General features: G+C 64.3%; 109 protein-coding genes and 2 tRNA genes (2 of these 111 cut by a window edge). 75 read left to right on the top strand and 36 right to left on the bottom strand.

Features of this window, described 5'->3' with window-relative positions:
* From KRZ98_RS22990 to KRZ98_RS22955, 8 genes are all read left to right on the top strand, one after another.
* A protein-coding gene (locus KRZ98_RS22990; protein WP_217675519.1) for a motility protein A crosses the window boundary here: on the top strand, nt 1-290 show its final stretch. The gene continues 379 nt to the left of window position 1, outside the view; the window shows 290 of its 669 coding nt (coding positions 380-669); its start codon lies beyond the left edge, outside the window; the stop codon is at nt 288-290.
* Nucleotides 287-781: a flagellar motor protein MotB gene (locus KRZ98_RS22985; protein ID WP_217675496.1), complete on the top strand. Its 495-nt coding sequence runs from the start codon at nt 287-289 to the stop codon at nt 779-781. The genes KRZ98_RS22990 and KRZ98_RS22985 overlap by 4 nt, the downstream gene beginning before the upstream one ends.
* A 240-nt stretch (nt 782-1021) precedes the next feature.
* Nucleotides 1022-1588, top strand: coding sequence for a flagella basal body P-ring formation protein FlgA (locus KRZ98_RS22980; RefSeq protein ID WP_217675495.1), 567 nt, complete (start codon nt 1022-1024; stop codon nt 1586-1588).
* A 45-nt stretch (nt 1589-1633) separates the two neighbouring features.
* Entirely contained in the window at nt 1634-1912 is a 279-nt protein-coding gene (flgM, locus tag KRZ98_RS22975) for a flagellar biosynthesis anti-sigma factor FlgM (RefSeq protein ID WP_217675494.1), read from the top strand.
* Between the two features lie 11 nt (nt 1913-1923).
* Complete coding sequence (locus KRZ98_RS22970; RefSeq protein WP_217675493.1) at nt 1924-2232, top strand: hypothetical protein; 309 nt, start codon at nt 1924-1926, stop codon at nt 2230-2232.
* Between the two features lie 154 nt (nt 2233-2386).
* Nucleotides 2387-3205 (top strand): lytic transglycosylase domain-containing protein, encoded by an 819-nt coding sequence (locus tag KRZ98_RS22965; protein ID WP_217675492.1) that lies wholly within the window; start codon nt 2387-2389, stop codon nt 3203-3205.
* 9 nt (nt 3206-3214) lie between these two features.
* The gene (gene flhA / locus KRZ98_RS22960; protein WP_217675491.1) at nt 3215-5353 is read left to right on the top strand and encodes a flagellar biosynthesis protein FlhA; all 2139 of its coding nucleotides are present in this window, start codon (nt 3215-3217) and stop codon (nt 5351-5353) included.
* 14 nt (nt 5354-5367) lie between these two features.
* Entirely contained in the window at nt 5368-6096 is a 729-nt protein-coding gene (locus tag KRZ98_RS22955) for a sigma-70 family RNA polymerase sigma factor (RefSeq protein ID WP_217675490.1), read from the top strand.
* Between the two features lie 110 nt (nt 6097-6206).
* Here KRZ98_RS22955 and mdoH read toward each other — a convergent pair whose 3' ends face one another.
* The 3 genes from mdoH to KRZ98_RS22940 all read right to left on the bottom strand — a co-directional run bounded on the left by mdoH (nt 6207) and on the right by KRZ98_RS22940 (nt 10678).
* Entirely contained in the window at nt 6207-8096 is a 1890-nt protein-coding gene (gene mdoH / locus KRZ98_RS22950; protein ID WP_217675489.1) for a glucans biosynthesis glucosyltransferase MdoH, read from the bottom strand.
* A 60-nt stretch (nt 8097-8156) separates the two neighbouring features.
* A complete protein-coding gene (locus KRZ98_RS22945; protein ID WP_217675488.1) occupies nt 8157-9644 on the bottom strand; it encodes a glucan biosynthesis protein in 1488 nt (495 codons plus the stop codon).
* Between the two features lie 215 nt (nt 9645-9859).
* Complete coding sequence (locus KRZ98_RS22940; RefSeq protein ID WP_217675487.1) at nt 9860-10678, bottom strand: flagellin; 819 nt, start codon at nt 10676-10678, stop codon at nt 9860-9862.
* Between the two features lie 334 nt (nt 10679-11012).
* On the opposite strand from KRZ98_RS22940, the gene KRZ98_RS22935 reads away from it, so the two are divergent.
* The 26 genes from KRZ98_RS22935 to queE all read left to right on the top strand — a co-directional run bounded on the left by KRZ98_RS22935 (nt 11013) and on the right by queE (nt 34213).
* A complete protein-coding gene (locus KRZ98_RS22935) occupies nt 11013-12272 on the top strand; it encodes a sigma-54-dependent Fis family transcriptional regulator (protein ID WP_217675486.1) in 1260 nt (419 codons plus the stop codon).
* A gap of 14 nt (nt 12273-12286) precedes the next feature.
* Entirely contained in the window at nt 12287-12649 is a 363-nt protein-coding gene (gene fliE, locus KRZ98_RS22930; RefSeq protein WP_017182885.1) for a flagellar hook-basal body complex protein FliE, read from the top strand.
* Nucleotides 12650-12652: 3 nt separating this feature from the next.
* Nucleotides 12653-14401, top strand: a complete 1749-nt coding sequence (fliF, locus tag KRZ98_RS22925) for a flagellar basal-body MS-ring/collar protein FliF (protein WP_217675485.1) — start codon at nt 12653-12655, stop codon at nt 14399-14401.
* Nucleotides 14394-15410 carry a flagellar motor switch protein FliG gene (gene fliG / locus KRZ98_RS22920; RefSeq protein ID WP_217675484.1) on the top strand — a complete coding sequence of 339 codons (1017 nt, stop codon included), beginning with the start codon at nt 14394-14396 and terminating at the stop codon, nt 15408-15410. Before fliF ends, fliG begins: the two co-directional genes overlap by 8 nt.
* Complete coding sequence (locus KRZ98_RS22915) at nt 15397-16044, top strand: FliH/SctL family protein (protein ID WP_217675483.1); 648 nt, start codon at nt 15397-15399, stop codon at nt 16042-16044. The genes fliG and KRZ98_RS22915 overlap by 14 nt, the downstream gene beginning before the upstream one ends.
* On the top strand, nt 16041-17369 hold the full coding sequence (locus KRZ98_RS22910; RefSeq protein ID WP_217675482.1) for a FliI/YscN family ATPase: 1329 nt from the start codon (nt 16041-16043) through the stop codon (nt 17367-17369). The genes KRZ98_RS22915 and KRZ98_RS22910 overlap by 4 nt, the downstream gene beginning before the upstream one ends.
* The gene (locus KRZ98_RS22905) at nt 17366-17791 is read left to right on the top strand and encodes a hypothetical protein (RefSeq protein ID WP_217675481.1); all 426 of its coding nucleotides are present in this window, start codon (nt 17366-17368) and stop codon (nt 17789-17791) included. The genes KRZ98_RS22910 and KRZ98_RS22905 overlap by 4 nt, the downstream gene beginning before the upstream one ends.
* Nucleotide 17792: 1 nt before the next feature.
* Nucleotides 17793-19742, top strand: coding sequence for a flagellar hook-length control protein FliK (locus KRZ98_RS22900; protein ID WP_217675480.1), 1950 nt, complete (start codon nt 17793-17795; stop codon nt 19740-19742).
* Nucleotides 19743-19769: 27 nt separating this feature from the next.
* Entirely contained in the window at nt 19770-20390 is a 621-nt protein-coding gene (gene fliL / locus KRZ98_RS22895; protein ID WP_217675479.1) for a flagellar basal body-associated protein FliL, read from the top strand.
* A gap of 51 nt (nt 20391-20441) precedes the next feature.
* Complete coding sequence (locus KRZ98_RS22890) at nt 20442-21326, top strand: flagellar motor switch protein FliM (RefSeq protein ID WP_217675478.1); 885 nt, start codon at nt 20442-20444, stop codon at nt 21324-21326.
* Entirely contained in the window at nt 21323-21658 is a 336-nt protein-coding gene (fliN, locus tag KRZ98_RS22885; RefSeq protein WP_119749112.1) for a flagellar motor switch protein FliN, read from the top strand. The genes KRZ98_RS22890 and fliN overlap by 4 nt, the downstream gene beginning before the upstream one ends.
* A gap of 85 nt (nt 21659-21743) precedes the next feature.
* Nucleotides 21744-22007, top strand: a complete 264-nt coding sequence (locus tag KRZ98_RS22880; RefSeq protein WP_037490358.1) for a flagellar biosynthetic protein FliO — start codon at nt 21744-21746, stop codon at nt 22005-22007.
* Nucleotides 21988-22866, top strand: coding sequence for a flagellar type III secretion system pore protein FliP (gene fliP / locus KRZ98_RS22875; protein WP_302849144.1), 879 nt, complete (start codon nt 21988-21990; stop codon nt 22864-22866). Before KRZ98_RS22880 ends, fliP begins: the two co-directional genes overlap by 20 nt.
* A gap of 152 nt (nt 22867-23018) precedes the next feature.
* On the top strand, nt 23019-23291 hold the full coding sequence (gene fliQ, locus KRZ98_RS22870; protein ID WP_017182874.1) for a flagellar biosynthesis protein FliQ: 273 nt from the start codon (nt 23019-23021) through the stop codon (nt 23289-23291).
* On the top strand, nt 23288-24070 hold the full coding sequence (gene fliR, locus KRZ98_RS22865; protein ID WP_217675477.1) for a flagellar biosynthetic protein FliR: 783 nt from the start codon (nt 23288-23290) through the stop codon (nt 24068-24070). Before fliQ ends, fliR begins: the two co-directional genes overlap by 4 nt.
* A gap of 3 nt (nt 24071-24073) precedes the next feature.
* Complete coding sequence (flhB, locus tag KRZ98_RS22860) at nt 24074-25210, top strand: flagellar type III secretion system protein FlhB (protein ID WP_217675476.1); 1137 nt, start codon at nt 24074-24076, stop codon at nt 25208-25210.
* An 8-nt stretch (nt 25211-25218) separates the two neighbouring features.
* Entirely contained in the window at nt 25219-26358 is a 1140-nt protein-coding gene (locus KRZ98_RS22855) for a glycosyltransferase family 87 protein (protein WP_217675475.1), read from the top strand.
* A gap of 61 nt (nt 26359-26419) precedes the next feature.
* Nucleotides 26420-26881, top strand: a complete 462-nt coding sequence (locus tag KRZ98_RS22850; RefSeq protein WP_217675474.1) for a hypothetical protein — start codon at nt 26420-26422, stop codon at nt 26879-26881.
* 79 nt (nt 26882-26960) lie between these two features.
* Nucleotides 26961-28364: a flagellar filament capping protein FliD gene (gene fliD / locus KRZ98_RS22845; protein WP_217675473.1), complete on the top strand. Its 1404-nt coding sequence runs from the start codon at nt 26961-26963 to the stop codon at nt 28362-28364.
* Nucleotides 28365-28381: 17 nt separating this feature from the next.
* Nucleotides 28382-28777 carry a flagellar export chaperone FliS gene (gene fliS, locus KRZ98_RS22840; RefSeq protein ID WP_119749100.1) on the top strand — a complete coding sequence of 132 codons (396 nt, stop codon included), beginning with the start codon at nt 28382-28384 and terminating at the stop codon, nt 28775-28777.
* A gap of 238 nt (nt 28778-29015) precedes the next feature.
* Entirely contained in the window at nt 29016-30212 is a 1197-nt protein-coding gene (locus KRZ98_RS22835; protein WP_217675472.1) for an aspartate aminotransferase family protein, read from the top strand.
* A gap of 138 nt (nt 30213-30350) precedes the next feature.
* A complete protein-coding gene (gene argF / locus KRZ98_RS22830) occupies nt 30351-31277 on the top strand; it encodes an ornithine carbamoyltransferase (protein WP_217675471.1) in 927 nt (308 codons plus the stop codon).
* A 19-nt stretch (nt 31278-31296) separates the two neighbouring features.
* On the top strand, nt 31297-32262 hold the full coding sequence (locus KRZ98_RS22825; RefSeq protein ID WP_217675470.1) for an Hsp33 family molecular chaperone HslO: 966 nt from the start codon (nt 31297-31299) through the stop codon (nt 32260-32262).
* A 146-nt stretch (nt 32263-32408) separates the two neighbouring features.
* Entirely contained in the window at nt 32409-32813 is a 405-nt protein-coding gene (locus KRZ98_RS22820) for a hypothetical protein (protein WP_217675469.1), read from the top strand.
* A gap of 46 nt (nt 32814-32859) precedes the next feature.
* A complete protein-coding gene (gene queC, locus KRZ98_RS22815; protein WP_217675468.1) occupies nt 32860-33552 on the top strand; it encodes a 7-cyano-7-deazaguanine synthase QueC in 693 nt (230 codons plus the stop codon).
* Nucleotides 33553-33565: 13 nt separating this feature from the next.
* Complete coding sequence (gene queE / locus KRZ98_RS22810; RefSeq protein WP_217675467.1) at nt 33566-34213, top strand: 7-carboxy-7-deazaguanine synthase; 648 nt, start codon at nt 33566-33568, stop codon at nt 34211-34213.
* Nucleotides 34214-34220: 7 nt separating this feature from the next.
* On the opposite strand, the gene KRZ98_RS22805 is transcribed toward queE, so the two are convergent.
* From KRZ98_RS22805 to lipB, 3 genes are all read right to left on the bottom strand, one after another.
* Entirely contained in the window at nt 34221-34916 is a 696-nt protein-coding gene (locus KRZ98_RS22805; RefSeq protein WP_217675466.1) for a hypothetical protein, read from the bottom strand.
* A gap of 74 nt (nt 34917-34990) precedes the next feature.
* Nucleotides 34991-35269, bottom strand: a complete 279-nt coding sequence (locus KRZ98_RS22800; protein ID WP_217675465.1) for a hypothetical protein — start codon at nt 35267-35269, stop codon at nt 34991-34993.
* Nucleotides 35270-35318: 49 nt separating this feature from the next.
* Entirely contained in the window at nt 35319-36014 is a 696-nt protein-coding gene (lipB, locus tag KRZ98_RS22795; RefSeq protein WP_217675464.1) for a lipoyl(octanoyl) transferase LipB, read from the bottom strand.
* 80 nt (nt 36015-36094) lie between these two features.
* On the opposite strand from lipB, the gene KRZ98_RS22790 reads away from it, so the two are divergent.
* Nucleotides 36095-36889, top strand: a complete 795-nt coding sequence (locus KRZ98_RS22790; protein ID WP_217675463.1) for a hypothetical protein — start codon at nt 36095-36097, stop codon at nt 36887-36889.
* On the opposite strand, the gene KRZ98_RS22785 is transcribed toward KRZ98_RS22790, so the two are convergent.
* The 3 genes from KRZ98_RS22785 to KRZ98_RS22775 are packed head-to-tail and all read right to left on the bottom strand — an operon-like array spanning nt 36871 to nt 38829.
* Nucleotides 36871-37470 carry a GNAT family N-acetyltransferase gene (locus KRZ98_RS22785; protein ID WP_217675462.1) on the bottom strand — a complete coding sequence of 200 codons (600 nt, stop codon included), beginning with the start codon at nt 37468-37470 and terminating at the stop codon, nt 36871-36873. The two genes, KRZ98_RS22790 and KRZ98_RS22785, sit on opposite strands and share 19 nt — an antisense overlap.
* Nucleotides 37471-37474: 4 nt before the next feature.
* Entirely contained in the window at nt 37475-38362 is an 888-nt protein-coding gene (gene hemF / locus KRZ98_RS22780) for an oxygen-dependent coproporphyrinogen oxidase (RefSeq protein WP_217675461.1), read from the bottom strand.
* Nucleotides 38359-38829, bottom strand: coding sequence for a tRNA (cytidine(34)-2'-O)-methyltransferase (locus tag KRZ98_RS22775; RefSeq protein WP_217675518.1), 471 nt, complete (start codon nt 38827-38829; stop codon nt 38359-38361). The genes hemF and KRZ98_RS22775 overlap by 4 nt, the downstream gene beginning before the upstream one ends.
* Before the next feature lie 196 nt (nt 38830-39025).
* On the opposite strand from KRZ98_RS22775, the gene petA reads away from it, so the two are divergent.
* The 5 genes from petA (at nt 39026) to KRZ98_RS22750 (ending at nt 42904) form a co-directional block, all read left to right on the top strand.
* The gene (petA, locus tag KRZ98_RS22770; protein WP_217675460.1) at nt 39026-39592 is read left to right on the top strand and encodes a ubiquinol-cytochrome c reductase iron-sulfur subunit; all 567 of its coding nucleotides are present in this window, start codon (nt 39026-39028) and stop codon (nt 39590-39592) included.
* Nucleotides 39593-39603: 11 nt separating this feature from the next.
* On the top strand, nt 39604-40896 hold the full coding sequence (locus tag KRZ98_RS22765) for a cytochrome b/b6 (protein ID WP_119749072.1): 1293 nt from the start codon (nt 39604-39606) through the stop codon (nt 40894-40896).
* Between the two features lie 15 nt (nt 40897-40911).
* On the top strand, nt 40912-41763 hold the full coding sequence (locus KRZ98_RS22760; protein ID WP_217675459.1) for a cytochrome c1: 852 nt from the start codon (nt 40912-40914) through the stop codon (nt 41761-41763).
* Nucleotides 41764-41841: 78 nt separating this feature from the next.
* Nucleotides 41842-42375, top strand: a complete 534-nt coding sequence (locus tag KRZ98_RS22755) for an adenine phosphoribosyltransferase (RefSeq protein ID WP_217675458.1) — start codon at nt 41842-41844, stop codon at nt 42373-42375.
* Entirely contained in the window at nt 42365-42904 is a 540-nt protein-coding gene (locus KRZ98_RS22750; RefSeq protein WP_217675457.1) for a shikimate kinase, read from the top strand. The genes KRZ98_RS22755 and KRZ98_RS22750 overlap by 11 nt, the downstream gene beginning before the upstream one ends.
* On the opposite strand, the gene KRZ98_RS22745 is transcribed toward KRZ98_RS22750, so the two are convergent.
* A complete protein-coding gene (locus KRZ98_RS22745; protein WP_217675456.1) occupies nt 42899-43537 on the bottom strand; it encodes a 5'-methylthioadenosine/S-adenosylhomocysteine nucleosidase in 639 nt (212 codons plus the stop codon). The two genes, KRZ98_RS22750 and KRZ98_RS22745, sit on opposite strands and share 6 nt — an antisense overlap.
* A 64-nt stretch (nt 43538-43601) precedes the next feature.
* Nucleotides 43602-43676: transfer RNA gene (locus tag KRZ98_RS22740), tRNA-Val, on the bottom strand.
* Nucleotides 43677-43804: 128 nt separating this feature from the next.
* On the opposite strand from KRZ98_RS22740, the gene KRZ98_RS22735 reads away from it, so the two are divergent.
* A complete protein-coding gene (locus tag KRZ98_RS22735) occupies nt 43805-45136 on the top strand; it encodes a dicarboxylate/amino acid:cation symporter (protein ID WP_217675455.1) in 1332 nt (443 codons plus the stop codon).
* Nucleotides 45137-45146: 10 nt separating this feature from the next.
* Here the strand turns inward: KRZ98_RS22735 and cpdR are convergent, their stop codons facing one another.
* Nucleotides 45147-45524 carry a cell cycle two-component system response regulator CpdR gene (gene cpdR, locus KRZ98_RS22730; RefSeq protein ID WP_017182848.1) on the bottom strand — a complete coding sequence of 126 codons (378 nt, stop codon included), beginning with the start codon at nt 45522-45524 and terminating at the stop codon, nt 45147-45149.
* Nucleotides 45525-45665: 141 nt separating this feature from the next.
* Between cpdR and KRZ98_RS22725 the strand changes: the two genes are divergently transcribed.
* A complete protein-coding gene (locus KRZ98_RS22725; RefSeq protein WP_217675454.1) occupies nt 45666-46559 on the top strand; it encodes an N-formylglutamate amidohydrolase in 894 nt (297 codons plus the stop codon).
* 3 nt (nt 46560-46562) lie between these two features.
* Here KRZ98_RS22725 and KRZ98_RS22720 read toward each other — a convergent pair whose 3' ends face one another.
* Nucleotides 46563-48410 carry an acyltransferase family protein gene (locus KRZ98_RS22720; protein WP_217675453.1) on the bottom strand — a complete coding sequence of 616 codons (1848 nt, stop codon included), beginning with the start codon at nt 48408-48410 and terminating at the stop codon, nt 46563-46565.
* A 393-nt stretch (nt 48411-48803) separates the two neighbouring features.
* Nucleotides 48804-49808, bottom strand: coding sequence for a class 1 fructose-bisphosphatase (locus tag KRZ98_RS22715; RefSeq protein ID WP_217675452.1), 1005 nt, complete (start codon nt 49806-49808; stop codon nt 48804-48806).
* A gap of 215 nt (nt 49809-50023) precedes the next feature.
* On the opposite strand from KRZ98_RS22715, the gene KRZ98_RS22710 reads away from it, so the two are divergent.
* Nucleotides 50024-50809: a TerC family protein gene (locus tag KRZ98_RS22710; protein ID WP_217675451.1), complete on the top strand. Its 786-nt coding sequence runs from the start codon at nt 50024-50026 to the stop codon at nt 50807-50809.
* 56 nt (nt 50810-50865) lie between these two features.
* Here KRZ98_RS22710 and KRZ98_RS22705 read toward each other — a convergent pair whose 3' ends face one another.
* The 3 genes from KRZ98_RS22705 to rnd all read right to left on the bottom strand — a co-directional run bounded on the left by KRZ98_RS22705 (nt 50866) and on the right by rnd (nt 52875).
* The gene (locus KRZ98_RS22705; protein WP_217675450.1) at nt 50866-51255 is read right to left on the bottom strand and encodes a nuclear transport factor 2 family protein; all 390 of its coding nucleotides are present in this window, start codon (nt 51253-51255) and stop codon (nt 50866-50868) included.
* 57 nt (nt 51256-51312) lie between these two features.
* Complete coding sequence (locus tag KRZ98_RS22700; protein WP_217675449.1) at nt 51313-51594, bottom strand: I78 family peptidase inhibitor; 282 nt, start codon at nt 51592-51594, stop codon at nt 51313-51315.
* A gap of 114 nt (nt 51595-51708) precedes the next feature.
* Nucleotides 51709-52875 (bottom strand): ribonuclease D, encoded by a 1167-nt coding sequence (gene rnd / locus KRZ98_RS22695; protein ID WP_217675448.1) that lies wholly within the window; start codon nt 52873-52875, stop codon nt 51709-51711.
* 125 nt (nt 52876-53000) lie between these two features.
* Between rnd and aspS the strand changes: the two genes are divergently transcribed.
* From aspS to KRZ98_RS22670, 5 genes are all read left to right on the top strand, one after another.
* Entirely contained in the window at nt 53001-54785 is a 1785-nt protein-coding gene (gene aspS, locus KRZ98_RS22690) for an aspartate--tRNA ligase (RefSeq protein WP_217675447.1), read from the top strand.
* Between the two features lie 112 nt (nt 54786-54897).
* On the top strand, nt 54898-55689 hold the full coding sequence (locus KRZ98_RS22685) for a polyphosphate kinase 2 family protein (RefSeq protein ID WP_217675446.1): 792 nt from the start codon (nt 54898-54900) through the stop codon (nt 55687-55689).
* Between the two features lie 84 nt (nt 55690-55773).
* Nucleotides 55774-57087, top strand: a complete 1314-nt coding sequence (locus tag KRZ98_RS22680; protein WP_217675445.1) for a methyl-accepting chemotaxis protein — start codon at nt 55774-55776, stop codon at nt 57085-57087.
* 74 nt (nt 57088-57161) lie between these two features.
* Nucleotides 57162-57347, top strand: coding sequence for a hypothetical protein (locus KRZ98_RS22675; protein WP_006957563.1), 186 nt, complete (start codon nt 57162-57164; stop codon nt 57345-57347).
* Between the two features lie 76 nt (nt 57348-57423).
* Nucleotides 57424-59028, top strand: a complete 1605-nt coding sequence (locus tag KRZ98_RS22670) for a GMC family oxidoreductase (protein ID WP_217675444.1) — start codon at nt 57424-57426, stop codon at nt 59026-59028.
* 102 nt (nt 59029-59130) lie between these two features.
* Here the strand turns inward: KRZ98_RS22670 and greB are convergent, their stop codons facing one another.
* Together greB and KRZ98_RS22660 are read right to left on the bottom strand one after the other, a co-directional pair.
* On the bottom strand, nt 59131-59616 hold the full coding sequence (greB, locus tag KRZ98_RS22665) for a transcription elongation factor GreB (protein ID WP_217675443.1): 486 nt from the start codon (nt 59614-59616) through the stop codon (nt 59131-59133).
* Between the two features lie 130 nt (nt 59617-59746).
* Nucleotides 59747-61834, bottom strand: a complete 2088-nt coding sequence (locus KRZ98_RS22660) for a lytic transglycosylase domain-containing protein (RefSeq protein ID WP_217675442.1) — start codon at nt 61832-61834, stop codon at nt 59747-59749.
* Between the two features lie 99 nt (nt 61835-61933).
* On the opposite strand from KRZ98_RS22660, the gene dapA reads away from it, so the two are divergent.
* From dapA to KRZ98_RS22625, 7 genes are all read left to right on the top strand, one after another.
* Entirely contained in the window at nt 61934-62812 is an 879-nt protein-coding gene (gene dapA, locus KRZ98_RS22655) for a 4-hydroxy-tetrahydrodipicolinate synthase (RefSeq protein ID WP_217675517.1), read from the top strand.
* Nucleotides 62813-62856: 44 nt separating this feature from the next.
* On the top strand, nt 62857-63339 hold the full coding sequence (smpB, locus tag KRZ98_RS22650) for an SsrA-binding protein SmpB (protein ID WP_006959198.1): 483 nt from the start codon (nt 62857-62859) through the stop codon (nt 63337-63339).
* Nucleotides 63339-63935 (top strand): DUF2062 domain-containing protein, encoded by a 597-nt coding sequence (locus KRZ98_RS22645; protein WP_217675441.1) that lies wholly within the window; start codon nt 63339-63341, stop codon nt 63933-63935. The genes smpB and KRZ98_RS22645 overlap by 1 nt, the downstream gene beginning before the upstream one ends.
* Nucleotides 63936-63980: 45 nt before the next feature.
* A complete protein-coding gene (locus tag KRZ98_RS22640; protein WP_217675440.1) occupies nt 63981-66410 on the top strand; it encodes an ATP-binding protein in 2430 nt (809 codons plus the stop codon).
* Between the two features lie 96 nt (nt 66411-66506).
* Nucleotides 66507-66863, top strand: a complete 357-nt coding sequence (locus KRZ98_RS22635; protein WP_119745027.1) for a response regulator — start codon at nt 66507-66509, stop codon at nt 66861-66863.
* A 99-nt stretch (nt 66864-66962) separates the two neighbouring features.
* The gene (gene recA / locus KRZ98_RS22630) at nt 66963-68036 is read left to right on the top strand and encodes a recombinase RecA (protein WP_217675439.1); all 1074 of its coding nucleotides are present in this window, start codon (nt 66963-66965) and stop codon (nt 68034-68036) included.
* Nucleotides 68037-68443: 407 nt separating this feature from the next.
* Nucleotides 68444-69229, top strand: a complete 786-nt coding sequence (locus tag KRZ98_RS22625; protein WP_217675438.1) for a transglutaminase family protein — start codon at nt 68444-68446, stop codon at nt 69227-69229.
* Nucleotides 69230-69261: 32 nt separating this feature from the next.
* Here KRZ98_RS22625 and KRZ98_RS22620 read toward each other — a convergent pair whose 3' ends face one another.
* On the bottom strand, nt 69262-73464 hold the full coding sequence (locus KRZ98_RS22620; RefSeq protein ID WP_217675437.1) for a translocation/assembly module TamB domain-containing protein: 4203 nt from the start codon (nt 73462-73464) through the stop codon (nt 69262-69264).
* Nucleotides 73464-75515: an autotransporter assembly complex family protein gene (locus KRZ98_RS22615; protein WP_217675436.1), complete on the bottom strand. Its 2052-nt coding sequence runs from the start codon at nt 75513-75515 to the stop codon at nt 73464-73466. Before KRZ98_RS22615 ends, KRZ98_RS22620 begins: the two co-directional genes overlap by 1 nt.
* A 149-nt stretch (nt 75516-75664) precedes the next feature.
* On the opposite strand from KRZ98_RS22615, the gene recJ reads away from it, so the two are divergent.
* From recJ to KRZ98_RS22600, 3 genes are all read left to right on the top strand, one after another.
* On the top strand, nt 75665-77431 hold the full coding sequence (gene recJ, locus KRZ98_RS22610; protein WP_217675435.1) for a single-stranded-DNA-specific exonuclease RecJ: 1767 nt from the start codon (nt 75665-75667) through the stop codon (nt 77429-77431).
* A 100-nt stretch (nt 77432-77531) separates the two neighbouring features.
* Nucleotides 77532-77606, top strand: a tRNA-Glu gene (locus KRZ98_RS22605).
* A gap of 118 nt (nt 77607-77724) precedes the next feature.
* Nucleotides 77725-78063 (top strand): MerR family transcriptional regulator, encoded by a 339-nt coding sequence (locus KRZ98_RS22600; RefSeq protein WP_217675434.1) that lies wholly within the window; start codon nt 77725-77727, stop codon nt 78061-78063.
* Nucleotides 78064-78069: 6 nt separating this feature from the next.
* On the opposite strand, the gene KRZ98_RS22595 is transcribed toward KRZ98_RS22600, so the two are convergent.
* The 3 genes from KRZ98_RS22595 to KRZ98_RS22585 are packed head-to-tail and all read right to left on the bottom strand — an operon-like array spanning nt 78070 to nt 81772.
* Nucleotides 78070-78612: a histidine phosphatase family protein gene (locus KRZ98_RS22595; protein ID WP_217675433.1), complete on the bottom strand. Its 543-nt coding sequence runs from the start codon at nt 78610-78612 to the stop codon at nt 78070-78072.
* Nucleotides 78609-81362, bottom strand: a complete 2754-nt coding sequence (locus KRZ98_RS22590; RefSeq protein WP_217675432.1) for an ATP-dependent DNA helicase — start codon at nt 81360-81362, stop codon at nt 78609-78611. The genes KRZ98_RS22595 and KRZ98_RS22590 overlap by 4 nt, the downstream gene beginning before the upstream one ends.
* Nucleotides 81363-81403: 41 nt before the next feature.
* Nucleotides 81404-81772, bottom strand: coding sequence for a PilZ domain-containing protein (locus tag KRZ98_RS22585; RefSeq protein WP_217675431.1), 369 nt, complete (start codon nt 81770-81772; stop codon nt 81404-81406).
* Nucleotides 81773-81900: 128 nt separating this feature from the next.
* On the opposite strand from KRZ98_RS22585, the gene KRZ98_RS22580 reads away from it, so the two are divergent.
* A complete protein-coding gene (locus KRZ98_RS22580) occupies nt 81901-83481 on the top strand; it encodes a lysine--tRNA ligase (protein WP_217675430.1) in 1581 nt (526 codons plus the stop codon).
* Between the two features lie 208 nt (nt 83482-83689).
* Here KRZ98_RS22580 and KRZ98_RS22575 read toward each other — a convergent pair whose 3' ends face one another.
* The 3 genes from KRZ98_RS22575 to KRZ98_RS22565 all read right to left on the bottom strand — a co-directional run bounded on the left by KRZ98_RS22575 (nt 83690) and on the right by KRZ98_RS22565 (nt 86112).
* Nucleotides 83690-84160, bottom strand: a complete 471-nt coding sequence (locus KRZ98_RS22575; protein WP_217675429.1) for an RcnB family protein — start codon at nt 84158-84160, stop codon at nt 83690-83692.
* A 278-nt stretch (nt 84161-84438) separates the two neighbouring features.
* Nucleotides 84439-85122, bottom strand: a complete 684-nt coding sequence (locus tag KRZ98_RS22570; protein ID WP_217675428.1) for a 2OG-Fe(II) oxygenase — start codon at nt 85120-85122, stop codon at nt 84439-84441.
* 96 nt (nt 85123-85218) lie between these two features.
* Nucleotides 85219-86112 carry an RcnB family protein gene (locus KRZ98_RS22565; protein ID WP_217675427.1) on the bottom strand — a complete coding sequence of 298 codons (894 nt, stop codon included), beginning with the start codon at nt 86110-86112 and terminating at the stop codon, nt 85219-85221.
* Between the two features lie 243 nt (nt 86113-86355).
* On the opposite strand from KRZ98_RS22565, the gene KRZ98_RS22560 reads away from it, so the two are divergent.
* Genes KRZ98_RS22560 through KRZ98_RS22550 form a run of 3 tightly spaced genes read left to right on the top strand, consistent with a single transcriptional unit; the run spans nt 86356 to nt 90319 of the window.
* Entirely contained in the window at nt 86356-86895 is a 540-nt protein-coding gene (locus KRZ98_RS22560; protein ID WP_217675426.1) for a biliverdin-producing heme oxygenase, read from the top strand.
* Nucleotides 86888-89449 (top strand): HWE histidine kinase domain-containing protein, encoded by a 2562-nt coding sequence (locus tag KRZ98_RS22555; RefSeq protein WP_217675425.1) that lies wholly within the window; start codon nt 86888-86890, stop codon nt 89447-89449. The genes KRZ98_RS22560 and KRZ98_RS22555 overlap by 8 nt, the downstream gene beginning before the upstream one ends.
* Before the next feature lie 60 nt (nt 89450-89509).
* Entirely contained in the window at nt 89510-90319 is an 810-nt protein-coding gene (locus KRZ98_RS22550) for a class III extradiol ring-cleavage dioxygenase (RefSeq protein WP_217675516.1), read from the top strand.
* Here the strand turns inward: KRZ98_RS22550 and KRZ98_RS22545 are convergent.
* From KRZ98_RS22545 to KRZ98_RS22535, 3 genes are all read right to left on the bottom strand, one after another.
* Nucleotides 90304-90873: a (2Fe-2S)-binding protein gene (locus tag KRZ98_RS22545; RefSeq protein WP_217675424.1), complete on the bottom strand. Its 570-nt coding sequence runs from the start codon at nt 90871-90873 to the stop codon at nt 90304-90306. The genes KRZ98_RS22550 and KRZ98_RS22545 overlap by 16 nt on opposite strands.
* Nucleotides 90870-91352, bottom strand: coding sequence for a DUF2721 domain-containing protein (locus KRZ98_RS22540; RefSeq protein WP_217675423.1), 483 nt, complete (start codon nt 91350-91352; stop codon nt 90870-90872). The genes KRZ98_RS22545 and KRZ98_RS22540 overlap by 4 nt, the downstream gene beginning before the upstream one ends.
* A 203-nt stretch (nt 91353-91555) precedes the next feature.
* Nucleotides 91556-92764, bottom strand: a complete 1209-nt coding sequence (locus KRZ98_RS22535; protein WP_217675422.1) for an LL-diaminopimelate aminotransferase — start codon at nt 92762-92764, stop codon at nt 91556-91558.
* 142 nt (nt 92765-92906) lie between these two features.
* On the opposite strand from KRZ98_RS22535, the gene phaC reads away from it, so the two are divergent.
* The 6 genes from phaC (at nt 92907) to KRZ98_RS22505 (ending at nt 100155) form a co-directional block, all read left to right on the top strand.
* Entirely contained in the window at nt 92907-94646 is a 1740-nt protein-coding gene (phaC, locus tag KRZ98_RS22530) for an alpha/beta hydrolase (RefSeq protein WP_217675421.1), read from the top strand.
* Between the two features lie 129 nt (nt 94647-94775).
* A complete protein-coding gene (locus KRZ98_RS22525) occupies nt 94776-95624 on the top strand; it encodes a phasin family protein (protein ID WP_217675420.1) in 849 nt (282 codons plus the stop codon).
* 112 nt (nt 95625-95736) lie between these two features.
* Nucleotides 95737-96144: an ATP-dependent Clp protease adapter ClpS gene (gene clpS, locus KRZ98_RS22520; protein WP_217675419.1), complete on the top strand. Its 408-nt coding sequence runs from the start codon at nt 95737-95739 to the stop codon at nt 96142-96144.
* A gap of 116 nt (nt 96145-96260) precedes the next feature.
* Nucleotides 96261-97760, top strand: a complete 1500-nt coding sequence (locus KRZ98_RS22515; RefSeq protein WP_217675418.1) for a catalase — start codon at nt 96261-96263, stop codon at nt 97758-97760.
* Nucleotides 97761-97900: 140 nt separating this feature from the next.
* A complete protein-coding gene (locus KRZ98_RS22510; RefSeq protein ID WP_217675417.1) occupies nt 97901-99688 on the top strand; it encodes a sensor domain-containing diguanylate cyclase in 1788 nt (595 codons plus the stop codon).
* Nucleotides 99689-99777: 89 nt separating this feature from the next.
* Nucleotides 99778-100155: a MerC domain-containing protein gene (locus KRZ98_RS22505; protein ID WP_217675416.1), complete on the top strand. Its 378-nt coding sequence runs from the start codon at nt 99778-99780 to the stop codon at nt 100153-100155.
* A 56-nt stretch (nt 100156-100211) separates the two neighbouring features.
* On the opposite strand, the gene glpX is transcribed toward KRZ98_RS22505, so the two are convergent.
* Nucleotides 100212-101195, bottom strand: a complete 984-nt coding sequence (gene glpX, locus KRZ98_RS22500) for a class II fructose-bisphosphatase (RefSeq protein ID WP_217675515.1) — start codon at nt 101193-101195, stop codon at nt 100212-100214.
* Between the two features lie 116 nt (nt 101196-101311).
* Between glpX and KRZ98_RS22495 the strand changes: the two genes are divergently transcribed.
* Nucleotides 101312-101737 (top strand): hypothetical protein, encoded by a 426-nt coding sequence (locus KRZ98_RS22495; protein WP_217675415.1) that lies wholly within the window; start codon nt 101312-101314, stop codon nt 101735-101737.
* Between the two features lie 6 nt (nt 101738-101743).
* Here the strand turns inward: KRZ98_RS22495 and KRZ98_RS22490 are convergent, their stop codons facing one another.
* Nucleotides 101744-103048 (bottom strand): homoserine dehydrogenase, encoded by a 1305-nt coding sequence (locus KRZ98_RS22490; RefSeq protein WP_217675414.1) that lies wholly within the window; start codon nt 103046-103048, stop codon nt 101744-101746.
* A gap of 85 nt (nt 103049-103133) precedes the next feature.
* The gene (locus tag KRZ98_RS22485; RefSeq protein WP_217675413.1) at nt 103134-103910 is read right to left on the bottom strand and encodes a hypothetical protein; all 777 of its coding nucleotides are present in this window, start codon (nt 103908-103910) and stop codon (nt 103134-103136) included.
* Between the two features lie 349 nt (nt 103911-104259).
* Here KRZ98_RS22485 and KRZ98_RS22480 point away from each other — a divergent pair, with 349 nt between their 5' ends.
* From KRZ98_RS22480 to KRZ98_RS22460, 5 genes are all read left to right on the top strand, one after another.
* On the top strand, nt 104260-104919 hold the full coding sequence (locus tag KRZ98_RS22480; RefSeq protein ID WP_217675412.1) for an energy transducer TonB: 660 nt from the start codon (nt 104260-104262) through the stop codon (nt 104917-104919).
* Between the two features lie 72 nt (nt 104920-104991).
* Nucleotides 104992-105747 carry a MotA/TolQ/ExbB proton channel family protein gene (locus KRZ98_RS22475; RefSeq protein WP_182913875.1) on the top strand — a complete coding sequence of 252 codons (756 nt, stop codon included), beginning with the start codon at nt 104992-104994 and terminating at the stop codon, nt 105745-105747.
* A gap of 118 nt (nt 105748-105865) precedes the next feature.
* Complete coding sequence (locus tag KRZ98_RS22470; protein WP_217675411.1) at nt 105866-106354, top strand: biopolymer transporter ExbD; 489 nt, start codon at nt 105866-105868, stop codon at nt 106352-106354.
* Between the two features lie 24 nt (nt 106355-106378).
* Entirely contained in the window at nt 106379-106801 is a 423-nt protein-coding gene (locus KRZ98_RS22465; protein WP_217675410.1) for a biopolymer transporter ExbD, read from the top strand.
* Nucleotides 106802-107019: 218 nt separating this feature from the next.
* On the top strand, nt 107020-107349 hold the full coding sequence (locus tag KRZ98_RS22460; RefSeq protein ID WP_217675409.1) for a PilZ domain-containing protein: 330 nt from the start codon (nt 107020-107022) through the stop codon (nt 107347-107349).
* An 18-nt stretch (nt 107350-107367) separates the two neighbouring features.
* Here the strand turns inward: KRZ98_RS22460 and KRZ98_RS22455 are convergent, their stop codons facing one another.
* A complete protein-coding gene (locus KRZ98_RS22455) occupies nt 107368-109155 on the bottom strand; it encodes an ABC transporter transmembrane domain-containing protein (protein ID WP_217675408.1) in 1788 nt (595 codons plus the stop codon).
* Between the two features lie 107 nt (nt 109156-109262).
* Here KRZ98_RS22455 and dgcA point away from each other — a divergent pair, with 107 nt between their 5' ends.
* Nucleotides 109263-110240: an N-acetyl-D-Glu racemase DgcA gene (gene dgcA / locus KRZ98_RS22450; protein ID WP_217675407.1), complete on the top strand. Its 978-nt coding sequence runs from the start codon at nt 109263-109265 to the stop codon at nt 110238-110240.
* A gap of 6 nt (nt 110241-110246) precedes the next feature.
* Here the strand turns inward: dgcA and KRZ98_RS22445 are convergent, their stop codons facing one another.
* Both KRZ98_RS22445 and KRZ98_RS22440 read right to left on the bottom strand, forming a co-directional pair.
* Nucleotides 110247-111398: a mechanosensitive ion channel family protein gene (locus KRZ98_RS22445; RefSeq protein ID WP_217675406.1), complete on the bottom strand. Its 1152-nt coding sequence runs from the start codon at nt 111396-111398 to the stop codon at nt 110247-110249.
* A 20-nt stretch (nt 111399-111418) separates the two neighbouring features.
* Nucleotides 111419-112201, bottom strand: partial view of a DNA topoisomerase IB gene (locus KRZ98_RS22440; protein WP_217675405.1) — the 3' portion only. It continues 198 nt past the right edge of the window; the window shows 783 of its 981 coding nt (coding positions 199-981); its start codon lies off the right edge, out of view — the gene reads right to left on this strand; it ends in the stop codon at nt 111419-111421.

Below are 112201 nucleotides of genomic sequence, written 5' to 3'. Positions count from 1 at the left end.
CCGACGCCGCGCCTGCGCTGGGCATGGCCGGGACGATCATCGGCCTGGTCGGCATGTTCGCGGCGATGGACGATCCCGCCTCGCTTGGCCCCGCCATGGCGCTGGCGCTGCTCACCACCTTTTACGGCGTCGTCATCGCCAACATGATCGCCGCGCCCATCGCCGCGCGGCTGGCCGACCTGTCCGAACGCGAACTGGCCTGGCAACAGGAGGTCGTCGCCCGGATGCTTGCCATCGCACGGCGCGAAAATGCGCCGCTGCGCCGGGCGTCGATCCGCGAAGTCGCATGAGCGCCTCCACCCTCGCCACCGCGCGGCGCAGCCGCTGGGCCGTCAGTTTTGCTGATCTTTTGCTGCTCCTGCTCGCCTTTTTCGTACTGTTGCAGGCCAGCGGATCGCGCCGCGACGCCATGCTCGCGCAGGTCGCGCAACAATTTGGCGGCCGGGTGATGCGGCCGGGCATAGAGATTCGCGCGGTCGAGCTGTTCGTGCCGGGCGAAGCGTTGCTGAGCGATCAGGGCCGCGCCCGCCTGTCCGTCATCGCCCGCCAATATGCAAAAGAGCCGGGCGGGATCGAGATTCGCAGCCATGGCAGCGACCGCGCGCAGCAGCGTTTCGACGACTGGGATCTCGCCGCCGCCCGCATCGGAGCGGTTGCCCGCGCGCTCAAGCTGGACGGCATAGCGCAGGATCGCCTGCTGATTCGCGGCCTCGATCAGGCCGACGGCAAGGGCGGGCAGGGCCAGATCATCGCCATCGCGCCGGGTGTCAAAACGCCTTGACGTTACCTTGATCCGTTCGTCCTGAGTAGCCGCTGAGCGAAGTCGAAGCGGCGTATCGAAGGATTGCGCTTGGACGCCACCCTTCGATACGGGCCTTCGACTTCGCTCAGTCCCTACTCAGGGCGAACGGATATTGGCGAAGTTAAAGTCATCGCGCACCAAAGCCCAACAATAGCGCAATCTGGCACGCCTCTTGCTAATACCCCCGGAAAGACCCTCCGTCTTTTCAGGAGACATATTGTGTTTCGAGCCAAGCCGACCCTTCTCGCCGCCGTCGCCATCGCGACCGTCCAGCCTGCGCTGGCGCAGCAGAAGTTCGAGAATCTGGACCGGATCGACAGCCTGGTCGCGATGACCGTCGGCGCCAATCTGGGCGAACCGGGCGGCCCGGTCGCCCCGGTCGATCGCCGCCTGAAGCTGGCCGCTTGCCCCTCCACCCCTTCGATCGATGGTCCGGTTTTCGGTGCCGCGATCGTCAAATGCGACGCGCAGGGCTGGCGGATTCGCGTGCCTCTGGTCGCAGGCGCATCAGCCGCCGCGTCCGGCCCGGTGCCGCGCGCCGCTGCCGCCAACCGCTTCACCCCCGCGGCCCGCGCCGTCCCGACCGAGCATGTCGTCAAGCGCGGCGATCCGGTGCAGCTCATGGCCGGAAACGCGGCCTTCAGCGTCTCGCGCGCAATGATCGCGGATGAAGATGGCGCGGTCGGCGAGACCATCCGGGTGCGCGAGGACAAGAAATCCGCACCGATTTTTGCGCAGGTCGTGGAAATGGGCCTTGTGCGTATTCCCGGATTTAAGGATTTCTGAACTTGTCCGTTATAGCGTTTAAGGGACGAATGAAGGATTGAACCCATGATCAAGTCAGTTGGCCAGAGCATCAGCGCCGCCATAGAGGCGACCCGCCTGCGGGAAGGGACCAAGACGCGCGCGTCGTCCGCCAGCAGCTCGACCACTGCATCTTCGTCGGCATCGTCGGCCAGCCCTGCTTCGCGCATGGCGGCGGAAGGCGCGCCGGTCGACATGGATCGCATCGCCGCCATCAAGGCTGCGATTGCGTCGGGCAACTACCCCGTCAACCCATCGGCCATTGCCGAGCGCATGGTCGCGCTCGACCTGCCGGTCGCCGGATAAGAATAAGTCTCATGTCGCTGGGCCTCGCTGCGCTGGACGATCTGTTCGAAGCCTTCGAGGATTTGCGCGAGGTGCTGGACGGCAGCGATGCCGCTGCGATCGAAATCGCCAGCAAGCGGGTAAGCCACAGCGCCGCCGCCGTGCGCGCCATCGGCGCCTGGCGTTCCGAACCCCAGACCGTCGCCCGGCTAAGCGCGATGCTCCCTTTGATCGACAGCGCGCGGATACGGGTCAACCTGCTTGCCGACCATGCGAATCAGCGGCTGGCCATGCTCGCCGCCCACGGTGCCCGCAACGCACCGCTGACCTACAGCCGCTAAAAAACCATTTTTGTTACACCCGAAAACGGCGCCAATCGGCGCCGTTTTTCGTTTAAGGCATTCGCAGAAAATCAAATAGTTGCGTCGGCATTAACCAAATCTTGGCATAAGCCTTGCTCTAATGCTCCCCAGAACCAGTGGGGACGATGAACCAATGTCGGCTTTGCCAGACATTACAGCAACGGGGATTTCGACAGGCAATCGCGTCACGAACGCGATCGCCATGGCGAGCCGCCGTACGGGCGTCGATTTCGCCTATCTGCTGGGTCAGGCGAAAATCGAATCAGCCATGAACCCCACCGCCCGCGCGACGACATCGTCCGCGACCGGCCTGTATCAGTTCATCGACCAGAGCTGGCTGGCGGTCATCGACCAGCATGGCAGTCAATATGGTCTCGGCTGGGCGTCCGACGCGATCAGCCAGGGCAGCAATGGCCGCTATTATGTGTCCGACCCGGAACTGCGCCAGCAAATCCTCGACCTGCGCAAACATCCTGAAACCGCATCGGTGATGGCGGCCGAACATGCCGCCGATAACAAGGCCTTCCTTGAAAAGCGCCTTGGCCGCGAAGCCGAGCCGGTCGATCTCTACCTCGCTCATTTTCTGGGCGTCGGCGGCGCGAGCAAATTCCTGTCGGTCCATGACCGCGCGCCTGACGCCACTGCGGCATCGCTCTTCCCTTCGGCGGCGCGCGCCAACCGCTCGATCTTTTACGATCGGCAGGGCAACGCCCGCAGCTTCGCCGACATTCGCGATCGCTTCGCGTCGAAATTGCAGAAGGGCGTCGATAGCCTGGGCGGCGACGTCCAATATGCCGACGCATCGCTACCCGGCGGCGCAAAAACGGTTCAGCCCGCCGACTATGTGCGGATCGAAACCCAGCGCCTCGCGCAACAAGTCGATGTCGGCATCCGGCCCCAGCCGCAGACCGCACGTCTCGCCTATCTCATGCTCGCCACCCTCGGAAGGTAACGGCTCCTCATGACTCCCAACCAAATCAAAGCGAAGATCTGGATGAGCGCCGCCAAGGGGGCGGTGCTGCCCTTTGCGACGCTGATGGTCGTGCTGTTCATGATGGTGCCGGTCCCCGCGATCATGCTCGACATCGGCTTCATCACCAACATCATGATTTCGCTCGCGGTGCTGATGGTCGCATTGAACGCCGCCAAGCCGCTCGATTTCTCCGCCTTCCCGACCGTCCTGCTGTTCGCGACCCTGCTGCGCCTCGCGCTCAACGTCGCCTCCACCCGCGTCGTGCTGGTGCAGGGGCATGAAGGCTCCGATTCGGCGGGGCAGGTGATCGAAGCGTTCGGCCATTTTCTGATCGGCGGCGACTATGTCGTCGGCATTTTCGTGTTCGCCATCCTGATGATCATCAATCTGGTCGTCATCACCAAGGGTGCGGGCCGTGTGTCGGAAGTCAGCGCCCGCTTCACCCTGGACGCCTTGCCCGGCAAACAGATGGCGATCGACGCCGATCTGAACGCGGGCCTGATGACGCCGGAAGAAGCCAAGCTGCGCCGCGCCGAAGTCGCGACCGAAGCGGATTTCTACGGGTCGATGGACGGTGCCAGCAAATTCGTGAAGGGTGACGCGGTTGCGGGCATCCTGATCCTGGTCATCAACATCATCGGCGGCATCATATTGGGCGTCGTCAGCCATGGCCTCACCATGGGGCAGGCGGCGGAAACCTATATTCTTCTGGCCATCGGCGACGCGCTGGTGGCGCAGGTGCCAGCGCTGCTGCTCTCGATCGCCGCCGCCTCCATCGTCACCCGCGTCAAGAGCGAGGATGATCTGTCCGGCCAGATTGCGGGCCAGTTCGGGTCGGCTCGCGCCTGGGTGCCGGTCGCGGCGATCCTGACCTTCATGGGCGTTTTGCCCGGTATGCCGCATCTGATCGTGCTGCCCGCCGCTGCTGTGTCCTGGCTCATCGCCTGGAACCTGCGCAAGGCCAGCCAGAAAAAGGCCGCCGAACCTGCGCCAGCCCCACCGCCCGCCAATCCCGCGCTGATCGAATGGGGCGATGTGTCGGACGGCGCGCTGCTCGGCTTGGAAATCGGCTATGGCCTCATCAGCCTGGTGGACGAACGCAAGGGCGCGCCTTTGATGGCGCGGATCACCGGCATCCGTCGCCAACTGTCCAAGGAACTGGGCTTTGTCGTGCCCATGGTCCGCGTGAAGGACAATCTGGCGCTCGAACCCAATCAATATCGCATCACCATCGCGGGCGTCGTCGTCGGCGAAGATGAAATCTGGCCGGAGGATCTGCTCGCGCTCGACAGCGGCGCGCTGGAAGGCACGGTCGCAGGGCGCGCTGCAAAAGACCCGACATTCGGTCTCGATGCGGTCTGGATTCCGCAGGCCAAGCGCAGCGAGGCCGTGGTCGCGGGCTATACGGTGGTCGATCCGCCGACGGTCGTGGCAACGCATCTTAACCAGCTGATCGCGATGAACGCGGCGGAAATGTTCGGCCTCGACGAAGCGCGCAAGCTGCTCGACAATCTGAAGGACGTCGCGCCGCAGCTGGTCGATGGCCTGACCCCCGGCACGCTCAGCCTGACCCAGATCAGCGCGCTCTGCCGCGCGCTGCTGTCCGAAGGCATCGCGCTCAAGGATTTCCGCCGCATCTGCGAAGCCATGGTCGACGCCGCACGGCCCGACATGAGCCACGAACAACTGGTCGAGGCGGTCCGTCAGCGCATCGGCGCGCTCATCATTCAGGGACTTGTGCCGGTGAAGATGCCGCTCCCGGTCATCACTTTGGATGGCGATCTCGAAGCCTTGCTGGCGCAGGCCATGCGCGTGGCCGGCGACGCCCGCCACCCGATCGAACCCGCGCTCGCCAACCGCATCGTCGAAGCGGTGGTGCAGGCCGCGCGGCCCTTGCTGGGGCAGGCGCGCAACTTCGCCATCGTCACCTCGCCGGTCGCGCGCCGGGCGATGGCGCGGCTGTTCAAGCCGCATCTGCCCGAAACGCCGGTCCTGTCCTTCCTGGAAATACCCGACGGCAAGGGCGTGGAGGTGGCCGCCGTCGTGGGTGGCGAACAACGCCCCACGCCGCGCCACGATCCAGCGCCGCGTCATGATCCCATGATGCAGCGCGAACGGGTCGCTTGAGGAGAGGCTGACCTATGTACATGAACAAGATCACGTCCGGCCCCCACACCTATGCCAAGCCGGGGGACAACAGCCCGGAACGGCTGGCGCGCCAATATATGCCGCTGGTGCGCAAGATCGCCTGGCACGTCCATGGCCGCGTCTCCACCGCGATCGAGGTGGAGGACCTGCTCCAGATTGGCATGGTCGCCCTGGTCGAAGCCGCCAACAGTTTCGAGGATCGCGGGCTTGGCTTTGCCGCCTATGCGCAACTGCGCGTGCGCGGCGCGATGATCGACCATTTGCGGCGGCAGGCGACGCTCTGCCGCTCGGCCATGGCCAAGCGCAAGGATCTGGCCAAGGTCCGCAACCGGCTGGAACAGCAGCTGGGCCGCCTGCCGACCGAAGCGGAAATGTCCGCCGACATGGGGCTGGACCCGTCCGACTATCGCGAACTCGCCGACAGTGTGGAGATGGTCCAGCACACCAGCATGGACGAGGTCTATTCCGACCAGTCGATGTGGTTCGCCGATGTGGAGGACCGCGCCGACGACATATTGGAACGCGAATCGCTAAAGGCCGCGATCGCCAACGGCATCAGCGAACTGCCGGAGCGCGAGGCGCTGGTGCTGCAACTTTATTTCGTCGAGGAACTCAATCTGGAGGAAATCGGCCACACGCTGGACATTGGCGCAGCACGCGTCTGCCAGATCAAGAAAGCCGCGCTCGACCGGCTACGTGAGAAACTGCGCGACTGGGATTAACGCCCAACACCACCTCCGTTCGCCCTGAGCCTGTCGAAGGGCTGTCCTTCTTGCGAAGAAGAACGAGGCTTCGACCAACTCAGCCCGAACGGGTGTTGGCGTGATCCAAATCACTCATCATTCGCCGCAAATGGCCCCATCCGCCGCTCATCGCCACTCGGCCAGCGGAACCGCAGCGGGCGATAGCTTTGCGTGCGCCACCATGGATCGGCGACCACGAACAGCCCGCTCTGCTCCGCTCGCCGCCCCAGATCCTTGCGCGCGGTCAGCGCCGCCAGCACGGGTGCCAGCAGCAATCCCGCCGCCACCGGCGTGATCCAGCCCAGCCCGCCCGCCTGCACCGCCATCGCTGTCAGGCCGATCCCCAGCAAAATATGCCATTTGAACAGCCAGATGGCGCTGCCCAGCCCCATGCCGTCGCGGTCGCGTGTCTGCCCGTTCCAGCTGCTCTTGCGCCCCATCAAGATACCGAACAGGTTGATCGTCTGGGTCAGCATCGCCACCGGCGCCATCAGGATCGACAGCGCAATGTCGGCGATCACCCCGCGCGTCATCCGCGCCGCGCCGCCAAAGCCGATCCGCCGCGCTGGATCGATCATCGCCCAGACCATCGCCAGCAGCTTGGGACCGAACAGTAAGGTCGCGGTCACCGCCAGCAGCCCGCCCGACGGCAGCACCGCGCTCGGCGGCCACATGCCCGCCAGCGCCCCGCCCAACACCACCAGCATCAGCGCCAGCCACAGCGGCGACGTGCAATAGGCCGACGCCCCGACCAGCAGCTGGAAGCGGCTGACCGGATGCAGCCCGGCAATCTTGATGAACAAGGGCACATGCTGGATGTTGCCCTGACACCAGCGCCGATCGCGGGTGAAGAGGTCGGGCATGGCGGGCGGAAATTCCTCGAAACTATCCTCCGCGCTCACCATATGCACGTCCCAGCCGCGCCGCCGCAGCAGCGCCGCCTCGATCATGTCGTGGCTCATGATATGCCCGCCAAAGGGCGCGCGACCGGGCAGTTCGGGCAGGCCGCAACTCTGCGCGAAGGCCTTGACCCGCACGATGGCATTATGCCCCCAGAACATGCCTTCGGAGCCTGCCCACCAGATCATGCCCGCCGCCGAAATCGGCCCGAACAATCGACTGGCGAACTGCTGCCAGCGCGCGAACAGCGTCGCAGCGCCCACCACGGTGGGGACGGTCTGGATCAGCCCGACCTGCGGATGCCGCTCCATGTCGGCGGCCAGCCGCGCCATCGTCTGCCCGCTCATCACGCTGTCTGCGTCCAGCACGACCATATAATCATAACCGCCGCCGAACCGCTCGACCCACTCGGCGATATTGCCCGGCTTGCGCCCGATATTCAGCGCGCGACGGCGATAATGGACCGGGCGAGAGAAGGACTCTCGCATTTCCAGATAGGCGCGCCGCTCCGTCTCGCCATTGTCGGCATTGGAATCGGACAGGATGAAAAACTCGAACCGTTCGCCCCCCATCACCTGCGCCAGCGATCGTTCCATGATCGACAGCCGACCCAGCACGCCCAGAAAATCCTCGTTACAGACGGGCAGCAGGATCGCGGTCTTGCCCGCCAGCGCCGTGGCTGGGGTCAAAGCATGGGGCGTGACCGCGCGACCCTTGCCCACGGTCAGCAGCAGGAAACCGATCAACGCGGTGGCAAAACCAAAGGCGATCCAGGCGAAGAGCGGGATGAACAACGCCAGATAGACGCCCTCCCAAGCTGAAATCCCGTCCAGCCCGATCGACCGGCGCATTTCATGTGCGGCCATGGCGGCGGGCAACAGCGCGAGCAGCACGACCAGCAGGCGGCGCGCCCACAGGTCGATATTGAACCGCCGCCGCGCGATCATCGGCGGACGCCCGCCAAAATCCTGCACCGGCATGGCGATCGGCGTTTCTGCCGGCACCTGCTCAAATGCCCGTGGCATAGCCTTGTCTCCGGTGACGGCATCCACCGTCAGCACGCCTCCCGTCACATTCATTCCAGACCTGATTGCGATTGACCCACGGGACAGAACCGCTCGTTACGCTGGCGGTTCCCTTCATCCCACAATCGGATAATGCACATATTCGCTCAAAACGCGACCGTCGCCGCGCAGTTGCAGCCGAACCTCGGTCGGAACGCCCGATTTCGCCTCCAGATCGATGACGGCGCGGAACAGGCCGCGCTGCCCCAGAACCGGATAACCCGCCGCCTTGATCAGCGTGCCCCCGCTCAGGTCGGTCCATATGTCGGGCCGCACCCCTTGTAGCACGCCCGCAAAATCGACCACTAGCCGCTGCGCATCTGGCCGATCGCCGCGCCCGCGCCAGACGTTGGCGACCGTGGCAAGGGCAGTCCCGCTCGGATTCTGCGCCGCCGACCAGTCCAGCCGATAGGCAAGGTCGATCCGCCGCCCCGGCACCGGCGCGGCGTCGGGTGTCCAATAGGCCGCAACATTGTCGGTATATTCGCTGTCGGTCGGGAAGCTGTAGAGCCGCACCTGACCCGCGCCCAGCGGCCGGGCAGGGGTTGCCCAGAGCGAAGGCCGCCGGTCGTAAAAGACGCCATCATCCTGATAATGGGCAAAATCCCGGTCACGCTGGAGCAAGCCAAAGCCTTTGGGATCGCGCTCGGCAAAGGCGCTGACCTGCGGCACGGCGGGGTTGACCAGCGGCCGGGCATGGACAGTGCCGTCCTTGCTGGCGATTGACAGCAGGTCGCTGTCATGGATTTCCGGTCGCCAGTCGGTTCCCTGCCGCCGGTTCGCCTGATCATACCAGAACATGCTGGTCATCGGCATCAGCCCCAGTTCGGGAATTGCGCGGCGAGGGAACAGTGCAGCCGTCACATCCTGCCGCACGCCATCGTTCCCAAGGCTGCTCACGAAGCGGAACGCGCCGGTGATCGACGCCCCGTCCAGCAGCGCGTGGATGGTGACGCTGCTGGTGCCGGTGCGCTCCAGCCAGAAATGGGTGAAGCGGGGAAATTCCTCCTTGCCTGCAATGCTGGTATTGATCGCGATCGCGCGGGCCGACAGGCCGAATTGTTTTTGCGGGCTGGGCGCACGGAAATAGCTGGCCCCCAGAAAGGACAGCCAGTCGCCATCTCGTGCCGCATTCATGATGCGAAAACCCGCAAAGCCTGCGTCGGCGGGTAGCTTCTTGACTGGATTGTCGCCCGGCGCGTCGAACATGGCCGGGTCATAGCGCAGCGGCGTGGCGCGGCCCTTGTCGACCAGCGCGATCTGCACCGGCTGCGCCGCTGTCCGGCTGAGTGGGAACAGCCGCACGCCGGTATCGCCGGGCAAATCCCCCCAAATGGTGCGATCATCGGCAAAGCGCGCCTGATGCAGCGCATCATAGTCGATCGCCTGCGCGCCGGGATGCAAAGGCGTCTCGGCAAAAGGCGCGCGCGCCAATCGCTGCGCCCGCGCCACCAGCCGCTCCCATGAAAAAGGCTCGCTGGCCGCTTGCGCCATCAGTCTGTGGGGAAGGATCAGCGCTGCGCCGGTGGCGGCGATCATCGCGCGCCGGTTGATATGGGTCATGCCGCCATCATGGGTCGCAGGACAGCCAAAGCCAAGGCCTCTATCCGGGCAAACGCGACGAAACCCCCGTCCGGGGGGACGAGGGCTTCGCATATGCTGGTCGTTAGATCGAAGATGTGACCCCCGGCACGGTGGGGACTGTTAATGTGCCGGGGGTTACGTTGGGCGGCTGTCCGGTGACCAGGACCTCAGCCGACCAATGGGGTTGGCCTGACTTAGCCGATCAGCTTCAGCACGCCCTGCTGGCTCTGGTTGGCCTGTGCCAGCATCGCGGTCGATGCCTGGCTCAGGATCTGCGACTTGGCGAGGGCGGTCGTTTCGGCCGAGAAGTCGGCGTCCTCGATGCGGCTGCGAGCGTCGGTCAGGTTGGTGACGTTGGCGGTCAGGTTGTTGACCGTCGATTCCAGGCGGTTCTGCGCCGCACCCAGCTTGGCCTGGGCCGTCGATACAGCCGACAGGGCCGTGTCATAGAGCGCCAGGGTCGCGGTTGTGGCGGTGGCGGCGCTGACCGTGGCGGCCGTGGTGCCGACGACCGGCGAAAGGTCGATGCCACCCAGCGAGAGCGAGACAGTGTCGTTCGCGGTCGCACCGGCCTGGATCGAAACCGTGGCAGCGGTGGTCGGGAACAGCGAGATGCCGTTGAACTTGGAATTGGTCATCGTGGTGCTGATCTGCGTGGACAGCTGGTCCAGTTCCGACGTGATGTTCGCCTTGGCGTTGGTGTCGTTGGTGCCGTTCAGCGCCTGAACGGTCAATTCACGCATACGCTGCAGCATGTTGGTTACTTCGCCGAGCGAACCTTCAGCGGTCTGGGCGAGGCTGATGCCGTCATTGGCGTTGCGGATGCCCTGGGTCATGCCGCGGATCTGCGAGGTCATGGTCGAAGCGATGGCCAGGCCAGCGGCGTCGTCCTTGGCGCTGTTGATGCGCTTGCCGGTCGACAGGCGTTCCATCGCGGTGCTCAGGCCCTTGCTGGCCATCGAGGAAGCGTTGGCGGAGCGCAGAGCGGCGGTGTTGGTTCCGATAACAGTCATGGTGTTTCCCTTTCCGTGTCAATCAGGTCGCTGCCATCCGTTAGAGCGCTTGCGGCCTCGAAAGGGGATAACGGCGGGGGGCGAACGGCTTTTAGGGGGCATGTCGATTTTTCTGCATTTTTCGTGTTTTGCCCGTCGCTTAACGGCCCTCTACGCGCGCGTGTTATATATTAGGTGCGGTTGGGCCGTTGCCGCGGCGGAAAATAATTGCCGGTCGGCGGCAAGTCCTACCGGCAATTAACCAATTGCTAACCACGGTAGCGCACATTGGGACCATCGAAGAAGGCCAGTGCGTACGGGGGTACAAGCTGGCCAGCCATTTGGGGACCAAGTCATGTCATCGCTCGATATGAGCCGAGGCGTTTGTGCGCTCGTTCCAGGGTTGCAGCATTGGCTGGAAAACGCCCTGTTCGCTGTCCGGGTCGTGGACGCCGCCGCGCCGCGTGAACGCGACAGCCGCCGCGTGCTGCTGGCGACCGAAATCGGCCATGCCACCCATCGCGATATCCTCATCACGCTTGTCGACGGCACGCCCTCGCTGGTGGCGGCCGCCAACGGCCTGCCCGCCCGCGTCGCCTTCAGCCTTGAGGATATGGGCTTTGCCTTCGCCCTCATCGCCGAACTGGCCCGCCCCGCCGCCATCCCCGCCGTGGGCGACAGCGCCAGCGCGCGGCTGATGACGCTGGCCGGCCGGGTCGCGCGCAGCGAAGCCACCGTCCTCATTCAGGGCGACACCGGCACTGGCAAGGAAGGCATGGCGCGCTTCCTCCATACCCAGTCGGGCCGCACGTCGGGTGACTTCATCGCCGTCAATTGCGCTGCGCTCCCCGAAACCATGATGGAAGCGATGCTGTTTGGCCATCGCAAGGGCAGCTTCACCGGCGCTGCCAATGCGTCCGAAGGGCTGTTCCTGGCCGCTGACGGCGGCACGCTCTTCCTCGACGAAATCGCCGAACTGCCGATCGCGCTTCAGGCCAAGCTGCTGCGCGCGCTTCAGGAGGGCGAAGTCCTCCCCGTCGGCGCGACCCATGCCGTGCCGGTCAATGTCCGCGTCATCGCCGCCTGTAACCGCGATCTGGCGCAGGAATGTGCCGCCGGACGGTTCCGCGAGGATCTCTACTGGCGCCTGAATGTCATGCCGCTCGACCTGCGCCCTCTGGCCGAACGCCCCGGCGACATCGCCGCAATTACTGCCGCCATGCTGCTGCGTTTCTCGGACATGGGCAAGGACGGCTTCGTCTGGCCGACCGCCGCCGCCCTCGACAAGCTCATCGCCCACGCCTGGCCGGGCAATGCCCGCGAACTGGGCAATGTTCTTCAGCGCGCGCTGGTGCTGCGCGATGGGGAACGGATCGACGCGCATGACCTGCATCTGGCGGGCGCGCCCCGGCAGCAGGGTCTGCGCATCGTCTCGCCCGAACCGGCTGAACCGGTCCGGCTGCGCGATGTCGCCCATCACAGCAAATTGGAAGCGATCCGCACCGCGCTGCGCGAAACCGACGGCCACCGCGCCGCCGCCGCGCGCAAGCTCGGCATTTCTGAACGCACGCTGCGCTATCGGCTCGCCGAAATGCGCGATCTGGCTGCGGCTTGACGGGAGGATAGGACATGACCGGCATTTCCCCGACCGACAATGTGATGGCGATCCGCAACGCCATCCTGCAAAAAAACGCCGCGCTGCGCGACGTCGCCTCGACCGGATCGGTCGGCGGCGCGAACGCCCCAAACGGTACTGCGCCCGGCACCGCGCCCGGTGGCTTCACCGAAGCGCTCAACAGCGCCTTGCAACAGGTCAACGGCCTGCAAGGCAAGGCCGGTGAGGCCGCCGCCGCGTTCGAACGGGGCGAAACCACCGACATCGCCGCCGTCATGCTGGCCAAGCAGCAGGCGTCGGTCAGCTTCGAGGCGACCCTTCAGGTCCGCAACAAACTTCTGTCCGCTTACAAGGACATCATGAGCATGCCGGTCTAAACCATGAGCGAGAACGCACTCACCCTCGATGGCGGCGCTGCCGCCCGGCCCGCCCTCCCGACGACGGCTTCCTCCGGCTATGGATCGGCCAAGGGGATCGACGCGCTTCGGGCGCGGATCACCGGCTTCATGAAGCAGCCTGCCGTGGCGAAGAGCCTGCCGCTACTTGGCCTGTTCGGCGTCCTTGCCGTCGCTGGCCTCGCCTGGATGGCGCTGCGCGAACCGCCGCAGCGTGACCTGTTCCGTGGCCTGCCCGATACCGACAAGTCGGCGGTCGCACAGATCCTCGACCAGAACGGCATCCCCTACGACTTCGACAATAGCGGCGCGATGACCGTGGGGGAGGGCGATTATTTCAAGGCGAAGATGATGCTCGCCGCGCAAGGCCTGCCCAAGAGCGCGCCCGACGGCAACAGCATGATCGACAGCCTGCCCATGGGCGCCAGTCGCGCGGTCGAGGGCGAAAAATTACGTTCCGCCCGCGAAATGGACCTCGCGCGCACGATCGAAGCGATCGACAGCGTCGAAAGCGCCAAGGTTCACTTGGCCGTCGAACCGCCCAGCGTATTCCTGCGCGACCGGGCCAAGCCCACCGCGTCGGTCATGCTGCGCCTCGCCAATGGCCGCACCCTTACCGATGCGCAGGTCAGCGCGATCGTCCATCTCGTCGCCTCGTCGGTTGCCGACCTGTCGCCCGACCAGATTTCGTTGGTCGACCAGAATGGCCGCCTGCTCAGCAAGAATGACAGCGACTCCGGCGATGATCGCCAGCTCACGATCCAGAACCGGATCGAGGACCGCTATCGCCAATCCGTTGTTGCGCTGCTCACCCCGATCCTGGGTGCCAATAATTTCTCGACCGAAGTCCATGCCGAACTCAATTTTGCCGAGCGGCAGGCGACCCGCGAGACCTATCCGCAGGACGAAGCCCGGCTTCGCACCGAACAGGGCACCTGGGCTTCCGACCCGCGTGGCCAAGGCACGGGCGAAGCATCGGGCATCCCCGGCGCGCTCAGCAATCAGGCACCCGTCAACCCGACGGTGACCCAGACCAATCCCAATGGTCAGGCCGTCCAGCAGGGCCAGACTGCCGCCGCGCAAACCCCTGGCACCCCGCCCAACCCGCTGCTCAAGACCGAAGAGACGTTCAACCGCAGCTTTGAACTGGGCCGTGAAGTGTCCGTGACCAAGGATGCGGTCGGCACCGTCAAGCGCCTGTCGGTCGCCGTGGCGCTCGACAATGCCCCCGACGGCAAGGCGCGCACGCCGCAGGAAATCGCCGCGCTCGAAGCACTTGTGAAAGGCGCGATCGGCTTCGACCAGGCCCGTGGCGACGTGGTGGCTCTGTCCTCGCGCAGCTTCCTCAAGACCGAAGAGGTAAAGCCCCAATGGTATGAAGCCGAATGGGTCTCGCCGCTGGTCCGCAACGTGTCGGCCCTGCTCGTCGCGCTGCTCGTCATCTTCGGCATCGGTCGCCCGCTCCTGAAGCGCCGCGCCGCAGCGCAGGAGGCGGTCGCCGCCGACACGGCCCAGAATGGCCAGCGCATCGGTCGCGAAATTTCGGGTGAACTGACCAAACAGGCGGTCGAGGCACCCGATCCAAGCCGCCCGATCACGCTCGATATGATCTCCTCCACCTATGACTATGCCCAGCGCGCCGACCTTATTCGCAACTTTGTGAAGCAGGATCCCGACCGCGCTGCCCTCGTCGTCCGCGACCTCCTGAAGGAGGGGAAGAAGGAAAATGCCTGAGATCGTTCCCGGTCGGCCAGAGGCGCTCAAGGGCAGCGCCGCCGCCGCCGTCCTGCTGATGCTGTTCGATGAGGATGAGGCCGCGCAGATACTGGCGCGTCTGGAACCTGAAGAAGTGCGCCAGCTGGGCTATGCCATGTATGACGTCGCCGATGTCGATCCTGAAGAGGTGAACGAGGCGCTCGACCATTTCGTGACCAAGGCCAAGAAGCGCACCACCATCGGCTATGGCGCGACCCGCCATATTCGCGGCGCGATGACCAAGGCCTTGGGTGAGGAACGGGCCGAAACCATCCTGGCGCGCATCACCCCGCCGACCCGCTCCACCCAGTTGGAAATGCTCAAATGGATGGATGCCAAGGAAATCGCGGCGCTGATCGAGGCGGAGCATCCGCAGATCATGGCGATCGTGCTGGCCCATCTCGAAGCGCCGATCGCCGCCGACGTGCTGCAATTGCTGCCGGTCGAATATCAGGAAGAAATTGTCTATCGCATCGCGACGCTTGGGCCCGTGTCGAACGAGGCGCTGGATGATCTGGAACAGCTGCTGCTGCGCGGTCCGGCCAAGAAGCAGGGCGCAGCATCCCAGCGCGGCGGCACGATCGAGGCCGCCGCGATCATGAACAATGTCCGCAAGGATAATGAGCAGCGGATCATGAAGGCGGTGGCCAAGCGCGACAAGATGATCGCCCAGACCATCGAGGAAGAGATGTTCGTGTTCGATAACCTTATCGACATGGATGAAAAGAATCTCGGCACGCTGATGCGCACCGTCGACAGCGCCGTGCTGGTTGTTGCGCTCAAGGGCGTCAACGACCTGCTCAAGGGCAAGATCTTCAGCTGCATGTCCGCCCGCGCGGCGCAGTCGATCGCTGACGAGATTGAGGAACGCGGCCCGATCCGCCTCGCTGAAGTGATCGACGCACAGAAACTCATCATCGCCACCGCGCGCCGCATGGCCGACGCCGGCACCATCATGCTGGGTGGCAAGGGGAATGACTTTGTCTAAAATCTGGGGTGCAGAGGCAGTGCAGGATGTCGCGCCGGTCTCGATGACGGGCGTGCGCCAGGTGGAAAAGGGCGGCTTCCGCAGCCTCTACACCTCGATCCCCGGTCAGCACACCGCGACGATGCGCCATGGCGTCATCGAGATGGAGGCAGAGGCCGATCCGATGGAGGAGGCCCGGATGGAAGCCTTCACCATGGGTTTCGACGAAGGCTGCCGTATCACCGCCCAGACCCATGCTGACGCGACGCAAGCGCATGACCGCCTGACCCAGTCGCTGGAAATGCTCAGCCCCGCGCCCAGCGGCATGTTGTCCACCATGCTCTCCGCCACCGTCGTCCGTCTGGTCGAACAGATTGTCGGCGAAGTGGAGATCGACATCGAACGGCTGGTGCAGCGCTGCGACACCGTTGCCGCCTTTATCGAGGATAATCAGGGCAAGAGCGCCCTTCACCTCCATCCCGACGACATCGCCCTGCTCGAAGGCGAATCGATCGGCGTATCGCTGGTTCCCGACAAGGCGTTGCACCGCGGCTGCGTGCGGCTCGAAACCGCCGATGGCTGGGTCGAGGATGGCCCGGACGTCCGCCTAGCCCGCCTGCGCGCGCTGATGGACGATATGGAGGGCAAGCCTTGATCCGCGCGGCGCTGGCCCAGGCCGAAACCCTGTTCGACCATCTCCAGGTCCAGAACCGCCAGCCCCGCCGGGTTGGCCGATTGGTCAGCCATGATGCCGGGATGCTCGAAGTCACCGGCTTTCGCCGTCCGATCGGCTCTGGCGCGCGCGTCATGGCCAGCGACGGCTCCATATGCCGTGCCGAAGTCGTCGGCTTTCGCGGCGATCGCACCCTGCTGGTCCCGCTCGATGCCGACGCGCCGCTGGAAAACGGCATCCGCGTCGAACCGGACAGCCAGGCGAACATGGTGCAGGTCGGTGAAGGGCTGATCGGCCGCGTGGTCGATGCCATGGGTCAGCCCTTGGATCGCAAGGGACCGATCATCGCGGGCGGCGTCTGGCCACTGAACGGCGTCAAGGGCAATGTCCTCGACCGGGGCCGGGTCACCGAACCCTTCGATCTTGGCGTCCGCGCCGTCAACGCGCTGCTGACCGCCGGGCGCGGCCAGCGTATCGCTATCATCGCCGGGTCCGGCGTCGGCAAATCCGTGCTGATGGGCCAGATGATCGCCGGAGCCGAAGCCGATGTCGTCGTTGTCGGCCTGATCGGCGAGCGTGGCCGCGAAGTCAGCGATTTCCTCGAAACCAAACTCAAGCACACGATGCACAAGAGCATCGTCGTCGCTGTCCCTGCCGATCATCCCCCGGTGCTGCGCCTGCGCGCCGCTGCGCGGGCCACCGCGATCGCTGAATATTTCCGCGCCCGTGGCAAGAAGGTGCTGCTGCTGATCGACAGCCTGACCCGCTGCGCCCATGCCCAGCGCGAAATCGGCCTGGCGCTTGGCGAACCGCCCGCAATGAAAGGCTATCCGCCCTCCGCCCTTGCGCTCATCCCGCGCCTTGTCGAAAGGGCAGGGGTGGACGCCCGCACCGGCGGATCGATCACTGCGCTCTACACCGTGCTGGCCGATGGCGACGATACTGACGATCCGATCGTCGATGCCGCCCGTGCCATTGTCGATGGCCATTTCGTCCTGTCGCGTCATCTGTCCGAACAGGCGATCTTCCCCGCCATCGACATCGGCAAATCGCTCTCGCGCGTCATGGCCGACGTCGTGCCGGACGAGCATCGCATGGCGGCGGCTAATTATCGCCGCCTCTGGGCCGCCTATGAGGAAAATCGCGATCTCATCCTGATGGGTGCCTATCGCCCCGGCAATGATCCGGTGATCGACGAAGCCGTCCAGCGCCGTCAGGAAATTCTCGACTTCATCCGGCAGGACCAGAAAAGCCGCATCGACCTCGACACCAGCGCCTCCGCACTCGTCGCGAGCTTTGGCGCATGAAGGGTCTCGTCAATCGTCGCCAGCGCGTACTGCGCGTGCGTCATGTCCAGCACGCCATGGCCGTCGCCGAAACCGCACGCGCCCGTGACGAGGCCGATGGCCTCGCCCGCAATATCGAGCGCCTCAACAAGGTGCGCGGCGAATTGTTCGAGACCGAAGGGGCCGCCACCGGCGCGTCTTTTGCCGCGATGCAGGAACTTGCCACCCGCCTTGAACAGGCCGGACGGCAGCTTGATGGCGCCCTTTATGACGCCCGGCGCAAGGTGGAGGCCAAAGAAGGCATGACTCTTGCAGCGAACCGCGAGAAGGAAATCGCCACCCGCCTCAAGGACCGCGCCCGCGCGACCCTGGAGGAGTGGCGCGAAAACAAGCTGGCAGCGCTGCCGCGCTATCGCCGGATGCAGCGGAACGGGGAAGCCTGACATGAATATGATCGCCAGCCTCAAGGCGCTACTCTTCGCCACCACGCCACTCGGCACCGGCAAGGATGCGCCCGCCGCGACACCCGATGGCGCGCCCGACTTCTCCGCGATGATGAACGCCGCCACCGCTGCGCCGGTCGCCATGCCCGCTACCGCACCTGACATGAGTGACCATGCGCCTCTGCCAGATGCCCCTGCCACGGATGCCGCTGTCCCGACCGACAACGAAGCCCTGCCACTCCCGACCGCTGCGCCGCCCTTCACGCCGACCCAAAGCGCCCCGATCGCCGCCGCGCCGAAGCCGCTAACGCAAAGCCCGCTGTCCATCACGCCGCCCCCGGCCCAGCCTGGGGCAGAGCCAGCAGAGGAGGCCGAACCGGCCCATAGCGCCGAACAGGCCGAGCCGCTCACACAGCGCCCCGATGACCTGCCAACAGCCATTGGCTCGGTGGCGCAGCTTCTCGCCGCATCGCACATCATCCCCGCTGACGGGGCAGTTACTGCGCCCCCGCCAGCCCCGGCCCTCCCGGTGGAGAGCGACCCCGCGCCCGGCAAACCGGCGTCCAAGGCGCAACATCATGCAGCCCCGGCCCAGGTCGCGCCCTCGCCGGTCGCACCCGCCGCGCCATCCGACACGGCTCCCGTGACGGACCCGGAGCCTGCATCGCCCGACGCCGAACCGGAGCGCCCCGAACAGTCCGTCCTCGCGCCCCCGCCGCCCGCCATAGTGATGACGCCGCCTGCCACCCCCGAAGAGCCATCCCCCGCCGCACCGCGTGTTGCGTCCCGCGCTACGGTCCAGACGGCCGCCGTGCCGGTGGCGCTGGGCCAGGCTGGCGCGACGGATCAGCAATCCTTTGTAAATGCCGACTTGAACCAGGCCGCGCCGCCTACTGCACAACCCATTGATATCACCCCCGCGCCAGCCCCGGTCGTCAACCCCATTCCGACGCAGGCTGCGCCCGTCGCTGCGGAATCGCCTGACATCCGGCTTGCCCCAGCCCCGGTCGCACCCGCCCCAGCGCAGGCTGCTCCGGTCGCGCCCGCGTCCCAGCCGCTCGGCACCCCGGCGATCGCCGCGCCTGCCGCACCGATCGCGCAGCCAGCGCAGCCTGAAGCCGCACCGGACCCAGCCCCGATCGCAACACCCGTCACCATGTCCAGCTCAGTGTCGGCCAAGGCGGAAGCCCTGTCGCTGCTCCAGTTCGCGCGCCAGCACATGACCCGGCATCCCGCAGCTGCGCCTGTGTCTGAAAGCAGCACGGCCCCCACCGAGGCCGTCCTTGCCCCGACAACGGACGCGATTACCAAAGCCACTGAACCGGTCGCCCCCGCGACCGTTTCGCCAACGCTGACGACCCAGACTGCCGCCCCAGCGCTCCCCATCGTCAATCTCTCCGCCACCCTTGGCGCGCAGGTCGTCGACATGGGCGTGTCGGGCCAGTGGATTGACGGGCTGGCCCGCGACATTGCGGGCCTGTCCGCCAATGGCGCGCAGGGCCGATTCCAGATCAGCAGCGACCAGCTTGGCCCGATCGACGTCAATATCCGCCAGGGCATTGATGGAGCCGCGGTCAGCCTGACTGTGTCCAGCGACATGGCCGAAGCCGCCTTGCGCCAGGATAGCGATCGGCTGCGCCTCGACGCGGGCCTGTCGGCGGTCCGCATCAGCGAGGTTAAGATTGAACGCGCCCCGCCGTCGGGCGACGCTGGTCGCTCCGACCAGTCGCCCCAGCAACAATCCGGCCAGCAGCAATCGGGCCAGCAAAACGGTCAGTCCGCCAACTGGCAGGGCGCGGGGCAGGGCATGGGCCAATCGCAGCAGCAGGGCCGCTGGCAGCCCCGCGAAAATATCGCACTCGCCCATAAAGCGGGTGGCGATCCTGCCGTTCTTAACCATGAGCAGACTGGCGACACCGCCAGCCAAGCCATCCGCGCGCGCTATGCGTGACCAGCGCTATCCTGGGGGATATGAACGATGAGCGACGAGCCGAAGGCCAAGAAGAAAAAAGGCGGGGGCATGAAAATGATCCTGCTGATCGTCATCGCCATGGTGGTTGGCGGCGCAGGCGCGGCCGGCGGCCTCTATGCCGCCGGTTTCTTCAGCCCCAAGGATGAAGGCCCAAAGATCGATCCCAATAAGCCCGTCCTGGTCCTGGCCGGAGAAAGCGCGGAGGAGATCGCCAAGGCCCATGCCGTCCCGCATGGCGAGGGCGCAGCAGCGGCCCATGGCGCGCATGGCAAGGGCATAGACCTGCCGGCGCCCGCGAACCCTGCCGCCTATCAGGCAAGCTATTTCCAGCTCCAGACCCCCTTCACGTCGAACATGTCCGACACGGACGCCTTCGCCCAGATTTCGGTCGCGGTATCGACCTATTATGACCTGCGCGTCATCGACGCGATCAAGACGCACGAGATGGCGATCCGCAGCCAGGTGTTGATGATGCTCGCCCAGCAGCCGGAAGAGACCTTGTCCACCCCGCAGGGCAAACAGATGCTCCAAAGCAAGATCAAGGGCATTATCAACGATATATTGAAGCAAAAAACGGGTTATGGCGGCGTTGATAACGTTTATTTTACCAATTTCGTTATTCAATAGGCCTGTCTGAAAGGTCGGGAAATCCCCTGACCCGAAGGGCAGGGGACCAAGATGGACGACGTTCAGACCTACGCCTTCGGGCGGGGGGAATCGCAGGCACCAATGATGCTGTCCGGGCTGGACCGGCTGGGCGAAAAGCTTGGCCGGCGCATCCGTGCCTTGGTGGAGCCGATCTGCGGCGTACGCCCGCAGGTGGAAGCGCAGGATGCGCAACTGCTCGACTTTGCCGCCTGGTCGGCCCAGGTGCCGCCCTTCACCAGCATTTCCATCTACCGCATGTCCCCGCTCAAGGGGCAGGTGCTGCTGCGCATGGACGCGGCAATGATTTCCACCCTGGTCGACTGTTTCTATGGCGGCATCGGCAATCGCCCCTTGCCCCCGCGTGGCGAATTTACGCCGACCGAGGACCGGCTGATCGCCCGTCTGTCTGAATCCCTCCTCGCCCGCCTGGTCGAAACCTGGGCCGACATATTGCCGCTGGAACCGGCGCTGATCATGCGCGAAACCGGGGTCGGTTTTGCCGCCTCCGCCCAGCCGGGCGACCAGATGGTGGTCCAGCGTTTCATGATCAGCATCACTCGCGACCAGCTTTGGCCGGTTGATCTCGTCTTTCCGCTCGCCGCCTTGCGCGCCGTCGAGCCGTTGATGGGCACCAAACTGCCCGCCGACGATGAACAGAGCGACCCCGTCTGGCAGGCGCGTATCGCCCGCCGGATGCGCGACATCCGCCTGCCCGCCCGCACCGTGCTGGCCCGTCCCAACCTCTCGCTGGCGGAGCTGATGCAGCTCAAGGTCGGCGACGTCATTCCCGTGACCATCGGCCGCAGCCTGCCGCTGATCGTGGGCAACCGCATCGTCGCGCGCGGCAGCATCGGCGAACAGGATGGCCGCGCCGCCTTCCAGATTGAAAAGATTGTACAAGGACCCGACCAATGAGTGACATGAGCGAAGCCCCCCGCATGGAGCGTGGAGAAGATCCGGTCGGGCGGATGACCAATAACCACCAGTTCAAGCTGCTGGCCGACATTCCTGTGCGCATGTCGGTGGAGGTCGGCTCCACCTCGCTGCGCCTGGCCGAAGTCATGGATCTGGCCGAAGGCTCGATCGTCGAACTGGACCGGCAGGCCGACGATCTGCTCGACATCATGGTCAATGGCGCGCTGATCGCCAAGGGTGAGGTGGTGACCGTCAATGGTCGCTATGGCATCCGCATCATCGACATTGCCGCAACCGAAAACCGGCTGGCGGGCATCGAACGGCGCGGTTGATCGCACGCATCGGATTTTACGCTTGCCTTGGGCGACGAAACTGCGGAACGCAGGGCATTAACCATAATCTGCGGGCGGCTTCATGATGGTCTGGTATTTCGTCAAATTGCTGATCCTCCTGCCGCTGGTGGGCGGCATGGCCTTTGGCGCGCTGTGGCTGTGGCGGAAATATCAGCCGGGCATGATCGGCGCACAGGGCGACCGTTCGCTCAAACTGCTCGAAGCCCTGCCGATGGGCGCGTTCGGCAAGCTTGCCGTCGTGGAGTTTGAGGGCAAGAAAATTCTCCTCTCGGTCACCCGCGGCCGCATCGAAAAAATCGCGGAAGGCGATGCCGTCCGTGTTCGCTGACTTGCTCCCGCTACCTGACAATCGTCACCCCGGCCTGGGCCGGAATGACGGGATTTGCGGAGCGCAAGCACAGCGTATCGGGATCAGAATTGCGCTGGCGCTGACGGCTGCCGTTCTTATCATCCTGCTCGTCACAACCCCCGCCTTTGCCCAGGCCGCACCCGCCGCGCCGGTTGACAATGGCGGCGCGCTGAGCCGGGCGATGGGCCAGATTTCGGGCGACGGTCGCTCGCTCTCGCTCAGCCTGCAAATCCTGATCCTCATGAGCTTGCTGACGGTGCTGCCGTCGCTCATCCTCATGATGACCAGCTTCACCCGCATCATCATCGTCCTGTCGCTGCTGCGGCAGGCGCTGGGGCTGCAACAGACCCCGCCCAATCAGGTGCTGCTGGGTCTCTCGCTGTTCCTCTCGCTCTTCGTGATGCGCCCCGCCATCGACGAGATCAACAAGCTGGCCTTCGACCCCTATGGCAAGGGCCAGATCACGATCGAGGAAGCGGTCGGCCGCTCGGGCAAGGTGCTGCACGGCTTCATGGCCAAGCAGACGCGCGAAAGCGATCTCAAGCTGTTTGCCGGTCTCGCCGAAGCCCCGCCTTTCCGCACATCCGCCGACATCCCCTTCACCATCCTGCTGCCCGCCTTCGTCACCAGCGAACTCAAGACCGCCTTCCAGATCGGCTTCATGATCTTCCTCCCCTTCCTCATCATCGACCTTGTCGTCGCCTCGACGCTCATGGCGCTGGGCATGATGATGCTGTCCCCAACCATCATCTCCATGCCCTTCAAGCTGCTCTTGTTCGTGCTGGTCGATGGCTGGGCGCTGACCATGGGGAGCTTGGCAGGGTCGTTCGCGACATGATTTGCGCCAATACCCAACCCCCGTTCGCCCTGAGCCTGTCGAAGGGTTCACCTGAGTGTAGCGAAGGTCCCGACCTCGCCTCCGCTCGGCAGAGGGCTTCGACTTCCCCCGGATCAAGTCCGGGGGCGAGCGGGTTGAGGATTTCCTGAAACATGGAAAACGCCGATTTCTTCATGGGCCTTGCCCAGCAGGCGCTCTGGATCACGGCACTGGCCGCCGCGCCCATCCTGCTGCCCGCGCTGGTGGCGGGTCTGGTGATCGGCATGGTGCAGGCCGCGACCTCGATCAACGAACAGACGTTGAGTTTCATTCCCAAGATCATCGTCGTGGGCGGGATGCTGGCCCTGTTCGGCGGATCGATCATGGTGCTGATCGCCGATTTCACCCGCGAGATTTTCGAGCGGATACCGGACCTGCTGCAATGATCGCACCGGGCTTTGCCGGGGTAGAGGCCCAATTATGGGTCTGGCTGATCGCCATGATCCGCCCCGGCGCGGCCTTCATTGCTGCCCCCGTATTCGGCGCCCCCGCCGTGCCGCTGCAACTGCGCCTGATCCTCAGCCTCGCGCTGGGTCTGGCCGCGCTCAACACCGTCACCATCACCCTGCCGCCCGATGGCATCGCCAGTTTTGAAGGCGTGATGATGGTCGCGGGCGAAGTGCTGGCAGGCCTCGCCATGGGCTTTGCGGTGCAGATCGGTTACGCCGCCGCCTTCGTCGCGGGGGAAACGATCGGCAACGCCATGGGCCTCAATTTCGCAGCGATGGTCGACCCGTCATCGGGGCAGGGGACACAGGTGGTGGGGCAGTTCCTCTCCATCCTAGCTACCTTCCTGCTGCTCGGCATGGACGGACATCTGCTGCTCGCGGGGTTCGTCGTCAAAAGCTATCAGGCGCTCCCTCCCGGCGCGGCGATGCTGTCCAACGATACGGTCTGGCATCTGGTCGAATTTGGCGGGGCGTTGTTGGGTGCGGGCGTCACCGTCGCGCTCCCGGTCGGCTTCGCGCTGGTGCTGGTGCAGATCGTCATGGGGATGCTGGCCCGCGCCGCCCCCTCGCTCAACCTGTTCGCCGTGGGTATGCCGATGGCGATGATGGCCGGCCTTGTCCTGCTGGCGATTGCCGCGCCGATCATGGGCGAAGGGCTGACCGTCGCGCTCAAGGCCGGTCTCGACCAAGCCCAGTCGATCGCGGAAGGGCGCTAGGCCATGGCGGACAGTCCCGGCGGCGGCGAAAAGACCGAAAAACCGACACAAAAGAAATTGCAGGATGCCGCCAAGAAGGGCGATATTCTCCAGTCGCGTGAACTGGGCACCGCGCTTGTGGTGATGGCTGGCATCGGCTGGCTGGCGGTGGCCGGGCCGTCGATGATCGATGCCTTGTCGGACATGCTGACCCAGGCGCTGCGCTTCCGGCGCGACGATATCGTCGATTTTTCCCCGGCCGAACGCGGGATGGACCTGCTGACCGGCATCGCCCTGCCGGTGGCCGGTGTGCTGCTGGCGACCTTCCTCGCCGCCATCGCCGCGCCCGCCCTGCTGGGGTCGCTTGGGTTCCGCCCCGGTGCCTTCGCGCCCAAGGCGTCGAAGATGAACCCCGGCGCGGGCCTCAAAAAAATGTTCGGCACCCAGGGTCTGATCGAGCTGCTCAAATCGATCGCCAAGGTCGGCCTGCTGGGCAGCATTGGCGTGTGGATGATCTGGGACCGGCTGACCGCGATCATCGGCCTCGGCAAGCAGGGCATTGCCCCCGCCATGGCAGACCTTAGCAATATGTTCATCCTCACCTGCCTGGTGATGGCGGGCGGGCTGTTCCTGATCGCAGGCATCGACGTGCCAGCGCAGATCATGCAGCGCGCCAAGCGGCTCGGCATGTCCAAGCAGGAAATCAAGGACGAGCATAAGGAAAGCGAAGGCTCGCCCGAACTCAAGGGCCAAATTCGTCGCCGCCAGTTTGAAATGCTCAACGGCTCCACCCGGCAGGCCGTGGCCGAAGCCAGCGTCATCATCACCAACCCGACCCATTTCGCCGTCGCACTGCGCTACAAGCCCGGCGTCGATGCCGCGCCGGTCGTGGTCGCGCGCGGCAGCGACGCGATCGCCGCCGCCATTCGCGAACTGGCCGACCAGAATGGCGTGACCGTCCTCCAATATCCCGAACTCGCCCGCGCCATCTACTTCACCTCGCGCGCTGGTCAGATCGTCAATGAAGGCCTCTATATGGCGGTCGCAACCGTGCTGGCCTTCGTATTCCGGGTCGAAAATCGCATGGCGAGCGAGATGGACCGTCCGTTCATCACCGTCCCCGACGACCTGCGCTTCGACGCCGACGGCAAGAAACGCTGACGAGCATCGTGGACAGGCTACGCTTGCTGTGGATCGGCGCTGGCCTGACGCTGCTGATCTTCGTCCCGGCCTATTGCCTCACACTTACCCTTGGCCCACCTATCCCGCGTGACGGCACCTCGCTCGTGGTGGGGCGTGATTTCCTCAACATCTGGATGTATGGCCGCGCCGCTTGGGAAGCTGACCCCGCCCGCTATTATGACATGCCAACCTATCTCGCGGCGCTCGGCTCCGTCGTGGGCGCTGGCTATCCCGGCCAGCTCTGGTCCTATCCCCCTGTGGCCCTGCTGATCGCCGCCCCTTTCGGCTTGCTCCCCTATCTCCCGGCGCTCCTGCTGTGGACCTCATTTGGCATTGTCGGCTTCGCTGTCGCCTTACGCCTGTGGACCCGCGACTGGCGGATCATCGCGCTGCTTCTGGCCGCGCCCGCTGCGCTGATCGGCATCATGTCGGGCCAGTTTGCCCTGCTTGCGACCGCCATCCTGCTCGCCGTGCTGCGTTGGCGCGAAAGTCGCCCCTGGCTGGCAGGCGCGCTGGTCGGCCTGCTGCTGGTCAAGCCACAACTGGCCCTGTTGATCCCACTGCTGTTCGTCGCGACCGGCAATTGGCGGGCCTTTGCCGCCGCTGCCCTGTCCAGCCTGACGCTGGCGGCGCTGGTCGCGCTGATCTGGGGCATCGACATCTGGCAGGTCTATATCGCCGCCGGGATCGCCAACCAGTCGCTGGTGTTGAGCGACCCTGATCATCTCGCCGGGCCGTTCATGCCTACACTGTTCATGAACCTGCGCGTTATCGGCGTCCCTGTCCCGGTCGCCACTGCGTTCCAGATGGCGCTGGCGCTGATCGCCGCCCTGCTGGTCTGGCGCCGCTTCCGCCAGCGCCCCGCATCCCACGACCTGCGCGCCAATCTTCTGTTCCTCGCCTGCGCCGTCTCGGCCACCCCATATATGCTTTCCTACGATACGCTCGCGCTTGCCGCCATGGCGGTGCTGGCGCTGGCGGCGGGGCAGGGGCGGATCGGGCCATTGCTTGCCTTCTTCCTCCCCCTGCTTCAGATCGTCGCTGGCATGGCTGGCGTGCCGGGACCGGGCCTTATCCCCATCCTTCTCGCGCTCCATCTGTCGCGAACGAAAAAACTGACTTGGTGAACTAAAGTTTAGCCGCTTTTGTCCGTAATCTCTTCATGGGGACGCATTATAATGGTGCGTCATGAGCGACTATGGTTCACGCAGCGAAGTATCGCCGATAGACAGGGCCGCATCGCGCGCGCTGTCCACGGTGCAGGCCGTCCCGCCTGCATCGTCGGGCCGATCGGATCGCGAGGCACCCGGCGCGCGTAGCGCCGCGCCGCAGATCGACCTTGCGTCGATCGACGAAGACGTCGCCAGCGCCGCCGAATATGCCAAGGTCCATGTCGAAATTGCCGACATATTGGCTGACCTGCGATCGGCCACCAATCCGCCCAGCGTCGAAGCCGCCGCGGGCGCCATCCAGGCGATGATGCCGGTGCCGATCATCCTGGTGCCTCTGCCGCCCGCGAGCAAGGAAGCGGTCGAACATGCCGCAGTCATCGCCCGGCGCATGGTCGAAAAGGCCGCCTATGCCCACCTCGCCCAGGGTTCGCCCAGCCGCGGCACGGTTGACCAGCTGCTCGCCTCCGCCAACGGATAATCCGTGCGGGTCATCCCGCGAAAATCATTCCTAAAGGTCTTGCCGCTAGCGCCGTTCTTTCCTCTGAAAGGACGGCGCAATGGCATCGGTCACCTCCAGTATCACCACCGCACTCGGCATCGGATCGGGCATCGACACCCAGTCGCTCGTTTCCAGCCTGGTTGCCGCCACGCGCGATCCCAAGGAAAAGGTGATCACCGATCGCCAGAGCCTGAACAGCGCGCGGATTTCCGCGCTGGCGTCGGCCTCCAGCTCGCTTGATACTTTTGCCGATGCGCTGACCACCCTCTTGTCCGGCACCGGCTACGCGGGCACGCCTGCGTCCAACGACACCAGCATTGCCTCGGTCAGCCTCCTGCCCGGCGGCGTGCCGACAGGATTGCCCGCCCAGCTGGAAGTGCAGCAACTCGCGTCCGCCCGCACTCTGGCCTCAACCCCGGTGTCCGGCGCGACGGCGGCCAGCGCGGTCGGAGAGGGTGAGTTGACGCTGACGGTTGGCGGTTCGACCGCTGCCATCACCATCACGGCCACCAACAACAGCTATACCGGCCTTGCTGCTGCCATCAACGCATCGGGGCTGGGCGTCACCGCATCGGTCGTTACCGACGTGCAGGGAACGCGGCTAGTGATGAAAGGCGCGACCGGCGCTGCCAATGATTTCTCGCTGACATCGGTCAGCGGCGTTGATCTTGCCGCCTTCGCCTGGGCTGGCGCCGACAGCGCGACCATGGTGTCGAAGGCCAGCCCGCAAAATGCGATCATCAAGCTTGACGGGGTGGAGCAGCATTATGCCACCAACACCATCGACACCGCGATCGCCAATCTGCGAATCGACCTCAACAAGGCCGCGCCCGGCACGACCGTCACGCTCGCGACGACCGAGCCGACGACGTCGATGCGCGACCTGATGGTCGAATTTGTCGACGCCTACAATACGCTGGTCAAGGCGCTGAACACGGCAACGGCGACCGGAGCGGACTCCTCGTCTGCCGGTGTGTTGAATGGCGAGGCGTCGATCCGCGACATGCGCCGCCAGCTCTCGGCAATGACCTCCACCGCGCTGTCGGCCACTGGCACTTACAAGACGCTGTCCGACATCGGCGTCGCCACCAATCGCGACGGCACGCTCAAACTTGATACCGACACGCTGGACAAGGCCATCGCGGCGGATCCTGCCGCGATTACGCAATTGCTGAACCCCACGGTCGCGTCGGCGACCAATCCGGGTCTGGCCGGGCTGATGGACAGTGTCAGGGACAAGATCCAGCTGAAGGATGGCGCATTTGTGCAGTCCCAGGCCAAATATAAGGCTTTGGCCGAAACGCTGACCGAGCAGCTGGAAAAGCTCGACACGCAAATGGCCAGCTACGAAGCGCAGCTGACCAGCGTCTATTCCAAGATGGAAACGCGGCTCACCGCGCTCAAGGCGACGCAGAGCTATCTCGATCAGCAGATTGAAATCTGGAACAACAGCGACAATTAATCGGGGACGCCAAGACGATGTTCTACAATCAGGGCTATGCAGGCAACACGGCGGCGCGGCGCTATGCGGCAGTCCATTCGGGCAGCCGGACCGAAGGCGCGACCCCTCATGCGCTGGTCAAGATCCTCTTCGACGAACTGCTGATCGCGATGGACGCTGCGGCACTGGCCGAACGCAATGGCGACCGGATGAAAGTGTCCGACAAGCAGGCGCGGGCGATGTCGATCCTCTTCGCGCTCGAATCGAGCCTCGACTTCGACAAGGGCGGCGACATTTCCGTGGGTTTGGCGCAAATCTACCGCGAAGCGCGTCGCCTGCTGCTGGTAGGGGCCAAGGAAAGGTCGGCAGAACCGGTCGATCAGGCGCGCGAACTGGTCGCGGAAATCGCCGACGCCTGGAACCAGATCGGGTAAGGCTCTTTGGGAATGTGCTGACGCACATTCGGCCGGTGCGGCATATAAAATGCGCTCTTTCGCGCATTTTCAAGGATACCAGCGCTGCCCGAATGGCCTGTGTTGCGGGGTTGCACCCCCAACATGGCGTCTGTATAGGCGATGCTCGCAAAGGGCGGCCCGGCGGGGGCCGCCTTTTTGCGTTGTACCACCAGTCCTTCATGCAAGGACGCGCATCAAGCCCAGAAAGGGAAGGCTCATGTCGATTACGCCGCTCATGCCCGTTTACCCCCGGTGCGATGTTCGTCCGGTGCGAGGCGAGGGGTGCCATCTGATCGGCGAGCGCGGTGAGCGCTATCTCGACTTTGCCAGCGGCATTGCGGTGAACCTGCTGGGTCATGGCCATCCCAAGCTGGTGAAGGCGATTGCCGATCAGGCCGCGACCCTGATGCATGTGTCCAACCTGTACGGGATGCCGCTGGGCGAAAAATTCGCGCAGAAACTGGTCGACACGACCTTTGCCGATACCGTGTTCTTCACCAATTCGGGCGCCGAAGCGGTGGAATGTGCGATCAAGACCGCGCGCCGCTATCATTATGTGAATGGGCAGCCGCACCGGCACAAGATCATCAGCTTCGACAATGCCTTTCACGGGCGGACGCTGGGGACGATCTCCGCTACCAGCCAGCCCAAGATGCGTGACGGGTTCGAACCGTTGCTGCCTGGCTTTACCGTGGTGCCGTTCAACGATCTGGACGCCGCGCTGGCGCAGATTGACGACAACACGGCGGGCTTCCTGCTGGAGCCGGTGCAGGGCGAAGGCGGCGTTACACCCGCGACCCATGAATTTCTGACCGGCCTGCGCAAGGCGTGCGACGAGCATGGCCTGCTGCTGATCCTGGATGAGGTCCAGTGCGGCTATGCCCGCACCGGCACCTTCTTCGCGCATGAGCAATATGGCATTACGCCCGACATCATGTCGGTCGCCAAGGGCATTGGCGCAGGCTTCCCGCTGGGCGCGTGCCTGGCGACCGAGGAAGCGGCCAAGGGCATGGTGTTCGGCACGCATGGCACCACATATGGCGGCAATCCGCTCGCCATGGCGGCGGGTCTGGCCGTGCTGGAAGAAGTCATGTCCGACGGGTTTATGGACCATGTGAAAGCGATCGGCGCACGCCTGCGCGCGGCGCTGGAACAGCTGATCCCCAACCATGACGGCCTGTTCCAGGATGTGCGCGGCATGGGCCTGATGCTGGGCGTGAAGCTGAGCGATACGGTGGAGGCGCGCAGCTTCGTCGCCCATCTGCGCGACCATCATGGCCTGCTGACCGTGTCGGCGGGACAGAATGTCGTCCGAATCCTGCCGCCGCTGGTGATTGACGAAAGCCATATTGCCGAATGTATCGAAAAGCTGTCCGCCGGCGCGCGCAGCTATGCGGAGGCCCAGGCGGCCTGATATCAAACTCCGTTCGCCCTGAGCGAAGTCGAAGGGTATCGCCGAGCGAAGCGAGGTGCCTTCACTTCGTTCAGGCGGGGGCTTCGATTTCGCTCTCCTGAGCATGTCGAAGGGCTGAACGGTTAAAAGGTGGTTCTGATGACCAGACATTTCCTGAACCTGTCCGACGCAGGCGGTGACGCCATCGCCGCGATGATTGCCGACGCCATCGACCGCAAGGCCGCGCGGGCCAGCTGGCCCAAGGGCCGCATCGACACTGATGCGCCACTCGCGGGTCACACGCTGGCGATGATCTTCGAGAAGAACTCGACCCGCACCCGCGTTTCCTTCGATATGGCGATCCGCCAGCTCGGCGGCACCTCACTGATTCTCGACGGCGCGACCAGCCAGCTGGGCCGGGGCGAGACGGTGGCGGACACCGCCCGCGTGCTGAGCCGCATGTGCGACGCGATCATGATCCGCACCGACGATCATGCCAAGATCGAGGAGATGGCCCATTACGCCACCGTCCCGGTCATCAACGGCCTCACTGACCTGTCGCATCCCTGCCAAATCGTCGCGGACCTGCTGACCGTGGTGGAACATGGGCTGGCGCTTCCCGGCAGCCAGTGGGCATGGCTTGGCGACGGTAACAACGTCCTGCATTCGATCATCGAAGCGGCGGGCCTGTTGAAGTTCGACGTCCGCATCGGCGTGCCGCAGGGCTATGATCCCGACCCGGCCTTCGCCGCGGCGGCGGAAAAACGGGGCGCACGCATCACCCTGACCCGCGATCCGGTCGCGGCAGTGGCGGGAGCCGACGTGGTCGTCACCGACACCTGGATTTCGATGGGCCAGTCCCATGCGGAAGAAAAACTGGCGGCGATGATGCCCTATCAGGTCACGCCTGCGCTGATGGCCGGTGCCAGGCCACAGGCCAAATTCCTCCACTGCCTGCCCGCCCATCGTGGCGAGGAAGTCGTCGCGGAGGTGATAGACGGCCCCCAGTCGCTGATCTGGGACGAGGCGGAAAACCGTATCCATGGCCAGAAGTCGGTCCTGCTCTGGGCGCTTGGAAAGCTTTAGAGCCGCCCTATATTCGGGCATGACATTCCTATCCGTCCCCGGCAAATGTCCGGGGGCGGATGGATCAAAAGGAACAAAGCTCCTGCCTTCCCCTATCGACCATGCCATCGGCTTCACCATCCCGTCGCGTCATGCGCGCGGGCGAATCGTGCGGATAGGTCCGGTGCTGGATCAGGTCTTGGCCGCCCATGCTTACCCCCCGCCGATCGAGCGTCTGCTGGCATCCGCGCTGGTGCTGGCGGCTCTCCTGGGTAGCACGCTTAAGCAGGCGGGCGGCCAGCTGACGCTGCAGGCGCAGACCGAAAATGGCGTCGTGCGGCTGCTGGTCGCGGACTATAAAAATGGCGAGCTGCGCGGCTATGCCAAGTTCGACGCCGACCGGCTGGCCGAGCTTGGTCCGGATCCGACGCTGTTCGGCCTGTTCGGCAAGGGCTATCTCGCCATCACCTTCGACCAGTCGGTCACCGGCGAACGCTATCAGGGCATCGTCCCGCTGGATGGCGAAACGCTGGCAGATGCGGCCGAGCAATATTTCTTCCAGTCCGAACAAATCCCCAGCATCATCCGCATGGGCACCCGTCACGACGCCGGGCAGGGCTGCATTGCCGGTGGCATGCTGATCCAGCATCTGCCCGAAGGCGAAGTGGGGCGTGAACGGCTGCATGTCCGCCACGATCACCCGAAATGGGAGCATGTCCAGGCATTGGGCATCACGCTGGGTAAGGCGGAACTGACCGACGAGACGCTGCCACTGACCGACATCGTCTGGCGCCTGTTCCATGAGGAACCGGAAGTGCGCGTCACTGATCCGTCGCCACTGGCCAAGGGGTGCCGTTGCGACATCGCTCATATTCGCGATGTCATCGGTCGCTTCCCGGCGGAGGAGCGGGTCGACATGGCGGACAGCGACGGCATTATCGGCGTCGATTGCGCCTTTTGCTCGCGTATCTTCCCGCTGGCGCTCGACAGTTTCACGACCCATTAGGCGCAATCATTTCGCTAACGATATTTGTAATTTGGGCAAGGCCGTCCGTTCGCGCTATCAAAATGCCGTAATTGCGGGTCATGCGTCGGATGACTGGATTGCGGCTCACCCGGCGCGCGACCCATGGCGGGACACAGGCTAGGATCATGGCAAGGAACGGACTGCGGACGCTGGTCGTCGCGGCAGCGATGATGATGGCGAGTTGGGCCGGGGCAGCCCATGTCCCGACGTTAGCGGCCCTGCGCCCGCTGCAAACCGGGCAATGGGAATTGCACGAACGCGGCGAAGGCGGGGAAATACGCAAGCTGTGCGTCACCGACCTGCGCCAGTTGCTCCAGATTCGTCATGGCCGCACTTTGTGCCGCAGTTTCGTGGTCAGCGACGCCGCCACCATGGCGACCGTCACTTATGATTGCGCCGCTGCGGGCAATGGCCGCACAGACCTGCGCGTCGAAACCCCCCGGCTGGTCCAGATCAATTCGCAGGGGATTGCCGATGGCGCACCCTTTGCCTTTGCAATGGAAGCCCGGCGCATCGGTGCCTGCCAATAAGCGCACCATGCTTGCACTGGCGCGCCGCGGGCGGTAGCGCGGGGCCATGGGTGCCAATGAAGGAAAATTCGCCGTCGTCCTGCTATCGGGCGGCCTTGATTCGATGGTCGCGGGCGGTCTGGCGCGTGAGGCTGGCTATCATCTGCTGGCCCTGTCGATCGACTATAATCAGCGTCATCGCGTCGAGCTACGCGCGGCCGGAAGGGTGGCGCAGGCGCTCAACGCCATGCGCCATATCGTCCTTCCGCTTGACCTGACGGCCTTTGGCGGATCGGCACTGACCGCCGATATCGCCGTGCCGAAGGGTGGGGTGGGCGACGATATTCCCGTCACCTACGTACCCGCCCGCAACACCATCTTCCTGTCGCTGACACTGGGGCTGGCCGAAGTGGCGGGCGCCAGCGACATTTTCATCGGCGTCAACGCGCTCGATTATTCGGGCTATCCCGATTGCCGCCCCGAATTTATCGACGCCTTCCAGACCATGGCCGCCCTTGCCACCAAGGCGGGGGTGGAGGGGCACCCGATTCGCATCAATGCCCCGCTGCAACATATGAGCAAGGCGGATATCGTGCGCGAAGCGCATCGGCTGGGGCTGGATGCCGGGGTCAGCTGGTCCTGCTATGACCCGACGCCCGACGGCGAGCATTGCGGCCTGTGCGACAGCTGCCGCCTGCGCTCCAAGGGGTTTGAGGAAGCAGGCCTGCCCGACCCCACCATCTACGCCACCCGGCCCTGAACGGCGGCGGGCGATGAGCTATGCCGTCAAGGAAATGTTTCTGACCCTTCAGGGAGAAGGGGTGCAGGCGGGGCGGCGCGCAGTATTTCTGCGCTTTGCCGGCTGCAACCTGTGGAGCGGGCGCGAACAGGACCGTGCACAGGCGATCTGCCGCTTTTGCGACACCGATTTCGTCGGGACCGATGGCGATGGCGGCGGCAAATTCGCCGATGCCGACGCGCTGGCCGACGCAGCACTCGCTTTCTGGGGCGAAAGTGAGCCGGGCCGCTACATCGTCCTGACCGGCGGAGAGCCGATGTTGCAGGTCGATGATGCGCTGGTCGATGCGCTCCATGCCCGCAGCTTCACCATCGCGATCGAAAGCAACGGCACGCTGCCGGTCCATCCCGGCATCGACTGGATCTGCATCAGCCCCAAGGCGGGCAGCCAGGTCGTGCAGCGCGAAGGCCATGAGTTGAAGCTGGTCTGGCCCCAACCCGGCGGTGGGCATTCCGTCGCCGATGTCGCGGCAATGGAGCAATGGGCCTTTGCCCATCATCTGCTCCAGCCGCTCGATGACCCCCATGCGCAGGACAATGCCCGCGCCGCGATTGCGCTGGTCATGGACCGCCCGCGATGGCGCCTGACGGTGCAGGCCCATAAATATCTGGGCCTGCGGTAACGCCGCTCTAAGGCTGAGTCACGCCAGTCTGCGCATTCCATTGCTGTTGGCACGCGGGCAGCAGGACGCCCTTCTTCCAGCATTGGGGTGAGAAGGATGGCATGGCGACCCGATAGTCATAGCCCGGCGATCCATAATATTGCTCGCCCGCGACCACGAGCGACTTTTTGATCGAGGCCAGGCCATTGCGCGCCACTTCGTGCAGCGTACCGCGATCGGCGAAGATCGCCTGCCGCCCGACGACCGTGGCCGCCTGGCAAAAGCCCTTTTGTGCCTGCACCGTCGAATAGCCCGAATAGATGCGCGTGCCATATTGGTCGGACGCGGCCTGCCCCGGCCGTCCCTTGCCTACGGTGCGCTGGAAATAGCCCAGCAGCACGGTCTGCGCCGAATCAAGCTCCGCATCATGATGGGCGATCATCGCGTTATAATTGCTGATCGCCAGCAGCGTCGGCTCGAACTGGCATTGCAATGCGGCGATATTAAGCGCCGCGCGCAGGTTCCACACCAGCCCGGCCTTGATCTCGGCGGCATTGGCACCTGGCAGGCCCATCGCCGTCGCGGCGGCCGCGTCGGTCAGCGGCGGGGCGGACAAGTCGGGCGGCGACCAGAAAAATTGTGCGGCGGCAGGCTGCGCCATCATTGGCGCGACGGCCAGCGCCAAACCCGCAAGGATGGGGCGCAACGGGGAACGGAAGCTCATGAAACGATACTCTCCAAAGGGACGGTATATGTCCCCCTCATATTCTCTCAACCAACTCTATCGGACCTGAACCGTCACTGATCGGCCAGAACCTCCGCATCCTCGCCCTGCGCCTTTTCGGCAGCGGGCTTGGCCAATGCAGCGCTCGCATTGTCGGCTGCATTGCTGCTCGGCAGCGCCACCGCCGTGCCTTCGCTCTGCACCCCGTCCAGATCGGTCATGGCGTCGGTCGCGGTGCCATCCACCACTTCCATATCCTTCATCTCGACCTTGTTGCCGCCCTTGTCGGCACTGCCACAGGCGGCAAGCGCGAACAGCATGGCGAAAGCTACGGTCATTGCGTTGCGGCGCATCCGGGTCTCCTTCAGGCCCGGCAGCCTCCGCCCGGCGAAAGGCCAGACCCTAGCGGTCCGTTCCGCATTGCTCAACCCCCGTGCCGCATCGGCCCAAGCGATTGAGAAAAGCAGGGAAATGCGCCCGTAACGCACCGTCCAGCGCGGCCATGGAGGCCGTGCCGCCCAGCGCGGCGATGCTGGTGACCGGATAGTCGCTGATCCCGCACGGCACGATGCCGGTAAAATGCGACAGATCGGGGTCGACATTGATCGAAAAGCCGTGGAGCGTGATCCAGCGCCGCACCCGGATGCCCAGCGCGCCGATCTTCGCCTCCCGCCCCTGCGCGTCGTCGGTCCAGATGCCGATCCGCCCTTCCGCCCGCCGCGCTGCAATGCCCAGGTCGCCCAGCGCCGCGATCATCCAGCCTTCCAGATGATGGACGAAATTGCGGACATCCTTGCCGCGCTTGCCAAGGTCAATGTTGAGATAGCCGATCCGCTGTCCCGGCCCATGATAGGTATAGCGCCCGCCGCGCCCGGCATCATGTACTGGAAAGCGCGCGTCGATCAGCTCGGCAGGATCGGCGCTGGTCCCGGCGGTGTAGAGCGGCGGATGCTCGATCAGCCAGACCCGCTCGCCCGCCTCGCCCGCATGGATCGCGGCGGCGCGCGCTTCCATATCCGCTAGCGCTTGCGGGTAAGCGACAGGCAATCTGTCCACGCGCCATTCGACGTCAGCGGGAAAGGGAGGAGTTTGGCTCATGACCCTTCCTTGACTTGGGCCGGGCGAGCGATCAAGTCTCGACCCGATTTTACGCAGCTATCAGGCAGGCAATTCAAGATATGGCGACGATGTCGATCGGCAAGGCATGGGAGGAGGCGGTGGCCTTCGTCGCCCGCGAAGCCACGCTGCTTTTTCCCGTTGCGCTGCTGTTCGTGGCGCTGCCGGGCCTGATCCTTCAGGAAATGACCCCGTCGGAACTGGCCGCCTGGTCGCTTGCGCCCACCGCATCAACCATGCCTGCGGTTCCGGCCAGCTACTGGCTGGGGCTGATAGTGGCAGTCCTCCTCGTCTGGTTCGGGTCGCTCACTTTGTTTGCGCTGGCCCTGCGTCCCGGCATCAGCGTCGGCGAAGCGCTGCGCCTCGGCTTCCACCGCCTGCCCGTGCTGATCGGTACGGCCCTGGCCGTCATCGGCGCGCTGATGGTGGTGGTTCTGGCCGTCGTGATCGTGATGGTCCTGTTGTCGCTCGTGTCGAAGGCGCTGGCGGCGGGTCTCGCCGTTCTGCTTGGATTCGCGGTCGCCGGGGTGGCGTTGTTTGCGAGTGTCCGCCTGATGCTGCTGAACCCGGTGGTGATTGATGGCAGTGCGGGCGTCATGCCCTCATTGCGTCAGGCCTGGGCGCTCACCCGTGGCCATTTCTGGCGGTTGCTGGCCTTCATCCTGATCATCACCATTTTGTCGGCGATCACGAGCGCGGCGGCGCAGGCGATATTCGGCCTGCTCGGCAGTCTGGTCGGCGGCGCTGATGCCGCGCAGCTGGCTGGCAGCGTTGCGGGGGCTGCCATCTCGTCGGTGTTGCAGGTCTATATGCTCGTCATGATCGCCCGCCTCTATCGTCAGGCGTCGGCGGCCTGATCCAGCAACGGCACATGCGGCGCACAGTCGCGCGGTAAAATGCCGGCCAGGCGCGGATCGGCAAAAGTCTCGATCTCGCGCCTGGTCGCTACAAATCCAGCCTTGATGTAGAATCCCAGCGCGGCGGGACTATCGAGCGTGCAGGTGTGGACCCAGAATCGCTCCACCCCCTTGCGCCATGCCAGCGCCTTGGCCTGCGCCATCAGCCATTGGCCATGGCCCTTGCCGTTCAGTTGCGGCACCAGCCCAAAAAAGCCCAGTTCGCAATCGGGCATCGCCCGGAAATCCAGTTCCAGCAGCCCGACCTCTATCCCGCGCGGATCGGTGACCGCGTAAATCTCCACCAACGGATCATGGATGATCGTAGCGAGTGATTCGTCGCTCATCACCAGCCGCGAAAACCACAGCCAAGGCTCCCCCACCCGGCGGAACAGCGCGCGATAGGTGTCGAGTTTCGGCGCCTTCCACCGCGCCAGTTGCAGCGGCGCAGGCGGGATTGGCGCTGGGCGGGGACGCGCCCGCATCTCCAAATGGGTGACGACTGCCGCCACCATCCCCGGTTCTACCGGAATCAGCGCCACGACGTCAGCTCCAGCTCGCCATTGGCGGCAGGCTCATCAGGATCGCGTCGATATTGCCCCCGGTCTTGAGGCCGAACAGCGTCCCCCGGTCATGCACCAGATTGAATTCGGCATAGCGACCGCGCCATTCCAGCATCTGTGCATGGTCCGCCTCGCTCCACGCATCGCCCATGCGCCGCCGCACGATCGGCGGATAAGCGTCCAGAAACGCATCGCCCACCGCGCGGGTGAAGGCGAAGTTCGCGTCGAACCCGGCATCGTCGGCACATTCGAGATGATCGTAGAAAATCCCGCCAACCCCACGATGGACGCCGCGATGGGGAATGTAGAAATACTCGTCCGCCCATGTTTTGAAGCGCGGATAATGGTCCGCGTCATGCATGTCGCAGGCGCTTTTCAGTACATCATGAAAATAGGCGGTATCCTCCTCGCGCGGCAAAGGCGGGTTCAGATCCGCGCCGCCGCCGAACCAGCTTTTGGTCGTGACCAGATAGCGCGTGTTCATATGCACGGCGGGGACATGCGGATTGGCCATATGCGCGACCAGGCTGATGCCGGTGGCGAAGAAGGCGGGATTTTCGTCCGCGCCATGGATGGTCTGCGCGAATCCGGGGGCAAATTCGCCGCCGACGGTGGAGACATTGACCCCGACCTTCTCGAAAATCTTGCCCTTCATCACGCCGCGGACGCCGCCGCCACCTTCGCCCGGTGCCTGCCCCTCGGCCTCCCTGTCCCAATGGGTATAGGCAAAGCTGGCATCGCTTCCCGCTTCCCGCTCGATCGCCTCGAACGCGGCGCAGATTCGGTCGCGCAGCGATTCGAACCAGGCGCGCGCGGCCTGTTGACGGACATCGAGGGCGAAGGGAACGGTCGGAACGGGGGCAGGGGTCATTGCGGGAACTTTCCGGTCTGGCGCAGGGCTTCGGCGACGGCGATGCCCGTGGAAACGGCGATATTCAAGGATCGAAACCCCTCCGCCATGGGGATGCGGATGCGAATATCAGCGATATCGCGCACCTCTACCGGCACGCCTGCGCTTTCAGATCCCATCAGCAACACATCGTCGGCGCGGAATTCGACGTCGGGCAGGCGCTGCGAGGCATGGGCGCTCATCAGCAGCAGGCGGCGGCCCTGCGCCCGCCGCTCCGCGTCAAAGGCTGCGAAATTGGCGTGGCGGGTGACATCGGCGGACGCGCCATAATCCATGGCGGCGCGCTTCAGGCGTGCGTCGGAGAAGGCGAATCCGGTCGGCAGAATGATGTCCACCGGCACGGCGAAACAGGCCGCCAGACGCAGGATCGCGCCGACATTGCCTGCTATTTCGGGTTGGTAAAGGGCTATACGCATGACCCGCGCCATAATGCAGCGCGGCAAATTGTCATAGGGTGCGTGACTTTGCTGTTGGCAAAGAGCGCGCACTGAGGTTATCAGGCCCGCGAACCACGCCGGGGGGAAGGCGGGGCCATTTCGCATGGCTATCCGAATTCCTTGACATAAAGGCGCCGGCAACGGCGCTGCGGCGGGATCAGGGACGTTCTTGCAAGGGTTGAAGTGCATGGCGATCGTTGAACATACAGACAGCACGGCTCTATCCGGCGATGATGGGGTGCGTCGTCGCGATTTCATCAACATCGCTGCGGTGAGTTTTGCAGGAGTCGGCGCTGTTGCCGTCGTCCTGCCGTTGATCGACCAGATGAACCCCAGCGCCGACGTGCTGGCGCTCGCATCGACCGAAGTGGATCTTTCGGCGATCCAGCCGGGTCAGGCGATCAAGACCACCTTCCGCAGCCAGCCGCTCTTCGTGCGCCAGCTGACGGAAAAGGAAATCGCCGAAGCCGACAAGGTGGACGCCTCCACGCTGCGCGATCCGCAGACGCTGGAAGAGCGCACCGTTGACGGCAAGAAGCAGTGGCTGGTGACCATGGGTGTCTGCACCCATCTGGGCTGCGTGCCGCTGGGCGCGGGCGAAGGTGAGAATAAGGGTGAATATGGCGGCTATTTCTGCCCATGCCATGGTTCGTCCTACGACACCGCCGCGCGCATCCGCAAAGGCCCCGCGCCCAAGAACCTGGAAGTGCCGAAGTTCAGCTTCACTTCCGACACCGCCATTCTCGTAGGCTGAGGTAAGAAACGATGAGCTTTCCCTGGGCTGAGCAATATACGCCGAAAAATCCGGTGATGGTGTGGATCGACGAGAAGCTGCCGCTTCCGCGTCTCGCCTATAACGCTGTGGGTGCGGGCTATCCCGTGCCGCGCAACCTCAACTATTTCTGGAACTTCGGCGTATTGGCCGGTCTGGCGCTGATGATCCAGATCGTCACGGGCGTGATCATGGCGATGCACTATGGCGCGAACGATCTCGTCGCGTTCAGCACCGTCGAACAGACGATGCGCGACGTGAATGCGGGCTGGCTGATGCGCTACGCGCACGCCAACGGCGCCAGCTTCTTCTTCATTGTCGTCTATCTCCACATCTTCCGCGGTCTCTATTTCGGCTCCTACAAGGCGCCCCGCGAGATGGTGTGGCTGCTTGGCCTCGTCATCTTCCTGCTGATGATGGCGACCGCCTTCATGGGTTATGTGCTGCCCTGGGGCCAGATGTCCTACTGGGGCGCGAAGGTGATCACCGGCCTGTTCGGCGCGATCCCCGTGGTCGGCGAACCGATCCAGACTTGGCTGCTGGGCGGCTTTGCCCCCGGCAACGCCTCGCTCAACCGCTTCTTCTCGCTCCACTTCCTGCTGCCCTTCGTGATTGCCGGTGTCATCATCCTGCACATCTGGGCGCTGCATATTCCGGGTTCCTCGAACCCGACCGGCGTGGAAGTGAAGGGGCCGCAGGACACTGTGCCGTTCCATCCCTATTACACCGCCAAGGATGGCTTCGGCGCGGGCGTGTTCCTGATCGCCTTCTGTGCGCTGCTGTTCTTCGCTCCCAACTTCCTGGGCCACCCGGATAACTATATCGAGGCGAACCCGCTCTCGACCCCCGCGCACATTGTGCCGGAATGGTATTTCTGGCCCTTCTACGCCATCCTGCGCGCTTTCACCGTGGACTTCTTCTTCGTCCCCGCAAAGCTTTTGGGCGTGCTGGCGATGTTCGCGTCGATCCTGCTGCTCTTCTTCCTGCCCTGGCTCGACACCTCGCCGGTGCGGTCGGGCAAATATCGGCCGACCTTCAACAAGTTTTTCTGGATACTCGTCATCGACGTGCTGATCCTGGGCTGGTTGGGCGGCGCGCCGGCAGAAGAGCCGTTCGTGATGATGAGCCAGGTCGCGGCGGCCTATTATTTCGCCCACTTCCTGATCATCCTTCCGCTGATCTCGCGCTTTGAAAAGCCGCTGCCGCTGCCCGGCTCGATCACCGAGGCCGTGCTGGCAAAATATGGCAAGACCGACGGCGCAACCGTCGCGGTCCCGGCCGAATAAGGGGTAGATAAGACCATGGTTCGCATTGGCGCATTCCTCGTCGGCCTCTTCTTTGCAGGCTGGCTGTTCATCTCCTTCCTGATCGGTGCGGTGGCTTATGTCTCCGAACCGCCAGTACCGACTGTGGAACATGAGTTTCACAAGACGCCCAAGCATGTGGCCTATTCGTTCGACGGGCCGCTGGGTCATTATGACAAGCAGCAGCTGCAGCGCGGCTTCCAGGTGTTCAAGGAAGTCTGCTCGGCCTGCCACAGCCTGAAGTTCGTGGCGTTCCGCGATCTCGAAGCGCTGGGCTATAACGAAGCCGAAGTGAAGGCGATCGCCAAGCAGTGGGCGATCAAGACCCCGTCGGTCGATCCGGCCACGGGCGAAGCCTCCACGCGCGAACCTGTGCCGTCGGATTATTTCCCCAAGCCCTTCGCGAACAATGTCGCGGCGGCGGCGGCGAACAACAACGCGATCCCGCCAGACCTGTCGCTGATGACCAAGGCCCGCCACCATGGCAGCGCCTATGTCTATTCGCTGCTGACCGGCTATCAGGCGCAGCCCGCCGAACTGCTCAAGAAGTTCCCGGATGCCAAGACGCCGGAGGGGCTGCACTACAACCCCTATTTCGCCAACCTCAACCTGGCGATGGCTCCGCCGCTCTCGGCTGACGGTCAGGTGACCTATGGTCCGGGCCAGCCCAAGCCGACGGTCGATCAGATGGCGCAGGACGTCGCGGCCTTCTTGACCTGGACTGCCGAACCGAAGCTGGAAAACCGCCATCGTGCTGGTCTGGCGACGCTGATCTTCCTGCTGATCGCCACGGGCCTGGCCTATATGTCCTACCAGAATATCTGGGCGGACAAGAGAAAGGCCGCCTGACCGGCCGGTTCGACAGGACAAGCGTAGCAAGGGGCGCGGTTTCTTGAGGAAGCCGCGCCCTTTCTCTATAGGGACGCCATGACCAGCGACCTGACCGACCTCATCCGCACCATCCCCGACTTTCCCAAGCCTGGCATCCAGTTTCGCGACATCACGACGCTGCTGGCCGATGGGGAAGGGCTGCGCGACCTGACCGCACGGCTGGCCGATATCGCCCGGCCACTCGACCCGGACCTGATCGTTGGTATCGAGGCGCGCGGCTTCATCCTGGGCGCGGCACTGGCGCTTGCACTGGGCAAAGGCTTCGTGCCGGTGCGCAAGAAGGGCAAGCTGCCCGGCAAGACCGTCGGCATCGACTATGTTCTGGAATATGGCACTGACCGGCTGGAACTGCATGAAGGCCAGGTGCCGCAGGGCGCGCGGGTGTTACTGGTCGACGATCTGATCGCGACCGGCGGCACCGCGCTGGCCGCAGCGCAATTGCTGCGCGAACAGGGGGCCAGCGTCCTGATGGCGCTGTTCGCGATCGATCTGCCCGATCTCGGCGGCATGGCGGCGCTGGAGGCAGACGGCATCGTCGCACAGGCGGTGATGATGTTCGATGGCCATTGAGACGACCCCGACCCTGGTCTTTCTCTATGGCCTCGCAGCGGCCGGCAAGCTGACGATTGCGCGGATCGTTGCTGACCAAACGGAGCTTGCGCTGTTTCACAATCATCTGGTGGTGGATGCGGTCGCGGCCCTCTTTCCGTTCGGATCGCCGGAGTTTGTACGGCTGCGGGAACGATTTTGGATAGAGGCGATGATCGCCGCTATAGATGCGGGGCGTTCGCTGATCTTTACCTTTACGCCGGAACCCAGCGTTGCACCGGATTTCCCGCAGCGCCTGCAATCGCTGGTGGAGGCGGCAGGCGGGGAAATGCGCTTCATCGCGCTGACCGTCGCAGCTGATGTGCAGGACGGGCGGATTGCCGATCCGGGCCGGGCTGCATTTGGCAAGTTGCGCTCGCTCGATCTGTTGTGTGCCATTCGCGCCGATTGCGATCGCTGCATGGCCGCCATGCCAGCGCCGTCACTGACCCTCGACACCGGCCTGATGTCGCCCGAACAAGCGGCCGAGCGCATCGTCGCTCTGCTATAGGTTGTGGCCCGCGTGCGAATGCAGCGCTGTCTCCAGTCCATCCACCGAAACCGCCAACCGTTCGTCCAGCAGGCCCAGCAACGCGGTCCAGCCATGGATATGCGCCAACTCGCCCGGTCCATCGGAAATGCCACGCAGCCCCATCAGCGGCACGCCATAGCGGGCGCAGGCGCGGGCCACCGCGAACGTCTCCATGTCCACCATATCGGCGTCGATCGCGGCATACTCATCGCCGCCCACGATATTGGCACCGGTCGACAGTCGCGCGGTCGGCAACGTCAATGGCGTCACCAGCGGCAGATCGACCGGATGATCGACAAAGGGCGTCACGCCCTTCACGAACCCCAGCCGCGAGGCATCCATGTCGCGCCACGACACGCTGGCAACCTGCACCACCTCACCCAGCCCACACACCCGCGATCCGGCCGATCCCAGGCACACGACCAGATCGGGCAGGACATCCGCCCGCGCCATGTCGTGCAGCGCAATGCCGGTCGCCATTGCCGCCTCGATCGGACCCACGCCCGTCATCAGCGGCGCGAATCGGGCGCGCAATTGCGGCCCATATTCCGCCTCCGCCGCCATCACGAACAACAGGCGCTGGCCCGAAATCGTCTCGCAAACCGGGATCATCTGGCCCTCCGCCTGTGACAAAAGAGAAAGCCCGCCACCTGAAAACAGGCGACGGGCTTTGTCATGGTGGGCGTAGCAAGGATTGAACTTGCGACCCCTGCGATGTCAACACAGTGCTCTACCACTGAGCTATACGCCCACGGGAGTTGGGCCAATAGCCGGGGGACTGGACCTGTGCAAGCGGGAAATTGCAGGGGTGCGACATTCTTCTGGACAGCGCAGGGACGGCCCATATGCTGCGGCGCAAACAGGGGGACGCCAAGACATATGCTGCCATCGCCATCCTCGCCGATCCAGACGACGCCGCGTCTGCCATGGTATCGCCAGCTCTATGTCCAGGTGCTGATCGCGATCGCCCTGGGTGTCGCGATCGGCCATTTCTTCCCCGATATGGGGGTGCAGTTAAAGCCGCTGGGCGACGCCTTCATCAAGCTGGTGAAGATGATCATCGCCCCGGTCATTTTCCTGACCATCGTTACCGGCATTGCCGGGATGAAGGAGCTGGGCGCAATCGGCCGGGTCGCGGCCAAGGCGTTCGCCTATTTCCTGACCTTTTCGACGCTCGCGCTCGTTGTCGGGCTGATCGTCGCCAATGTGGTGCAGCCGGGCGCTGGTCTCAATATCGACCCGGCCAGTCTGGATGCGGGCAAGGTCGCCGACTTCGCGCACAAGGCGCATGAAACCACGCTCACCGGCTTCCTGATGAGCATCATCCCTTCGACCATGGTGTCGGCGGTCGCGGACGGCAATATCTTGCAAGTCCTGTTTGTCGCGATCCTGTTCGGCATTGCGCTGACCATGATCGGGGACAAGGCTGCGCCGCTGATGGCGGTCCTCGAATCGGCCAGCCATGCGGTGTTCAAGCTGGTGGCCTTCCTGATGAAGGCGGCGCCGGTCGGGGCGTTCGGGGCAATGGCCTTCACCATCGGCGAATATGGCGTCGGTACGCTTGCCAATCTGGCTGGGCTGGTCGCGACCTTCTACTTGACCTCGTTGCTGTTCGTCCTCGTCGTGCTGGGCACCGTCGCCCGGCTGGCGGGCTTCAACATCCTGCACCTCATCCGCTACCTCAAGGCCGAATTGCTGCTCGTGCTGGGGACATCCTCCTCCGAAGCCGCGCTGCCCAGCCTCATTGAGAAGATGGAGCGGGCAGGGTGCCGCAAATCGGTGGTCGGGCTGGTCGTGCCGACCGGATACAGCTTTAACTTGGACGGCACCAACATCTATATGACGCTGGCGGCCCTGTTCATCGCGCAGGCGTGCAATGTCGATCTCACCCTGCAACAGCAGGTCTTGCTGCTGCTCGTGGCGATGATCTCGTCCAAGGGTGCGGCGGGCGTGACCGGCGCGGGCTTCATCACCCTGGCAGCAACGCTGTCGATCGTGCCGTCGGTGCCGGTTGCGGGCATGGCTTTGATATTAGGGGTCGATCGCTTCATGAGCGAGGTCCGCGCACTCACCAACTTCGTCGGCAATGCCGTGGCGACGGTGGTGGTATCGGCCTGGGAAAAGGGACTGGACCGTGAGCGACTCGCCGCCGCCATGGCCGGCATCCCGCTCAACCCCACGCCCGATATGGAGGAAGTGATCGAGGATTGAGGGGCTCGGTTCAGTTCAGCCCGGTCAGGCTCTCGCTGCCGAACATCCGTTCGACCTCCAGCACCAGATCGCGCAGATGGAACGGCTTGGACAGCACCTTGGCCTGCGGCACGGCCTTTCCGGCTTTCAGCGTCACGGCGGCAAAGCCGGTGATGAACATGATCCGCATGTCCGGGGCTACGGACGCTGCGTGCTGCGCCAGTTCGATCCCGTCCATTTCGGGCATCACAATGTCGGTCAGCAACAGGTCGAACCGGTCGGACGCAATATGGGGCAGGGCTTCCGTGCCAGTCGCCACGGCCACGACCTCATAGCCGGACCGTTCCAGCGCGCGCGCCAGATAGACCCGCATACTCTCATCATCTTCGGCCAGTAATATGCGAACCATTGCGCCAGCTACTCTTGTTGCCGTTTCCGGCTTGTCCCCATGCCCCCGTCAGGGTGGCGTCCCTGACCGATATATGCGACAAGGAGTAAATATTATCCAGCCGAGTAACCATTTTTGGGCAAGCTGGTGAAAGGAGCCTCGTTGGATCATCCCGCGCCGCATCCTCCCGCCCGGACAGAGGCGGGTTTCGACCGATTTGGCCCCGTCGTCCCCGACCGGCCCATCATTATTTCAGTGCCTCATGCCGGGCGCGAATATCCATCCGAACTGCTGGCACAGGCGCGGGTGCGGCGGCAGCAATTGCAACGGCTGGAGGATCGTTGGGCCGACTTGCTGGTTCATCCGCTGATCGCGCGCGGCTTTACCGTGGTCGTTGCCAGCGCCCCTCGCGCGCTGATCGACCTCAATCGCCATGAGCGCGAAATCGACCCTGCCATGCTGGTCGGCGTGCCGCGTGATGCGGCGCTTCAGAGCAGCGCCAAGCTGCGCGGCGGACTGGGCCTCATTCCCCGCCGCATGGTCGGCGCGCATGAATTGTGGCACAAACCAATGGCCTGGGGCGAGGCGCAACGCCGGATCGCTACGATCCACCGGCCCTACCATGTCGAACTGGCCCGGTTGATGACGGCGGCGCGTGACGCGCATGGCCATGCGATCCTGATCGACCTCCATTCCATGCCGCCCTTGCCGCCACCCGCCGCCGGGCAGACCTCGCCGGGCATCGTGCTGGGCGATCGTTTCGGGCGCAGCGCCTCCACCCGGCTGATGACGCTGGCGGCGGATGTCGCCGCTGGCCATGGCATCGTCGCGGCGCAAAATCATCCCTATGCGGGCGACCATCTGATCGAACGCCATGGTCGGCCTGCGAACGGGCTGCACGCGATTCAGATAGAGGTGGATCGCAGCCTCTATCTGGATGACGCGCTGGACCAGCCGGGATCGGGGCTGGCCCGGATGCAGGGGATCATCACGGCCATGGTCGAAGCATTGGCCAACGAATTGCCGCGCGCTCACTATGCGCTGGCGGCCGAATAGGGTTCAGCCGCCGCGCGCAATCACCAGCCGCGCGCCCGCTACGCTCAGATGGTGCGAATCGAAGTAGAGCGGCTTGCCATCACGCTCGATCGCGCAGTGCCGGGCATCGCACAGCGCCGCGACCGGATCGATCAGCCGGACCCCACGCGCCTGCCATCGCGTAAACAGCGCGCGCAAATGGACGGTGCGCCCGTCCACCCAGGACCGCGCCACACCCTCCGCCAGAGCCAGCCGCCCCGCGCGCGTCAGATGGGCGAGGCGGCGCGGCACGTCGAAGGGCTGCGGCGGCACCGGGCCGATCAGCACGACCTCCCGTCCCGCCGCCCGGATCGCGGCGATGGTGCGGTCCAGTCTGGCGACAAAGCCGGGATCATCAAAATCACCATTGGCCCAGAAGGCGGCCAGATAGACGTGGCGGATGGCCGGATCGGCGCGCAACGCCGCAAAGGCGGCGCGATTGGCCGCCGCGCAGCGCGCATCCTTGGGCGCATCATAGCCCAGCACCGGCGGGCAACTGGACGTCGTGCGCTGCACCAGCGCCCGCCCTTGCGCCTTGCCCTCCGGCGCCAGCGCATAGGCGAGTTCCACCCCATGGCTGTCGCCCCACAGCATCGCATCGGGCGCGACCGCCGCGCCCAGCACGCAGGCGCGCGCGCCACGGGCGAATATGTCGTGGCAGCGTTTGCGCTCCGGGCTGATGTCGTTACGCCCCGCCACCTGCGCCAGCACCGTCGGCGCAAATCGCGATGGCCATGGCCCCGCCGCCAGCAAGGCCAGCGACAGGCCGCACAGCAGCGCCATCGTCGCGCCGGTGAAGCGGAATATGGTCCGCGCGGGAACCGCCTGCGAATCGCGGAACGGGCGTTCGACGAAGCGCCAGGACAGGATCGCCGCGATCACCGACCCGGCGATCACAGCGATGCACGTCCAGCCCGCCACCGCCATGTCGGTCGCATATTCGGTGAACACGATGACCGGCCAGTGCCACAGATAGAGCGAGTAGGAGACAAGGCCCACGCCCACCAGCGGCGACCAGCCAAGTACCCGCCCGGCGCTGGTCCCCGGCGCGCTATGGATCAGCGTGGCCGCGCCCAGTACCGGGGCGAGGGCGGCGAAGCCGGGGAACAAAGTGTCGCGATCATAGCAGGTGACGGCCAGCGCAATGGCGGCGATCCCGCCCCATGCCACCCCCTCACGCAACCAGCGGCCCCGCAACGCAGGCACCGCCCCCAACGCCAATAAAGCCCCGGCAAATAACTCCCAAGCACGGGTCGGCAGCAGGTAGAAAGCAAAACCGCTGGTATCGCGCTGCATCGCGATCGACAGCGCCAATGATCCTGCCGCGATGATCACCACCACCCCCGTGCGCCAGCGCGGGGCGAAGCGGGCGATGATCATCAGCAGGATCGGGAAGCCGATATAATATTGCTCCTCCACCGCCAGCGACCATGTGTGGAGCAGCGGCTTGACGTCCGCGCCGCCCGCAAAATAGCCGGTGTCGGTGAAAAACCACAGGTTGGAGGCAAACAAGGTCGCGGCCAGCGCGGATCGCGGCACGCCCTCCAGATCGCCGGGCAGATAGAGAAGAGCGCTCAAGCCCAGCACCACCAGGATCATCAGCCCCAATGCCGGGACGATCCGTCGGAAGCGCCGCTCGTAGAAGCGCACCAGCGAGAAGCGGCCTTCATCGACTTCGCGGGCGATGATGCCTGTGATCAGATAGCCCGATATGACGAAAAAAATGTCGACGCCGACATAACCGCCGCCAAAGCCAGGCACATGGGCATGGAACAGAAGCACCGGCAGAATCGCCAAGGCCCGCAGTCCGTCAATGTCGCGGCGATAATGCATTGGCCCCGCTTAGGGACAAAGCCCTGACATTTGCTTTACCCGCGACTCGATTCGGGGCGCGGATGGTTAAAATGGCGGCAAGCGATTGCAATTTTCGCAATCGCGCCTTCGCCCTTCGCATTTGCGAAAATTACGCCCGGACGACATAGATACTGTGCCTTTCAGGCATCCTCTCCTAAACTTTTTGGGCTGGTCTGCGGATCGGCCCTTTTTTTTGGTCTCGGCTTGGGCTAGGCCGATTGGGCTACAGCCGCGCCATATAAAATGTTTCTGGAGAGGGGCCGCCGGTAAGACCGGCAAGGCGAGGCCATAGCAAGGGGGATCGAGCGACACTTCGCTCTCCCCCACTTTCTCTACCCATGACCATCGCCGGACAGGAACGCCGCGAAGCGACTATTCCCGTCCATAGGCCGTGACCATTTCCACTTCCGCCTTGTCACCCAGCACCACGCCGACGCGCTGGTGCAGGCTGGTGGCGGTCACGTCCATGATCGGGATAAAGCCGTCCGTGGCTGCTCCGCCTGCCTGCTCGATCAGATAGCTCATCGGATTGGCTTCATACATCAGGCGCAGCCGCGCCTTGCCCGGCGTGCGGTGGTCGGCGGGATACATGAAGATGCCGCCGCGCTTGAGGATGCGGTGCACGTCGGCGACCATGGAGGCGGTCCAGCGCATGTTATAATCCACGCCGCACGGCCCTTCGGCGCCCATCACCCGCTCCTCGATATAGCGGGCGACGCCGGGCGACCATTGGCGGCGGTTGGACATGTTGATGGCAAATTCGCACTTGCCCTGCGGCATCTTCATGTCGCGATCGGTCATGACCCAGCTGCCGACTTCGCGGTCCAGCGTGAATTCATGCACGCCGGTGCCGACGCTCAGCACCAGCAGCGTCTGCGGCCCATAAATGGCATAGCCCGCTGCGACCTGCGCCCGGCCATTCTGGAGGAAATCCTCCTCCGTCACTTCGCGCCCGGCACATTCGTCTGGGGCTTTCAGCACCGAAAAGATCGTGCCGACCGACAGGTCGACGTCGATATTGCTGGACCCGTCAATCGGATCGAACAGCAGCAGATATTCGCCCTTGGGATAGCGATTGGGGATGCGGTGGATCGTCTCCATTTCCTCGGACGCCATGGCGGCCAGATGCCCGCCCCATTCATTGGCGTCGAGCAGCAGTTCGTTGGCGATCACGTCCAGCTTCTTCTGCACCTCGCCCTGCACATTTTCGCTGTCCAGACTGCCCAGCACTTCACCCAGGGCACCCTTGCTGACCGAATGGCTGATCGTCTTGCACGCGCGCGCCACGGTTTCGATCAGCAGGCGCAATTCAGCGGGCAGCGCATTGGCCAGCCGCTGCTGTTCGATCAGGAAACGGGTGAGGGTGGTTCTGGCCATGGGCTGCCTTTCGCTTGGGACTGGAGCGCCGCAGCCATCGCCGCAGCAAAAAGGAGAACGGGCCTTCGCTAAGCGACTGGACCCGCCGCGTCCAGTCGATTGGGCGACCATTTTGCCGATGATAGCGCGCCCATGTGACAAAGTGTGTCGGCGGGAACCGGCTGACCTTCCTGTCGTTGCGATGGCGTGCCGAAAACCCGGACGGAAGGATCACCATGGACAGCCTGCTTACCGCCTTTACCGATCCCACCGCTTTGGCCGCGCTTGTCGCGCTGGTGGTGATGGAAGTGGTGCTGGGCATCGACAATCTGGTGTTCATTTCGATCCTGACCAACAAGCTGCCCGAACATCAGCGGCAAAAGGCACGCCGCATCGGCATCGGTCTGGCGCTGGGGATGCGCCTAGTTCTGCTGTCCATGATCGCCTGGATCGTCGGCCTGACCGCGCCGGTGTTCGACCTGGGGTTCAGCGGCCCGCCCAACCAATATGGCGCGCCGACGTTCGAGACCGAATTTTCCTGGCGCGACCTGATCCTGATTGCCGGTGGCCTGTTCCTGATCTGGAAGGCGACCAAGGAAATCCACCACAGCGTCGATCCGTCGGGCGGTGACGATGTGCTGGACAAGAAGAGCGTGGCCACGATCACCTTCGGCAGCGCGATCGTGCAGATCATCCTGCTCGACATGATCTTCTCGCTCGATTCGATCCTGACCGCCGTAGGCATGACGGACAATCTGGCGGTGATGGTCATCGCCGTGCTGGTCGCGGTGGGCGCAATGGTGCTGGCCGCCGACCCGCTCGCCAACTTCATCGCCCGCAATCCGACCGTGGTGATGCTGGCGCTCGGCTTCCTGCTGATGATCGGCGCGGTGCTGATCGCCGACGGGTTCGGCGTGCATGTACCAAAGGGCTATATCTACGCGGCTATGGCTTTTTCGACGCTGGTGGAGTGTCTCAACATCTTTGCCCGCCGGGCGCAGGCGCGAAAGTCTGCGCAATAGGGGGACAGGGCGCTATCGAGGGGCGCAGAAAGGCAGACGGTGCGCAACCACCCCGATCAGGCCAGCGTCAGGAAAATCTCCGCCTCAATCATCCACGCGCCACCCATTTCGCGCCACTTCGCACTATAGGTGCCGGACGCCAGCATTGCGCCGCTGCCCGTCGCCACGCCCTGCCAATGGCCCTGTTCCATCGCGATGGGTTCCACCGGCGACACGAGGATCGTGTCGGCGGTGCGGGTGTAGATCAGCCGCTCTTTGGCCGCAAATTCGCGTTTCCAAGCGATCAGTTGCGCCTTGCGTCCTGTGATAAGGGCACTGTCGGTGCCCGCAACCAGCACGACATTGGGGGCAAGCAGCGGGCCGATCGCGCTGAAGTTCGCGTCGGCCAGCGCGCGGTTGAAGGTCGCGCGGGCCATGCGGATGGCGAGGTCGGCGGTCGCGGTCATGGCAAGGCTTTCCATGTCATCACATTGGGTTCTCGCCTGCGCGGCAACACCCTCAGCTCAGCCGCACCGCGCCGATGTTATGACCATCGCCTCGTCATAACTGACGGTCAGTCGGTCGGGGCGGAAGTCCATCGTCATCGCCATGCCGGGGCCGCCCCAGCGCAGCGTCCTTGCACCAGATGCGGCCAGCAGCGCCGCGCCGGTTTCCGCGCTCGCCTTCTGCCCGATAAAGCGGGCGAGGGCATCATGGTTGCAAGGACCGGTGGCGATCGGCGGCGGTGTGGCGGTGGCGCAGGCCGAGAGGGCAAGCGCGCCGGTCAGGGACAGGATGCGGTGCATGGGACTTCTCTCCGAACATATAAAAACCCGTTCGCCCTGAGCTTGTCGAAGGGCTGTTCTTCTTGACGTAAAGAGCAGGGCTTCGACAGGCTCAGCCCGAACGGCTGTGGGAAATCACTCCGTCCGCGTCATCTTCAGCCGCCCGCCCTTGACAGCGAACGCCAGCCGCCCCTCGACCAGATCGACCGCATCACGACCATATTGTTCGTAGCGCCAGCCTTCCAGGATCGAGAGGTCGTTGCGCACGCCCGCCGCCAACGCTTCAATATCGTCGCTCCGCGCCAACAAACGCGACGCGACGTTAATGTCGCGAGACCGGATCTTGAGCAGCAGCTTGAGCAGGTCCGCGACCAGCGCGCCATCCTTGCCCAGCCCCGGACGGCGCGGTTCGCGGTCGGGCATTTCATCCTTGGCCAGCGGCTGCTGCTTGCCCAGCGCCGCCATCAGCCGCGCGCCGATATCATTGGTGCGCCATGTCGCGGACAGGCCGCGCACCTTGCCCAGATCCTCTTGGCTACGCGGCGGGTGGCTGGCGATGTCGGCCAGCGTCTCATCCTTGACGATGCGGCCGCGCGGCAGATTCTTCTCCTGCGCTTCGATCTCGCGCCACGCCGCCAGCGCTTTCAGGCGACCCAGCACATCGGCCTTCTTGCTGGCGATGCGGACGCGCTTCCACGCATCTTGCGGCAGCGTCTCATAATGGCTGGGATCGCTGATCCGCTCCATTTCCTGGTCCAGCCAGTCGCCGCGCCCGGTCTTGCGCAATTCTTCCAGCATCTTGGGGAAAATCTGGATGAGGTAGGTGACGTCGCCGATCGCATAGTCGATCTGGCGCTTGTCCAGCGGGCGGCGCGCCCAGTCGGTAAAGCGCGCGCCCTTGTCCAACTGCACGCCCAGCCATGCCTCGACCAGATTGCCATAGCCGATCTGTTCGCCCAGCCCCAATGCCATCGCCGCAATCTGCGTATCGAACATCGGATGCGGGGTCTTGCCGGTCAGATTGTGGACAATCTCGATGTCCTGCCCGCCGGCATGAAAGATTTTCAGCACATCCTCATTATCGACCATCAGGTCGAGCAGGGGCTTCAGGTCGATACCCGGTGCCTTTGGGTCGATAGCGGCGGCTTCGTCCGCGTCGGCCACCTGGATCAGGCAGAGTTCGGGCCAATAGCTGTTTTCGCGCATGAATTCCGTGTCGATGGCGACGTAGGGGGATTTGGCGATGCGGGCGCAAAAATCGGAAAGTGTCTTGCTGTCGGTAATCAGCGGATGGATTTGCATATGGTCATCGATCTTATTATGGGCAGGCCCGCTCCCTGGCGGGCTGGTCGTAGTGACCTTATGCCCATAGCCTGCCGTCAGGGCTTTGTCATTTCCGTAAAACGAAGCTGAAAGACCAAAACGCCATGCACGCCTATCGCACCCACACTTGCGGCGCCCTTCGTGAAGCTGATGTCGCCGCGACCGTGCGCCTGTCCGGCTGGGTGCATCGCAAGCGCGACCATGGCGGGGTGCTGTTCGTCGATCTGCGCGACCATTATGGCATTACCCAGGTGGTGGCGAAGGCGGACAGCGACGCGCTGCGCGTGCTGGAGGGGCTGCGGCTCGAATCGGTGGTGACGATCGACGGCGCGGTCGTGGCGCGCGGTCCCGAAGCGACCAATCCCAAGATGGAAACCGGCTCGATCGAGGTCGTCGCCGACGCCGTCACCGTGCTGTCGACCGCCGCCGAACTGCCGCTGCCGGTGGCGGGCGAGCAGGACTATCCCGAAGATATCCGCCTGCGTTACCGCTTCCTCGACCTGCGGCGCGAGACGCTGCACGCCAATATCGTCAAGCGGACGAAGATCATCTCCGACATGCGCCGCCGCATGGAAGGCGCTGGCTTTACCGAATATTCGACGCCGATCCTGACCGCGTCCAGCCCAGAAGGCGCGCGCGACTTTCTGGTCCCCAGCCGCATCCATCCGGGCAAATTCTACGCCCTGCCGCAGGCCCCGCAGCAATATAAGCAGCTGCTGATGGTCGCAGGCTTCGACCGCTATTTCCAGATCGCCCCCTGCTTCCGCGATGAAGATCCGCGCGCCGACCGGCTGCCGGGCGAATTCTACCAGCTCGACCTGGAGATGAGCTTCGTCACCCAGGAAGAAGTGTGGGACACGATGGAGCCGGTCATCGCCCAAGTGTTCGAACAATTTGCCGATGGCAAGCCGGTCACCCCGGCCGGCAGCTTCCCGCGCATCCCGCATGCCGAAGCGCTGCTGAAATATGGCAGCGACAAGCCGGACCTGCGCAACCCGATCATCATTCAGGATGTGACCGACCATTTCGTTGGCTCCGGCTTCGGTATCTTCGCGTCGCTGGTCGAAAGCGGCAGCGTGATCCGTGCCATCCCGGCACCGGGCGCTGGCGCTGGCAGCCGCAAATTCTTCGATGAAATGAACAATTGGGCGCGGGGCGAGGGCTATTCGGGCCTTGGCTATATCAACATCAAGGATGGCGCCCCCGGCGGCCCGATCGCCAAGAATCATGGCGAGGAAGCGACTGCGAAGCTGGTCGCCGCGCTGGGCCTTGGCGCCAATGATGGTGTATTTTTCGCCGCTGGCAAGGAAGCGCAGGCCGCCAAGCTGGCTGGCCTCGCACGTACCCGCGTGGCCGAGACGCTCGACCTCATCGACAAGGACCGGTTCGACCTTTGCTGGATCGTCGACTTCCCCTTCTACGAATATGATGAGGACACAAAGTCGGTCGATTTCGCGCACAACCCCTTCTCCATGCCGCAGGGTGGCCTCGATGCGCTGAACAATCAGGACCCGCTGACCATCAATGCGTTTCAGTACGACATGGTCTGCAACGGCTTTGAAATCGCATCGGGATCGATCCGCAACCAGTCGCCCGAGCTGATGGTCAAGGCGTTCGAGCTTGTCGGCCTCAGCCAACAGGATGTGGAGGATCGCTTCGGCGGCCTCTATCGCGCCTTCCAGTACGGCGCGCCGCCCCATGGCGGCATGGCCGCTGGCGTCGATCGCATCGTGATGCTGCTGTGCGGCGCACAGAATCTGCGCGAAATCACGCTCTTCCCGATGAACCAGAAGGCCGAGGACCTGCTGATGGGCGCGCCCAGCGCCGCCGAATTCAAGCAGCTGCGCGAACTGCATGTGCGCGTGGTGGAGCCCCAGGCCAAGGGGTGAGTTTTCCTTTTCCGTCATGCTGAACTTGCTTCAGCATCCAGGGTGTCGGACACAGTCTCCGTCGCCCTGGATGCCGAATCTGGTCCGGCATGACGATTGAGGATTGCTGCCCATGACCATCGACCTTGCGACCCACGAATCCGCGCCGAAATTTGACGGCGATTATGACGCCACTCTGGCCGCGCTCCAACAGCGCCTCGCCAAGATTCAGGTCGCGCATATCCTGCACAAGCGCCGCAGCGTCATCTTGCTGGAGGGCTGGGACGCAGCGGGTAAAGGCGGTATCATCAAGCGTATGTCCGCCGACTGGGATCCGCGCTATTATCAGGTCCATCCCATCGCCGCCCCCAATGAGGTGGAGCGGGACCATCATTTCCTCTGGCGTTTCTGGACGCGCCTTCCCGCCAGCGGCAATATCGCGATCTTCGACCGTAGCTGGTATGGGCGGGTGCTGGTGGAACGGGTCGAGGGCTTTTGCAGCAAGGCTGACTGGAAACGCGGCTATGACGAAATCAATGCGTTTGAAAAGCAGCAGATCGACGCGGGCATGAACATCGTCAAACTGTTCGTCCACATCACCCAGGAAACCCAGGACAAACAACTGGCCGAGCGGCTGGATGTGCCGTGGAAGCGTTGGAAAACCGGCGCCGACGATTATCGCAATCGGGCCAGACGCGCGGACTATCTGGACGCGATGCACGCCATGTTCAAAAAGACCGACACGAAACATGCGCCCTGGCACGTCATCGACAATAATCACCGCAAGGGTGGTCGCATCGCCGCGCTGACCTATGTGGCGGAACAGCTGGAGGCGCTGGTGCCGATGGATTTCCCGGTCGCTGATCCAACGGTTGTGAAACTTGCGAAGCAGGCCTTTGGCTACCAGCCCGGCGAATCCGCATAAAATACAGTGAAAACAGATACTTGTAACAAAAGTGTCATGAAATTCTAACGGCTCGTTTACCATTGGGCGGCTAAGGCTCTGGCCATGTTTCACGCCCCTATATACCCACCTGATGCATCCGGCCTGGCCGAGTTGCCATTGGCGCAGGACAAGCCGGTGATCCGGCTGGGGCGTCCGCTCAGCGAGGCGGTAGATTGTTTCCAGCAGGATTCCGCCTTGCGCCTGCTGCCGGTGCTGGATGCAGGCGACCGGCCGGTCGGTGCGATCTACGAGCGCGACATGCGCCGCATCCTCTTCAATCCCTTCGGCCACGCCTTGCTGCGCAACCCCAGTTTCGGCGGGCGGCTGGATGATCATGTCCGTCCCTGCGCGCATGTGGACCGGTGCGCGAGCGTGGACCGGCTGGTCGACCTCTATGCCGCACAGGGCACCGCGTGCGAGGGGCTGATCGTGACCGATGACGGCCGCTATGCCGGGGTGCTGGACGGCGCCCTGCTGCTGCGATTGACCGCGCAGCGCGACACGCGGGTGGCGCTGGAGCGGTCGGAACGGATCGAACAGATTCGCCGTGAAAGCGCCAGCTTTCAGGGCGATGTCGCCCTGCTGATCGCGGACATGGTGGCGATGGCCGATCAGTTGTCGGCTCTCGCGAGCCAGGCAGCCGAGCGCGCGGCGAGCGATGGCGCGGACAGCACGGCGATGGCGGTGGCTGCGGCGCAGACGGCCGATCGTCTGGCAGGCATCGCGGCGGGCGGGGTCGAACTGGGCCAGATATTCCAGGCGATGGAGAGTGAGGCGCGTGACGCAGGCGCTGCGATGCGCGATGCCGCCGCGCGCAGCCGCGCAGGCATGGCGCAGGGCGAGGCGCTGCGGACCGAGACGGAGAATATCGGCGAGGTCGTCGCCCTGATCGACAGCATTGCGGGGGCAACAGCGATGCTGGCGCTCAACGCCAGTATAGAGGCGGCGCGGGCGGGGGAGGCAGGGCAGGGCTTTGCCGTCGTCGCGCGCGAGGTAAAGTCGCTGGCGCAACAGACGCGCGATGCCGCAGCGGGCATAGCCGGGCGGATCGCGCATGTCCGCGCGACCGTGGCCGATGTGGCGGCGGGGCATATGCATATGGACGCGGCCATGACCCGTGCCGACCGGCTGTCCGCCGCTCTGTTCGACGCGGTTGCCCGGCAGGCCGCCTTCAGCCGCGCCATTGCCGACAGCGTGGCGGAGGCAGGGTCCTCCAGCGACCATATCCGTACCGGGGCGCAGGCGATCAGCGGCAATGCGGATGCGACCGTGCTGGGCGCGCGGGCCATGCAATCGGTCGCGCAAAGGCTGGCCGGGGAGGCGCATCGGCTGGAGGCGCGCGCGGGCGGTTTCATCATGGCGATCCGCGCAACCTGACGATCGGCAGAAATCCCTCTGGCATCGCGCGCAAATGGCGATAGGCTGTGCATTCATAAAAAGGAGAGGAAGCCATGCTCGTCATGTTCGTGGGCACTGACCGCACCGAAACCGCCGTCAACGCGTCGCAAGTCACCTTCGTCTCGTCGGTCAATGACGGCACCCGCATCCGCTTTGGCGAAGGCCGCAGCGTGACCGTGACCGAACCGATCGCCGAAGTGCTGGACAGCCTCAACCGGTCGCTGCGCCCGCACGATTAGGGGGCGACATATCGCCCGCCCGGCTTGCGGCGGGCGACCTTTTCGCGCCATGGTCGCGGGCGGAGAGGGAGAGGCTATGCCGCGCGATTTCGGCGCCTATGACTATATCATACTGGGCGCGGGCAGCGCGGGGTGTGTGCTGGCCAACCGGCTGAGCGCCAACCCGTCAACTCGCGTCCTGCTGCTGGAGGCAGGCGGCAAGGATGACTGGCTATGGATCAGGGTGCCGGTCGGCTATCTCTATTGCATCGGCAATCCGCGCACGGACTGGTGCCTCAAGACGGATGAGGAAGCAGGGCTGGGTGGCCGGTCGATCGGCTATCCGCGTGGCCGGGTGCTGGGCGGCTCCTCCTCGATCAACGGCATGATCTATATGCGGGGTCAGGCGCGCGACTATGATGGCTGGCGGCAGGCGGGCAATATTGGCTGGGGCTGGGACGATGTGCTGCCCTTCTTCAAGCGCGCGCAGGATCATTTTGGTGGGCCAAGCGATGCGCATGGCGCGGGCGGCGAGATACGGGTCGAACGGCAAAGGCTGCGCTGGGACTTGCTGGAGAAGTTTCGCGAAGCTGCGCGGCAATATGGTGTGCCGCACAGCGATGATTTCAACGGCGGCGACAATCTGGGATCGGGCTATTTTGAAGTGACGCAGAAGCGTGGGCGGCGCTGGAGCGCGGCGGACGCCTTCCTGCGCCCGGCGATGAAACGGCCCAATCTGCGCGTCGTCACCGGGGCGAGCATCGACCGCGTGATCATCAAGGATCGGCGTGCGACGGGCGTGCGCTTCCTGCTGGACGGTGAAACGTGCGAAGCGCGGGCCGAGGGCGAAATATTGCTGAGCGCAGGGTCGATCGGATCACCGGCCATCCTCCAGCGGTCGGGCATTGGCGACGGCGGCAAGCTGGCGACGCTGGGCATCGAGCGCGTCCATCACCTGCCCGGCGTGGGCGAGAATTTGCAGGATCACCTCCAGATACGCTGTGCGTGGCAAGTTACCGGCGCGGTGACGCTCAATGCGCGGGCATCATCGTTGCTCGGCAAGGCATGGATGGGGATGGAATATCTCGCCCGCCGATCCGGCCCGATGGCGATGGCACCGAGCCAGTTGGGGCTGTTCGTCAAATCAAGCCCACGCTTTGAAACCGCGAACTTGCAATATCATGTCCAGCCTTTGAGCCTGGCCGCATTCGGTGGCGCGCTCGATCCCTTTCCCGCCTTCACCGCCAGCGTCTGCAATTTAAGGCCGCAAAGCAGGGGGAGCGTGTGGGTGGGGTCAGCAGACCCGATGGCCGCACCCGCGATCCGGCCCAATTATCTCTCGGCAGCCGAGGACCAACAGGTCGCGGTGGAGGCGGTGCGGGTGACGCGCGCCATCGTCGGACAGGCGGCGCTGGCCCCCTACGCCCCGCGCGAATTTCGCCCCGGCCCGGATCGGGAGGATGACGCGGCGATACTGGAAGGCGTCGGCGCAATCGCCAGCAGCATCTTCCATCCCGTCGGCACCGCCGCGATGGGTACGGGATCGCGCGCCGTCGTGGACGCGCAGTTGCGGGTGCATGGCATCGATGGGCTGCGCGCGGTCGATGCGTCGGTGATGCCCACGATCACATCGGGCAACACCAATGCGCCGGTCATGATGATCGCGGAAAAGGCAGCGGCGATGGTGCTGGGGCGGGGCTGATATATCGCCGTCATGCCAGCGAATGCTGGCATCTCTCTTTTCTTTGCGAGTGTTGAGTCAGAAGAAGAGAGATCCCAGCTTTCGCTGGGATGACGGATACTCTCACCCCGGATAGCTTATCCCCATCACTTCATATTCCTTCTCGCCCGACGGCAGCATCACACGGCGCAGGTCGCCCACCGCTGCGCCGCGCAAGGCGCGGGCGATGGGGGAGGACCAGCCGATCCGCCCTGCCTCGATATCGGTTTCGTCATTGCCGACCAGCGTGACGGTGCGATGATTGTCATCCTCGTCGGCGATGGTGACGGTCGCGCCGAAATAGACGCGGCTCTTGTCGCCCTGCTGCCGGGCATCGACGACCTTGGCGTCCTTCATCTTCTTCGACAGGCGCTTCAATTGAAAGTCGATCTCCCGCATCCGCTTGCGGCCATAAAGATAGTCGCCATTTTCCGACCGGTCACCATTGCCCGCCGCCCAACTCACCACCTCGACGATCGCGGGCCGCTCGACACCCAGCAGATGGTCATATTCCGCGCGCAATTTGGCGAAGCCTTCAGGCGAGATATAATTAGGGTAGGGGGTGGTCATCACTCTATCCCATAACCGTTCGGGCGGAGCTTGTCGAAGCCCTCGCCTGAGCGGAGCGAAGGTGCTTCTCCTGCGGCTCAGCAGAACCCTTCGACTTCGCTCAGGGCGAACGGAGGTGAGGATATGCCTCTTACCCCGGCGTCTGTTTCCCCAGATAGCGGCTCAGCACCGCGCTGGTCCCGCGAAATTTCGCGCGTTCCGGGTTCATCGCTTCATAGACGACGGCATTTTCCAGCACCCGCTGCACATAGTTGCGGGTCTCGAAAATCGGGATCTGCTCGATCCAGCGGAGCATGTCGGCACCGGGCAGGCGCGGGTCGCCATTGGCGGCGATCCATTTGTTCACGTTGCCCGGCCCGGCATTATAGGCCGCCACCGCCAGCGGATAGCTGCCGCCATAATAGTCCAGCATCCGTTGAAAATAGCCCGACCCCAGCATGATATTATAGCTGGGATCGTTGAGCGAGGCAGGATTGTAGCCAAGGCCCAGCTTTCCCGCCTGTTCGCGCGCGGTGCCGGGCATCAGTTGCATCAGCCCGCGCGCGCCCGCATGGCTGACGATCTGTTTGTCGAACTGGCTTTCCTGCCGGGCGATGGCGTGGACCATGGTCCAGTTATATTGCGCGGTGGGCGGCACGGGAACGCGCGGGAAGGCGCTGGTGCCATAACCGGTCAGGCCGCTCGACACGGCGCGCCGACCGACCATCACGCTCATGTCGGTGCGGCCGATCCGTTCGGCCAGTTCCGCGGCGAGATAATGGTCGGTGTCGCTGTCGGCATTATTGGCAATCGCGCGGGCGAATTTGCCCTGATCCTCCCAATAGCCCATCTGCCCCAGCGCTTTGACCGCGCGCACGACCGATCGCTGGTCAAAGGCGGCACGTTCGGCGGCGGAGATCGGCACCGGACGCTCGACCGTGGCGGGCGGCGGGATCGCGCGACCCAGCCGTTCGAGCGCCAACTGGCCGTAAAACTGGTCGGGATAGACCCCGGCCTGCGCGAAATAGCTGTTGGCCGTCGCCGCATCGCCCGACTGGAGCGCCGCGCGACCGGCCCAATAATAGCCCTTCGACTTGGTCTGGGGCGATTTGGCCGCATCGGCATAGCGGCGGAACATCGTCACCGCGTCGGTGGGGCGATTGAGATTGTAGAAGGCGGTGGACCCGGCCAGCCAGGCGAGGCTGGTATAATCGTCACGCACGCCGATCGGCTGATCGGACAGGTCGAAGCCTGGCGGCACCGCGTCGTCAATCTTGCTGGCGATGCCATAGGCAAAGCTCCACTGGCTGTCATTGGCGGCCGCGCGCGCCTGCCCCAGCAGCACCTCGTAGAATTTCTCTGCGTTCGCCGGACGGTAGGTCAGCGAACTGCGATTCGCCAGATATTGGCGCGCCGCGACCCAGTTGCCGCTGTCCCGCAACCACAGCGCCTTGTCGGCGACGAAGCCACCATCGCTCGCGCCCACCGCTTCGGCGGCCTGCATCAGCATCGCGGCGTCGGGTGCCTTGCGGCGGAAAGCGATGCGCGCCTGATAGACGGCGCGACGTCCCGGCGACACATAAGCCAGCATCCGCGCTGCCCCCGCCGTGTCATTGCCCCACAGCAGCATGTCGGCGCGCTGGTCATGGTCGGCGGGCGTCAGGCTGGAGCCAAACAGGGACAGCAACCGCGCTTCGTCCGCGACACTGAGCGATCCGCCGATCCACGCCTTGCGCGCGGCGATCCGCGCCTCGTCCATCCGGCCCATCTGCACCAACGCCGTGGCGTTGCGAGCATGGCCGGTCGCGGTGCGCGGCGGGAAGCGGGCGAAGAAGGCGGTCACCTGCCGCGGATCATAGCTGTCCGGATTGATCCCGGTTTCCGCCAGCCGCCGCATCCGGTCTTCGCCCGGCCAGCCGGGATTGGCGGTGATGAAATTGGCATAGGTGGAAAAGCCGAGGCCATCGCTCTGCTGGAGCGCGCGCCACTGGCTGATCGTCGCGCCGATCGCCGAATCGCTGGCCATGCCGACGCGACTGGCGACCTGATCCCACTGGCCCGACGGCGCGGCTTGCCCCGGCAGCGGCTGGACCACCGCGCCGGGCGGGTAGGCGGGCGCGGCTGCTGGCACCGGTCCTTCGGTCTGGGCGCTCGCGCCAGCGGTAAACAGCAAAAGGGCAATAAGAGGCATACGGATCCAATAACTTTCGACAATGCGGGGCGTCGCCATGCTGGACATTATCGCAAATGCATCCTTATCAGCGCCTGAATGACGCGCTATAGCGCGCCGCTTGACCGATCATGCCCCGGCCGGCCGGAGAATTGAAGGAGTTTAATGATGTTTTCCGGCTCGATTCCGGCTCTGGTGACCCCGTTTCGCGACGGATCGGTGGATGAGGCGGCGTTTCGCGCGCTGGTCGACTGGCAAATTGCCGAAGGATCGAGCGCGCTCGTCCCCTGCGGCACCACCGGCGAAAGCGCGACCATGACGGTCGAGGAGCATAATCGCGTCATCGCCATCTGCGTCGATCAGGCCGCCGGGCGCGTGCCGGTGATCGCGGGCTGCGGCTCCAACGACACGCGAATCGCGCTCGAACATATGTATGCGGCGCAAGGGGCGGGGGCGGACGCCGCGCTGGTGGTTGCGCCTTATTATAACAAGCCCAATCAGGACGGCGTCTATCAGCATTTCGCCTACCTCGCCGAACGCTGCTCCCTGCCCATCGTGCTGTATAATGTCCCCAGCCGCACCATCACCGACATTGGCGTGCCGGTGATCCACCGCCTGTCCGAAGAATATCAGACCATCGTCGGGATCAAGGACGCCACCGGGAATCTGGGGCGCGTTACCGCACAGCGTCTCGCCTGCCGCCCGGATTTCTGCCAGCTGTCGGGGAATGACGAAACCGCGCTGGGATTCAACGCCATGGGCGGCAAGGGGTGCATCTCCGTCACCGCCAATGTCGCGCCGCGTCTGGTCGCCGATTTTCAGGCGGCCTGCGCGCGCCACGATTGGGATGGTGCCTTGGCGTTGCAGGATCGTCTCTATCCCTTGCATGATGCCCTGTTCAGCGATTCTTCACCCGGCCCGGTTAAATATGCGCTCACGCGCGTGCGGCCCGACATGCCCGGCGACGTCCGCCTGCCGATCACCTGGCCGTCGGAATCCAGCCGGGCCGCGGTCGATCGCGCGCTGGAAATTGCGGGCCTCGTTTAACGGTCCGCCGTTCCTATATTGTGAAGTGAGTTAATTCAGGAACCATGGCCCGCCCCCGTCCCGTTACCTTCGACAAGAAAAAGATCGTCGCCGAAAACAGGCGCGCGCGCTTTGACTATTTTATCGAAGATGTGTTCGAGGCAGGCATCGCCCTGCAGGGGACGGAGGTGAAGGCGCTGCGCGGCGGCGAAGGCTCCATCGCGGAAAGCTATGCCGAGGTGAAGGGCAATCAGGTGTTTCTGGTGAACAGCAACATCCCCGAATATAGCCATGGCAACCGCGAAAATCACGAACCCAAACGCCCCCGCAAGCTGTTGCTGCATGAGCGCGAGATCCACAAGATGCACAGCGCCGTGTCGCGCCAAGGCATGACGCTGGTGCCGCTCATGGTCTATTTCAACAGCCAGGGCCGCGCCAAGATCGAGCTGGCGCTGGCCAAGGGCAAGCAGAATCACGACAAGCGCGAGACGATCAAGGATCGCGACTGGAAGCGCGACCAGCAGCGTATCATGCGGGACAAGGGCTGATGGACAACCGCCTCAGCCGCTGGTGGCACGCCAATGCGCCGACGCGCGAAAGCCTGGAGCATAACCGCTTCCTCGCCCCCGTCGCCCACCGCGTGCTGGAGCCGTCGCTGTGGCGTTTCACCCGTCGCTCCGTGCCGCGCGGCGTGGCGCTGGGGCTGCTGGTCGGCATCTTCCTGCTGATCCCCGGCATCCAGATTGCGGGAGCCGCGCTGCTGGCGCTGCCGTTCCGCGCCAATATCCCGGTCGCGGCTGCCATGACCTTCCTGTCCAACCCGGCCACCACCCCGCTGATCCTGTGGCTGTCGGTCTATATCGGCAATTGGATGCTGGGCCGCAGCGCTGACGCATCGGGCTTCATGACTTTGGTCGATCATCATGCAACGATCGGCCAATGGACCGCCTGGCTGGTGTCCGAAGCGGCGCCCGCCATGCTGCTTGGCCTCTCCATTATCTCTGTCGGGGCGGCGATCATCGGCTATGTCATCGCCGACTGGTTCTGGCGTCACCGCATGGGCCGCAAATGGCAGGCGCGCAAATTGAGGATTGGCAAGGTCCATGAAAGCAGCGCATTGGAGAAAGCCGCTTCTGTCCTTTAAGGCAGGGGAGGTCTATTCAGTGTCGATGCAGGGGAAGGGCCGTCCATGGCCGCGCGGATAAACAGCAATGGGGATGCGTGGCTGACCCAGTCGCGATCGGGGCTGGTCCTGCCGCTCCTGCTGCTGGCGGCGGCTCTGTCGGCCGGGCTGGTTTTTTATGCGGCTGGCAACGGGTTGCTCGCTGGCGGATTTGCCGCGACCATATTGACCATCGCGGCACTCATGGCCTGGTATCGCCACCTCTATCCGCCGCAACTCTCTGACAAGGAAGCGATTCCCGACTGGACCGTCGCCCGCGCCGCCGCCGACGCCTCCAGCATGGCGATCGCGGTGACCGATCGCGCCGGGCGTCTGGTCTGCGCCAGCGACCTGTTTGGCGAATGGTTCCCCGGCTATCCCACCCCGCCCGGCATCACTGGAGATGCAGCGCTCACCGAAAGCCTCTCCGTCGCCGCCCGCGCCGCCTGGCGCGATGGCGAGGCGAAGGTGGGGGGGCTCGTGCAGGGCGCGCTCCGGCTGGACGTCGAAGTGGTGCGTACCGGCCGGGCGGAGGATTATCTGCTCTGGCGCTTCACCCCGGTGCGCCAGCCCAGCGCGCTCGACGACGTCAATCGCTTCCTGACTGGCGAAGCGGGCCGCCAGATGGGCGAGGCGGGCGTGATGGCGGTGATGATCGGCGGCGAGGGCCGAATCCGTGCCGCCAATGGCGCCTTCCTGCTGCGCGCAGCCGGGCGGATCGACGCCAATATCACTGGCCGGGATTTCGCCAGCCATATGCGGGTGGATGACAAGGGACGGCTGTTCCTGGCGCGCGAGGAGCAGGGCGGCCTGCCGCTACGCCTGTTGCAGGTGCCGTTGAAGCGCGCCAGCCAGGGCAATGGCGTGTCGGCGCAGGCCAGCGCGCAGGACGGCCCGATGCTGCTGCTGCTGATCGATGAACCGGCTGGCGGCGGCGGTACGTCGGCGCTCTCCTATATCGAAACGCTGCTCTCGCTGCTGCCCTTTGGCCTCGCGATGGCAGACCGCGACGGGCGGGTATTGTTCGTCAACAATGCCTTTGCGCGGGTGGCGGGCCTGAAACCGGGCGACAAGCCCAGCTATCCCGGCGATCTCGTCGTGCGGGAGGATCAGGCGGCGGTGGCCGACGCGGTGCGGCGCTTTGCCGTCGGGCCGCAAATGTCGGGCGACATTGCGGTCAGGATGCGCGACCAGCCCGACGAGCCGATCGCGCTCAGCCTGGCGGGTGTACGCGGTCTTGGCGAGGCGGCGGTGCTGCTCTCCCTCAAGGATAATAGCGAGGAATCCAAGCTCAAGCGGCAGGTCGCGCAGGCGACCAAGATGCAGGCGATCGGCCAGCTGGCGGGCGGCGTCGCGCATGACTTCAACAATATCCTGACCGCGATCATCGGCCATTGCGACCTGATGCTGATGCGCCATACCCCCGGCGACAGCGATTATGACGACATCCAGCAGATCAAGTCGAACAGCAATCGCGCCGCAGGGCTGACCCGCCAATTGCTCGCCTTCTCGCGCCAGCAGACATTGCGGCCGCAAATCCTCCAACTGCCCGACATCGTCGCGGACGTCTCCAACCTCCTGAAGCGCCTGCTCGGCGAAAATGTGAAGCTGGACGTCAGCCATGGCCGCAATCTGGGCGCGGTGCGCGCGGACCCCGGCCAGCTGGAGCAGGTGATCGTCAATCTGGCGGTCAATGCCCGCGACGCCATGCCCGAAGGCGGCACGCTCAATATCCAGACCTATGGCGTCCCCGCGATCAAGGTGCGCGAGATGCGCCAGCAGATATTGCCGGTGGGCGATTATACCGCGCTGCGCGTGTCCGACACCGGGCTTGGCATCCCGCCCGACATATTGGCCAAGATTTTCGAGCCTTTCTTCACCACCAAGGAACTGGGCAAGGGGACGGGCCTTGGCCTCTCCACCGTCTATGGCATCGTCAAGCAATCGGGCGGCTACATCTTTGCCGAATCCGAAACGGGACGCGGCGCAAGCTTCGTCATCTACCTGCCGGTCTATGCCGGGTCCGATGCGAAGGATGTCGCCCCGGTCAAGCCGCCGGTCAAGCGCAGCGAGACATGGGGCACCGGCACGGTCCTGCTGGTGGAGGATGAGGATATGGTCCGCGCCGTCGCCGAACGCGCGCTGGTGCGGCAGGGCTATACCGTGCTGACCGCCAGCGACGGCGAACAGGGGCTGGAGGTGCTGGCCGGGAACGTCGCGATCGACCTGCTGATCTCTGACGTTGTGATGCCCAATATGGACGGTCCCGCCATGGTGGCGCAGGCGCGCCGTGCTTTCCCCGATCTGCCGGTCCTGTTCATGTCCGGCTATGCCGAGGAGCAGTTGCGCAAGTCGATAGACATCGCCAACGTCGCCTTCCTGCCCAAGCCCTTCTCGGTCAACCAGCTGGCCGAAGCGGCGCGTGACGCGATGGCGATGCGGCCAGTGGCGGAATGACCCCCAAATAACTTGCGCTCGATCAAGGTGATTATCCTGTCTATTCCCGTAACGATGGGTTAGCGCAAAGGCGTATCAACAGGGGATTGCGAAGGCATGTCGGCGGCTAAGAGCATTTTGATCGTCGAAGATGAAGCGATGATCGGCATGATGCTGGAGGATTATCTCGACGCGCTGGGTTACCGCTTGCACGCGGTTGCTGCCTCGGTCGACGAAGCCTGCGCCCATGCGCGCGAAGGCGGCTTTGACGCGGCCCTGCTCGACTGCAATTTGCAGGGGGAGAAAAGCTGGCCCGTCGCGGACATATTGGTGCAGAAGGGTGTGCCTTTCGTCTTTGCGACCGGCGGCATGGCGGACGATCTGCCGTCCCATCATGCTGATCGGCCGACGCTGGCCAAGCCCTTCACCATCGGCGCGGTCGAGCGCGCGTTGGGAAAAATATTGGGCGAATAGGAAATTTCCGTTCCCCCCTTGTTCTACTAGAACAAACAGGATACATCATCGCCAGGCGTCGAGAGAATCGGCGCAGTCCGCTTGACAGGGAATAGGCCGATGTCCGCTATGCTCACACTCATCGATTCCAAGAAGAACGGGACTATGGACAGACAAAAAGCATTGGACGCCGCGCTCGCCCAGATCGACCGGGCATTTGGCAAAGGCTCTGCGATGAAGCTGGGCAGCCGGGAGAAGCTGGAGATTGAAGCTATCTCCAGCGGATCGCTGGGCCTCGACATTGCGCTGGGCATTGGCGGCCTGCCCAAGGGGCGGATCATCGAGATTTACGGCCCGGAAAGCTCCGGCAAGACGACGCTGGCGCTCCACGTCATCGCCGAAGCGCAAAAGGGTGGCGGCACCGCGGCCTTCGTGGACGCTGAACATGCGCTCGATCCGGGCTATGCCAAGAAATTAGGCGTCGACATTGACGAACTGATCGTGTCGCAACCCGACACGGGCGAACAGGCGCTGGAAATCGTCGATACGCTGGTGCGGTCGAACGCGATCGACGTGCTGGTGGTCGATTCGGTCGCTGCGCTGGTGCCGCGCGCGGAAATTGAGGGCGAGATGGGCGACAGCCATGTCGGCCTGCAGGCGCGCCTCATGAGCCAGGCGCTGCGCAAGCTGACCGGCTCGATTTCGCGCTCCAAATGCATGGTGATCTTCATCAACCAGGTGCGCATGAAGATTGGCGTGATGTACGGTAACCCTGAAACCACGACCGGCGGCAATGCGCTCAAATTCTACGCCTCGGTCCGCCTCGACATCCGCCGTACCGGCCAGATCAAGGATCGCGAGGATATCGTCGGCAACGCGACCCGCGTGAAGGTGGTCAAGAACAAGGTCGCGCCGCCGTTCAAGCAGGTCGAATTCGACATCATGTATGGCGAGGGGATTTCCAAGATCGGCGAAATTCTCGATCTTGGCGTCAAGGCCGGGATCGTCGAGAAATCGGGTGCCTGGTTCTCCTACGACTCGGTCCGCATCGGTCAGGGTCGCGAAAACGCCAAGACATTTTTGAAAGCGCATCCTGACATGGCGGACCGTCTGGAAAAGGCGATCCGAGGCAAGACCGAAGAGGTTGCCGAAGCGCTGATGGCCGGACCCGAAGCGGAGGATGATGACGAATAAGCGCGGATGGCGCTCCGGCCGGATCAGCCGGAACAGCCTCTGACGCGGCTCGTCCGCCTCTCGCTTCACGCACTGAAAAGGCCCGCCGCGTAACCCTTGCGCAGCGGGCCTTTTACCGTCCCGGTCCTGCGACGCAGACTTTCCGATAAGATCGGACCAGCGCACGAAAATGTCCGATTTACCGGGAAATATGCGAAGTTAAGTGTGATTATCTCAGCTCGATCCGTTCGTTTCGAGCGAAGTCGAGAAACGTCCCGCACCGGTTTCTCGACTTCGCTCGAAACGAACGGAGGGCGGGTTGAAACTATTGGCGGCTTGCGCTCTGCCTGCGGCATCGCAATGCTCTGCGACTTAATCCCCATTCGCGCGTTACCGCGTCTCCTTCCCCAATCTGAAAGGCTCCCCTGATGCGCGTCGCGATCGAGGCGATACTGGATTATGACTTCGCCGAACCGACCGATGTGCTGCTGGCGGTGGAGGCCGCAGCGCTGCCCGATCAGCATATCGTCAGCCAGTCGCATATCATCAACAATGCCGGGCCACTGACCAACAAGGTCGGCGGCAGTGGCGTCGGGCGGCGCACCTGGACCCGCACCGGCACTGGCCGGATGCTCAGCACCTACCGCGCCACGGTGGATGTCGACCGGCCCATGGTCGATCTCGCCAACCTCAACAAAAGCCCGCTGCCCAGCCTGCCGGAAGAGGTGCTGCCCTTCATCTGGCCCAGCCGCTATTGCGAGGCCGACCGCTTCGTCAGCTTCGTCTGCGGTCATTTCCCTGATCTGGAGGGCGGCGCACTGGTCTCGGCGCTGCGCGACTGGGTTCACGACAACCTCATCTATGTGCCGGGCAGCTCGGACGGCGCGACCACTGCCGCCGACACCTTCGTCGCGCAGCAGGGCGTCTGTCGCGACTATGCCCATCTCACCGCCGCACTGATCCGTTCGCGCGACATCCCCGCCCGTCTGGTGTCGGTCTATGCCCTTGGCCTCGACCCGCCAGACTTTCACGCGGTCGTCGAAGTGTGGCTCGACGGGGCTTGGCATATCGTCGATTCGACTGGCCTCGCCCCGGTCGAAACCATGGTCCGCATCGCCGTAGGCCGCGACGCCACCGACATCGCCTTCATGACCGCCTTCGGCAACGCCATGATGAACGCCCAGTCGATCTTGGTGTCCCGCGTGGACGAATAGAAAAGTTTGAGGGGGCGGGGCTGCCCGCCCTCTCAATAATCCTTGGAATAGCGCAGGTTCGCCGACGACCCGGCATTGGTCCCCGTCTTGGACAACAGGCTCAGCGTCTTGGACAAGGCGATCTCCAGCTGGGTAGCAGTGAAGCCCTTGGAGTCGGTGATCACCTCGACATAAACATTGTTCGAGATATGCTGCCCGACCGCGAGCGATGTGCCGCGCCCGGTCGCCTCGTCGCCCCCGACGATACCGATGCGATCGACCCCCGACGCGCCCTGCAACTTGCCCATCGGGTTCAGCCCGCCACTACCGCCACGCAGGCCATTGAGCGCCGCCGCCAGCTGCACCGCCTGCATCGCCGACAGATTGGCGACATTATCCCCAAACAATATGCGGGACAGGATTTCATCCTGCGGCAGGGTCGGGTTGGAGATGAACGCAATGTCGGGCTGCTGCGCCGATCCGCTCACCTGTATGCCCGCCGTCACCGTGTCGATCCGGGTCTGCGCCTTGATCGCCAGTACCGGGTTCAGCATTGGCCCGTTAAAGGTGATGACGCCCTGTTCCAGATCGAACTGCTTGCCCGAAAAACTGTACCGCCCGCGCAGCACTTCCAGCCTGCCGACCACGCGCGGATTGGCGGTGGTGCCGGTCACCCGCATCGCGGTTTTCCATTCCGAATCCAGCCCCATGCCGGTCACGTAAATCTCATTGTCGGCCCGCAGCCTGATATCGAGTTTCCAGTCGGCCGGTTTCGCCGCCGCCTGCCGCGCGGCCATGCGCTGGTCCAGAATATCGACGCCCTCGCCCTTGCGCCGCACGCCCTGCAACTGGCGGATGTCGGTGCCACCCTGCCAGGCGACCTTGTAACGGGTTTCGGGCAGGGTCAGGTCGCCCTTGATCAGGCCGCCATTGGCCGGGCTGTTGGTGATCGCCATCGTCCCGCTGACCACACTGGTGATCGCTTCGCTGCGCGCGAGGCGGGCGCGGTCCAGCGAGATCGCGATGTTCATCGGGAAACCGCTGTCGGCGGCCAGCCCAACGGAGCCGGACGCCTTGACCGTGCCATCGCCCGCCCGGCCTGAAAAATCGCGTATCTCCAGCCGGTCGTTGGTGAAGCGGCCGTCGAGTTTCATCTGGGTAACGCGGGTGCCGAACGTCTCATTCTCATAAGTCAGCGCATTGGCGCGGACGATGCCGTTGACGCGCGGGTCGGTGAGCCGCCCGCTGAAATCCGCCGCAACCGCCAGCCCGCCGGTCAGTTGCTGGTCAGCCAGCCCCGCAAAGGAAAACAGAACATCGGCTGGCCCGGCATAGCGGATACCCCCGCCCAGCGGTGCCGCCTGCAACTGCTCGCTCCAGCTCGCGCCGGGGCCGGGCGGGGCGAGCGTCGCGACGAACCGCCCCAGCGTGGACGTGCCGCGCCGGATCAGCCCGCGCAGATCGCCGCCCGCACTCGACAACTTGCCCTCCATGCGCATCGACACCGGATCGGACACGGCGGTCAGGCTGGAGCGGCGGAAATCGGCGATCGCGAGGCGCGTCGTCGCGGTCGGGAAAGCATTGCCCGTCTGCGCGAAATCGAGCGTCCCGGTCGCCTTGCCGCCAATGCCCAGACCCGGCGCAGCGATGTTGATGATGGCGAGATCAAAATCCTTGAACCGCGCCTGCATCGCCGTGCTGCCACCAAAGCGTCCCGCCAGATCGACCTTGCCCTGCGGCAGCACCAGGGTCGCCGGTTCCAGCCGATAGCCCGCCGGTTCTGTGCGGATGATCGCGGGATTGGCGAGGCGGAAGGGGATATTGCCCGCCTTGCCCTGCAACGCCACGGCATAGAGATTAGGCCGCAACGCCGCATTGGCCGCGATCGAGAATGGCACGCCGCTGGAACCATCGGCCACCAGCTGTGCCTTGCCGCGCCCGCCCTGATAGTCGATCTTCGCCCGCCCGGTGCGCACGACATAATCGCCATAAGCGGCATTGGCGATCTGCACGTCGGCGACGATCCGCGGCTGGTCGGTCAGCACCATGGAGGCGTTGACGATGGCGCGGCCAATGATGACCTCCGCGTCGCCGGGCAGCTTGGCGTTGCTGGCGGTGGCGTTGACGTCCACCCCCTGCGCCTTGCCGACCGCGGCCAGCCGCACCGCGCCGGTGATGCCTGACCCGTTCATGCTGAGCTGCCCGGTGAAGGGACCGGCTGCGCTCTGCTGCACCGTGCCCGCCATATCTACCCCGGCGAAGCGCGCCTTGGCAATGTCGATCGTCAACGGCCCCTTTGCGGTGCGAATGAGGACATTAGCGAAGAAGGGACCATAAGGCGATCCGCCGGTCGCTTCGAGCCGATAGCCCGCCGCCTCGCCATTCAGCTTCGCCACCACGTCGGACAATTGCACGCCCACATTGGGCCGCGCCGCACGCAGCACCGCCTGCGGCCGCTCCATCGTCCCCCGCACTGTCAGCGCCAGCGGCCCATATTGGCGCGACGAAGCAGTTGCGTCGAACGCGATCTGTCCGTCCGCGTCATAGCTGCCCGATCCCGACTGGATCGTGAAATTGGGCGCTGCACCCTTCAGCCCCGCCAGCGTGAACTTGCCCTCCGGCGTCATGCCGATCCGCCCGGTGGCGACCGCATTACCACCCAGAAAATCGCGCACGGACGCATTGTCCCAGCGCGCCGTCCGCACGCCAAAGCGACCCGACAGGCCAAAGCCGCCCTTGGGTCCGGGGACCAGCTCGACATCGGTGTTCAGGTTGACGATGCCGACCCCGTCGATCCGGTAATCATTGACCCGGCCTTTCAGCGCCCCGCGATAGAGCGCGTTGTCGAGGTCCGCCAATATGATGGCAGTGGCATTGACCCGGTCGCTGTCGATCTTCAGATTGTCGCTGATCAGCTTGCCACCGGCATAGGCAAAGTCGCCCTTCACCCGCAAATTGTTCATCAGCCCGCCTGCTGCGGCGTTCAGCCCGGTCACCCGGCTTGCGGTCGCGTTGACGGGGATGCGGATACGGTCGGCGTCGATCACCGCGCGGCCACTGGCCTTCAGATTTTCGATCCCCGTGGCGTCGAACGCCAGATATTTGGCCGTAATGTCATAGTCGATGAAGGGGGTCGCCATCGGCCCGTCGAGGATGATCGCGGCGCGCACGTCGCGGCCTTTCACCTTGTCCATGATCGCGCCGGGGGTCAGCAGCGCGGCGTTGATCCTGAGCGCGCTGAACCGGCTGGTGCCAAGGTCGATGATCCCCTGCGCATCGGCGGTCAGGGCTGGCGATCGCACTGTGCCTTTCAGATTGACCCGCCGCTCGTTGAGGCCTGCAAACAGGTCGACGTCCAGCTGCGGCGCGGTCAGGCGATCGACCGTGCCTGCCATGACAAGGCCAGGGCGCACCGGCCCCTTGGCGGTGAAGGCACCATTGCGCGCAGCGATGGCGATGTTGGCGAGTTGCCCCTTGGGACTGGTGGCGATGATGCGCCCGTCCCAGGCCTGCCACGTTCCCTTGCCATCCAGCGTCGCGGTCATGCCGTCGGTCAGGCCGGACATGGACGCAATCACGCCGCCCCTGGGCGCGGTCAGCGTGCCGCTCATCGCCAGGCGATTTTGCGCGGGGACCGCGTCCAGCTTCGCCTGCAACCGGTCGCCGCTGTCGACGATCGCATCGGCGGACAGGATCGCCCGGCCATCGGCAATATGGGTCACGCCGTCGATCGCGATTTCGCGCTTCTGGCCGATGACGGGCTTGGCCAGGATGAATTTGCCGATTGTCATCCGGTCGACGTCAATGTCCAGGTCCGGCAGGATCGGCGCGTTGGGATCGGTCGGGGTCGCGTTGAACTGCGGGCTGCGCGCCAGCACAACCAGCGGGGTTTCGAGCAGGCTGACCGAGATATGGTTGTTCACATAGCGAAACGGTTTCCAAACCACATGGACGCGGGGGGACACCGCGAACACGCCCTTGGGATCGCGCAGCACAAGATCGTGAATCACCATGTCGCTATAGATGGACCCGTCGATCCGCCCGACCTCGATCGCCATGCCCGATTCGAGTTTCAGCGCCGCGATCTGCTGGATCAGGAAGCGCTTGCCCGGCTGGGTGTTGAGGCCCAGCAGCAGGCCCGCCACCAGCACGACCAGGGCCGCGATTAGGCCAACGACCCCGATCGCAATCTTCTGCCACAAGGGGCGACCTTCGCGGATCACGATAGTCTCGGTAGGGGTGTCGTCCTGCGTCATTAGAAAGCCTGCCCGATGCCGATATAAAGGGCGAATTTGGACTCGCCCGGCTGCCGGTTGATCGGCATCGCAATGTCGGCGCGGAACGGGCCGAAATTGGTGTAGAAGCGCCCGCCTATGCCCACGCCATAGCGCATGTCAGAAAATTTCGGGATCGCGCTGTCATAGACCTGACCGGCATCGACAAAGGCGACCGCGCCATAATTGCCGAAGCGATAGCGCCCCTCGACCGCAAATTCATTGACCGACCGGCCACCGACGGGATCGTTGTTCGCGTCCTTCGGCCCCAATTCCTGATAGCCATAGCCGCGCACCGATCCGCCCCCGCCTGCATAGATGCGCCGCGACGGCGCGACATCGTCGCGCGCCACGCCGCTGATCGTGCCAAGCCGGGTGCGCGCGGCGATGACCAGCGAATCGGAGACCGGATAATAGCCGGTCAGGTCGAACGTGCCACGCACATAGGGCGACACATTGCCCTGTAACGAGGCTTCGGGCGATACGCGCACGCTGGCGCGGAAACCCTTGGTCGGGTTGAGCAGATCGTTGGACCGGTCATAACCGACCTGCACCGGCAGCGCGCCGATGAAATAGGTCAGCCGCTTGTTCTGGCCCGTCGCCGGGTCGATCGTCGTCTGTTCGTTCGACAGCAGGATTTCCGCGCCATAGCTGTAGGTCCACCGCTTCTGGAAGATGGGCGTCGATTGCCGCGCCCAGCTGATGTTCAGCCCCGCCGTGAAGGCTTCATAGGCATCATATTTCTGATGGTTGATCAGCGCACCGGCCTGAAACGTCTTGTCGCGCTTACCCGCATTGGAGCGGCGGAAGGTGCCAGACACGCCCTGCTCCTGCGTGCCCGCGACCACGCCCGCGATCAGCGCGCCTTCGGGCGGGAAGATGTTGCGGTGGGTCCATGTCCCCTCCGCCCGGAAACCCTGACCCGTACCATAGCCCAGCTCGCCCGCCAGCGTGCGCGGCGGCCCGGCGTCCTGTTCGACATGCAGGTCGACATATTCGGTGCCGTCTGGCCCGGCTTCGTTCGTCCGCACCGGATCGACTGCGACGCTGGAGAATAGTCCGGTCGCGACCAGCGCCTTGCGCAGGTCGTCCACCTTGCGGCTGTCATAAATCTCGCCTGGCTTGTAGCGGCGGATCACCTCCATGTGGTCGGCGCCAAAGGCCTGTTTCTCGCCGCTGGTGGTGATCTTGCGGAACGTGCCGCGCGGGCCGGTATCGACCGGCAGCCTATAGTCGCCGGTCACGGTCGCGGGGTCGAGCAATATGTCGCGCTCCCCCACCCTGGCAAAGGCATAGCCCTGTTCGGGCAGCCGCAGCGCGACATTGGCCTCCGCCCCCTCGACCGTCGCGGCGACGATATAGTCCCCGGTTTTGAGCGGCAGGCTGTCGCGCGCGAGTCCCGGCGGCACCGTCGGCGCGGCGGTGACGACGATATCGCCCAGCTTATAGCGTTTGCCCGGCGTCACCGAAACCACGGCGGTCAGCGTGCCGTCGCCGGTCTGGTCCAGGCTGGCGAGTGCGGTCGCGTCATAATAGCCCTCGGAATAGAAAAGCCGCACCGCCAGCTTTTCATCCTCCTGCGCCCGCGCCTGCACCATGGCGGCGGTCTCCGCCTTGCCATCGCCGTCGATCAGCGCGGACGCATCGCGAAATTCGTCCTCCAGTCCCGTCTTGCCGAAACCCTCGATCCGCGTGGCGTAGCGGATATCGGGCGTCTTTATGTTCGGGTCAGTGTCGGCCGTGACATTGGCGGGCACGGTCACGCTGTCGAGCGCGGGCAGGGGTTGCGCCAGTTCCGGCTCCTGCACCGGCTCGGTCGCGGGGGGCAGTTCCGCTGTCGCGCTGGTCTGCGGCATCTGTTGCTCGATCCAGCTGTCGATCGAAGGCAGGCGCGCGTCAAACTGGTCGTCGGGCAGGATCGGCGCTTCGGCTTCGGGCGGCGTCGCTGTCTGTGCCATTAACGGCAGGGGGGACGCGGTCGCGATGATTAGGCCCAACATGTGCCGGACATGATGCGCCTGTCGTCTGATCATATGTCCGTCATGCCCCTTTGGTCGCCAGCCCTACAGGTGGCCGACGAACCTGCAATACGCGCAAGGGGTTGCGGCGGTTCCGTCGAGCGGACGATTCGCCGCGACGGCCCGCGCTTCCCTCCATGCTTCCCAGAGTCTAGAGCGGCGGCATGACATTTGCGCTCAACATTGCCCGCTCGATCACTGGCCAGCCCTGGAAATGGCGCGGGGAGGGGGCGGATGCACGCGAGCCGGGCTATCTGCCCGACGATCTGGTGACCCAATTGTTGCTGGCGCGCGGCTGCCCGCGCGACGCGCTGGAGGCGCATCGCAACCCCACCATCCGCGCCTTCATGCCCGATCCCAGCCTGTTCCGCGACATGGATGCCGCCGCGGATCGGCTGGCCGACGCGGTGCAGCACGGCGAGGATGTGCGCATCTTTGGCGATTATGACGTCGATGGCGCGACCAGCGCGGCGCTGCTCATTCGCCTGCTGCGCGATCTGGGGCTGGCGGCAAAGCCCTATATCCCCGACCGGCTGATGGAAGGCTATGGCCCGTCGGGCGAGGCGCTGGTGCGGCTGGCGGGGGAGGGCGCGACCCTGATCGTGACCGTCGATTGCGGCGCGCAGGCGTTCGAGGCGCTGGCCATGGCGCGCGAAACCGGGGTCGATGTCGTCGTGGTCGATCATCATAAATGCAGCGCGGCGCTGCCCCTGGCGCTGGCGCTGGTCAATCCCAACCGGCTGGACGAGGGGGATGAGGCGGCGACGCATGGTCATCTCGCTGCGGTCGGCGTCGCCTTCCTGCTCGGCGCGGCGCTGGTGCGAGTGCTGCGGGCGCGCGGCTGGTTCGCGGCGCGAGCCGAACCGGCGCTGATGGAATTGCTCGATATCGTCGCGCTGGGGACCGTGGCCGATGTCGCGCAACTCAAGGGGCTGAACCGCGCCTTTGTGGCGCAGGGGCTGAAAGTCATGGCCAGGCGGCGCAATATTGGCCTCGCCGCCCTGATCGACGCCAGCCGCCTGACCCGCGCGCCGCTCTGCCATGATCTGGGCTTTGCGCTGGGACCGCGCATCAATGCGGGCGGGCGCGTGGGACAGGCGGATCTGGGCGTGCGACTGCTGACCACGGAGGATCCCGCCGAGGCCGCGCGGATCGCCGAGCAATTGAACCAGTATAATGAAGAACGGCGTGCGATCGAATCAACCGTCCAGGAACAGGCCGAGATGTTGCTGGCCGCGCAGGGCAATCGCGCAGTCGCAGTGATTGCCGGGCAGGGCTGGCACCCCGGCGTCATCGGCATCGTTGCCGGGCGGATCAAGGAGAAAGCGGGGCGACCCGCCATCGTCATCGCACTGGATGAGGAGGGCGTGGGCAAGGGATCGGGCCGCTCGATCAGCGGGGTCGATCTGGGCGCGGCGGTGATGGCGGCCAAGGATAGCGGCCTGCTGGTCGCGGGCGGTGGCCATGCGATGGCGGCGGGGCTGACCGTGGCGGCGGACCGGGTCGATGCGCTGGCCGATTTCCTCGACGATCGCTTGTCGACCGCCGTGGCGCGCGCGCGCGACGATCGGGCGCTGCTGATCGACGCGGTGCTGGCCCCCGCCGGGGTCAATCCCGACTTCATCGCCGCGATCGAGGCGGGCGGTCCCTATGGCGCTGGCTGGCCAGCCCCCCGCATTGCCGCCGGGCCGATGCGCGTCATCAAGGCCGACATTGTGGGCAATGGCCATTTGCGTGCGATCATGGGTGGGGAGGATGGCCGGTCGTTCAAGACCATCGCCTTCCGGCAGGCCGAAACCGATCTGGGCCAGGCAATACTGGGTGCGCCGCGCGACCGGCGCTTGTGGGTCGCGGGGCGCGCCAAGATCGACGATTGGGGCAGTCGTCCGGCCGCCGAACTCCATCTGGAGGATGCCGCCTGGGCCGATTGAGGGTGAAGCCTCCCGCTACACGCAAAAGGGGGTTGACCCCTGCGCCGTCTCCTCCTAATGCCCGCCTCGCTTCGCAGCGCCATCCGGTGGCGCCGCCAACGGCCCCTTCGTCTAGCGGTTAGGACGCGGCCCTTTCACGGCTGAAACACGGGTTCGATTCCCGTAGGGGTCACCATCAAGCAGGCGGGCGCACGGTCGCCGGGCCGCGATGGTGCGGAGCTGGGCATTTCCCACGTTAATCCGTATTTTACCATGGTTGACCTTGGCCGGTCTTAGGGTGCAACATTGCTGTCATGAAAAAGGCAGAGGGTGCATTGCTGACCATCAGCGAACTGGCGGGTGAACTGGGACTGCCCCAGCATATATTGCGCTATTGGGAAACCCGTTTCCCGCAGCTACGCCCGCTCCAGCGCTCCGGCAATCGTCGCTATTACCGACCCGCCGATGTGGCGCTGGCCCGCCGTATTCACGGCTTGCTCAATGTCGAGGGCTTTACCGTCAAGGGCGCGCAGAAGATGCTGATCGATGGCAACGGGACGACCGTGCCTGACACGCCTGTTCAACCGGCCGACGATGTGTTGAGCCAGTTGCAGGCGATCCGTTCGACGCTGGCCCGCGCGATCGGCGAATAGACCGCGTCAGCGCGTCCCCGGACCCAATGCCGGGTCCAGATCACGCGGACGGGTGAAGCTGACCAGCGTTGCGATATTCTCCCGCGCCTGATCCCATCGGTCGATGGCAAGGTCCAGCACGGCGATGCTGGCGGTCGGGAATTTCACCTCCACATCCTCGCGCAGCGGATTGGCCCCGTCGTCGGGGACCAGGTCCAGGATCAATTCCTCCAGCCCCGGATTATGTCCGGTCAGCAGCGCACTCTCGGCGCTGTCGGGCAGGTCGCGAATGACATCGAACAAGGTGGGGGAGGAGGCGAGATAGATGCGCCGGTCCCAGCGCGCGTCGAGCGTCTCGCCAAAGCCTGCAAAAAACGTCTCCAGTGTCTGCACCACCCGCACGGCCGGGGACGCGACCAGCGCGTCGAACTGCATCTGCCGCCGGGCGGCAAATTGCCCCATCAACAGCGCCGCCTTCTCGCCCCGATGGTTCAGGGGCCTGTCGAAGTCGCGGGCCACCGGATCGTCCCAGTCGGACTTGGCGTGGCGCAACAGGGTCAGCCGCTTCATTCTCTCTCCAGATGGCTGTGGCCGGATTCGTGTCCCTGATGCCCTAAGGGCGTCGTTTCGCCAAGGGATTCGCGCCGCGCAGCGACACTGACGGCGATGATTGCTTCGTCCAGCGTCACCCGGCGGATCGGCGTGCCGGGCGGAAAGGCGCTCAGCAAGCGGCTCGGCATCGCGGCGGACAGGATGACGAAACTGCCCTTGTCCTCCGCCCGGCGAATGAGGCGTCCGAATGCCTGCGCCAGCCGGGCGCGGATCAGACGGTCGTCATAGGCATTGCCCCCGTTCGCCAGCCGTCGGGCCGCGTGCAGCACGGTCGGCTTGGACCATGGCACCCCCTCCATCACCACCAGCCGCAGAGAATGGCCCGGCACGTCCACCCCGTCGCGCAGCGCGTCCGTCCCCAGCAGCGACGCGCGCGGATCGTCGCGGAAGATATCGACCAACGTGCCGGTGTCGATCGGGTCGACATGCTGCGCGTAGAGCGGCAGCCCTGCGCGCGCCAGCCGGTCGGCGATGCGGGCATGGACCGCGCGCAGCCGCCGGATCGCGGTGAACAGCCCCAGCGTGCCGCCGCCCGCCGCCTCGATCAATCGTCCATAGGCGCCCGACAGCGCGGCCAGATCACCCCGCTTGATGTCGGTGACGATCAGCACCTCGGCGCGCGCGGCATAGTCGAACGGGCTGCTTGCCTCGAACCGCCCGGCACCATGGAGCAGGTGGGTCGCCCCGCTGCGGCTTTCCGCATTGCCCCAGTCACCCCCGCCTTTCAGCGTCGCGGAGGTGACGATCACCCCTTGCGCGGGTTTCAGCACGGTTTCGGCGAGCGGGCGGCTGGGGTCGAGCCAGTGGCGATGGATGCCGATATCATATTCGCGCCCCTCGACCCGGTCGACGGTCATCCAGTCGACATAGTCGGGGTCGGCAGGTCCTCCGATCCGCGCCAGCAGCGCCAGCCAGGCGCTGATCAGGTCGCGCCGCCAGCCGAGCGATGCCACCGCTCCCTCGATCCGCGCCCGCGCCGCGCCATCCAGCCAGTCGGGCGCATCCTCGATCACCGCCTCCAGCCGCCGCGACAAATGCGTCAGCGGACGTAGCAACGCATCAAGCGCCAGCGCGGCTTCCTGCGCCGCCTCGACCAGCGCCCCGTCTGGCGCGGCCAGCTCAGTTTCCAGCCCATAGCCCGCATCGGCCTCGCCCGTGTCCGCCGCGCGGGCAAAGACGGTGCCGCGTACCGCAGCGAACAACGCTTCGAGCGGCCCGAACGGCTCGCCGGTCACGACGCGCTTGAGCCATTCATCGGCGGGCAAAGCGAGCGCCGCGTCGGCGGCGGCACGGATCGCCTCGCCCCCTTCGACGTCATAGCTGGCGAGGTCCGACAGGCGCGCCGACAGGCCGCGGCGTCGCCCGCGCGACCCGCCCTCCGGTCCCATGATCCAGCGGCGCAGCTCGATCGCCTCCTGCCCCGACAGGGCGACGGAGAAGGTCGAATCCGCCGCATCGAACAGATGATGCCCTTCGTCGAACACGATGCGCTGGGGCCGCTGCCCTGTTTCACGTCCGCGCGCCGCGTTGATCATCACCAGCGCATGATTGGCGATGACGATGTCAGCGTCGGCGGACGCACGCGCCGATCGCTCGATGAAGCATTTGCGATAATGCGGGCAGCCGGCATAGATGCACTCCCCGCGCCGGTCGGTCAGCGCGGTGGAGCCGTTACGACGAAACAAAGTGGGCAGCCAGCCGGGCAGGTCGCCGCCGACCATATCGCCATCCTTGCTGAACGCCGCCCAGCGCGCCACCAACTGCGCCAATATCGCGGCGCGGCCGGCAAAGCCGCCCTGCAACGCATCTTCCAGATTGAGCAGGCAGAGATAATTTTCCCGCCCCTTGCGCACCACCACCCGCTTGGCCGCCACCATCGCATCGGGAAACAGGCGCAGCGATTCGCGGTCGAGCTGGCGCTGCAGCGCCTTGGTATAGGTGGACACCCACACCGTCCCCTGCGCTTGGCGCGCCCAGAGCGAGGCAGGGGCGAGATAACCCAATGTCTTGCCAATGCCGGTGCCTGCTTCCGCCAGCAGCATATTGGGCTGGTCGCGGTGCATGCGCGGGCGAAAGGCGCTGATAGCGGCAGTGGCATAGGCGCGCTGGCCGGGCCGCGCCTCCGCCCCCGCGCCGGTCAGCGTATCGAGCCGGGCCAGCACCTGCGCTTCGTCCAGCGCCACGGTGCGCGGGGCAGGGCGTGGCTGCGCTTCCTCCCATTCGGGCAATTTGGAAAACAGCCAGCGCTCGGCTTCCTTGGGTTTGGCGATGCGCGGGGCGATGAGCGGCGACCAGGGCCAGCGCAGCCGATGCAGCGTCTGCGCCGATGTCCAGCCACCCTCCCGCTCGCGCCAGTCGGGCGATTCGATCCGGTCGAGTAACGCCTGCGCCGCGCTCTGGAGCAAAGCGGGAATGTCCGCCTCCGCGCTCGGCACCGGCAGGCCAAGCGCCTGCGCCAGCCCCTTGGGCGTGGGGACGAGGAAGCGGGCAGGGTGAAGAAAGGCCCAGAGTTCGAGCAGGTCGAGGCCATTGAGATCGGGATAGCCCAGCCTCTGGCCGGTCAGCGGGGCATTGAGCAGCAATATCGGGGTTTCCGCCGCCCGGCTGATCGCCTGCCCCTTGGCCAGACCTTGCGTCCGCCCACCCTCGCGCAACCAGATGCCGCCATGGCTGGCGTGGAGGGCGGGCAGGGATGCAGGATCAATCACCCGCCCCGTTTAAGCGAGCGGGAACAAAAGGAAAACCTGTTTCAGCTTGTCCGGCGGCCAAAACCGCCACCGCCGCCGCTTGCGGCCATCGCGCGTACGCGCGGCTGAAATGCTACAGGCGTGCGCAGCGCCGCGCGTGCCATTTCCAGCTGATCGTAAAGCGGGCCTTCGTTCAGCTCATAGGGGAAACGGATGCCCATGCGATCCTCTTCGGACCAGCGCACGGTGCCAAAGGTGATATGGCCGTCCAGATCGATCTGGCACGACGAGCCTGCTGGCAGGGTGCAACCGACCACCTGCGCGCCGCCCTCGCTCAGGTCGACGATCGTGCCTTCCAGGCTGTCGAGTACGGTCGTGACGACAATGGCGATCTCGACCACGATGCGTTCGCGGGTGCGCAAGCTGTGCATGGTGCCTCCAGAAACCTGATTATCGATGGTCAGGGTTAATGAAAGCCTAATGTGCGAACGATTCTTAACGCAGATTTGCGATCGAAGGACGTTTCTTTTCGGCCTGTCGGCGGCTAGGGGGCATAGCCATGACCGCGACCGACATTCTCCGCACCGCCGCACTGGCGGCCAAGGCCTGGCCCTATGAAGAAGCGCGCAAGCTGCTCAAGCGCTATTCCAATGGTGCGCCGGACAAAGGGCATATCCTGTTTGAAACCGGCTATGGTCCATCGGGCCTGCCGCATATCGGCACGTTCAACGAAGTGCTGCGCACGACGATGGTGCGCAACGCCTATCATGCGCTGTCGGATATTCCCACGCGGCTGGTGGCCTTCAGTGACGATATGGACGGCCTGCGCAAGGTGCCTGACAATGTCCCCAACCAGGCGATGTTGAGCGAGCATCTGGGCAAGCCGCTGACGCAGGTACCCGATCCGTTCGGCAAGTTTGAAAGCTTCGCCCATCATAATAATGCGATGCTGCGCGAATTTCTCGACCGCTTCGGCTTCGACTATGAGTTCGTGTCGGCCACCGAACGCTATCAGTCGGGGGCGTTTGACGATGCGCTGCGGCAGGTTCTGCGGTGCAATCAGGCGATCCTCGACATCATGCTGCCGACCCTGCGCAAGGAACGGCAGGCGACCTATTCGCCCGTCCTGCCGATCAGCCCTAAGAGCGGCATCGTCTTGCAGGTGCCGGTCGAGGTGATCGATGCCGAGGCAGGCCTGATCCGCTTCGAGGATGAGGGCGACATTATTGAGCAATCGATCCTGTCCGGCGGAGCCAAGCTGCAATGGAAGGTCGATTGGGCAATGCGCTGGGTCGCGCTGGGCGTCGATTATGAGATGGCGGGCAAGGATCTGATCGATTCGGTGACCCAATCATCGAAAATCTGTCGCGCGCTGGGTGCCCGCCCGCCCGAAGGCTTTAATTACGAGATGTTCCTCGACGAAAAGGGCGAGAAAATCTCCAAGTCCAAGGGCAATGGCCTCAGCCTTGAACAATGGCTGACCTATGGTCCGCAGGAAAGCCTGGCCTTCTACGCCTATCGCGAACCCAAAAAGGCCAAGCAGCTGCATATGGGCGTCATCCCGCGCGCGGTGGACGAATATTGGCAGTTCCGGGTCAACTATCCCAATCAGGCGATCGAACAGCAACTGGGCAATCCGGTCCATCATGTGCATGACGGGAAGCTGCCCGAAGGCCGGTTGCCGGTGACCTTCGGGCTGCTGCTGAACCTTGTCGGCGTCATGGGGGATGCCAGCCGCGATCAGGTGTGGGGCTATCTCACCAACTATGTCGCCGATGCGTCGCCGGACACCTATCCTGAACTGGATGCGCTGATCGGTCATGCGCTCGCCTATCATCGCGATTTCGTTGCGCCCACCCTTCAGCGCCGAGCGCCCGACGCTAACGAGGCCGCAGCCCTGCGCAGGCTCGACGCGGAACTGGCCGCGCTACCGGCGGACGCCAGCGCGGAGGATATCCAGAACATCGTCTATGCCATCGGCAAGGATGAGGCGTTCGGTTTTGCCGAGCTGCGCGACTGGTTCAAGGCGCTCTACCAGACGCTGCTGGGGGCGGATCAGGGACCGCGCATGGGCAGCTTTATCGCCCTCTATGGCATTGATAACAGCCGCAAGTTGATTGCGCAGGCACTAGCCGCTTAAATCCTCGGATTTTAGCGGAAAAACGGGAACTTTTCGGCCGGACGCGCGTTCTGCGCAACGGTCCACCCCCCTTTCGGACTGATGGTGCGTCCTGCGTGCCATCGGCCGCGCTTGCCCGGCAACGGGCAGCGCGGCCAAGTTGGGGGGAACGTCCATAAAAAACGGCCCCGGACAGAGATGTCCGGGGCCGTTTTTTTAGGCAGGCGGCTTACCAGAAGAAGCCGCGATGCACCTGGATCACGCGCCCGTTGCGGACATTGACCAGCAGCACATCGTTATAATGACGTACCCAGCGCTGGTTCACGCCCGGACGGGGCAGGCGATAGCGATAGGGGTCGGCGATATAATAGCGCGAATTATAATAGGCCGGGCGAAGCTGGACGCCGACATTCCACTGATTATAGCGGAATGGCGCGCGCCAGTTGCCGCCGCGATAGACGTCGCGGTGATTGCGGCGATAGTCGCGCCAGTCCTCGCGGGCCTCCTGACGGGCATCGCGGACTTCGCGCCGTTCTTCACGCACGTCGCGACGGTCGCCATAGCGCTGCGCCTGACGCAGCTCCCGCTGCTCCTCACGCAGATTGCGTTCGCTGCGGCGCGCTTCGCCATAGGACTGGGCGGACGCGACACTGGGCGCCACCGTTGCGGCCAGCAGGCCCAGGATGATCAGTTTACGCATAGCATATCTCCTATTTCCTCTGGCGGCTGAACCCTGTCCGGCTGGACTGGGTTCCCTGTCGCCAACACAAGGAGATATGGGGTAGCGCGCCTGAACGCCCGGCGAATGAAGCTGTCAGTTTTCAGTCATTTATGTCGCAAAGTGTAACGGGGTCGGAAGTTTTGGAGCCGGATTCCCACACCTCATTCCGTTCGTTTCGAGCGAAGTCGAGAAACGCCACGCACAGGTTTCTCGACTTCGCTCGAAACGAACGGAGGTTGGGATTCAGTCTAAATCCATCACGCTCTGGGCGTCCATGGCCGCTCGCGAAACCATTTGGTCACGACATATTTGGTGCCCTGTTCGACTGGCCGGGCTGCGTGCAGGCTGAACCGGTTGGGCGCGCCGTCAGCGGTCATATTGTTCCAGATCAGGATCATCCCCTCGACCGGCGGCACCATGAATTCGCAATGCGGGAAATGCGTCTCGCCCCCCGCCTCGACCGGGGAGAGGTAGATCATCGTGGTCCAGCTGCGCTGCCCGCCAGTGACGCGCATGGCGGGCCAGTAATCGGCCGTGACCGGGAAATAATCGCAATGCAGCCGATATTCCTGGCCGCTGGTATAGCGCTGGCCCTGCAATGTTTCGCCATGGTCGGCGGGCAGCCCAGTCAGCGCGCAGATGCGGTCGCTGATGGCCTTGATCAGCGGATCGAACGGATCGAGATTGCAGCTATGGCTGGTGCGATAATCCGCGTTCGCACTGCCCGAAAAGAGCGTCGAAGGCTGCGCGCCCGCATCGATGATCGCGCGCAGATCGGCGCATTCTTCCGGGCTGAGGAAATCCTGCCGCCCGTAGATCGCAAGGTCGGGGGCGTCGATCCGGCTGACCATCGGGTTGCGCTCCAGCCGCGCCTGCACCTGCGCGCCTATGGCCGCGCGGGTGAGCGAAGCGATGCCGCCATCATCGTCACTGTCTGTCATGCGGCCCTCCTGCCACAGCGGCAGGTGCCATGAAAAGACCCCGGCGCGTCTCCGCTCCGGGGCCAGTATTCCTGAAGGCCACTTCAGGGAGTCCGATTACCAGAAGAAATCATGGATCACATCGACGACATAGCCGTCGCGAATGTCCACCAGCAGCGCATCGTCATAATAGCGGACCCAGCGCAGCGTGCCGTAAGCGGGCGGCAGGCGATAGGCGTAGGGGTCGTTCAGCCAATAGCTGTTGGAATAAAGCAGACTGCTGAGCACGATGCCCACGGAGAAGCGACGATAGCCATAGTCCCAGCCGCGCGGCGCGTTGTAGCGGCCCAGACGATACTGGTTGCCATAACGGTTGCGATAGCTGTTCCAGTCATAGCGCCGGTCCTGCCGCCAGCCATTGTTCCAGCGCTGCTGGTTGCTCCAGCGGGTGCGGTCGTCATAGCGGCGGCCATTATTCCAGTTGCCAGCCGAGCCGCGATTGTCGCTCCAGCGCCGGTCATCACGACGATCATCGCGCCGGTCGTCACGCCTGTCCTGACGATAATCCTGCCGACCGTCGCGGCGATCGTTGCGCCAGTCTTGCCGATCGGCACGCTGGTCCTGGCGATAGTCCTGCCGGTCATTGCGCCGGTCGTCACGCCTGTCCTGTCGTGCGTCCTGCCGTGCCGGTGCCGGCACGACCGCAGGATTGCCGGGATTGCGCCATGGACGATCCGCACTCGGTTGCTGGACCGGAGCCTGCGCTACCGCGCGGTCCTGCCGCTGCTGCCAGCGTTGCGCCTGCTGCCCGTCACCGCCCATCGGCCGCTGTCCATTACCGCGCCACTGATAGGATTGGCGGTCTGCTCCGCCACGGTCTGCCCCACCGCGTTCTGCACGGTCGCCGCGATTGCCACGGCCATTCTCATTGCTCTGGGCATAGGCTGGCGCGACACCGCTCAGCAGCGTTGCGGCCATCAGTCCCGTCAGCATCATCTTCCTGAACATCATCGTGACTTTCTGCTTGCGGGAACCTTCTGTCCCCTCATGCCGCTCTTCTAGATGGCGCGCGATGTCGCAATTCTGAACCTGTCCGTCAGCTTATCGAAAGAATCGCCGGGCGAAATGAACCCAATTTCGGCTTTGCGCGTTGTTCCGTGTTCGTATCGTTCTGTCCGTTAAAAATGGCCAGAACCGGGTCAAAAGCTGATCCAGATCAGTGCAGGGTGCCTGCCCTCTCTATAGGACTGCCGAGTGAAGAAATCTCCCAATGTCAGCGGCGTCCGCCAGGCTCTGCGCGAAGCGACGAGCGACAGCCATCACCGTGTCGACACGCTGTTTTCAGGATATCGGCTTGATTCGCAAAGCCATTATGGCGCGTTTCTGACCGCCCATGCCCGTGCGCTAGGGGCGCTCGAATCGGTTGCTCGCCCAGATTCGCCACGCCTGCCGATGATCGCGGCGGATCTGGCGGCGATGGATATGGCCATGCCTGTGCCTCTGTCACTCGCTGATCCCGACCGGGACGGCTATCGCTGGGGGCTGCTCTATGCGCTGGAAGGATCGCGCCTGGGCGGCGCGATCCTCGCACGCCAAGTAGCGCCGGGCCTGCCCCGCGCCTATCTGTCGGCCGTCCATGGCAAGGGTGGCTGGGTCGCGTTTCAGCAGGCGCTTGATCGGGCAGCCGCTGACGGGGGCGAAGGTTGGCTGGACGACGCCGTGCAGGGCGCGCAGGCGGCCTTCGCCCTTTTTGCCGCCGCGGCCCGCCCCGAACCGGTCGCCGCCCATGGCTGACGGCGGCACTGGCGCGGACTTCGCCGTCAACCTCACCAATTGCGATCGGGAGCCGATCCATGTGCTGGGTACGGTCCAGCCATTCGGTTTCCTGATCGCGCTGACCGCCGACTGGCTGGTATCGCGCGTGTCGGCCAACAGCGCCGCGTTCATCGGCCTGTCGCCTGACGATATGCTGGGCAAGCCGGTCAACGCCCTGCTGGACGGCGAAGCCATTCATGCGTTGCGCAACCGCATCACCCTGTTGCGTGGCCCCGATTCGGTCGAGCGCATCTTCTCCCTGCCGCTGATGACGGGTGGCACCCCGTTCGACGTTGCCGTCCATTTTTCGGGTCCTCTGGTGGTGATAGAGGCTGAACCGGCCAGCGCCGACGAGATGGAGGCCAGCAGCACGGTCCGCTCGATGGTCGCGCGGCTGGGGCAGGCCGATGGCATGGCCGCCTTCCTGCGCGATGGCGCGCGGCAGGTGCGGGCGTTGACCGGCTTTGATCGGGTGATGGTCTATCGCTTCGCCGATGGCGGCGATGGCGAGGTCGTGGCCGAAGCGCTGCGACCCGGCATCGACAGCTTCTTTGGTCTGCATTACCCGGCGTCCGACATTCCGGTGCAGGCGCGCGCCCTCTATCTGCGTAACATCTTCCGCGTCATTGCCGATGTGCAGGCAGTGCCGGTGCCGGTCGTCCCTGCGCTCGATCCGACCGGGGCAGCGCTCGATATGTCGCTATGCCTCACCCGCGCGGTCTCGCCGATCCATATCGAATATCTGCGCAATATGGGGGTGGGGGCGTCGCTCTCCATCTCGATCATTGTCGAAGGACGGCTGTGGGGGCTGTTCGCCTGCCACCATTATGCCCCGCGCCTGCCGACCTTTGCCCAGCGCAGCGCGGCCGAACTGTTCGGCCAGATTTTCTCGATGATGCTCGAAAGCCGCGAGCGCGCCGAAACCGCCGCCTATGAGGGCAAGGCGCGCCAGGTGGCCGACCGGCTGATGTCGGCAGTGGCGCAGGACCATGACCTGCTGTCCAACGCCCGCTGGCTGGGCGACATCATCTTCGACACGATTCCTGCCGATGGCGTGGGCGTCTATATTGACGGGCAAATCAGTTTTTCCGGGCTGACCCCGGACAAGGCCGCCTTTGCCGGTATCGTCTCGATGCTCAACCGCGTCGCCGCCAGCCAGGTCTATACCACTGATACGCTCAGCCGCGTCCTGCCCGATGCGGCTGCCTATGCCGACCGCGCCGCCGGGTTGCTTGCCATTCCCCTGTCGCGCCGCCCGCGCGACTATGTCGTGCTGTTCCGCGCTGAACAATTGCGCGCCGTGCGCTGGGCGGGGAACCAGGAAAAGCATATCGAATACGGCCCCAACGGCCCGCGCCTGACCCCGCGTAAAAGTTTTGAAGAATGGTCGGAACTGGTGAAGGGGACGGCGCTGCCGTTCGCACCCGCCCAGTTGCGCGTCGCCGAAGCGCTGCGCACCGCCCTGCTGGAGGTGGTGCTGCGCCTGTCCGATTCGGCGGACGCGGAACGGCAGCGCGCGCATGAGAAGCAGGAATTGTTGATTGCCGAACTCAACCACCGCGTACGCAACATATTGGCGCTGATCCGCGGCCTCCTGTCCCAGACGCGCAGCAGCGCTGTGTCGGTCGAGGATTTCATCGGCACGCTGGAAAGCCGCATCCATGCGCTGGCCCGCGCCCATGACCAGATTACCGCCGACCGCTGGAGTCCCGCGCGGCTGTACGACCTCATAGAAGTGGAGGCAGGGGCTTATTTGGGTGAGCGGCGCGACCGGGTGCGCCTGTCCGGTCCCAATGTGCTGCTGACGCCCGGCTGCTTCACCGTCATGGCGCTGGTGATCCACGAAATGCTGACCAATGCCGCCAAATATGGCGCGCTGTCGGACAATGGCACGGTCGCGATCGACTGGCATGTGGATCAGGATGGCAGCCTGCTGATCGACTGGACCGAAAGCGGCGGCCCGGCGGTGGTGGCGCCCACGCGGCGCGGCTTTGGATCGACCGTGATCGAGCGTTCCATCCCCTATGATCTGGATGGCCATGCCGAAATCCACTATCGTCTGGCCGGGATAGAGGCGCATTTCTGCATCCCCTCCGTCCATGTCGTGTCTGTGCTGCCCGATGTCGTCGGCACGGATCGCCCGCTGCCCGTGATCGCCGCGACGCCCGAACTGCTGGAAGGACGCCACGTCCTCCTCGTCGAGGATAATATGATCATCGCCATGGATGGCGAGGATGCGTTGCGCGATCTCGGCGCGGACGTGACGACCGCCGCCAGCGTCGCGCGAGCGCGTGAGGCGATCGAGCTGCAGCCCATTGATATGGCCGTGCTGGATTTCAATCTGGGCGCTGAAACCAGTATGCCTGTGGCGGACGTGCTGGTCGAACGGGGCATCCCCTTCCTGTTTGCGACCGGCTATGGCGACGGGCTGGAACTGCCGGATCGCTTTGCCGGGGTCACCCTGGTCAAGAAGCCCTATTCGGGCGCGACCCTGGCGCAGGCGATGACGCCGCTGGTTGATCGGAACCGCTAGAAACGGAATGTTTCGTGCTTGCCCGTTGCGCTTGTTCTCCCGCGCGCCAATGTGCCGGGCATGACTCAGCCCAGCCTCTTCATCCCTCATGGCGGTGGTCCCTGCTTCTTCATGGACCCCGCCGATCCTGACCATCCCCATAGCGATCCGATGTGGCAGCCGATGCAGGACTATCTCGCCGGGCTGATCGCCAGCCTGCCCGAACGGCCCCGCGCCATCCTGCTGGTGTCGGGCCATTGGGAGGAGGCGGCCTTCACCGTCCATGTTGGTGTTCGGCCCGCCTTGCTGTTCGACTATCATGGCTTCCCTCCGCACACCTACACGCTGCGCTGGGACGCGCCGGGCGCGCCGGATCTGGCCGCGCGCGTTGCTGCGCTGCTTGCCGGAGCAGGCTTTGCGACCGCGCAGGAGGCGGCGCGCGGCTGGGACCATGGCGTGTTCATCCCTATGAAGGTCGCGCTGCCCGATGCCGACATTCCGCTGGTCCAGCTGTCGTTACGCCGCGATCTCGACCCCGCCGCCCATGTCGCCGCCGGGTGTGCGCTCTCCGTGCTGCGCGACGAAGGCGTGCTGATCGTCGGATCGGGCATGAGCTTTCACAATCTGCGCGTGCGCGGCGCGCAGGCGACCGCGCCATCACAGACCTGGGACGATGCGCTGACGGCGGCGGTGACCGATCCCGATCCGGCCAACCGGGCCGCGCGCGTCATCGCGTGGGACAGTCTGCCCAACGCCCATTTCGCCCATCCGCGTGAGGAGCATCTGCTGCCGCTGATGGTCGCGCTGGGGGCGGGTGGCGATGACCCGGCGGTGCGCGACCATCACAGCATGGTGATAGGCTGGGCCGTGTCGGGTTATCGCTTCGGCTGAGACGCAGGCCTGCCCAGCGCCGGGACGGTGCGGGCAGCCTCCTCCGGCGTAATGCCCGGGGGCGGCGCGGCGGCCCCTTGTTCGCCTATACCCGTATCCTCGCCCCGCATGATCCGTCCAGCCCGGCGGATCGCGCCGCGCAGCCGTGGATAGATGCCGCAGCGGCAGATATTGGTGATCGCCGCGTCAATCTCCGCATCGCTTGGATCATTGGTCCGGCGCAGCAGCACCGACGCAGCCATGATCATGCCGGGGATGCAATAGCCGCATTGCGACACATTGTCGGCGGCGAACGCCTGCTGCACCGGATGGCCGCGATCGGGCGACAGCGCCTCGATCGTGGTGACGAAACGCCCCTCGGTCTTGCCGATCGTGACCTGACAGGACCGCACCGCTTCCCCGTCAATATCGACGGTGCAGGCACCACAGTCGCCCGTACCGCAACCATATTTGGTGCCGGTCAGGTTCGACGCATCACGCAGCGCCCATAGCAAGGGCGTGTCCGGGTCCATGCGATATTGCACCGGCCGGTCGTTGACGGTGAAACGGGTCATTTCGCGTCCGGCTCTTCCGTCTCGGCCTCGTGATACAATACTTCGTTACGGATATGGATGATCTTGGACCCCAGCCGAATTTCCTGAATGAAGGTCGCAAAGCCGCCCGCCTGCAACAGCATCGCCAAGCTGAACAATATGGCGATAGGCGTGCCCAGATGCGCGCCGAACAAATTGCCCGCAAACAGCAGGATGACGACCAGACAGACGGCGCAGGCCGACGCGACCGACAGGAAGATCGCGATATTGACCACGCTCATCCTTTTGTCGAGGACGCGGATTTCATTGACCAGCCGGTCATGCTCACGCCCCCGCGTGGTCAGGATCGCCGCCTCCACATTCCGCGCCCGGTCGATGATCCGCGCCAGTCGACTGACGCAGACATTCAGAAACGCGCCGATCCCCGCCAGCAGGAACACCGGCGCGAGCGCCAGCTGTATGGTCTGCGCGACCTGAGAGACTTGTGGCAGGGGGATCATCGCGCGGCACCTCTTACGAGGCAGCTATCCTTCATTGTGGCTGGCGGGGCAAGGGGATCACAAGCGACGGTGGCCCAAAGGATGCGCCTCATCCCAACGAACATCGTGTTCCCGCGTAGGCGGGAACCCAGTCCGACCGTATGAACTGGGTTCCCGCCTGCGCGGGAATACGCAGTGCTTTTAACGCAGTATAGTCTTTTGGCTCAGGCCGCACCCTTGGCCGGCGTATTGACGCCCATCGACTTGAGATAGGATTTGATGTTGCGCGCGGCCTGCCGCAGCCGCTGTTCATTCTCAACCATGGCGATGCGGACGAACCCTTCGCCATCCTCGCCATAGCCCACGCCCGGCGCGACCGCGACCTTGGCATGGGTGAGCAACTGCTTGGAAAATTCCAGACTGCCCATCTCTTTGAGCGCAGGCGGCAACGGCGCCCAGGCGAACATGGACGCGGGCGGGGCGGGAATGTCCCATCCGGCGCGACCGAAGCTTTCGACCAGCACGTCGCGGCGCTTGTGATAGAGTTCGCGGTTCTTCTGCACGATATCCTGCGGCCCGTTGAGCGCTGCGCAGGCGGCAGCCTGAATCGGCGTGAACGCGCCATAATCCAGATAGGATTTCACCCGGCTCATCGCAGCGATCAGCTGTTTGTTGCCGACCGCAAAGCCGATCCGCCAACCCGCCATCGAATAGGTCTTGCTGAGCGAAGTGAACTCGATCGCGATGTCCTTCGCGCCCGGCACCTGCAAAATGGAGGGGGTCGGGTTGCCGTCATAATATAGCTCGGAATAGGCAAGGTCGCTCAGGACCCAGACCTTATTCTCCTTTGCCCAGGCGACCAGCCGCTCGTAAAAGGCCAGGTCCACCGTCTCTGCGGTCGGATTGGACGGATAATTGACCACCAGGATCGACGGGCGCGGCACGGTGAAGGCCATGGCGCGGTCGAGCGAGCGGAAATAATTATCATCCGGCGTCGTCGGCACAGACCGGATCGTCGCGCCTGCTAATATGAAGCCGAACATATGGATCGGGTAGCTGGGGTTGGGGGCCAGCACGACATCGCCCGGCGCCGTGATTGCGGTGGCCAGGCTGGCCAGGCCTTCCTTCGACCCCATGGTCACGACGACCTCGGTCTCCGGGTCAACGTCGACGCCGAAGCGGCGGCCATAATAATTGGCCTGCGCCTTGCGGAGGCCCGGAATCCCCTTCGACTGGGAATAGCCATGGGCGTCGGGCTTGCGCGCCACCTCGACCAGCTTGTCGATGACATGGGGCGGTGGCGGCAGGTCGGGATTCCCCATGCCCAGATCGATAATATCCTCTCCCGCCGCACGCGCGGCGGCCCGCATCGCGTTGACTTCCGCGATGACATAAGGGGGCAGGCGCTTCATGCGATAGAATTCTTCGGACATTATAAGGCTTTCCTGAAAGCTCTAGGTAAGGAATAGTGCGTGTCGCGCCGTTGCCGCGTCACAATCTGGCTATAACCGGCCCGATGGCGACGCGCCAGAGAAAGCGGCGCATAGAAACGATGCCAGGAGGAGCAGGGTGGCCATGGATAAAGCCGATATCATGGAGCCGCATCTGCCCACGCTGGAACAGATGCAGCAATGGACCCACGCCATCGGCCAGGCCCAGCAACTGATGCTGGAGCAGGCGGCGGGGGCGGCGGGCCAGACCCTGCATTTCTCGCCCGAAGCGGTGGCGCGGATCCAGACGAGTTTTGCCGACGAAGGGCTGGCGATGTGGCAGCGTTTCCTCGATTCGGGCGGCATGTTCCGCGACCATCCCGAACCGGCCCCGGCAAACAGCCCGGCGGCTGCAAAGGACCGCCGCTTTGCCGATCCGGCCTGGACCCAGCACCCCTTTTACGACCTGATCCGGCAAAGCTATCTGCTCGTTTCGGACTATATGCTGCAACTGGCCGATGCCGTCGATGGCGTGGACCCCAAGCAAAAGGCCAAGCTGCGCTTTGCGACCAGCGGGATGCTCGATGCGCTCTCGCCCTCCAATTTCCCGCTGACCAATCCGACGGTTGTGGAAAAGACGATCCAGAGCGGGGGCGAAAATCTGGTCAAGGGTTTGCAGCATATGCTGGCCGATCTGGAAAAGGGCCAGCTGACCCACACCGACGGCACCCAGTTCGAGCTGGGGCGCAACATCGCTGCGACGCCTGGCAAGGTGATCCACGAAACCCCGCTCTACCAGCTCGTTCACTATGCGCCGTCCACGCCGGACGTGCTGGCGACCCCGCTCATCATCTTCCCGCCATGGATCAACCGTTTCTATATTCTCGACCTGTCCCCGCAAAAAAGCTTCGTCAAATGGGCGGTGGATCAGGGGATCAGCGTGTTTCTGGTGTCGTGGAAGTCGGCCGACGAGTCGATGAAGGATTTGATCTGGGACGATTATATCCTGCGCGGGCAGATCGACGCGATCGACACGGTGCGTGATCTGCTCAAGGTGCCCAGCGTCCACACGATCGGCTATTGCGTTGCAGGCACCACGTTGGCCGCAACGCTGGCGCTGCTGGCCGCGCGGGGGGAAGGGGACAAGGTCGCAAGCGCGACCTTCTTCACTGCCCAGGTCGATTTCACCAAGGCCGGCGACCTGACCCTGTTCATCGACGATGAACAGATGAAGCTGGTCGATCAGCTGTCATCCAAGGGATTTCTGGACGGCCGCTATATGGCGCTGACCTTCAACCTGCTGCGCGGCCGTGACCTGATCTGGAGCTATGTCGTCAATAATTACCTGTTGGGACAGGATTATCCGCCGTTCGACTTGCTCTACTGGAATGGCGACACCACCAACCTGCCCGCGCGCTGGCACAAAGATTATCTGACCCAGCTCTATCGCGACAATCTGCTGGTGGTTCCCGGCGCGATCACGGTCGATGGCACGCCGATCGACCTTAAAAAAGTCATGACCCCGGCCTATGTCCAGGCGGGCAGGGAGGATCATATCGCGCCGCTGGAAAGCGTATGGAAGCTGACCGAGAATTTGTCGGGGCCGATCCGCTTCCTGCTCGCCGGGTCCGGCCATATCGCCGGGGTCGTCAATCCCCCGGCAGCGCAGAAATATCAATATTGGGCCTGCGAGGACAGCCAGCCTACGCTCGATGCCTTCCTTGCCGCAGCGCAAGAAACCAAGGGCAGCTGGTGGCCCGACTGGCGCGCCTGGATCGAGCGACTCGATCCGCAGACTGTCCCGGCCAAGGGCGCGCGCCAGCCAGGCAAAGGCCGGCTCAAGGCGATAGAGGACGCACCGGGGCGCTATGTAAAGGGACGATAATACCGTTTTTTCCGGCCGTTGCGACCCTCCGCCGTCAGACTGGATGACGGTTTTGTTGCACTGCACAATAAGTCTTGCAATCGCCTTGCGAAATGATTATTGTGCAGTGCAACAAATGGAGAATAGTCCATGGCCGTAACACCCAAGACCGGACGCAGCGCCCCGCGCGCTAAAAGCGCATCGACGACCTTGTCGGCCAGCGAAGCTCTCAAAGCTGCCGAAGCGGCGATCGCGCCCGCCCCCAAGAAGCCGACCGTGCGCAAGGCGACGGCATCGAGCGTCAAGGCAATCGACGCCAATCCGTCCGCGATCGTGGCAGCGACCACCGCCGTCGATGCGCCGCCGCTCCCGGAGCCGGTTGCTGAGCCAGTCATCGAAGCTGAACCCGTGGCTGCGGCGCCTGTAGCCGCTGTGCCGCCGGAAGCTCCGGTCGAACCCGAAATGACCAAGAGCCTGCCCAAGCAGGCCGAACCGTTCGCAATCAAGACGCTGTCCGCCATAGAAGGAACAAAGACGATGAACGACGTAATCGAAACCGGCAAGAAGTTCGCTGAAGACGCCAAGGCCAAGATGGAAACCGTCTATGCCGACCTTAACGAAAAGGCGAAGGCCGGCGTCGAAAAGTCGACCAAGGCGATCGAAGAGCTGAGCGACCTGGCCAAGGGCAATGTCGAAGCGCTGGTTGAATCCGGCAAGATCGCGGCCAAGGGCATGGAAACGCTGGGCCAGGAAGCCGTCGATTACAGCCGCAAGAGCTTTGAGAAGGCGACTGCTTCGTTCAAGACCTTTTCGACCATCAAGACGCCGACCGAATTCTTCCAGCTGCAGAGCCAGCTCTTTTCGAGCAGCTTCGACGATTTCACCAAGGAAGCCGCCAAGAGCAGCGAAGCGATGATGAAGCTGGCCGGTGACGTCGCCAGCCCGCTGACCGCCCGCGTGACCCTGGTCACCGACAAGGTGAAGTCGCTGGCCGCCTAAGCGATCGGACTGGCCGCATCAGGGGCGCGCCCTCCATATCGGAGGGCGCGCCCTTTTGCTGTCTGCAAAATAGATGGTTACCACAGGCGCATGTCCCTGCGGCCCCCTTGCCATGCGGCGACAAATCGCCATATTCTCGCCTATCATGACCAGAATTTTGACAGCATCGATGATCCCCGTGACGATGACGGGGGAGGATCGCGACGATCCGGGCGATGGCACCGGTCCCAGCGTCGGCATTGCCACGCGCACCCGCACCCGCACGAAAAAGCCGTCGCTCTACAAAGTGCTGATGCTCAATGACGATTACACGCCGATGGAATTCGTCGTGCATGTCCTCCAGCAGTTTTTCCGCATGGATATGGAGCAGGCGACTCGCGTGATGCTGCATGTCCATCAGCGCGGCGTCGGCGTGTGCGGTATTTTCAGCTATGAAGTGGCGGAGACCAAGGTCAATCAGGTGATGGATTTCGCCCGGCAAAACCAGCATCCGCTGCAATGCACGCTGGAAAAGGCCTGATTGCGGCCTTTATCGGATTTACCGTAAAATTCGATCAGTCAGCATGTTTTAATCAATTTCACCGGAACTTGCAGGCGGCTTATCCTTTCTCCATTCGCTAGACGAGGAGCAAGATCATGGCCGACAAGCCCATCATGACGACCAGCGGCGGCGCGCCGATCGCCGACAATCAGAACAGCCTGAGCGCTGGCCCGCGCGGCCCGCTGCTGTTGCAGGATTATCAGCTGCTCGAAAAGCTGGCCCACCAGAATCGCGAACGTATCCCTGAGCGCGTTGTTCATGCCAAGGGCTGGGGCGCGCATGGCACGCTGACCATCACCGGCGACATCAGCGCCTACACCAAGGCGAAGGTGCTGCAACCGGGCGCGCAGACGCCCATGATCTTGCGCTTTTCGACCGTGGCTGGCGAAGCTGGCGCGGCGGATGCGGAGCGCGACGTGCGCGGCTTCGCGATGAAATTCTATACGCCTGAGGGCAATTGGGATCTGGTCGGCAACAACACGCCGGTCTTTTTCGTGCGCGATCCGCTCAAATTCCCAGATTTCATCCACACCCAAAAGCGCCACCCGCGTACCAATTTGCGCTCTCCTACGGCGATGTGGGATTTCTGGTCGCTTAGCCCTGAATCGCTGCATCAGGTGACGATCCTGATGTCCGATCGTGGCCTGCCCACCGATGTGCGCCACATCAACGGCTATGGCAGCCACACCTTCAGCCTGATCAACGACGCCAATGAGCGCTTCTGGGTCAAGTTCCACTTCAAGACGATGCAGGGCCACAAGCATTGGACCAATGAGGAAGCAGCGCAGGTCGTGGGCCGCACCCGCGAATCCACGCAGGAGGATCTGTTCGAGGCAATCGAGCAGGGCGACTTCCCCAAATGGAAGGTGCAGGTCCAGATCATGCCTGAACTGGACGCCGACAAGACGCCCTATAACCCGTTCGACCTCACCAAAGTGTGGCCCCATGCCGACTATCCGCCGATCGACATCGGCGTGATGGAGCTGAACCGCAACGCCGACAATTATTTCGCGGAAATCGAGCAGTTGGCGATGTCGCCGTCCAACATCGTGCCCGGCATCGGCTTCTCGCCCGACAAGATGCTCCAGGCGCGCATCTTCGCCTATGCAGACGCGCACCGTCATCGCATCGGCACCCATTATGAGGCGCTGCCGGTCAATGTCCCCAAATGCCCGGTGCATCATTATCACAAGGACGGGGCGATGCGCTTCACCCCCAACAATCCCAATCCGGCGGCCTATTATGAGCCGAACAGCTTTGGCGGGCCGGTCGAGGACAATAAATTCCTGGAGCCGCCGCTGCGGATTTCGGGCGATGCGGACCGGTGGAACCACAGGGAGGGGAATGACGATTTCAGCCAGCCCCGCGCCCTGTTCGAACTGTTCGACGCGGGCGAGAAGGACCGGTTGTTCGCCAATATCGCCGCGGCCATGGGCGATATCCCCGACTTTATCGAGGAACGTCAGTGCAAGCTGTTTGATCAGGTTCACCCTGATTATGGTGCGGGCGTGCGCGCGGCGCGGGCGACGATAAAGGATCGCAATCCGTCCATCTCCGCGCCGACCGATCAGGCGCTTTCGGATGCGTCGGCCTGACTCCTCGGCCCAGCGTTGAAATGCTCGACCCCGGTGCGAAAGCGCCGGGGTTTTTGCGTCGCCACAGCAGCGGCCTTTCCCTCCATATCGGGCAAATGGTGAGCAAATATTAAGGATGCGGCGCTAGCCTCCTTGCCAACATGCAACGGGTCGCCCTTCGTCACTCCTCATCGATACTCGCGCCGGTCATCACCGGCAGCGTTTACTTCGTCGTGGCGACGCTGGCGCTGCTGCTCTCCCGCTTTGAAGGCGGGCTGGCCTTCATCTGGGGCGCCAATGCTTTCCTGATGGCCGAACTGCTGACCTCGCGCACCCGCTACTGGCCGCGCGCCATCATCGCCTGCGCCATCGCCAGCGCCATGGCCACCGCCCTGTTCGGCATGGGACCGCTCGCCGCCATCCCGATGGCGGCGATCAATATCGTCGAATCGCTGATCGTTGCGATCATCTGCCGTCGGTTCGTGCCGGATCGCCGGATTATCGGCGCAATCCGCCCGCTGATCATATTCATCATTGCCCTGTGCGGCGTCGCCAATGTGATCGCTGGTGCCATGGCGGCGAGCGTCGCGGCCTTCCTGACGCCGGTGCCGTTCGGCGCGTCCTGGCTGCAATGGTATAGCGGCCATGTGCTGGGCGGACTGACCTTCGCGCCCATCCTGATCCTGTTCTTGCAGGGCGAATGTGGCCGCTGGTGGCGCGATACGCCGGTGCGGGCGAAGGTCGAGATGGTCGTGCTGCTGGCGCTGTTCGCGCTTACCATCGTGCATATCTTTTTCTGGGCGCGCTATCCGCTGCTGTTCGCGTCGCTCCTGCCGCTGGTTTTGATCGCTTTCCGCACCGGGCAAATGGGGGCGGCAGCGTCCATCATCATCCTGGCGGTGATCGGCGGCGTGGCGACCATGCACGGTGTCGGCCCGATGACCATGCTGCCCGGATCGACGGGTATGCGGGTCCAATATTTTCAATTCTACCTCGCGCTCAGCTTCCTGATGAGCATGTTGGTCGCGGCGGAACTCAACAGCCGCCGCCGCCTGTTCCTGATGTTGCAGGATAGCGAGGCGCGCTATCGCGCCATTGCAGAACATAGCGGCGACGTGGTCCTCAACATCGGTGTGGACGGCATCATCCATTATGCTTCCCCCTCGGCTGCCGAACAGATTGGCTGCGCGCCCGAACTGCTGATCGGCCAGTCCGCCGCCAATCTGGTCGACCCGCAGGACCGTGCGATCGTCATCGCCACCCACCGCCGCGTTCTGGCCCATCCGGGCGTGAGTCAGACCGTGGAATTTCGCTCCCTCGTGTCCGACGGCGAACTGCAATGGTGCGAAATGGTCAGCCGCGCCGTGGTGGACGAACGCGGCGTTCCCGTCGGCGTCGTCAGCATGATTCGCGACATGTCCCGGCACAAGGCGCGCCAGCAGGCGCTGCAACAGGTCGCCGCGCGCGATTCGCTGACCGGCGCAGACAGCCGCCGCGCTTTCCTCGACAAGCTGGAAGCGGAAATATTGCGCGCGCGTCAAGGCGCGCGGTCCTGTCTGCTGCTGATCGACATTGACCATTTCAAGGCGGTCAACGACCGTTACGGCCATGGCGCAGGGGACCGGGTGCTGAGCGCCTTTGTCGAACGGCTGCGGCCGGGGCTGCGGACCATTGACAGTATCGGTCGTCTGGGTGGCGAGGAATTTGCGATCCTGCTGACTGACAGCGACATTGATCGTGCCAGCATGATCTGTGAACGGCTGCGCGCCCGCATGGTCGATCCGATCCCGGTCGGGGAGGCGGACGGCGAGGCTATCTCCGTCACCTTCAGTGCCGGTCTGGTCAAACTGGACGGTGAATCGACGCGATCGGCGATGCTTGAAGCAGCGGACAAGGCGCTCTATCGCGCCAAGCATAGCGGCCGTAACTGCCTGCGTCTGGCAGCTTAGGCGCAGTGGGCGGCAGGTTCGCGCCCGCCCATAAAAACATCCAATGATATGTTGTAACTTACGATCGACTGGCCTATGTAACGGCCAGCATGTCGCAGTCCCTTCGCCATTTCCTCTTGTCCGGCCGCCTCGATCGTTTCGCGATCGCGCTGTCGGGCCTGTGCCTGGCGCATTGCTTCGTGACCGCCGTGGTGCTGGGCCTGCTGGCGATGGCGGGCGGCATTTTTGAAAGCCCGATCTTCCATGAGGCAGGACTGGTGCTGGCCATATTGCTCGGCGCGATCGCGCTTGGCCATGGCGCGATGGTCCACCGCTTCATGATGCCCGCCGCGATCGGATCGCTGGGACTTGGGGTGATGGCAGGCGCGCTGACCATGGACCATGGCTGGCAGGAAAGCGTCTATACGCTGATCGGCGTCGGCATCCTGGCGCTGGGCCACGACCTCAACCATCGCGCCGGGCGCTAGGCCTACAAAAAAGGGAGCCAGTCGGCTCCCTTTGACTATGTCCGGCTCAGTGTCGCTTAAAGCGGTTTGTGGTTCAGCCGATGCTCGCCCTTGACCCAGCGCACCGTGCCGGTGCTGGCGCGCATCACCACGCTTTCGGTCGTCAGCTTGCCTCCGGGCAGCCGCTTGACCCCGTCGAGCAATGACCCGTCAGTGACCCCGGTGGCGGCGAAGATGCAGTCGCCCTTGGCCAGTTCCTTCAGGTCATAAATCTTGTCGAGATCAGTGATCCCCCATTTGCGGGCGCGCTGCTTTTCATCCTCGTTGCGGAACAGCAGCCGCCCCTTGAACTGCCCGCCGACGCAGCGCAGCGCCGCGCAGGCCAGCACGCCTTCGGGCGCGCCGCCCGATCCCATATAGATGTCGATCGTGGTTTCGGGATCGGTGGTAGCGATCACGCCAGCGACATCGCCATCGGGGATCAGCATGATGCCACAGCCAATGGCCCGCAACTCCGCGATCAACTTCTCGTGGCGTGGCCGGTCGAGCACGCACACAATGATGTCGGCCGGTTCCACCCCCTTGGCCGCCGCAACCGCCTCGACATTCTCCTTTACCGACCGGGCCAGATCGATGATCCCGTCGGGATAGCCCGGTCCCACCGCTAGCTTGTCCATATAGACGTCGGGTGCGTTGAGCAGTCCGCCTTCTTCGGAAATGGCCAGCACGGCCAGTGCGTTCGGCCCGGCCTTGGCGGTGATGGTGGTGCCTTCCAGCGGGTCGAGCGCGATGTCGATCTTCGGGCCGGAGCCGATCGCATTGCCGACCTTTTCGCCAATATAGAGCATGGGCGCCTCGTCGCGCTCGCCTTCGCCAATGACGACGGTCCCGTCCATATAGAGGTCGTTAAAGGCCAGGCGCATGGCCTCGACGGCGGCAGCGTCAGCGGCCTTTTCATCGCCCCGGCCGATCAGCTTCGACGCGGCAATGGCCGCCGCTTCGGTAACGCGGACCATTTCCAGCACCAACACGCGATCCAGCGTCGAACTTGCCTGCACCATCTTCATTCCTCTGCCTTTTCTTATGGGCAGAGCGGATAGGCCGTTGCCCCGTCCTTGTCGAGCGGGGAAGGGGAGTGGCCATTATGCAGCCATGTTTCCATGGTGGATTGGGTGCGATGAAAGCCCTGGCCAGCCTCCTCATTCTCCTCTTGCCGTTAGATGCGCACGCGGCGGACGAAGTGTTGATGGCCGCCTATCGCGCCAGGACTCAGGTGGTCAAACCTTGCGACCGCAGCGGCACTGCGATTGTCGTGTGTGGGAATCGAGCTGAACGCAACGCCCGCGAACGCCTGCCCCTGCCGCGTGAATCTACACAGGGCGATGTCGTGAGGGGGGATGTCCCGCGTGCATCGGCAGCGGCGGTAAGGCAGGGCAGTTGCGGCGTGACCGGCGGGCAAGGGGTGGGATGTGTCGGCGGCCTGTCGGTGTTCAAGGTGGCGGACGTCGTGCGCAAAAGCGTGACCGCGATCATTGATCCCGATGCCGACCTCGCCCCACCGCCACCGCTCCCGGACCGTTTCAAGGGCGCCGGGCAGCATTGAACGCCGTCAGTCGAGAATATGCATCACCATCGGCGTGCCGAGCAGGCTTTCCGATCCGGCAAGCCGCTCCAGCGTGTCGCGGATGCAGCGTTCCTCGCCCGCATGGGTGACGATGGCGACCAGCACGCCATCCTCCTGATGCGCGCCGCGCTGGATCATGCTTTCGATCGATACGCCCGCGTCGCGAGTGGCGGCGGCGATTTCGGCCAGCACACCGGGGCGGTCCTGCACCATGAAGCGCAAATAAGTGCGGCCCACCCGCGCGCCCGCGTCAGCGGTATTCTGCGGCGTCAGCGCGGCGACCGGCATGGCGAAGGCGTCGCCATATTCGTCGCGTGCGACGTCGATCAGGTCGGCGACGACGGCCGACGCCGTCGGGCCATCGCCCGCGCCGCGTCCCTGAAAGAACAGACGCCCGACGAAATTGCCCTCGGCCACCACCGCGTTCAACGATCCATCGACATGGGCCAGCGGATGATCGAGCGGCACCAGCATCGGGTGGACCCGCTGGAACAGTCCATCCGCGCCATTCTGCGCCATGCCGACCAGCCGTATGCGGAATCCCAGCGCGGCGGCTTCGGCAATGTCGGCGGCGATGACGTGGCGGATGCCGGTGGTGGCGACGGCGGCGAAATCCAATTCGGTGCCGAAGGCCAGGCTGGCCAGAATGGTCAGCTTATGCGCGGCATCCACCCCGTCAATGTCGAAACTGGGATCCGCCTCGGCGTAGCCCAGTTCCTGCGCTTCCTTGAGTACCTCGCCAAAGCCCCGGCCTTCCTTCTCCATCGTCGTCAGGATGTAGTTGCAGGTGCCGTTGAGGATGCCATAGACGCGCGAAATCTCGTTCGCGGCGGCGCCTTCGCGCATCCCCTTGATCACCGGGATGCCGCCTGCGACAGCGGCTTCATATTTCAGCGCAATGCCGCCCTTTTCTGCAAGGCGCGCCAGGTCCAGCCCGTGATGGGCGAGCATCGCCTTGTTTGCGGTGACGAAGGGCTTGCCTGCGGTCAGGCAGTGGCGCGCCAGCGTCAGCGCCGGGCCGTCTGACCCGCCGATCAGTTCGACGACGACGTCGATGTCGTCGCGCGTCGCCAGGCTGTTCATATCGTCCACCCATTCATAGGGGGACAGATCGACACCGCGATCCTTGTTCCGGTCGCGCGCGGAAATGGCGACGACCTGGATCGGGCAACCCGCGCGCCGGGCAATCAGGTCGCCATTGGTGTTGAGCAGCCGGATGACGCCCCCGCCCACCGTGCCGAGGCCGACGAGCGCGACGCGCAGCGGGGCATGGCGGTGCAGATTGGTCATGGGGACGTCTCTCTCTATAATCGGCGCAGGTGATGAAGCCCGCGCTGATAGCGACAGGTGCGCGCCCGTCCAAGCAAAAGCTGTATCAGGCGGGCGTCCGCGTCCGCCCGCACGGCCCCAGCGCTTCGATTACCACCCGATAGTCGGCGCGCGCCGCTTCGGCATCCTGCACGGACAGGGTGCGCACCGCGCGGGCGGGCAGGGCCGGGGGCAGCGCACAGGCAAGGCGATACCAGAGCAGGCTGCCAGGAGCCGGTGGGCGCGCGGCTTCGTCCACAATCTCGCCCAGCGCGACTGCCCAGCGGGGCGGCTCACCAGGCCGCCGGAGAATCGAGAGCGACACCGGATCGCCATTTTCGGTGCGCAGGAAAATCTGCGTCTCGCCCTCGCCCGCCACCGTGCCCGCGACATGGAAGGCATCGCCCAGCCCCAGGATGCGCGGCGGGGTATCGCGCGCGACCAGTGCCGACAATATGCCTTTGACCCGGTCGATTTCGGCGGGCGTAGCCGGAATCTGCGCGTCACGGGCAACCAGCTGAATCTGGCCGGGCCGACTGCCGGGACGCGCGAACAGGATGACCTGTGCTTTCTTTAGCTTGGGCAATTTGCCACGCGCATCGATCGGGGCATCGTAGAGCCAGCTGACAAGGGGGGTGATTCCCGCCTCACCGCGAATCAAACCCGTCACATCGCCTTCGATAAACAGCCGTTTATAGCCTGGAGGAACGTCTCCGGCCTGTTCGGGCTTCAATGAGATGATGTTGCGGATTCGCACATGGGCGACCAACGGGGCATTGTCCGCCAAGTCTACAATGTCGGCATAGGACAGGGCGGTAGCCGCAGCCCTAGATTGCGCTGCCATCGGCGATTGTTGCGCTAAAGCCGGAGAAACCGGGAGATTTGCGGCTGAAATGAGGCATGGCAGCGCGAGCCGGCACAACAGGGTGGTGGATTTCATGATCAGCTTCGTCCTATGTTTTTGGCTCGTGGCAAGGATGTCACAGGCAAGTCATTCCGCTATGAAATGGTAACCGCAAATGAACATATCGATAAAGCGTTTGCGTGCCACGATGTGCCGCGATAGGAGTTTGCACGGTAGCAATTGGACGGACAGGGGCCGAAGGTGGCCGGGGTAGCCCGGTCGGCTTGGGTCGTTTTTGGCTGATTTGTATAAACCACTGGTAAGATGAGTTAAGGAGTGTCGTTGCCGAATGGCCTATGCTGACCACTCGCAAGGATCGAGTCGGACTGTCTCGATCATCATCGTCGCCCTGATTCACGCTGTTCTTGGCTATGCCTTCGTCACCGGTCTTGGCATGAAATATGTCAAAAAGGCGGCAGAACAGCTGAACGTGATCGACGTGAAGGAAGAGCCACCGCCACCGGACGAGGAGCCGCCACCGCCGCCGCCAGACCAGCCGGTCGAGCCGCCGCCGGTCGTGGCCCCGCCGCCGATCGTGCAGACCCCGGCGCCTGCGCCGACCATGACCGTTGTTCGGACGCCTCCTCCGGTGTTCAACCCGGTTCCGGTCGCCGCCCCGCCGCCGCCGCCGGCCCCGCCGCCGCCTGCTGTCGCCGCAAGCCGCGCTACCCCGCGCAGTTCGCCTGGCAGCTGGCTCAGCGACGCGGATTATCCGAGCCGCGCCCAGCGTGAAGAACGCTCCGGTACGGCAGGGTTCCGCCTGCAAATCGGCGCTGACGGTCGGGTAACCGACTGCACCATCACCTCCTCGACCGGCCACCCGGATCTCGATGAGGCGACCTGCCGCCTGCTGCCGCGCCGTGCGCGGTTCAAGCCGGCCAAGGGTTCCGATGGTGCGGAAATGCCCGATACGTACAATGGCCGTATCACCTGGCGTCTGCCGGAATAATCCAAACGGGCAAGGTGCGCGCCCGGCGCCGTCTTGCTCTAGCTTGATCTCATTGAGAGGGAAGTCTTGAACATGTTGATGTATCTCGCAGCTGCGGCGCCGAAGCCGGAAAACCCCTATGGCCTGATGGAAGCCCTGGAACAGGGCGGCACGATCGCCTGGACCGTGTTCCTCATCCTGTGCGGCATGTCGGTCGGCACTTTCTACATTCTCTTCACCAAGCTGATCGAACAGCAGAAGGTGATCAACCAGGGTAAGAAGGTCCGTGCGACCTTCTGGCGCGCCGCCAACATCAAGGAAGGCTCGGCCAAGCTGGAAAAGAACTCCGCCTACAAGCAGATCGTCGATGACGGCATCAAGGCGCAGGAAGAACATACCAAGCTGACCGATCCGGTCGAAGCGCATGACTGGCTGCACGGTTCGCTCGGCCGTTCGGAAGCTGCGATCAACTCGTCGCTGGGCGGCGGTCTCGCCTTCCTCGCAACCGTGGGTTCGACCTCGCCGTTCATCGGTCTGTTCGGTACGGTTATCGGCATCTATCGCGCGCTGATCAAGATCGGTGCAGCCGGTCAGGCTTCGATCGACGCGGTCGCCGGTCCCGTCGGTGAAGCGCTCATCATGACCGCCCTGGGTCTGGCCGTGGCCGTTCCCGCGGTTCTGGCCTACAACTTCCTGCAGCGCCGCAACAAGTCGATCGCCGAACAGCTTAACGGCTTCACGGTCGATCTGCTGGCCTATCTGGTGTCGAACGGCGCGGTTAAGCCCAGCGTTGCTCCGGCTCCCGCCGCACCTGCTGCCAAGCCGGTTGCTGCGCCGACCAAGGCCTGATTGTCTTGAGATGCCGGCGCGGGAACGGGATGGCCGCTGCGACCATCCCGTTCCCCGCCGACCATGGGCCTCGTCGCGATGGTGAGGCGCCATCGACACCAATGTTAGGATATTATCAATGGCAATGAGTGTTGGCCCCGGCGGCGGTGACGACAAACCGTTGTCCGACATCAACACGACGCCGCTCGTCGACGTCATGCTGGTGTTGCTCATCATCTTTCTCATCGCGGTCCCGGTCGTCGTCCAGACGGTCGAGCTGCAACTTCCCAAGGTGGCGTTCGAGCCGACCACGACGAAGCCCGAAAATGTCTCTCTCTCGGTCACGACCGGGTCGGATGGCAGCTGCGCTGTTTTCTGGAACATGACCAAGGTCGATTCCAGCGATCTGCTCAACCGGGCCGTTGCGAAGCTGGAATCGGATATCAAGAAGGCAGGCGGCGTCGAAAATATGACGCCTGAAGACATGCCCGAAGTGCATATCCGCGGCGACATCAACACACCCTACCGGTGCATCGGTGGTACGATCTACACGATGCAGCGCGCCGGTTTCCCCAAGGTGGGCTTCATCTCCGAGCCGGAACCCGGCTCGACGACGCAGCGCCTCTGACCGGCTGATTAAGGAGATTTCGCTATGGCCATGAGCATGGGTTCCGATGAAGGCGAACCGATGATGGAAATGAACACGACGCCGTTGATCGACGTCATGCTCGTTCTCCTCATCATGTTCATCATCACGATTCCGATCCAGACCCACGCGGTCAAGATCGACCTGCCACAGAGCGCACCGCCGACGGATAGCCCGATCGATCCGGTGAAGAACAAGGTTGCCATCGACGCTGCCGGCATCATCACCTGGAATGGTTCGGCGATCGATCTGCTGACCCTGCGTCAATATCTGCAGCAGTCGCTGCGCCTGCCGGTCGAGCCGGAACTTCAGTTCCAGCCGAACGCGCAGACCCGTTATGTCACCGTTGATGAGGTGCTGGCAGAGATTAAGCGTGCGGGCGTGACGAAGCTGGGCTTCGTCGGCAACGAGCAATATGGCAATTTCTAAACGCTGATTGTCCGCGCCTGCCAGTTTGTGTCAGGACTTCCCGTTTTTCCAGGCGGGCAGGGCGGCATCGGGATAGTGATAATGCCGATCTTTCAGGGGTCGCCTTCGGGCGGCCCCTTTTTTGTTGCCCTGACTTTTGGGCGGGGTGGATTGACGCCTTAACCCTTTGCTTACGCCAATCGCCGATAATGGTGGCGAAGGATGGGCGATAGTGAGCCATGAGCGCCGAACGACAGACTGACTTGGAACGAAAAGCACGGCTCGCCGAGCGCGCCTATGTGCAGATCGGCGTTCGTGTGCGCCGGCCGGGTGAAACCTGGTTCAACAGCCGCATCGCGGACGTCTCCGTCACCGGCTTTCGTCTCCAAAGCTTCATGAAACTGACCAGCGGGAGCGAATTATGGGTCATGCTGCCGGGCTTCGAGGGGCGTCGCGCCCGCGTCCTGTGGTCGCGCGCCCATGAAGCAGGCTGCGCCTTCGAACGCCCGCTCCATCCCGCGATTCTTGATCATATCCTCAAGCTGAGCCGCGGGCCGGCGTTCGTCTGAGCGGCAGCGCCCAACAGGTCAGGTCAGCGGCGAATCCTGAAACTGCAAGCTGGCAAGGCGCGCATAAAGGCCGCCCTGCGCGACCAGTGCGGCATGATCGCCCTGTTCGACGATCCGCCCTTCGTTCAGCACGATGATCCGGTCAGCGGCGCGCACCGTCGCCAGCCTATGGGCGATGACGATGGTCGTGCGTCCCTCCATCAACCGGCCAAGCGCGTCCTGCACCAGCCGTTCCGAATCAGCATCGAGCGCGGACGTGGCCTCATCCAGCAGCAGGATCGGCGCATCACGCAGCAGCGCGCGCGCGATCGACAGCCTTTGCCGCTGCCCGCCCGACAGGCGCGTGCCTGCTTCCCCCATCGGACTGTCCAGCCCCTGCGGTAGCGCGCGCAGGAAGCCCTCAGCATTGGCGGCGCGGGCGGCATCCCAAATCTGCTCGTCGGTCGCGTCCCACCTCCCATAGCGCAGATTGTCGCGCGCCGACGCGGCGAAGATCACGCTGTCCTGCGGCACCATCGCCATCATGGCACGGATCGCGGCGGGATCGGCCTGCGGCAGAGGCACACCGTTCAGCCGGATCGTGCCGGACGCCGGATCGTAAAAACGAAGCGCCAACTGGATCAGCGTCGATTTGCCAGCGCCCGATGGTCCGACCACGGCCACCGTCTCGCCTGGCGCGACGTCGATCGACACGCCATTGAGCGCGGCCTGATCGGGCCGGGTAGGATAATGGAAATGCACATCCTCGAACGTCAGCCGTGCGCCATGCGCGGCTGGCGGAATCACGGTCGGGCTGGCGGGCGGCAATATGTCCGGCGTGGCGGTCATCAACTCATGCAAGCGACTGGCCGCCCCCGCGCCGCGCAGCAGATCGCCCCAGCTTTCAGAGAGCGATCCGAAGGCGCCTGCGACCAGTCCGCCGGTCAGCACGAACGCGGCAATGCTGCCCCCCGACAGCTTCCCCGCCGCGACGTCCAGCGCGCCCTGCCACATCACCGCGGTGATCGATCCGAACACCAGCGATATCACCACCGCCGTCATGATCGCGCGCAACCTGATGCGCCGCCGCGCAGTGCCGAACCCGCTTTCGACCGTGGCGTCGAACCGTGCCGCCTCCCGCGCCTCCTGCCCGAAGGCCTGGACGATCTTCATCGCCGCCAGTACTTCATTGGTCACGCTGCCGACATCGGCCAGCCGGTCTTGACTGGCGCGCGACAGGCTGCGCACCTTGCGGCCCAGACTGACCAGCACCAGCAGGATGATCGGGATGCCCAGCAACAGCATCGCCGCCAGCTTGGGCGCCAGCGCGAAAAGATAGATGAGGCCGCCAATGCCGGTCACCAGATTGCGCAGCGCGATCGACACGGTCGATCCGACCACCTGTTCAACCACGGCCGTATCGGCGGTCATCCGCGACGCGATTTCGGACGGGCGGTTTTCCTCGAAGAAGCGGGGTGCCTGCCGCAGCAAATTGGCCTGGGTCGCGCTGCGAATGTCGGCAACCACCCGCTCGCCCAGCCAGGATACGAAGTAAAAGCGCAGCGCGCTGGCGACGGCCAGGATGATGACGATCAGCAGCAGATATTCAAACCAGCGGCTGATATCGCCCCCGCCCATGAAGCCCCGGTCGATTACCAGCCGGAAGCCGCTGGGGATGCCCAGCGTCGCGGCGGACGACACGATCAGCGCACCCAATGCGCCCGCGATCCGCCCCGGATAACGTTTGGCGAACATCCACAGCATGGCCAGGCTGCCAAGCGCGGGACGGGCGCTGGCGCGCGGCGACGGGGTGGGTTGTTCCTCCATGTGCGGCGCTTAGCAGGCTGCCCGCCGCGCCTCAATGGGGCGGGGCTGGTAGCGCGCGCGACTTTCGAGCATAGGCGATCAGCCTTTTCACGCCATTGGAGCCAGCGATGATCCACTTATTGTCCGCGACCGTCGAACGCTGGCCGGTCGCAGGCGCATTCATCATCGCTCGCGGGGCCAAGACGGATGTGGATGTGGTCGTCTGCACCGTGGGCGACGGCACTCATGTCGGCCGGGGCGAAGGGACGGCGATCTATTATGAGGGCGAAACGGCAGAAGCCTGCGCAGCGGCGATCCGCGCCTATACCGGGCCGCTCGACCGGCAGGCGCTGTTGAAGCACATGCCGCGCGGCGCTGCGCGCAATGCGCTTGATTGCGCACTCTGGGATCTGGAGGCGAAGCGTGCGGGCGTGCCGGTCTGGCAACTTGCCGGGCTGGCTGCACCCACCCCTCTGCCCACCGCCTTCACGATCAGCCTGGGCGACCCTGCGACGATGGAGGCTGCCGCCCACACGGCAGCGGCGCGCGGCTTTGCCCTGCTCAAATGCAAGCTGACGGGCGAAGGCGACCGGGCGCGCATCGCCGCAGTACGCGCGGGCGCGCCGGATGCGCGGCTGATCGTCGATGCCAATGAAAGCTGGCATGGTCTGGATATCGCGGCAGAGGCGCAGGCGCTGGCCGACCTTGGTGTCGAAATGGTCGAGCAGCCGGTGATTCACGGGCGGGAAGCGGCGCTGGCCGGGGTCCGTGCACCGCTGCCGCTCTGCGCCGACGAAAGCTGCCACACCAGCGCGGACCTTGATCGGCTCGGCGATTTCGACGCGGTGAACATCAAGCTCGACAAAGCCGGCGGCCTCACCGAAGCGCTCGCGTTGCGTCAGGCGGCGCGGGATCGGGGCTTCCGGGTCATGGTCGGCTGTATGCTCGGCACATCGCTTGGCATCGCACCCGCTGCGCTTGTGGCACAGGGGGCGGACTGGATCGACCTTGACGGTGCGCTGTTGCTGGCGCGAGATCGCGGCGGCGGGCTGGCGCTGGCCGATGGCCTGCTCCAGCCCGGCAGCCTGTGGGGTATGGGCACGTAGCCTGGGTCAAGCCTGACGCACGGGCTGCACCTCTGGATAGGGCATGATGGTTCGCCCATCCGGCGCAGCGGTGAAGCTGGTCTGGGTGGGGTAGGCGAACTCGATTCCCTCCGCGTTAAACCGCTTCCAGATCGCCAGCCCCATGCGGTGCCGCGACAGGAAATAATCGTGCGTATCGGGGTCCGGCACGTCGAAATTCACCTCATAGTCCAGCGAACTCGCGCCAAAGCGGACAAGGCCCGCATTGACGAAGATGAACCCTTCCGCCTCGACAATCTCGCGCAGCATCTCCGGTATCGCTTCGGCTTTCTCCTCCGGCGTCTGGTAGATGATGCCGATGGCGAAGGTCACCCGGCGCTGGATCAGCGTTTGCAGGCTGGTGATTTCCTTCTGGAGCAGATTGGCGTTGGAGATGACCTTCTTCTCACCGCTCATCGCACGAAGCCGCGTGCTTTTGAGGCCAATCTTCTCGACCCGCGCGGTCGTCTGGTCATAGGTGATGATTTCGCCCCGCCGGAACGGCTTGTCGAAAATGATAGACAGCGCGGCGAACAGGTCCGAGAAAATTCCCTGCGCTGCCAGGCCAATGGCGATGCCGCCAATGCCCAGACCCGCAACCAGCCCGGTGACGTTGACGCCCAGATTGTCCAGCACGACAATAGTGGCGATTGCAAACAGGGCGAAGGTCACCAGCACGCGAATCAGACCCATCGCGTTGGCCAGCGTCTCGCCTTGGCCATCCTCCGCCAGCGTCTTGCGCTCGATCAGCCCCAGGATGATCTCCCGCGCCCAGATCGCCCCCTGCAACACCGCGGCAATGGTGAAGAGGAAGGCGATCGTCTTGAATAGCACCGCAGGCGGATCGGCGTAACCCGCGACCAGCTTGGCCGCGACCATGACCATGAAGAAATGGGATGTCCGCGCGACCGCCCGGCCCAGCACATTGGCATAGCCCAGCGGGTCGCCATAGGCACCGCGCCACCTTTTCCCGAACGACCGCAGCGCCGCCAGGACGAGGTAGATCAGAACGCCCGCGCCAATGGCGACGATGATCTGGACATAGTGAACAGCGAACCAGTCGCTGGTCGATCGCCACATTTCGACGAAATCGGGGGCGCGCACCGATGCGGCGGCGGCAGGTTCAGTTTTATTGGCCATGCTGGTCCCGTTAGTCTGTATCAGGCTAAAGTGTCGAGAAATGCGATGAGTCCGCGCTCCTCGCGAGACAGATAGCGTGTTGAACGCGGCAGGCGAAGCCCCGCGCGCCACGCATCCTGTCCATCCTTGCACAGGTCGAGCAGGGCAGGGTGGATATAGCTTTTGCGGCTGATCGCGGGCGTATTGCCAAGCGCGGCCGCTACCGGTTCCAGCAAGCCCTTCATCGACACCGGCCCGGCGGCCAATGTGGCAAAGGCGACGGTCGACGCGCCCCATGTGCGAAAATGCTTGGCGGTAAAGGGACCCCCCATGGCCTGCGCGATATAGGCGTTGACGTCGCTCGACGTGATCGGTCGCGCCTCGCCATCCTCGTCCAGATATTGGAACAGATGCTGGCCCGGCAAATCCTGCACCTGCCGCACGAAACGCAGCAGCCGTGTGTCGGTCAGCGTCACCTGATGCTGCTTGCCCGACTTGGCGCGATAGCGCAGCGTCAGCGCCTTGCCGGTCAGGTCGATATGGCGGCGGCGCAGGGTCGTCGCGCCGAAACTCTTGTTGGTCGTAGCATAATATTCATTGCCCACGCGCAACCGGCCCAGATCCAGCAGCCGCACGACAGCCGCGATCGTCCGTTCCTTGCGCAAGCCGCGCCGCGACAGGTCCGCCTCCAGCTGCGCGCGCAATTTGGGCAGGGCGCGACCGAAGCCGGCGCAGCCTTCATATTTCTGTGCCTCCCGGTCAGCCCGGAATTCCGGGTGATAGCGATATTGCTTGCGGCCCCGCTCGTCATGCCCGGTCGCCAA

This window comes from Sphingobium sp. AS12, assembly GCF_019097845.1.
Taxonomy (GTDB): domain Bacteria; phylum Pseudomonadota; class Alphaproteobacteria; order Sphingomonadales; family Sphingomonadaceae; genus Sphingobium.
This window is presented reverse-complemented; position numbering and strand designations above follow the sequence as displayed.

Excerpts from the sequence above, each read along its gene's own strand:
- glpX (WP_217675515.1), bottom strand. The coding sequence starts at position 101,195 with ATGGTGCAGGCAAGTTCGACGCTGGATCGCGTGTTGGTGCTGGAAATG.
- KRZ98_RS22645 (WP_217675441.1), top strand. The coding sequence starts at position 63,339 with ATGGACAACCGCCTCAGCCGCTGGTGGCACGCCAATGCGCCGACGCGC.
- KRZ98_RS22600 (WP_217675434.1), top strand. The coding sequence starts at position 77,725 with ATGAAAAAGGCAGAGGGTGCATTGCTGACCATCAGCGAACTGGCGGGT.
- KRZ98_RS22700 (WP_217675449.1), bottom strand. The coding sequence starts at position 51,594 with ATGCACCGCATCCTGTCCCTGACCGGCGCGCTTGCCCTCTCGGCCTGC.
- KRZ98_RS22460 (WP_217675409.1), top strand. The coding sequence starts at position 107,020 with ATGAGCGCCGAACGACAGACTGACTTGGAACGAAAAGCACGGCTCGCC.
- KRZ98_RS22755 (WP_217675458.1), top strand. The coding sequence starts at position 41,842 with ATGACCAGCGACCTGACCGACCTCATCCGCACCATCCCCGACTTTCCC.
- KRZ98_RS22905 (WP_217675481.1), top strand. The coding sequence starts at position 17,366 with ATGAAGGGTCTCGTCAATCGTCGCCAGCGCGTACTGCGCGTGCGTCAT.
- KRZ98_RS22660 (WP_217675442.1), bottom strand. The coding sequence starts at position 61,834 with ATGTCCAGCATGGCGACGCCCCGCATTGTCGAAAGTTATTGGATCCGT.
- dapA (WP_217675517.1), top strand. The coding sequence starts at position 61,934 with ATGTTTTCCGGCTCGATTCCGGCTCTGGTGACCCCGTTTCGCGACGGA.
- petA (WP_217675460.1), top strand. The coding sequence starts at position 39,026 with ATGGCGATCGTTGAACATACAGACAGCACGGCTCTATCCGGCGATGAT.
- KRZ98_RS22575 (WP_217675429.1), bottom strand. The coding sequence starts at position 84,160 with ATGCGTAAACTGATCATCCTGGGCCTGCTGGCCGCAACGGTGGCGCCC.
- KRZ98_RS22760 (WP_217675459.1), top strand. The coding sequence starts at position 40,912 with ATGGTTCGCATTGGCGCATTCCTCGTCGGCCTCTTCTTTGCAGGCTGG.
- KRZ98_RS22940 (WP_217675487.1), bottom strand. The coding sequence starts at position 10,678 with ATGACTGTTATCGGAACCAACACCGCCGCTCTGCGCTCCGCCAACGCT.
- KRZ98_RS22455 (WP_217675408.1), bottom strand. The coding sequence starts at position 109,155 with ATGGAGGAACAACCCACCCCGTCGCCGCGCGCCAGCGCCCGTCCCGCG.
- KRZ98_RS22495 (WP_217675415.1), top strand. The coding sequence starts at position 101,312 with ATGAAAGCCCTGGCCAGCCTCCTCATTCTCCTCTTGCCGTTAGATGCG.
- KRZ98_RS22945 (WP_217675488.1), bottom strand. The coding sequence starts at position 9,644 with ATGACCCATATCAACCGGCGCGCGATGATCGCCGCCACCGGCGCAGCG.
- KRZ98_RS22570 (WP_217675428.1), bottom strand. The coding sequence starts at position 85,122 with ATGACAGACAGTGACGATGATGGCGGCATCGCTTCGCTCACCCGCGCG.
- KRZ98_RS22775 (WP_217675518.1), bottom strand. The coding sequence starts at position 38,829 with ATGGCGCGGGTCATGCGTATAGCCCTTTACCAACCCGAAATAGCAGGC.
- rnd (WP_217675448.1), bottom strand. The coding sequence starts at position 52,875 with ATGCAAATCCATCCGCTGATTACCGACAGCAAGACACTTTCCGATTTT.
- KRZ98_RS22880 (WP_037490358.1), top strand. The coding sequence starts at position 21,744 with ATGGTCTGGTATTTCGTCAAATTGCTGATCCTCCTGCCGCTGGTGGGC.
- KRZ98_RS22445 (WP_217675406.1), bottom strand. The coding sequence starts at position 111,398 with ATGGCCAATAAAACTGAACCTGCCGCCGCCGCATCGGTGCGCGCCCCC.
- fliF (WP_217675485.1), top strand. The coding sequence starts at position 12,653 with ATGAGCGAGAACGCACTCACCCTCGATGGCGGCGCTGCCGCCCGGCCC.
- KRZ98_RS22635 (WP_119745027.1), top strand. The coding sequence starts at position 66,507 with ATGTCGGCGGCTAAGAGCATTTTGATCGTCGAAGATGAAGCGATGATC.
- KRZ98_RS22545 (WP_217675424.1), bottom strand. The coding sequence starts at position 90,873 with ATGACCCGTTTCACCGTCAACGACCGGCCGGTGCAATATCGCATGGAC.
- KRZ98_RS22480 (WP_217675412.1), top strand. The coding sequence starts at position 104,260 with ATGGCCTATGCTGACCACTCGCAAGGATCGAGTCGGACTGTCTCGATC.
- fliP (WP_302849144.1), top strand. The coding sequence starts at position 21,988 with ATGCCGTCCGTGTTCGCTGACTTGCTCCCGCTACCTGACAATCGTCAC.
- KRZ98_RS22540 (WP_217675423.1), bottom strand. The coding sequence starts at position 91,352 with ATGATCCCCCTGCCACAAGTCTCTCAGGTCGCGCAGACCATACAGCTG.
- KRZ98_RS22805 (WP_217675466.1), bottom strand. The coding sequence starts at position 34,916 with ATGAGCTTCCGTTCCCCGTTGCGCCCCATCCTTGCGGGTTTGGCGCTG.
- KRZ98_RS22955 (WP_217675490.1), top strand. The coding sequence starts at position 5,368 with ATGTACATGAACAAGATCACGTCCGGCCCCCACACCTATGCCAAGCCG.
- aspS (WP_217675447.1), top strand. The coding sequence starts at position 53,001 with ATGCACGCCTATCGCACCCACACTTGCGGCGCCCTTCGTGAAGCTGAT.
- hemF (WP_217675461.1), bottom strand. The coding sequence starts at position 38,362 with ATGACCCCTGCCCCCGTTCCGACCGTTCCCTTCGCCCTCGATGTCCGT.
- KRZ98_RS22935 (WP_217675486.1), top strand. The coding sequence starts at position 11,013 with ATGTCATCGCTCGATATGAGCCGAGGCGTTTGTGCGCTCGTTCCAGGG.
- KRZ98_RS22735 (WP_217675455.1), top strand. The coding sequence starts at position 43,805 with ATGCTGCCATCGCCATCCTCGCCGATCCAGACGACGCCGCGTCTGCCA.
- dgcA (WP_217675407.1), top strand. The coding sequence starts at position 109,263 with ATGATCCACTTATTGTCCGCGACCGTCGAACGCTGGCCGGTCGCAGGC.
- KRZ98_RS22565 (WP_217675427.1), bottom strand. The coding sequence starts at position 86,112 with ATGATGTTCAGGAAGATGATGCTGACGGGACTGATGGCCGCAACGCTG.
- fliQ (WP_017182874.1), top strand. The coding sequence starts at position 23,019 with ATGGAAAACGCCGATTTCTTCATGGGCCTTGCCCAGCAGGCGCTCTGG.
- KRZ98_RS22640 (WP_217675440.1), top strand. The coding sequence starts at position 63,981 with ATGGCCGCGCGGATAAACAGCAATGGGGATGCGTGGCTGACCCAGTCG.
- recA (WP_217675439.1), top strand. The coding sequence starts at position 66,963 with ATGTCCGCTATGCTCACACTCATCGATTCCAAGAAGAACGGGACTATG.
- flhA (WP_217675491.1), top strand. The coding sequence starts at position 3,215 with ATGACTCCCAACCAAATCAAAGCGAAGATCTGGATGAGCGCCGCCAAG.
- KRZ98_RS22675 (WP_006957563.1), top strand. The coding sequence starts at position 57,162 with ATGCTCGTCATGTTCGTGGGCACTGACCGCACCGAAACCGCCGTCAAC.
- fliN (WP_119749112.1), top strand. The coding sequence starts at position 21,323 with ATGAGTGACATGAGCGAAGCCCCCCGCATGGAGCGTGGAGAAGATCCG.
- KRZ98_RS22555 (WP_217675425.1), top strand. The coding sequence starts at position 86,888 with ATGGCTGACGGCGGCACTGGCGCGGACTTCGCCGTCAACCTCACCAAT.
- KRZ98_RS22985 (WP_217675496.1), top strand. The coding sequence starts at position 287 with ATGAGCGCCTCCACCCTCGCCACCGCGCGGCGCAGCCGCTGGGCCGTC.
- KRZ98_RS22515 (WP_217675418.1), top strand. The coding sequence starts at position 96,261 with ATGGCCGACAAGCCCATCATGACGACCAGCGGCGGCGCGCCGATCGCC.
- KRZ98_RS22715 (WP_217675452.1), bottom strand. The coding sequence starts at position 49,808 with ATGGCCAGAACCACCCTCACCCGTTTCCTGATCGAACAGCAGCGGCTG.
- fliE (WP_017182885.1), top strand. The coding sequence starts at position 12,287 with ATGACCGGCATTTCCCCGACCGACAATGTGATGGCGATCCGCAACGCC.
- KRZ98_RS22475 (WP_182913875.1), top strand. The coding sequence starts at position 104,992 with ATGTTGATGTATCTCGCAGCTGCGGCGCCGAAGCCGGAAAACCCCTAT.
- KRZ98_RS22470 (WP_217675411.1), top strand. The coding sequence starts at position 105,866 with ATGGCAATGAGTGTTGGCCCCGGCGGCGGTGACGACAAACCGTTGTCC.
- KRZ98_RS22525 (WP_217675420.1), top strand. The coding sequence starts at position 94,776 with ATGGCCGTAACACCCAAGACCGGACGCAGCGCCCCGCGCGCTAAAAGC.
- KRZ98_RS22580 (WP_217675430.1), top strand. The coding sequence starts at position 81,901 with ATGACCGCGACCGACATTCTCCGCACCGCCGCACTGGCGGCCAAGGCC.
- KRZ98_RS22465 (WP_217675410.1), top strand. The coding sequence starts at position 106,379 with ATGGCCATGAGCATGGGTTCCGATGAAGGCGAACCGATGATGGAAATG.
- KRZ98_RS22890 (WP_217675478.1), top strand. The coding sequence starts at position 20,442 with ATGGACGACGTTCAGACCTACGCCTTCGGGCGGGGGGAATCGCAGGCA.
- queE (WP_217675467.1), top strand. The coding sequence starts at position 33,566 with ATGAGCTATGCCGTCAAGGAAATGTTTCTGACCCTTCAGGGAGAAGGG.
- fliL (WP_217675479.1), top strand. The coding sequence starts at position 19,770 with ATGAGCGACGAGCCGAAGGCCAAGAAGAAAAAAGGCGGGGGCATGAAA.
- KRZ98_RS22705 (WP_217675450.1), bottom strand. The coding sequence starts at position 51,255 with ATGACCGCGACCGCCGACCTCGCCATCCGCATGGCCCGCGCGACCTTC.
- KRZ98_RS22615 (WP_217675436.1), bottom strand. The coding sequence starts at position 75,515 with ATGATCAGACGACAGGCGCATCATGTCCGGCACATGTTGGGCCTAATC.
- KRZ98_RS22765 (WP_119749072.1), top strand. The coding sequence starts at position 39,604 with ATGAGCTTTCCCTGGGCTGAGCAATATACGCCGAAAAATCCGGTGATG.
- KRZ98_RS22485 (WP_217675413.1), bottom strand. The coding sequence starts at position 103,910 with ATGGCAGCGCAATCTAGGGCTGCGGCTACCGCCCTGTCCTATGCCGAC.
- KRZ98_RS22825 (WP_217675470.1), top strand. The coding sequence starts at position 31,297 with ATGACATTCCTATCCGTCCCCGGCAAATGTCCGGGGGCGGATGGATCA.
- KRZ98_RS22915 (WP_217675483.1), top strand. The coding sequence starts at position 15,397 with ATGACTTTGTCTAAAATCTGGGGTGCAGAGGCAGTGCAGGATGTCGCG.
- KRZ98_RS22595 (WP_217675433.1), bottom strand. The coding sequence starts at position 78,612 with ATGAAGCGGCTGACCCTGTTGCGCCACGCCAAGTCCGACTGGGACGAT.
- KRZ98_RS22670 (WP_217675444.1), top strand. The coding sequence starts at position 57,424 with ATGCCGCGCGATTTCGGCGCCTATGACTATATCATACTGGGCGCGGGC.
- KRZ98_RS22720 (WP_217675453.1), bottom strand. The coding sequence starts at position 48,410 with ATGCATTATCGCCGCGACATTGACGGACTGCGGGCCTTGGCGATTCTG.
- cpdR (WP_017182848.1), bottom strand. The coding sequence starts at position 45,524 with ATGGTTCGCATATTACTGGCCGAAGATGATGAGAGTATGCGGGTCTAT.
- mdoH (WP_217675489.1), bottom strand. The coding sequence starts at position 8,096 with ATGAATGTGACGGGAGGCGTGCTGACGGTGGATGCCGTCACCGGAGAC.
- fliG (WP_217675484.1), top strand. The coding sequence starts at position 14,394 with ATGCCTGAGATCGTTCCCGGTCGGCCAGAGGCGCTCAAGGGCAGCGCC.
- KRZ98_RS22750 (WP_217675457.1), top strand. The coding sequence starts at position 42,365 with ATGGCCATTGAGACGACCCCGACCCTGGTCTTTCTCTATGGCCTCGCA.
- KRZ98_RS22550 (WP_217675516.1), top strand. The coding sequence starts at position 89,510 with ATGACTCAGCCCAGCCTCTTCATCCCTCATGGCGGTGGTCCCTGCTTC.
- recJ (WP_217675435.1), top strand. The coding sequence starts at position 75,665 with ATGACATTTGCGCTCAACATTGCCCGCTCGATCACTGGCCAGCCCTGG.
- KRZ98_RS22625 (WP_217675438.1), top strand. The coding sequence starts at position 68,444 with ATGCGCGTCGCGATCGAGGCGATACTGGATTATGACTTCGCCGAACCG.
- phaC (WP_217675421.1), top strand. The coding sequence starts at position 92,907 with ATGGATAAAGCCGATATCATGGAGCCGCATCTGCCCACGCTGGAACAG.
- clpS (WP_217675419.1), top strand. The coding sequence starts at position 95,737 with ATGCGGCGACAAATCGCCATATTCTCGCCTATCATGACCAGAATTTTG.
- queC (WP_217675468.1), top strand. The coding sequence starts at position 32,860 with ATGGGTGCCAATGAAGGAAAATTCGCCGTCGTCCTGCTATCGGGCGGC.
- fliS (WP_119749100.1), top strand. The coding sequence starts at position 28,382 with ATGTTCTACAATCAGGGCTATGCAGGCAACACGGCGGCGCGGCGCTAT.
- fliR (WP_217675477.1), top strand. The coding sequence starts at position 23,288 with ATGATCGCACCGGGCTTTGCCGGGGTAGAGGCCCAATTATGGGTCTGG.
- flhB (WP_217675476.1), top strand. The coding sequence starts at position 24,074 with ATGGCGGACAGTCCCGGCGGCGGCGAAAAGACCGAAAAACCGACACAA.
- KRZ98_RS22685 (WP_217675446.1), top strand. The coding sequence starts at position 54,898 with ATGACCATCGACCTTGCGACCCACGAATCCGCGCCGAAATTTGACGGC.
- KRZ98_RS22820 (WP_217675469.1), top strand. The coding sequence starts at position 32,409 with ATGGCAAGGAACGGACTGCGGACGCTGGTCGTCGCGGCAGCGATGATG.
- KRZ98_RS22510 (WP_217675417.1), top strand. The coding sequence starts at position 97,901 with ATGCAACGGGTCGCCCTTCGTCACTCCTCATCGATACTCGCGCCGGTC.
- KRZ98_RS22835 (WP_217675472.1), top strand. The coding sequence starts at position 29,016 with ATGTCGATTACGCCGCTCATGCCCGTTTACCCCCGGTGCGATGTTCGT.
- KRZ98_RS22585 (WP_217675431.1), bottom strand. The coding sequence starts at position 81,772 with ATGCACAGCTTGCGCACCCGCGAACGCATCGTGGTCGAGATCGCCATT.
- KRZ98_RS22850 (WP_217675474.1), top strand. The coding sequence starts at position 26,420 with ATGAGCGACTATGGTTCACGCAGCGAAGTATCGCCGATAGACAGGGCC.
- KRZ98_RS22710 (WP_217675451.1), top strand. The coding sequence starts at position 50,024 with ATGGACAGCCTGCTTACCGCCTTTACCGATCCCACCGCTTTGGCCGCG.
- KRZ98_RS22800 (WP_217675465.1), bottom strand. The coding sequence starts at position 35,269 with ATGCGCCGCAACGCAATGACCGTAGCTTTCGCCATGCTGTTCGCGCTT.
- KRZ98_RS22790 (WP_217675463.1), top strand. The coding sequence starts at position 36,095 with ATGGCGACGATGTCGATCGGCAAGGCATGGGAGGAGGCGGTGGCCTTC.
- greB (WP_217675443.1), bottom strand. The coding sequence starts at position 59,616 with ATGACCACCCCCTACCCTAATTATATCTCGCCTGAAGGCTTCGCCAAA.
- smpB (WP_006959198.1), top strand. The coding sequence starts at position 62,857 with ATGGCCCGCCCCCGTCCCGTTACCTTCGACAAGAAAAAGATCGTCGCC.
- KRZ98_RS22745 (WP_217675456.1), bottom strand. The coding sequence starts at position 43,537 with ATGATCCCGGTTTGCGAGACGATTTCGGGCCAGCGCCTGTTGTTCGTG.
- KRZ98_RS22505 (WP_217675416.1), top strand. The coding sequence starts at position 99,778 with ATGTCGCAGTCCCTTCGCCATTTCCTCTTGTCCGGCCGCCTCGATCGT.
- fliD (WP_217675473.1), top strand. The coding sequence starts at position 26,961 with ATGGCATCGGTCACCTCCAGTATCACCACCGCACTCGGCATCGGATCG.
- KRZ98_RS22965 (WP_217675492.1), top strand. The coding sequence starts at position 2,387 with ATGTCGGCTTTGCCAGACATTACAGCAACGGGGATTTCGACAGGCAAT.
- argF (WP_217675471.1), top strand. The coding sequence starts at position 30,351 with ATGACCAGACATTTCCTGAACCTGTCCGACGCAGGCGGTGACGCCATC.
- flgM (WP_217675494.1), top strand. The coding sequence starts at position 1,634 with ATGATCAAGTCAGTTGGCCAGAGCATCAGCGCCGCCATAGAGGCGACC.
- KRZ98_RS22680 (WP_217675445.1), top strand. The coding sequence starts at position 55,774 with ATGTTTCACGCCCCTATATACCCACCTGATGCATCCGGCCTGGCCGAG.
- KRZ98_RS22970 (WP_217675493.1), top strand. The coding sequence starts at position 1,924 with ATGTCGCTGGGCCTCGCTGCGCTGGACGATCTGTTCGAAGCCTTCGAG.
- lipB (WP_217675464.1), bottom strand. The coding sequence starts at position 36,014 with ATGAGCCAAACTCCTCCCTTTCCCGCTGACGTCGAATGGCGCGTGGAC.
- KRZ98_RS22490 (WP_217675414.1), bottom strand. The coding sequence starts at position 103,048 with ATGACCAATCTGCACCGCCATGCCCCGCTGCGCGTCGCGCTCGTCGGC.
- KRZ98_RS22535 (WP_217675422.1), bottom strand. The coding sequence starts at position 92,764 with ATGTCCGAAGAATTCTATCGCATGAAGCGCCTGCCCCCTTATGTCATC.
- KRZ98_RS22900 (WP_217675480.1), top strand. The coding sequence starts at position 17,793 with ATGAATATGATCGCCAGCCTCAAGGCGCTACTCTTCGCCACCACGCCA.
- KRZ98_RS22620 (WP_217675437.1), bottom strand. The coding sequence starts at position 73,464 with ATGACGCAGGACGACACCCCTACCGAGACTATCGTGATCCGCGAAGGT.